Annotated in this window: 102 protein-coding genes, 4 tRNA genes and 1 riboswitch (1 of these 107 only partly in view); of the genes, 58 read left to right on the plus strand and 48 right to left on the minus strand. The window is 73.3% G+C overall.

The genetic code is table 11. The annotated features are described in order from the left end of the window. Positions 1–478: 478 nt before the first annotated feature. The 3 genes from ddaH (at position 479) to AC07VC_RS09405 (ending at position 5831) form a co-directional block, all read left to right on the plus strand. Positions 479–1615 (plus strand): dimethylargininase, encoded by a 1137-nt coding sequence (gene ddaH, locus AC07VC_RS09395; protein WP_494676526.1) that lies wholly within the window; start codon positions 479–481, stop codon positions 1613–1615. A 644-nt stretch (positions 1616–2259) separates the two neighbouring features. Further along, a complete protein-coding gene (locus tag AC07VC_RS09400) occupies positions 2260–4026 on the plus strand; it encodes an ABC transporter ATP-binding protein (protein ID WP_494676589.1) in 1767 nt (588 codons plus the stop codon). Further along, positions 4023–5831 carry an ABC transporter ATP-binding protein gene (locus AC07VC_RS09405; protein ID WP_494676525.1) on the plus strand — a complete coding sequence of 603 codons (1809 nt, stop codon included), beginning with the start codon at positions 4023–4025 and terminating at the stop codon, positions 5829–5831. The genes AC07VC_RS09400 and AC07VC_RS09405 overlap by 4 nt, the downstream gene beginning before the upstream one ends. 24 nt (positions 5832–5855) lie before the next feature. Here the strand turns inward: AC07VC_RS09405 and AC07VC_RS09410 are convergent, their stop codons facing one another. The 3 genes from AC07VC_RS09410 to AC07VC_RS09420 form a co-directional block, all read right to left on the minus strand. Then, positions 5856–6293 (minus strand): hypothetical protein, encoded by a 438-nt coding sequence (locus tag AC07VC_RS09410; RefSeq protein ID WP_494676524.1) that lies wholly within the window; start codon positions 6291–6293, stop codon positions 5856–5858. Between the two features lie 125 nt (positions 6294–6418). After that, the gene (locus tag AC07VC_RS09415; protein ID WP_494676523.1) at positions 6419–6739 is read right to left on the minus strand and encodes an MGMT family protein; all 321 of its coding nucleotides are present in this window, start codon (positions 6737–6739) and stop codon (positions 6419–6421) included. Positions 6740–6742: 3 nt separating this feature from the next. Further along, positions 6743–7195 carry a GNAT family N-acetyltransferase gene (locus AC07VC_RS09420; protein WP_317230332.1) on the minus strand — a complete coding sequence of 151 codons (453 nt, stop codon included), beginning with the start codon at positions 7193–7195 and terminating at the stop codon, positions 6743–6745. A 245-nt stretch (positions 7196–7440) separates the two neighbouring features. On the opposite strand from AC07VC_RS09420, the gene AC07VC_RS09425 reads away from it, so the two are divergent. The 5 genes from AC07VC_RS09425 to AC07VC_RS09445 all read left to right on the plus strand — a co-directional run bounded on the left by AC07VC_RS09425 (position 7441) and on the right by AC07VC_RS09445 (position 18531). Next, positions 7441–8655, plus strand: a complete 1215-nt coding sequence (locus AC07VC_RS09425; protein ID WP_494676522.1) for an NADP-dependent isocitrate dehydrogenase — start codon at positions 7441–7443, stop codon at positions 8653–8655. Positions 8656–8862: 207 nt separating this feature from the next. After that, positions 8863–12495 (plus strand): S8 family serine peptidase, encoded by a 3633-nt coding sequence (locus AC07VC_RS09430; protein ID WP_494676521.1) that lies wholly within the window; start codon positions 8863–8865, stop codon positions 12493–12495. A 316-nt stretch (positions 12496–12811) separates the two neighbouring features. Beyond that, on the plus strand, positions 12812–16429 hold the full coding sequence (locus AC07VC_RS09435) for a S8 family serine peptidase (RefSeq protein ID WP_494724459.1): 3618 nt from the start codon (positions 12812–12814) through the stop codon (positions 16427–16429). 108 nt (positions 16430–16537) lie between these two features. After that, positions 16538–17665, plus strand: coding sequence for an ATP-binding cassette domain-containing protein (locus tag AC07VC_RS09440; protein ID WP_494676519.1), 1128 nt, complete (start codon positions 16538–16540; stop codon positions 17663–17665). Continuing rightward, positions 17662–18531 carry an ABC transporter permease gene (locus AC07VC_RS09445; RefSeq protein WP_494676518.1) on the plus strand — a complete coding sequence of 290 codons (870 nt, stop codon included), beginning with the start codon at positions 17662–17664 and terminating at the stop codon, positions 18529–18531. Before AC07VC_RS09440 ends, AC07VC_RS09445 begins: the two co-directional genes overlap by 4 nt. 69 nt (positions 18532–18600) lie before the next feature. Here the strand turns inward: AC07VC_RS09445 and purU are convergent, their stop codons facing one another. Further along, the gene (purU, locus tag AC07VC_RS09450; RefSeq protein ID WP_094116548.1) at positions 18601–19473 is read right to left on the minus strand and encodes a formyltetrahydrofolate deformylase; all 873 of its coding nucleotides are present in this window, start codon (positions 19471–19473) and stop codon (positions 18601–18603) included. A 77-nt stretch (positions 19474–19550) separates the two neighbouring features. Here purU and AC07VC_RS09455 point away from each other — a divergent pair, with 77 nt between their 5' ends. From AC07VC_RS09455 to AC07VC_RS09465, 3 genes are all read left to right on the plus strand, one after another. Next, the gene (locus AC07VC_RS09455) at positions 19551–20861 is read left to right on the plus strand and encodes an MFS transporter (protein ID WP_494676517.1); all 1311 of its coding nucleotides are present in this window, start codon (positions 19551–19553) and stop codon (positions 20859–20861) included. 73 nt (positions 20862–20934) lie between these two features. After that, complete coding sequence (locus AC07VC_RS09460) at positions 20935–21855, plus strand: hypothetical protein (protein ID WP_317230128.1); 921 nt, start codon at positions 20935–20937, stop codon at positions 21853–21855. Positions 21856–21935: 80 nt separating this feature from the next. After that, positions 21936–23186: an Nramp family divalent metal transporter gene (locus AC07VC_RS09465; RefSeq protein ID WP_494676516.1), complete on the plus strand. Its 1251-nt coding sequence runs from the start codon at positions 21936–21938 to the stop codon at positions 23184–23186. 26 nt (positions 23187–23212) lie between these two features. Here the strand turns inward: AC07VC_RS09465 and AC07VC_RS09470 are convergent, their stop codons facing one another. Further along, entirely contained in the window at positions 23213–23890 is a 678-nt protein-coding gene (locus AC07VC_RS09470; RefSeq protein ID WP_494676515.1) for a metal-dependent transcriptional regulator, read from the minus strand. A 119-nt stretch (positions 23891–24009) separates the two neighbouring features. Here AC07VC_RS09470 and AC07VC_RS09475 point away from each other — a divergent pair, with 119 nt between their 5' ends. Beyond that, positions 24010–25041, plus strand: a complete 1032-nt coding sequence (locus AC07VC_RS09475) for an aldo/keto reductase (RefSeq protein WP_494676514.1) — start codon at positions 24010–24012, stop codon at positions 25039–25041. Here AC07VC_RS09475 and AC07VC_RS09480 read toward each other — a convergent pair. Then, on the minus strand, positions 24950–26419 hold the full coding sequence (locus tag AC07VC_RS09480) for an MFS transporter (protein ID WP_317230124.1): 1470 nt from the start codon (positions 26417–26419) through the stop codon (positions 24950–24952). The genes AC07VC_RS09475 and AC07VC_RS09480 overlap by 92 nt on opposite strands. 148 nt (positions 26420–26567) lie before the next feature. Between AC07VC_RS09480 and AC07VC_RS09485 the strand changes: the two genes are divergently transcribed. Next, entirely contained in the window at positions 26568–27425 is an 858-nt protein-coding gene (locus tag AC07VC_RS09485; RefSeq protein ID WP_494676513.1) for a LysR substrate-binding domain-containing protein, read from the plus strand. A 9-nt stretch (positions 27426–27434) separates the two neighbouring features. Here AC07VC_RS09485 and AC07VC_RS09490 read toward each other — a convergent pair whose 3' ends face one another. Both AC07VC_RS09490 and AC07VC_RS09495 read right to left on the minus strand, forming a co-directional pair. Continuing rightward, a complete protein-coding gene (locus AC07VC_RS09490) occupies positions 27435–27941 on the minus strand; it encodes a hypothetical protein (RefSeq protein ID WP_494676512.1) in 507 nt (168 codons plus the stop codon). A gap of 40 nt (positions 27942–27981) precedes the next feature. Further along, a complete protein-coding gene (locus tag AC07VC_RS09495) occupies positions 27982–29628 on the minus strand; it encodes an alpha-amylase family glycosyl hydrolase (RefSeq protein WP_494676511.1) in 1647 nt (548 codons plus the stop codon). 233 nt (positions 29629–29861) lie between these two features. Beyond that, a riboswitch (ZMP/ZTP riboswitch) is annotated at positions 29862–29945 on the plus strand. Between the two features lie 32 nt (positions 29946–29977). Between AC07VC_RS09495 and glyA the strand changes: the two genes are divergently transcribed. Together glyA and AC07VC_RS09505 are read left to right on the plus strand one after the other, a co-directional pair. Continuing rightward, the gene (gene glyA, locus AC07VC_RS09500; RefSeq protein WP_104343436.1) at positions 29978–31255 is read left to right on the plus strand and encodes a serine hydroxymethyltransferase; all 1278 of its coding nucleotides are present in this window, start codon (positions 29978–29980) and stop codon (positions 31253–31255) included. A gap of 11 nt (positions 31256–31266) precedes the next feature. Further along, a complete protein-coding gene (locus AC07VC_RS09505) occupies positions 31267–32169 on the plus strand; it encodes a bifunctional methylenetetrahydrofolate dehydrogenase/methenyltetrahydrofolate cyclohydrolase (protein WP_317230322.1) in 903 nt (300 codons plus the stop codon). Between the two features lie 63 nt (positions 32170–32232). Here the strand turns inward: AC07VC_RS09505 and AC07VC_RS09510 are convergent, their stop codons facing one another. The 4 genes from AC07VC_RS09510 to galT are packed head-to-tail and all read right to left on the minus strand — an operon-like array spanning position 32233 to position 36130. Further along, complete coding sequence (locus AC07VC_RS09510) at positions 32233–32874, minus strand: gamma carbonic anhydrase family protein (protein WP_494676510.1); 642 nt, start codon at positions 32872–32874, stop codon at positions 32233–32235. Beyond that, positions 32871–33797, minus strand: coding sequence for a GNAT family N-acetyltransferase (locus AC07VC_RS09515; RefSeq protein WP_494676509.1), 927 nt, complete (start codon positions 33795–33797; stop codon positions 32871–32873). Before AC07VC_RS09515 ends, AC07VC_RS09510 begins: the two co-directional genes overlap by 4 nt. 33 nt (positions 33798–33830) lie before the next feature. Beyond that, positions 33831–34991 carry a galactokinase gene (gene galK / locus AC07VC_RS09520; RefSeq protein ID WP_494676508.1) on the minus strand — a complete coding sequence of 387 codons (1161 nt, stop codon included), beginning with the start codon at positions 34989–34991 and terminating at the stop codon, positions 33831–33833. Beyond that, entirely contained in the window at positions 34988–36130 is a 1143-nt protein-coding gene (galT, locus tag AC07VC_RS09525; RefSeq protein ID WP_494676507.1) for a galactose-1-phosphate uridylyltransferase, read from the minus strand. Before galT ends, galK begins: the two co-directional genes overlap by 4 nt. Positions 36131–36228: 98 nt before the next feature. On the opposite strand from galT, the gene AC07VC_RS09530 reads away from it, so the two are divergent. Both AC07VC_RS09530 and AC07VC_RS09535 read left to right on the plus strand, forming a co-directional pair. Further along, the gene (locus AC07VC_RS09530; RefSeq protein ID WP_494676506.1) at positions 36229–37053 is read left to right on the plus strand and encodes a DeoR/GlpR family DNA-binding transcription regulator; all 825 of its coding nucleotides are present in this window, start codon (positions 36229–36231) and stop codon (positions 37051–37053) included. 10 nt (positions 37054–37063) lie between these two features. Next, the gene (locus AC07VC_RS09535) at positions 37064–37984 is read left to right on the plus strand and encodes an aldose 1-epimerase family protein (RefSeq protein ID WP_494676505.1); all 921 of its coding nucleotides are present in this window, start codon (positions 37064–37066) and stop codon (positions 37982–37984) included. Here the strand turns inward: AC07VC_RS09535 and AC07VC_RS09540 are convergent. Continuing rightward, the gene (locus AC07VC_RS09540; RefSeq protein WP_317230315.1) at positions 37981–38226 is read right to left on the minus strand and encodes a hypothetical protein; all 246 of its coding nucleotides are present in this window, start codon (positions 38224–38226) and stop codon (positions 37981–37983) included. The genes AC07VC_RS09535 and AC07VC_RS09540 overlap by 4 nt on opposite strands. A gap of 260 nt (positions 38227–38486) precedes the next feature. Here AC07VC_RS09540 and AC07VC_RS09545 point away from each other — a divergent pair, with 260 nt between their 5' ends. Further along, the gene (locus AC07VC_RS09545; protein WP_494676504.1) at positions 38487–39953 is read left to right on the plus strand and encodes a right-handed parallel beta-helix repeat-containing protein; all 1467 of its coding nucleotides are present in this window, start codon (positions 38487–38489) and stop codon (positions 39951–39953) included. Between the two features lie 54 nt (positions 39954–40007). Here the strand turns inward: AC07VC_RS09545 and AC07VC_RS09550 are convergent. Together AC07VC_RS09550 and AC07VC_RS09555 are read right to left on the minus strand one after the other, a co-directional pair. Beyond that, positions 40008–40080 (minus strand) — tRNA-Lys (locus AC07VC_RS09550). Between the two features lie 36 nt (positions 40081–40116). Further along, a complete protein-coding gene (locus AC07VC_RS09555; protein WP_172407218.1) occupies positions 40117–40287 on the minus strand; it encodes a hypothetical protein in 171 nt (56 codons plus the stop codon). Positions 40288–40359: 72 nt separating this feature from the next. On the opposite strand from AC07VC_RS09555, the gene AC07VC_RS09560 reads away from it, so the two are divergent. The 3 genes from AC07VC_RS09560 to AC07VC_RS09570 all read left to right on the plus strand — a co-directional run bounded on the left by AC07VC_RS09560 (position 40360) and on the right by AC07VC_RS09570 (position 42995). After that, entirely contained in the window at positions 40360–40992 is a 633-nt protein-coding gene (locus tag AC07VC_RS09560) for a DNA-directed RNA polymerase subunit beta (protein ID WP_094116531.1), read from the plus strand. 552 nt (positions 40993–41544) lie between these two features. Beyond that, positions 41545–42147 (plus strand): sigma-70 family RNA polymerase sigma factor, encoded by a 603-nt coding sequence (locus tag AC07VC_RS09565; RefSeq protein WP_317229698.1) that lies wholly within the window; start codon positions 41545–41547, stop codon positions 42145–42147. Then, positions 42144–42995 carry an anti-sigma factor gene (locus tag AC07VC_RS09570; RefSeq protein ID WP_494676503.1) on the plus strand — a complete coding sequence of 284 codons (852 nt, stop codon included), beginning with the start codon at positions 42144–42146 and terminating at the stop codon, positions 42993–42995. Before AC07VC_RS09565 ends, AC07VC_RS09570 begins: the two co-directional genes overlap by 4 nt. A gap of 73 nt (positions 42996–43068) precedes the next feature. Here the strand turns inward: AC07VC_RS09570 and pstB are convergent, their stop codons facing one another. The 8 genes from pstB to AC07VC_RS09610 form a co-directional block, all read right to left on the minus strand. Next, positions 43069–43848 carry a phosphate ABC transporter ATP-binding protein PstB gene (gene pstB / locus AC07VC_RS09575; protein ID WP_094116528.1) on the minus strand — a complete coding sequence of 260 codons (780 nt, stop codon included), beginning with the start codon at positions 43846–43848 and terminating at the stop codon, positions 43069–43071. 40 nt (positions 43849–43888) lie between these two features. Then, on the minus strand, positions 43889–44989 hold the full coding sequence (pstA, locus tag AC07VC_RS09580) for a phosphate ABC transporter permease PstA (RefSeq protein ID WP_317229696.1): 1101 nt from the start codon (positions 44987–44989) through the stop codon (positions 43889–43891). Then, positions 44989–45987: a phosphate ABC transporter permease subunit PstC gene (gene pstC / locus AC07VC_RS09585; protein ID WP_317229695.1), complete on the minus strand. Its 999-nt coding sequence runs from the start codon at positions 45985–45987 to the stop codon at positions 44989–44991. The genes pstA and pstC overlap by 1 nt, the downstream gene beginning before the upstream one ends. A gap of 104 nt (positions 45988–46091) precedes the next feature. After that, complete coding sequence (locus AC07VC_RS09590; RefSeq protein WP_317229694.1) at positions 46092–47189, minus strand: phosphate ABC transporter substrate-binding protein PstS; 1098 nt, start codon at positions 47187–47189, stop codon at positions 46092–46094. A 213-nt stretch (positions 47190–47402) separates the two neighbouring features. Beyond that, positions 47403–48353 carry an NUDIX hydrolase gene (locus tag AC07VC_RS09595; protein WP_494676502.1) on the minus strand — a complete coding sequence of 317 codons (951 nt, stop codon included), beginning with the start codon at positions 48351–48353 and terminating at the stop codon, positions 47403–47405. Positions 48354–48415: 62 nt separating this feature from the next. Continuing rightward, complete coding sequence (locus AC07VC_RS09600; RefSeq protein ID WP_317229692.1) at positions 48416–50596, minus strand: RNA degradosome polyphosphate kinase; 2181 nt, start codon at positions 50594–50596, stop codon at positions 48416–48418. A gap of 93 nt (positions 50597–50689) precedes the next feature. Continuing rightward, on the minus strand, positions 50690–51604 hold the full coding sequence (mshD, locus tag AC07VC_RS09605) for a mycothiol synthase (RefSeq protein ID WP_494676501.1): 915 nt from the start codon (positions 51602–51604) through the stop codon (positions 50690–50692). After that, positions 51573–52265, minus strand: a complete 693-nt coding sequence (locus AC07VC_RS09610; RefSeq protein ID WP_317229690.1) for a response regulator transcription factor — start codon at positions 52263–52265, stop codon at positions 51573–51575. The genes mshD and AC07VC_RS09610 overlap by 32 nt, the downstream gene beginning before the upstream one ends. 53 nt (positions 52266–52318) lie before the next feature. Here AC07VC_RS09610 and AC07VC_RS09615 point away from each other — a divergent pair, with 53 nt between their 5' ends. The 5 genes from AC07VC_RS09615 to AC07VC_RS09635 all read left to right on the plus strand — a co-directional run bounded on the left by AC07VC_RS09615 (position 52319) and on the right by AC07VC_RS09635 (position 56980). Then, positions 52319–52576, plus strand: coding sequence for a hypothetical protein (locus AC07VC_RS09615; RefSeq protein WP_317229689.1), 258 nt, complete (start codon positions 52319–52321; stop codon positions 52574–52576). 180 nt (positions 52577–52756) lie between these two features. Then, entirely contained in the window at positions 52757–53356 is a 600-nt protein-coding gene (locus tag AC07VC_RS09620; protein WP_317229688.1) for a heme-binding beta-barrel domain-containing protein, read from the plus strand. Then, positions 53346–54497 carry a CAF17-like 4Fe-4S cluster assembly/insertion protein YgfZ gene (gene ygfZ / locus AC07VC_RS09625; protein WP_494676500.1) on the plus strand — a complete coding sequence of 384 codons (1152 nt, stop codon included), beginning with the start codon at positions 53346–53348 and terminating at the stop codon, positions 54495–54497. The genes AC07VC_RS09620 and ygfZ overlap by 11 nt, the downstream gene beginning before the upstream one ends. After that, on the plus strand, positions 54481–55602 hold the full coding sequence (locus tag AC07VC_RS09630) for an FUSC family protein (RefSeq protein ID WP_494676499.1): 1122 nt from the start codon (positions 54481–54483) through the stop codon (positions 55600–55602). The genes ygfZ and AC07VC_RS09630 overlap by 17 nt, the downstream gene beginning before the upstream one ends. Positions 55603–55771: 169 nt before the next feature. Beyond that, positions 55772–56980: a hypothetical protein gene (locus tag AC07VC_RS09635; protein ID WP_494676498.1), complete on the plus strand. Its 1209-nt coding sequence runs from the start codon at positions 55772–55774 to the stop codon at positions 56978–56980. A gap of 32 nt (positions 56981–57012) precedes the next feature. Here AC07VC_RS09635 and AC07VC_RS09640 read toward each other — a convergent pair whose 3' ends face one another. Then, on the minus strand, positions 57013–57831 hold the full coding sequence (locus AC07VC_RS09640) for a class I SAM-dependent methyltransferase (RefSeq protein ID WP_494676497.1): 819 nt from the start codon (positions 57829–57831) through the stop codon (positions 57013–57015). A 35-nt stretch (positions 57832–57866) separates the two neighbouring features. Between AC07VC_RS09640 and AC07VC_RS09645 the strand changes: the two genes are divergently transcribed. Continuing rightward, complete coding sequence (locus tag AC07VC_RS09645) at positions 57867–58622, plus strand: phosphoglyceromutase (RefSeq protein ID WP_317230336.1); 756 nt, start codon at positions 57867–57869, stop codon at positions 58620–58622. A 96-nt stretch (positions 58623–58718) separates the two neighbouring features. Here the strand turns inward: AC07VC_RS09645 and phoU are convergent, their stop codons facing one another. Then, positions 58719–59372: a phosphate signaling complex protein PhoU gene (gene phoU, locus AC07VC_RS09650; RefSeq protein ID WP_012039182.1), complete on the minus strand. Its 654-nt coding sequence runs from the start codon at positions 59370–59372 to the stop codon at positions 58719–58721. Positions 59373–59579: 207 nt separating this feature from the next. Between phoU and AC07VC_RS09655 the strand changes: the two genes are divergently transcribed. Continuing rightward, a complete protein-coding gene (locus tag AC07VC_RS09655) occupies positions 59580–60743 on the plus strand; it encodes a sensor histidine kinase (protein ID WP_317230337.1) in 1164 nt (387 codons plus the stop codon). After that, positions 60740–61420 carry a winged helix-turn-helix domain-containing protein gene (locus tag AC07VC_RS09660; RefSeq protein WP_094116512.1) on the plus strand — a complete coding sequence of 227 codons (681 nt, stop codon included), beginning with the start codon at positions 60740–60742 and terminating at the stop codon, positions 61418–61420. Before AC07VC_RS09655 ends, AC07VC_RS09660 begins: the two co-directional genes overlap by 4 nt. Before the next feature lie 84 nt (positions 61421–61504). On the opposite strand, the gene AC07VC_RS09665 is transcribed toward AC07VC_RS09660, so the two are convergent. Further along, positions 61505–62071 carry a hypothetical protein gene (locus tag AC07VC_RS09665; protein WP_494676496.1) on the minus strand — a complete coding sequence of 189 codons (567 nt, stop codon included), beginning with the start codon at positions 62069–62071 and terminating at the stop codon, positions 61505–61507. 165 nt (positions 62072–62236) lie between these two features. Between AC07VC_RS09665 and AC07VC_RS09670 the strand changes: the two genes are divergently transcribed. The 4 genes from AC07VC_RS09670 to rlmB all read left to right on the plus strand — a co-directional run bounded on the left by AC07VC_RS09670 (position 62237) and on the right by rlmB (position 66581). Further along, a complete protein-coding gene (locus tag AC07VC_RS09670; protein ID WP_094116510.1) occupies positions 62237–62719 on the plus strand; it encodes a CarD family transcriptional regulator in 483 nt (160 codons plus the stop codon). Between the two features lie 43 nt (positions 62720–62762). Next, positions 62763–63995, plus strand: a complete 1233-nt coding sequence (gene ispD / locus AC07VC_RS09675) for a 2-C-methyl-D-erythritol 4-phosphate cytidylyltransferase (RefSeq protein ID WP_494676495.1) — start codon at positions 62763–62765, stop codon at positions 63993–63995. 83 nt (positions 63996–64078) lie between these two features. Beyond that, on the plus strand, positions 64079–65533 hold the full coding sequence (cysS, locus tag AC07VC_RS09680; protein WP_494676494.1) for a cysteine--tRNA ligase: 1455 nt from the start codon (positions 64079–64081) through the stop codon (positions 65531–65533). Beyond that, positions 65523–66581, plus strand: a complete 1059-nt coding sequence (gene rlmB, locus AC07VC_RS09685) for a 23S rRNA (guanosine(2251)-2'-O)-methyltransferase RlmB (RefSeq protein WP_494676493.1) — start codon at positions 65523–65525, stop codon at positions 66579–66581. Before cysS ends, rlmB begins: the two co-directional genes overlap by 11 nt. Before the next feature lie 69 nt (positions 66582–66650). Here rlmB and AC07VC_RS09690 read toward each other — a convergent pair whose 3' ends face one another. Continuing rightward, a complete protein-coding gene (locus tag AC07VC_RS09690) occupies positions 66651–67955 on the minus strand; it encodes a DUF4032 domain-containing protein (protein WP_094116508.1) in 1305 nt (434 codons plus the stop codon). Positions 67956–68052: 97 nt separating this feature from the next. Then, complete coding sequence (locus AC07VC_RS09695) at positions 68053–69153, minus strand: ABC transporter ATP-binding protein (RefSeq protein WP_317229747.1); 1101 nt, start codon at positions 69151–69153, stop codon at positions 68053–68055. Between the two features lie 316 nt (positions 69154–69469). Between AC07VC_RS09695 and AC07VC_RS09700 the strand changes: the two genes are divergently transcribed. Both AC07VC_RS09700 and AC07VC_RS09705 read left to right on the plus strand, forming a co-directional pair. Continuing rightward, a complete protein-coding gene (locus tag AC07VC_RS09700; protein WP_317229748.1) occupies positions 69470–70387 on the plus strand; it encodes a DsbA family protein in 918 nt (305 codons plus the stop codon). Positions 70388–70428: 41 nt separating this feature from the next. Continuing rightward, a tRNA-Thr gene (locus AC07VC_RS09705) sits at positions 70429–70501 on the plus strand. 39 nt (positions 70502–70540) lie between these two features. Here AC07VC_RS09705 and AC07VC_RS09710 read toward each other — a convergent pair. After that, complete coding sequence (locus AC07VC_RS09710) at positions 70541–71143, minus strand: nitroreductase family protein (RefSeq protein WP_494676588.1); 603 nt, start codon at positions 71141–71143, stop codon at positions 70541–70543. A gap of 5 nt (positions 71144–71148) precedes the next feature. Further along, positions 71149–71550 carry a peptide-methionine (R)-S-oxide reductase MsrB gene (msrB, locus tag AC07VC_RS09715; RefSeq protein WP_012039170.1) on the minus strand — a complete coding sequence of 134 codons (402 nt, stop codon included), beginning with the start codon at positions 71548–71550 and terminating at the stop codon, positions 71149–71151. A 234-nt stretch (positions 71551–71784) separates the two neighbouring features. Between msrB and AC07VC_RS09720 the strand changes: the two genes are divergently transcribed. The 4 genes from AC07VC_RS09720 to groL all read left to right on the plus strand — a co-directional run bounded on the left by AC07VC_RS09720 (position 71785) and on the right by groL (position 75006). After that, positions 71785–72114, plus strand: coding sequence for a DUF3263 domain-containing protein (locus AC07VC_RS09720; protein ID WP_494676492.1), 330 nt, complete (start codon positions 71785–71787; stop codon positions 72112–72114). A gap of 33 nt (positions 72115–72147) precedes the next feature. Continuing rightward, a complete protein-coding gene (locus tag AC07VC_RS09725) occupies positions 72148–72720 on the plus strand; it encodes a LytR C-terminal domain-containing protein (protein WP_317229750.1) in 573 nt (190 codons plus the stop codon). 253 nt (positions 72721–72973) lie between these two features. Next, positions 72974–73192 (plus strand): cold-shock protein, encoded by a 219-nt coding sequence (locus tag AC07VC_RS09730; protein WP_317229751.1) that lies wholly within the window; start codon positions 72974–72976, stop codon positions 73190–73192. Positions 73193–73386: 194 nt separating this feature from the next. Further along, a complete protein-coding gene (gene groL, locus AC07VC_RS09735; RefSeq protein WP_191147357.1) occupies positions 73387–75006 on the plus strand; it encodes a chaperonin GroEL in 1620 nt (539 codons plus the stop codon). Between the two features lie 170 nt (positions 75007–75176). Here the strand turns inward: groL and AC07VC_RS09740 are convergent, their stop codons facing one another. The 6 genes from AC07VC_RS09740 to AC07VC_RS09765 all read right to left on the minus strand — a co-directional run bounded on the left by AC07VC_RS09740 (position 75177) and on the right by AC07VC_RS09765 (position 82032). Beyond that, a complete protein-coding gene (locus tag AC07VC_RS09740; protein ID WP_094116504.1) occupies positions 75177–75467 on the minus strand; it encodes a WXG100 family type VII secretion target in 291 nt (96 codons plus the stop codon). Between the two features lie 46 nt (positions 75468–75513). Next, the gene (locus tag AC07VC_RS09745; RefSeq protein ID WP_317229752.1) at positions 75514–77274 is read right to left on the minus strand and encodes a sensor histidine kinase; all 1761 of its coding nucleotides are present in this window, start codon (positions 77272–77274) and stop codon (positions 75514–75516) included. Positions 77275–77398: 124 nt separating this feature from the next. Next, the gene (locus AC07VC_RS09750; protein ID WP_012039163.1) at positions 77399–78091 is read right to left on the minus strand and encodes a response regulator transcription factor; all 693 of its coding nucleotides are present in this window, start codon (positions 78089–78091) and stop codon (positions 77399–77401) included. Between the two features lie 86 nt (positions 78092–78177). After that, positions 78178–79839 (minus strand): DNA repair helicase XPB, encoded by a 1662-nt coding sequence (locus AC07VC_RS09755; RefSeq protein ID WP_317229753.1) that lies wholly within the window; start codon positions 79837–79839, stop codon positions 78178–78180. 20 nt (positions 79840–79859) lie between these two features. After that, positions 79860–81752: a helicase-associated domain-containing protein gene (locus tag AC07VC_RS09760; RefSeq protein ID WP_494676491.1), complete on the minus strand. Its 1893-nt coding sequence runs from the start codon at positions 81750–81752 to the stop codon at positions 79860–79862. Between the two features lie 10 nt (positions 81753–81762). After that, positions 81763–82032 carry a hypothetical protein gene (locus AC07VC_RS09765; protein WP_317230409.1) on the minus strand — a complete coding sequence of 90 codons (270 nt, stop codon included), beginning with the start codon at positions 82030–82032 and terminating at the stop codon, positions 81763–81765. A gap of 173 nt (positions 82033–82205) precedes the next feature. Between AC07VC_RS09765 and AC07VC_RS09770 the strand changes: the two genes are divergently transcribed. Both AC07VC_RS09770 and AC07VC_RS09775 read left to right on the plus strand, forming a co-directional pair. Continuing rightward, positions 82206–82589 (plus strand): cold-shock protein, encoded by a 384-nt coding sequence (locus AC07VC_RS09770; protein WP_317230410.1) that lies wholly within the window; start codon positions 82206–82208, stop codon positions 82587–82589. Next, complete coding sequence (locus AC07VC_RS09775) at positions 82582–83442, plus strand: DUF3027 domain-containing protein (protein ID WP_494724460.1); 861 nt, start codon at positions 82582–82584, stop codon at positions 83440–83442. Before AC07VC_RS09770 ends, AC07VC_RS09775 begins: the two co-directional genes overlap by 8 nt. A gap of 70 nt (positions 83443–83512) precedes the next feature. On the opposite strand, the gene serC is transcribed toward AC07VC_RS09775, so the two are convergent. Continuing rightward, on the minus strand, positions 83513–84631 hold the full coding sequence (serC, locus tag AC07VC_RS09780) for a phosphoserine transaminase (protein WP_494676489.1): 1119 nt from the start codon (positions 84629–84631) through the stop codon (positions 83513–83515). A 108-nt stretch (positions 84632–84739) separates the two neighbouring features. Between serC and AC07VC_RS09785 the strand changes: the two genes are divergently transcribed. From AC07VC_RS09785 to AC07VC_RS09800, 4 genes are all read left to right on the plus strand, one after another. Further along, a complete protein-coding gene (locus AC07VC_RS09785) occupies positions 84740–85438 on the plus strand; it encodes an iron-dependent transcriptional repressor DtxR (protein WP_094116498.1) in 699 nt (232 codons plus the stop codon). A gap of 413 nt (positions 85439–85851) precedes the next feature. Then, entirely contained in the window at positions 85852–86691 is an 840-nt protein-coding gene (locus AC07VC_RS09790; protein ID WP_494676488.1) for a C40 family peptidase, read from the plus strand. A 361-nt stretch (positions 86692–87052) separates the two neighbouring features. After that, the gene (locus AC07VC_RS09795) at positions 87053–87550 is read left to right on the plus strand and encodes an HNH endonuclease (protein ID WP_494676487.1); all 498 of its coding nucleotides are present in this window, start codon (positions 87053–87055) and stop codon (positions 87548–87550) included. A 71-nt stretch (positions 87551–87621) separates the two neighbouring features. Continuing rightward, a complete protein-coding gene (locus tag AC07VC_RS09800; RefSeq protein ID WP_494676486.1) occupies positions 87622–89694 on the plus strand; it encodes a prolyl oligopeptidase family serine peptidase in 2073 nt (690 codons plus the stop codon). A gap of 139 nt (positions 89695–89833) precedes the next feature. Here AC07VC_RS09800 and AC07VC_RS09805 read toward each other — a convergent pair whose 3' ends face one another. The 3 genes from AC07VC_RS09805 to AC07VC_RS09815 all read right to left on the minus strand — a co-directional run bounded on the left by AC07VC_RS09805 (position 89834) and on the right by AC07VC_RS09815 (position 92835). After that, positions 89834–90604, minus strand: coding sequence for an AfsR/SARP family transcriptional regulator (locus AC07VC_RS09805; protein WP_317229574.1), 771 nt, complete (start codon positions 90602–90604; stop codon positions 89834–89836). 244 nt (positions 90605–90848) lie between these two features. Then, positions 90849–92261, minus strand: a complete 1413-nt coding sequence (locus AC07VC_RS09810; RefSeq protein ID WP_494676485.1) for a PT domain-containing protein — start codon at positions 92259–92261, stop codon at positions 90849–90851. A gap of 220 nt (positions 92262–92481) precedes the next feature. Next, complete coding sequence (locus AC07VC_RS09815; RefSeq protein WP_317229576.1) at positions 92482–92835, minus strand: histone-like nucleoid-structuring protein Lsr2; 354 nt, start codon at positions 92833–92835, stop codon at positions 92482–92484. Positions 92836–93283: 448 nt separating this feature from the next. On the opposite strand from AC07VC_RS09815, the gene AC07VC_RS09820 reads away from it, so the two are divergent. After that, complete coding sequence (locus AC07VC_RS09820) at positions 93284–94828, plus strand: SNIPE associated domain-containing protein (RefSeq protein WP_494676484.1); 1545 nt, start codon at positions 93284–93286, stop codon at positions 94826–94828. A gap of 173 nt (positions 94829–95001) precedes the next feature. Here the strand turns inward: AC07VC_RS09820 and AC07VC_RS09825 are convergent, their stop codons facing one another. Then, positions 95002–96537: a DNA/RNA helicase domain-containing protein gene (locus AC07VC_RS09825; RefSeq protein WP_494676483.1), complete on the minus strand. Its 1536-nt coding sequence runs from the start codon at positions 96535–96537 to the stop codon at positions 95002–95004. A 226-nt stretch (positions 96538–96763) separates the two neighbouring features. Continuing rightward, a complete protein-coding gene (locus AC07VC_RS09830) occupies positions 96764–97084 on the minus strand; it encodes a nucleotide pyrophosphohydrolase (RefSeq protein WP_317229579.1) in 321 nt (106 codons plus the stop codon). A gap of 141 nt (positions 97085–97225) precedes the next feature. Between AC07VC_RS09830 and AC07VC_RS09835 the strand changes: the two genes are divergently transcribed. Beyond that, on the plus strand, positions 97226–98338 hold the full coding sequence (locus tag AC07VC_RS09835) for a type I restriction endonuclease (protein ID WP_494676482.1): 1113 nt from the start codon (positions 97226–97228) through the stop codon (positions 98336–98338). Positions 98339–98357: 19 nt separating this feature from the next. Here the strand turns inward: AC07VC_RS09835 and AC07VC_RS09840 are convergent. Continuing rightward, positions 98358–98429: transfer RNA gene (locus AC07VC_RS09840), tRNA-Arg, on the minus strand. 269 nt (positions 98430–98698) lie between these two features. Here AC07VC_RS09840 and AC07VC_RS09845 point away from each other — a divergent pair. Continuing rightward, entirely contained in the window at positions 98699–102424 is a 3726-nt protein-coding gene (locus AC07VC_RS09845) for a DUF4011 domain-containing protein (RefSeq protein WP_494676481.1), read from the plus strand. Next, positions 102424–102690: a hypothetical protein gene (locus AC07VC_RS09850; protein WP_494676480.1), complete on the plus strand. Its 267-nt coding sequence runs from the start codon at positions 102424–102426 to the stop codon at positions 102688–102690. Before AC07VC_RS09845 ends, AC07VC_RS09850 begins: the two co-directional genes overlap by 1 nt. 40 nt (positions 102691–102730) lie before the next feature. Here AC07VC_RS09850 and mscL read toward each other — a convergent pair whose 3' ends face one another. From mscL to AC07VC_RS09865, 3 genes are read right to left on the minus strand one after another with little or no spacing between them, the layout of a single operon-like run. Next, complete coding sequence (gene mscL, locus AC07VC_RS09855) at positions 102731–103213, minus strand: large conductance mechanosensitive channel protein MscL (protein ID WP_104235094.1); 483 nt, start codon at positions 103211–103213, stop codon at positions 102731–102733. A gap of 28 nt (positions 103214–103241) precedes the next feature. Then, positions 103242–103691 carry an FmdB family zinc ribbon protein gene (locus AC07VC_RS09860; RefSeq protein WP_104235093.1) on the minus strand — a complete coding sequence of 150 codons (450 nt, stop codon included), beginning with the start codon at positions 103689–103691 and terminating at the stop codon, positions 103242–103244. A gap of 6 nt (positions 103692–103697) precedes the next feature. Continuing rightward, on the minus strand, positions 103698–104273 hold the full coding sequence (locus AC07VC_RS09865; protein WP_104235092.1) for a 5-formyltetrahydrofolate cyclo-ligase: 576 nt from the start codon (positions 104271–104273) through the stop codon (positions 103698–103700). Between the two features lie 40 nt (positions 104274–104313). Between AC07VC_RS09865 and galU the strand changes: the two genes are divergently transcribed. The 4 genes from galU to AC07VC_RS09885 all read left to right on the plus strand — a co-directional run bounded on the left by galU (position 104314) and on the right by AC07VC_RS09885 (position 107263). Next, the gene (galU, locus tag AC07VC_RS09870) at positions 104314–105210 is read left to right on the plus strand and encodes a UTP--glucose-1-phosphate uridylyltransferase GalU (protein ID WP_317229583.1); all 897 of its coding nucleotides are present in this window, start codon (positions 104314–104316) and stop codon (positions 105208–105210) included. 123 nt (positions 105211–105333) lie between these two features. Beyond that, positions 105334–105975, plus strand: a complete 642-nt coding sequence (locus AC07VC_RS09875; RefSeq protein WP_317229585.1) for a GNAT family N-acetyltransferase — start codon at positions 105334–105336, stop codon at positions 105973–105975. Positions 105976–106152: 177 nt separating this feature from the next. After that, positions 106153–107115 carry a hypothetical protein gene (locus tag AC07VC_RS09880; RefSeq protein ID WP_494676478.1) on the plus strand — a complete coding sequence of 321 codons (963 nt, stop codon included), beginning with the start codon at positions 106153–106155 and terminating at the stop codon, positions 107113–107115. A gap of 75 nt (positions 107116–107190) precedes the next feature. Continuing rightward, positions 107191–107263: transfer RNA gene (locus AC07VC_RS09885), tRNA-Ala, on the plus strand. 62 nt (positions 107264–107325) lie between these two features. Here the strand turns inward: AC07VC_RS09885 and AC07VC_RS09890 are convergent. After that, positions 107326–107598: a toxin-antitoxin system YwqK family antitoxin gene (locus tag AC07VC_RS09890; protein ID WP_494676477.1), complete on the minus strand. Its 273-nt coding sequence runs from the start codon at positions 107596–107598 to the stop codon at positions 107326–107328. 66 nt (positions 107599–107664) lie between these two features. Between AC07VC_RS09890 and AC07VC_RS09895 the strand changes: the two genes are divergently transcribed. Both AC07VC_RS09895 and AC07VC_RS09900 read left to right on the plus strand, forming a co-directional pair. Then, positions 107665–109287 (plus strand): DUF7059 domain-containing protein, encoded by a 1623-nt coding sequence (locus AC07VC_RS09895; RefSeq protein ID WP_494676476.1) that lies wholly within the window; start codon positions 107665–107667, stop codon positions 109285–109287. A 9-nt stretch (positions 109288–109296) separates the two neighbouring features. Then, positions 109297–109689 (plus strand): DUF3054 domain-containing protein, encoded by a 393-nt coding sequence (locus tag AC07VC_RS09900; protein WP_494676475.1) that lies wholly within the window; start codon positions 109297–109299, stop codon positions 109687–109689. A gap of 20 nt (positions 109690–109709) precedes the next feature. Here the strand turns inward: AC07VC_RS09900 and AC07VC_RS09905 are convergent, their stop codons facing one another. Further along, complete coding sequence (locus AC07VC_RS09905; RefSeq protein ID WP_317230018.1) at positions 109710–110147, minus strand: pilus assembly protein CpaE; 438 nt, start codon at positions 110145–110147, stop codon at positions 109710–109712. A gap of 118 nt (positions 110148–110265) precedes the next feature. Here AC07VC_RS09905 and AC07VC_RS09910 point away from each other — a divergent pair, with 118 nt between their 5' ends. The 3 genes from AC07VC_RS09910 to AC07VC_RS09920 all read left to right on the plus strand — a co-directional run. Next, entirely contained in the window at positions 110266–111267 is a 1002-nt protein-coding gene (locus AC07VC_RS09910) for a LacI family DNA-binding transcriptional regulator (protein ID WP_317230019.1), read from the plus strand. Between the two features lie 106 nt (positions 111268–111373). After that, complete coding sequence (locus AC07VC_RS09915; protein WP_317230020.1) at positions 111374–112723, plus strand: extracellular solute-binding protein; 1350 nt, start codon at positions 111374–111376, stop codon at positions 112721–112723. A gap of 78 nt (positions 112724–112801) precedes the next feature. Beyond that, positions 112802–113403, plus strand: the 5' portion of a protein-coding gene (locus AC07VC_RS09920; protein ID WP_317230021.1) for a carbohydrate ABC transporter permease. The gene runs 343 nt beyond the window's last position; the window shows 602 of its 945 coding nt (coding positions 1–602); the start codon lies at positions 112802–112804; the stop codon falls past the right edge of the window.

Here is a 113403-nt window from a genome sequence, read left to right on the forward strand (position 1 = left end):
GACACCGCCGGACTTGATTTGATCGAACGGGAAGGCCCGTCGCACTTGGTGCGACGGGCCTTCCTGCGTTAACAGCCCTTTCTGCGTCAACAGCCACGGTGGCCGCCTGGACCAGGCGACCGCCAGCTGGCGCCGCAGGACGGGGGATCTGGTCGCCCCGGAAGATCCGTGGACGCCGGCAGCCTGCCCCGTCGCCCAGCTGGCCGACGCTGCCAGCGCCCTCACATCGCGCCCATAAGAGCGGCCGATATCCTCGTCGCTCGTGACCGATCCCCACGAGAACGCCCGAGACGCAACTCAGACCCCGCCGGCAGCCGGAGGCGATCCCCAGGGATCTCCTGTGCGGCCGGACGCCGACGCGGCGCGAGGGTCGAGGGCGTCGGGCCGAGGGGCCCCGTCGTCCTCCGCCACCGCGACGCCGCTCGGCCGTGCCCTGTCCGCGGCGCTCGTCGCAGCCGGGGTCTCCGCCATCCTGGGGTTGCTCTTCAGCGTGCTCGCGCTGTTCAGTGCCAATCAGCCCGGAGCCGCCATCCTGGTCACCCTCCTCGACTACTGGACGGTCCACACCCTCGTCGCGTTCGTCCTCCTCGCGGCCCTCGCCGGTACCGGCCTCTACCGCAGGCTGTGGACCACCATCGTCGGGTCCGTCGCCGCTGCGGTCGTCGGTGCTCTCGTGGGCAGCCTCGTCGGGGCGCTCGGCCAGGGGGCGACCATCACCGGCGACATCGTGGTGCCGCTGCTGGAGACCCTCCTGGGACTCAACCTGATGTTCGTCATCGGCGTCTCCCTGGCGTCGATCCTCCTGGGCCGTCGGCTGTGGATCCGGCTCGTCGGCAGCACGAGTGACCCGGTGCGCGAGCGGATCGCGCTGGTGCGCATCCCGTCGTCCCGCCTCGCCGAAGGAGAGCTGACCCACCTCGACCGTCGGCCCGTGGACGCGGAGCTGGCGGATCAGCAGTGGGAGGGCTACGTCCTGGCGCTCGAGGAGCACGGCTGGTCGACGCGCGAGGTGCCGCCCGCGGACGAGCACCCCGACTCGGTCTTCGTCGAGGATGCCGTGCTCGTCCTCGGCGGCACGGCCGTCCTGCTGACGTCCGGCTCGGACTCCCGTCGAGGCGAGCGGACCGGCGTCGAGCGCGCGGTCGAGGACATGGGCCTCACGGTGGCATCCATCGACCTCCCCGCGACGATCGACGGCGGGGACGTGCTCGAGGTCGGTCGCACCCTCTACGTGGGGGCCAGCAGCCGCACGAACTCCGCCGGGATCCGCCGCCTCCGCGAGATCGCGCGCCCACTCGGCTACGCCGTGGTGGCCGTGCCCGTCCGGCGGACCCTGCACCTCAAGTCGCAGGTCACGGCCCTGCCGGACGGCACGGTCATCGGGTACGAGGCTCTCGTCGACGAGCCGCGCCTCTTCCCGTCGTTCCTGGCCGTCCCCGAGGCCGAGGGGACCGCCGTCGTGGCCCTCGACGACGACACCCTGCTGCTCTCCGCCGCGGCGCCGCGGACGGCGGAGCTGCTGCGCGGCCTCGGCTACGAGGTGGTGACGGTGGACATCAGCGAGTTCGAGAAGCTCGAGGGCTGCGTCACCTGCCTGTCGGTGCGCATCGGCTGATACCGACGGACGTGAGCTCGAGGGCCCGGCCCGCATCCACGGATGCGAGCCGGGCCCTTGCTTCTTCGCGTCTCCCGTCCATATCCTGGAAGGCTGCCTCGCGCGGCCATTCACGTGGTCCATCGGTGCGGCCCACACGTGAATCGCATACGCAGCCAGGGAGGGTGTCATGACCACGACATCGATGACGCACGCACGCACGACCTCGAACAGGATCGGTGCCGTGACCGCGCACCCCACGATCCCGTCCGGCGTCCCGCGCCGCTAGCTCCCGCCGCTCCCACCACCCGGCGCCACGGGACACCGGGCCCCTCGGCCCGCACGTCCAGCACCGGGGATCCGGCACCGGCCGGGCGCTCCCGCGTCGGGGCACGTCGTCGTGCTCCGCTGTGCGGGACGCCGGCGGCTGACCGCCAGCCCGCACCCACCGTCCTCCCGCGAGAGATCCCGGGACCTCGTCATCCGTCCGGCCGCCGCGCCGGGGCCCCGCCACGGGTGCCCTCCGCCCGTGGCCGCAGAGCACCTCCGGCCGCGCATCGGCCGACTACGAAAAGGAATCCCTCGTGTCCACCTCACCGCCCGAATCGCCTGACGCGTCGTCGGCCGACCGCCACGGCCCCCGGCCCGGCACCATCCCGGTCCTGATGCGGCTGCTGCCGTTCGCGCGTCCCGCCATGCCGAGCATCATCGCCGGCATGGTGGTCGCGCTCGTCGGCTCGCTCCTGTCGCTCGTCATCCCGCAGATCCTCCGCGGCCTGGTCGACGGGCCGCTCGGCGACGGCGACTCGGCCGCCGTGGTGCCGGCCGTGCTCCTCATCCTCGGGCTCGGGATCCTCGAGGCCGCGATGATCGCGCTCCGTCGCTGGTTCGTGCTGAAGCCGGGCACCCTCATGGAGGCCGACATGCGGAACGCCTTCTACCGGAAGCTGCAGCAGCTGCCGGTCGCGTTCCACGACAGGTGGCAGAGCGGGCAGCTCCTGTCCCGCATGGTGAGCGACCTGAACCTCATCCGACGGTGGATGGCGTTCGGCCTGGTGCTGTTCGTCGTCAACATCCTCACGATCCTCGTGGGCATCGGCTTCCTCGTCTCCATCGACTGGCGCCTCGGCATCGGCTTCCTCCTCTGCTCCATCCCGCTGTGGGTGTACGGCTACCTGTTCGAGCAGAAGTACTCCTCGGTGGCCCGGCTCAGCCAGGACCAGTCCGGCGACCTCGCCACGAGCGTCGAGCAGTCGGTGCACGGCATCCGGGTGCTGAAGGCCTTCGGGCGCGGCAAGCACATGCACGACGCCTTCGCCGAGCAGGCGGAGGAGCTGCGGGGCACGGAGATCAAGAAGGCCCAGGCCATCGCCGGGATCTGGCTGTGGCTCCTCCTCATCCCCGACCTCACCTTCGCGCTGGCGCTGCTCGGCGGCGTTCTCCTCGCCTCCGGCGGGGAGATCTCCGTGGGCGAGCTCGTCGCCTTCTTCGCGACCGCCGCCGTGCTGCGCTGGCCGATCGAGTCGGTGGGCTTCCTGCTGTCCATGACGTTCGACGCGCGCACCGCCATCGACCGGTACTTCGAGGTGATGGACGAGGAGGACACCATCACCGACCCCGCGACGCCCGTGCGCATCGCCGAGCCCCGCGGGCACCTCGTGTTCCGGGGCGCGCACTTCCGCTACCAGGACGCCGCCGCGGGCCAGCCCGACCTCATCGACGGCATCGACCTCGACCTGCGTCCCGGCGAGACCATGGCGCTCGTCGGCGTCACCGGCTGCGGCAAGTCCACGCTCACCGCGCTGACCACGAGGCTGTACGACGTCACCGGCGGCAGCATCGAGCTGGACGGCGTGGACATCCGCGACCTCGGCCTCGAGGAGCTGCGCAGCCGCATCGCGATGGCCTTCGAGGACGCGACGCTGTTCTCCTCGAGCGTCCGCGACAACGTGCTCCTCGGGCGCCCGGACCTCGCGGCCGGCGGGCCGGAGGCCGAGCGCGTGCTGCAGGAGGCGCTCGACATCGCGCAGGCCGGGTTCGTCCGGGATCTGCCGGAGGGCGTCGACACGACCGTGGGCGAGGAGGGGCTCAGCCTCTCCGGCGGGCAGCGGCAGCGCCTCGCCCTGGCGCGCGCGGTCGCCGCGGCGCCCGACGTGCTCGTGCTCGACGACCCGCTGTCCGCGCTCGACGTGGACACGGAGGCGCTCGTCGAGGCGGCGCTGCGTCGCGTGCTCGCGTCGACCACCGCGCTGATCGTGGCGCACCGCCCCTCGACCGTGATGCTCGCGGACCGGGTGGCCCTCATGCAGGACGGCCGCATCACCGCGGTCGGCCGGCACTCCGACCTGCTCGCCACGAGCGAGCACTACCGGTTCGTCATCTCGAGCCTCGACGTGGAAGGGAACACCGTGCGCGAGGAGGCCTCAGCATGAGCGTCACCGGAGTCACCGGCGAGGAGAGGGACGACTTCTCCCGCAGCGAGAGCAAGCAGATCCGCAAGCGCTCGACGCGGCTGCTCGTCAGCACCATCCAGCCGGTCAAGCAGTCGCTGATCCTCACGGCCGTCACGATCCTCGTCGCCACGGCGGCCAACGTCGCGGGCCCCGCCCTCATCGGCATCGGCCTCGACCGGGCGTTGCCCGCGCTCCTCGACACGGGGGACTTCACGCAGCTCGCGCTCGTGATCGGCGCGTACGTCCTCGTCGCGGTGACGGGCGCCGTCCTGGTGGCCAAGTACCAGGTCATGTCGGCGCGGATCGCGCAGGAGATCCTCCTCGACCTCCGCAAGCGCATGTTCCTGCACACGCAGAAGCTGAGCCTGGAGTTCCACGAGACGTACACGTCCGGCCGCATCATCTCGCGCCAGACGAGCGACCTCGACTCGATCCGCGAGCTCCTCAACGGCGGGATCAACCAGCTCGTGCAGGGGGCGCTCTACATGGCCTTCACCGCCGTCGCGCTGTTCTCGTTCGACTGGGTCTCGGGCCTCGTGCTGCTCGCCGCCCTCGTGCCGCTGTTCCTCCTGAGCCTCTGGTTCGCCGTGAAGTCGCAGGCGCTGTTCCGCCAGACGCGCGTGAAGTCCGCGCGCCTGATCGTGCACTTCGTCGAGACGATGACGGGAATCCGGGCGGTGAAGGCCTTCCGCAAGGAGAACCGCAACGCCGCCGAGTTCTCGGAGCACGTCGAGGGGTACCGCGACACCAACATGCGCGTGATCCAGGTCTTCGGCGTGTTCGACCCCGGGCTCATCCTCATCGGCAACGTCACCGTGGCGGTCGTGCTGCTCGTCGGCGGCCTCCGCGTCGCCGACGGCCAGCTCGGCATCGGCGCGCTCCTGGCGGTCGTGCTCTACACGCGGCAGTTCTTCGGGCCGGCGCAGGACATGGCCATGTTCTACAACAGCTACCAGTCGGCGTCGGCCGCGCTCGAGAAGATCTCGGGCGTGCTCGAGGAGGAGCCGAGCGTGCCGGACCCGGTGCGGCCGGTGGACCTGTGGGAGTCCACGGGCCACGTCGCGTTCGAGGGCGTGGAGTTCGGCTACGGGAAGGGCAAGACGATCCTGCCCCGCTTCGACCTCGACATGCCGGCGGGGCAGACCATCGCCCTCGTCGGATCGACGGGCGCGGGCAAGACGACGCTCGCCAAGCTCATCTCGCGGTTCTACGACCCGTCCGACGGACGCGTCGCGCTCGACGGGATCGACCTGCGGGACCTCCACCCGAAGGACCTCCGCCGCGCCATCGTCATGGTGACGCAGGAGGCGTACCTCTTCTCGGGGTCGGTGGCCGACAACATCGCCATCGGCAAGCCCGAGGCGACGAGTCGGGAGATCCAGGAGGCGGCGGAGGCCGTGGGTGCCCACACCTTCATCGAGTCGCTCCCGGACGGGTACGACACCGACGTGAACAAGCGCGGCGGCCGCGTCTCGGCCGGGCAGCGGCAGCTGATCTCGTTCGCGCGCGCGTTCCTCGCGGATCCGGCGGTGCTGATCCTCGACGAGGCGACCAGCTCGCTCGACATCCCGAGCGAGCGCCTCGTGCAGCAGGGCCTCACGACCCTGCTCGCGGACCGGACGGCCATCATCATCGCGCACCGGCTCTCCACGGTCGCGATCGCCGACCGCGTGCTCGTGATGGAGCAGGGCCGCATCGTCGAGGACGGGACGCCGGACGCGCTCATCGAGGGCACCGGCCGGTTCTCGCAGCTGCACGCGGCCTGGCGGGAATCGCTGGTCTAGCGCCGGCGCCAGCGCCAGCCGGGATCAGAGGTCGAGCGCGGGGGATCCCGTCGGCAGCCAGGCGTGCACGACCTCGCCGTCGGGGGCGGCGTGCCAGCCGTCGCCGCACGTCATGGTCGCCGCGGGCGTCGGATCCGGCCACCAGGTGTCCTGCACGCCGGGCGCGGGTGCGTCCGGCGTCGCGGCCTCGCATCCGAGCCGGTCGGCGGGCGTCGCGGAGCGGAACTCGAGGATGGCGCCCTCGCCGCGCAGCGACGTCTTGATGCGGATGTCGGTGGCGTCCGCCGGGATCCAGGCGGGGAGCCGCCCCTCGGCGTCCTCCGCCGCCGCGTAGACGCGGGCGTCCGCCGGCGTGGTCATGCCGCCGACGGTGCGGGCGGCCCCGCAGCCGCCGAGGGCGAGCGCGAGGGTGGCGGCGAGGGCGGAGGCGGCGAGGGGGCGGACGGACCGGCGTCGGGGCATGGTCCCAGTCCAGCGGACCGACCGGCTCCACCGCGTCGGCCGGGAGGCCCCGGTCGTGGTCCCCGGGCATGACCCGGGGTCGGCCGCCCGGGGGAGGCCGCCGCGCGCCGCACGGGATCAGCCGGTCACGGGAACCAGCGGGCCGCCGCGAGGTCGACGCGGTAGCCCTCGTCCGTCGGGGCGACGAGGAGGGGCGTGCCCTCGGCCTCGTAGCGGGGGCGGGCCTCGTCGGCGAGGCCCGTCGGGGGATGCCCGCCGGCGCGGAGGACCCGCCACCAGGGGAGCCCGGCGCCGTGGTAGCGCAGCACCATGCCGACCGCCCGGGCGCCGCGGCGGCCGAAGACGGCGGCGACGTCGCCGTACGTCATGACCCGACCGGGCGGGATCTCCGCCACGACCTCGAGCACGCGGTCGGTGAACTCCCCGGGGGTGGCGAAGACGGCCACGCGCTAGAGCGCCAGGGCGCCGATGGACTCGCCGTACTGGGTCTCGCCGATGACCTCGAAGCCGACGTGCGTGAAGAACTCCTCCGGACCGTCCTCGCCCGGCTCCCACACCACCGTGAGGCGGTCGAAGCCGCGCGCGCGCGCCTCGTCGGCCAGGGCGAGCACGGCGAAGCGGCCGACGCCGTGCCCCTGCGCGTCCGCGTCGACGTTGATCCGCCAGATGCAGCTGCGGAAGATCTCCTCGTGCGCCTCGGGGTCGAAGTTGCCCATGATGAAGCCGACGACCTCGCCGTCCTCCATGACCACGCGCGGCCAGGCGGTGGTCGGGTTCACGTAGGCCTCGGCGATGGAGTGCGACACGGGGGCGACGTACGCCTCCTGCCCCGGCTTGAGCGTCAGCGTGTTCGCCGCCACGATCGTGCGGGCGCTCAGCTCTTCGAGTGTCATGTCGCTCATGGCCACAGGGTATCGGGCGGGCGTCCCGCGGACCAGGCGCCGGAGCGGCGGGATGCGCGCGGGTGACGGCGGATGCATCCGCGGCACCGGCGGCTCCGCGCGCGCATCCCGCGGGATGTCTCGATGTCGAGAGACAGGGCCCGCCGGGTAGGCTGGCCGACGGATCCACCGGCGACGAGCCGGACCCGGGGTGCGCCGACGGAGACGCGCCCACGGAGGGCACCGACGAGCATGAGGAGGACTTCGTGGAGAAGATCAAGGTAGAGGGGACCGTCGTCGAGCTCGACGGCGACGAGATGACGCGCATCATCTGGCAGTCCATCAAGGACACGCTCATCCACCCGTACCTCGACATCGACCTCGAGTACTACGACCTGGGCATCGAGAAGCGCGACGAGACCGACGACCAGATCACGATCGACGCGGCCAACGCCATCAAGAAGCACGGCGTCGGCGTCAAGTGCGCGACGATCACGCCCGACGAGGCGCGCGTCGAGGAGTTCGGCCTCAAGAGGATGTGGCGCTCGCCGAACGGCACGATCCGCAACATCCTCGGCGGCACGATCTTCCGCGAGCCCATCATCATCAGCAACATCCCGCGCCTCGTCCCCGGCTGGAACAAGCCGATCATCGTCGGCCGCCACGCCTTCGGCGACCAGTACCGCGCCACCGACTTCCGCTTCGAGGGCGAGGGCACCCTCACGATGACCTTCACGCCGAAGGACGGCTCCGAGCCGCAGCAGTTCGAGGTGTTCCAGAGCCCCGGATCCGGCGTCGCGATGGGCATGTACAACCTCGACGACTCGATCCGCGACTTCGCGCGCGCCTCGCTGTCCTACGGGCTCGCCCGGAACTACCCGGTGTACCTCTCCACCAAGAACACGATCCTCAAGGCCTACGACGGCCGCTTCAAGGACCTGTTCCAGGAGGTGTTCGAGGCGGAGTACCAGGACCAGTTCGCCGCGGCCGGCCTCACCTACGAGCACCGCCTGATCGACGACATGGTCGCCGCGTCCCTCAAGTGGGAGGGCGGCTACGTCTGGGCCTGCAAGAACTACGACGGCGACGTGCAGTCCGACACCGTCGCGCAGGGCTTCGGCTCGCTCGGCCTCATGACGAGCGTGCTGACCACGCCCGACGGCAAGGTCGTCGAGGCGGAGGCCGCGCACGGCACCGTCACGCGCCACTACCGCCAGCACCAGCAGGGCAAGCCCACGTCGACGAACCCCATCGCGTCGATCTACGCCTGGACGCGGGGCCTCGCGCACCGCGCGAAGCTCGACGGCAACGACGCGCTGAGGACCTTCGCGGACACCCTCGAGGACGTCGTCATCACGACGGTCGAGAGCGGCAAGATGACGAAGGACCTCGCGCTCCTCGTCGGGCCCGACCAGCCGTACCAGACGACCGAGGAGTTCCTCGCGTCGCTCGCGGACAACCTGCAGGCGCGCCTGGCCTGATCCGACGCCCGCCGGCCCGCCGGTGAGAGGCCCCGCATCCCTCGGATGCGGGGCCTCTCGTGCGTCCGGGACAGGCGAGCCGGCGGGCGCGCCCGACGCGGGCGGCGCGGTGCTGTGCACCAGGCCCACGGGAGATCCACAGGTCTCCTTAGCCTGACGGGAATCCACCCCCGTCCGGCCTCGAGCCGGTGACCGAAGGGAACCACCATGCTCCTTCCCCCGTCCTCGCCGGTCCGATCCGCGGCGCCGCCGGCCCGTGCGGGACGCCGTGCGTGGCCCGTCGCCGCGGGCACCGCGCTCACCGCCCTCGCGCTCGTCGCCGCGACGCTCCCCGGGGTCGCGCAGGCCGCGCCCCGTCCCGCCGACGGCGGCGGGAGCGCCGGCGGCGCCTCGTCCTACGTCGTCACGCTGCGTGCCGACCCCGCGGCGACGTACGCCGGCGGCACGCCGGGCCTGCAGTCGACCCGCGCGGATCCCGGCACGCAGCTCGACGCCGGCTCCGAGGCCGTGGAGGACTACGCGGGCCACCTGCGGGACGTCCAGCGCCAGACCGCGGCCGCCGTCGGCGCGGAGGTCGACCAGGCCTACGCGCTGACCCTCGACGGGTTCTCCGCCCGCCTCACCGCGCACCAGGCGGCGCGCCTGTCGGCGGACGACCGCGTCCTGAGCGTGCAGCCCGACACGCTGCTCCACCCGCAGTCGACCCCGGCGCTCGACGCGCTGGGGCTCCCCGGTCCCGACGGCGTCTGGGCCCGTACGGGCGGCCAGGAGCACGCGGGCGAGGGCGTCGTGCTGGGCGACATCGACACCGGGATCGCGCCGGACAACCCCGCGTTCGCCGGTGCTCCCCTCGGGACCGCGCCCGGTGCCGAGCCCTACCGGGACGGCGACGCCGACGGCACCGCGTACCGCAAGGCCGACGGCCACGTGTTCCACGGCGCCTGCCAGACCGGTCCCGGGTTCTCGGCCGCCGACTGCTCGACGAAGGTCATCGGCGCGCGCTACTTCGTCCAGGGGCGCCAGGCCGACGGCGACCCGCTCGGGCCGCAGGAGCGGCTCTCGCCCCGGGACACGAACGGGCACGGATCGCACACGGCCAGCACGGCCGCGGGCGACGGCGGGGTGACCGCCGTCGTGGCCGGCCAGGAGGTGGACGAGATCTCCGGCGTCGCCCCCGCCGCGCGGATCGCCGTCTACAAGGCCTGCTGGGACGGACCGGACGCGGCGGTGGAGACCGACGACGGCTGCTCCAGCAGCGACCTCGTCGCGGCCATCGAGCAGGCGACGGCGGACGGCGTCGACGTCGTCAACTACTCGATCGGCGGATCCGGGCAGACCGAGCTGAGCCCGACCGACCGGGCGTTCTTCGGAGCGGCCTCCGCGGGCGTCTTCGTCGCGGCGGCCGCGGGGAACAGCGGCCCGGACGCGGGCACGGGCGACAACAGCACCCCCTGGGTGACCACGGTCGGCGCGAGCTCCGCGCCGCACCCGTACTCCGGGACGATCGCGTTCGCGGACGGACGGAAGGTCGTCGGGGCGTCGCTGACGGTGATCGCCCCCGTCGCGGCGCCGCTCGTGCTCGCCTCCGCGGCGTCCGTCGCGGGGACGTCCTCCCCGGCCGTCTGCGCGGCGGACTCGCTCGATCCCGCCCGGACGGCCGGGCGGATCGTCGTCTGCGACCGGGGCGTGACCGGACGGGTGGAGAAGTCGGCGGAGGTGCGCCGCGCCGGCGGCGTGGGCATGGTCCTCGTCAACACGAAGACCGACTCCGCGGACGCGGACTCCCACTCCGTCCCCACCGTGCACGTCGACGTGCCCTCGCGGCAGACGGTCCTCGACGAGGCGCGCGCCGGCGCGACGGCGACCATGGTCCGCGGCAACACGACGGGCAGCGAGGCCCCGGCCCCGCAGATCGCCGGCTTCAGCTCCCGCGGACCGGCCAGCCTCGCGGGAGGCGACGTCCTCAAGCCGGACGTCGCCGCTCCCGGCGTGGCGGTCCTCGCCGCCACCGCGGACACCGAGGCGGGTCGGCCGACCTTCGGCGCCCTGTCCGGCACGTCGATGGCCGCCCCGCACGTGGCCGGCAGCGGGCTGCTCTACCTCGGCGAGCACCCCCAGGCCGCGCCCGCGGAGATCAAGTCGGCGCTCATGACCACGGCCCGCGACACCGTGGACGCGGACGGCCATCCCGTGACGGACCCGTTCGCGCAGGGCGCGGGCGAGATCCAGACGACCCGCTACCTCGATCCCGGGCTGCTCTACCTCGCCGGCCACGACGACTGGGCGCGGTACGTCGCGGGCATCGGCGGCGACCTCGGTGACGGCGCCCAGCCCCGGGACCCGTCCGAGCTCAACCTGCCCAGCATCGCCGTCGCATCCCTCACGGGGCCGCGGACGGTGACGCGCACGGTCACCGCGACCCGCCCTGGCCGGTACACGGCGTCGGTCCAGGGGCTGGCCGGGGTGCACGCCGACGTGGTCCCCGCGACCCTCGCCTTCACGAAGGCCGGGCAGACGCGGTCCTTCACCGTCCGGCTCTCGTCCACGTCCGACGCGGAGGTGGGCCGGTACGCCACCGGCTCGCTGACCTGGACGGGCGGCGACACGACCGTGCGCAGCCCGATCGCCGTCCGGCCGGTCCCGGTCGTGGCGCCGGGGTCCGTGTCGGGCTCCGGCACGACGGGGGCGGCCGACGTCACGGTGACGGCCGGATCGACCGGCACCCTCCGGCCCGTGGTCGACGGGCTGGTCCGCGGCGTGCCGCTGCCCGACCCGACCCGCCCGGGCTCCGGGGAGTCCGGACGCGGGGAGGAGGGCGAGGTCCTCGCGCACCGGATCCACGTCGACGCGGGGGAGCGCGCCCTGGTCGTGGACGTGCACCCGACCGCGGGGACGACGGACCTCGACCTGACGCTCGACCGGGTGGCGGCGGACGGCAGCGTGATCACCCGCCGGCAGTCCGGGACCGAGTCGGCGTCCGAGCGGATCACGGTCTTCGACCCGGAGCCCGGCGACTACGTGGCCCAGGTCCTCGTCTTCGGGGTGAGCACGGCGGGCGGGACGGGCGCCTACGTGATCGAGCCGTACCACCTGCGCCCGGGCGCGGGCGAGGGCGCCCCCTCGGTGCGACCGGAGTCGGTGCGCCCGGTGCAGGGCGAGCAGGCGACGTTCCAGGTCGCGTGGGACGGCCTCGCCGCGGGGCCGGAGTACCTCGGGCTGGTCTCGTACGGCACGGACGCGTCGCCGCGCACGCTGGTCGACGTCACCACGGCGCCGAGCGCGGCACGCCCGGTCGCGGCGACCTCGGCCGCCCGCATCGAGGGGACGCCCATCGTGGGATCGCGGCTGACGGCCGACGTCGGGACGTGGGCCGCGAGCGGCCTCGCCTTCCGGACGAGGTGGCTGTCCGACGGGAAGCCGATCCCCGGCGCCGACGACGCCGCGTACCAGGCCACCGCCCAGGACGTGGGCAGGGCGCTGACGGCGGAGGTCACGGCGACGGCTCCCGACGGGTCGCACGGGGTGTCCGTGACGCAGCCGATGGCCGTGCGGTTCGCCCCGCGGGCGAGCGTGACCGTCACCGGGGCGGATCCGCGGAGCGGCCGGACGTCCGCCGTCGCGGTCCGCGTCGCGAGCCGGGCGCCCGCCCCCGCCACCGGCACGGTCACCGTCTCGGTCGACGGGCAGGCGCACGACGTCGTCCTGGACGCGCAGGGGACCGCGCGCCTGGAGCTCGCCGACCTCGCGGCGGGCAGCCATCCCGTGCAGGCCGCCTACGCGGGCGACGCCGTCGTCGCACCGGGCACGAGCCCGCGGAGGCAGCTGCGCGTGATCGGCTGAGACGGGCCCGCGCGAGCGGCGGGCAGCACGACGGGAGGGGCGCGCGCCAGCAGGCGGGCGCCCCTCCCGCGTGCCGGGTCCGTCCGGACGGGATCCTGAACACCTGCTGCATGGGTGGCGTACGCGAGCCCCTAGGGACCGCCCCGGGAGCAGCCGGGAGCGCTCGGGATCGGCGGGATGACGGGCTTCGAGGGACCTGTCCGATCTGTTACACGGCGGTAACACCCGGCCTATCTCAGGGCGAATACCCGGGGTATGTTGAGGATTCGTGCGCGTCTTCGGGGCGCGTGCGGGCCACTCATCCCCACTGAAGGACGTGTTCGTGATCCCACGCTTCTCCAGGCTCCGCACGGAGCCGAACCGCGCAGCATCCCTGCGCAGGGCGACGGCCTCCGCCGCCATCACCGCCCTCGTCGCAGCCGGCCTCGTGACCGTCGGAGCCGGAGGCGCCATGGCCGCCCCCGCCCCGACCGTCGCGAAGCAGGCCGTCGACCTGAAGGACGGCCGCTACATCGTGACCCTCGCCGACGAGGCCGCCGCGACCTACCAGGGCGGGGTCTCCGGGCTCGCCGCCACGCAGGCCCGATCGGGCACGCAGCTCGACGCCGACGCCGCTCCGGTCGTCGAGTACACGGACTACCTCGAGGGACAGCAGGAGGAGGTCGCCGCCAGCGTCGGCGCCGACATCGACTACTCGTACTCCCTCACGGTCAACGGCTTCTCGGCCGACCTCACCGCCGAGCAGGCGGCACGGCTCTCGAGCGACCGCAAGGTCGCGAGCGTCGAGCCCGACCGCATCTACCACCCCACCTCGACCCCGGCCATCGACTTCCTGGGGCTCACGGGCCCCGACGGCGTCTGGGCGGAGACGGGCGGGCAGGACTCCGCGGGCGAGGGCGCGGTCATCGGCGTCATCGACACCGGCATCGCCCCCGAGAACCCCTCCTTCGCGGGCGAGGCGCTCGGCACGACGGCGGGCGACGAGCCCTACCTCGACGGGTCCACGATCCGCTTCGACAAGGGCGACGGGACGCAGTTCACGGGCCTGTGCCAGACCGGCGAGCAGTTCACCGCCGCCGACTGCAGCACGAAGGTGATCGGCGCGCGCTACTACGTCGACGGCTTCGGCAAGGCGAACATCGGCACCGCGAAGACGGGCGAGTACGTCTCGCCGCGCGACGGCGACGGGCACGGCTCGCACACCGCGTCGACCGCGGCGGGCGAGTCGGGCGTCGAGGCGACCATCGCGGGCGCCGAGCTCGGCGAGATCTCCGGCGTGGCACCCGCGTCCAAGATCTCCGCCTACAAGGTGTGCTGGTCGGGTCCCGACCCCGCCGTCACCACCGACGACGGCTGCGCGGGCGCCGACCTCGTCGCCGCCATCGAGCAGGCGACGGCGGACGGCGTCGACGTCATCAACTACTCCATCGGCGGCGGATCGGCCGAGACCACGGTCTCCGCGACCGACGTCGCGTTCCTCGGCGCCGCCGCGGCCGGCATCTTCGTGTCGGCCTCTGCGGGCAACTCCGGCCCCGACTCCTCCACCCTCGACAACGCCTCGCCGTGGATCACCACGGTCGGCGCCAGCACGGTGGCGGGCAACTTCCAGGCCACGGCCCAGCTCGGGGACGGCCAGGCCTTCGCGGGCGCGTCGATCACGGTCACCGAGCCCGTCTCGGGCGCCTTCGTCACGGCGGCCTCGGTCGCCGCGGCCGGCGCCACGACACCCGCGCTCTGCGGTCCCGGCGTCCTCGACCCGGCGAAGGCCGCGGGCACGATCGTCCTGTGCGAGCGCGGCACGTTCGACCGCGTCGCCAAGTCGGCCGAGGTCGCCCGCGCGGGCGGCATCGGCATGGTGCTCGTGAACCCGACGCCGAACTCGACGGACTCCGACACCCACGCGGTGCCGACCGTCCACCTCGACGCGGACGTCTACGCGGCCGTCACGGCCTACGCGTCCACGCCCGGCGCGACCGTCACGCTCGTCCCGGACAACACGACCGGCATCGAGGAGCCGACCCCCCAGGTCGCCGGCTTCAGCTCGCGCGGCCCGGTCCTCGCGGACGGCAGCGACATCCTCAAGCCCGACGTCACGGCGCCCGGCGTCGCGATCATCGCGGCGACCAACAACGTCGAGGGCGGCGAGCCGACCTACGGCCTCCTCTCCGGCACGTCGATGGCGGCCCCGCACGTGGCCGGCCTCGCGCTGCTGTACCTGGGCGAGCGCCCGAACGCGCCCGTCTCGGAGATCAAGTCGGCCCTCATGACCACCGCGTACGACACGGTGGACGGCGACGGCCAGCCCGTCACCGATCCCTTCGTGCAGGGCGCGGGTCACGTCGACCCGACCGAGTACCTGGACGCCGGGCTGCTCTACCTGAACGGCCTCGACGACTGGCTCGCCTACATCGCGGGCGTGGGGATCGAGACCGGCTCCGACCCGATCGACCCCTCGGAGCTCAACCTGGCGAGCATCGCGATCGGCACCCTGACGGGCGCCGAGACCGTGACCCGCGAGGTCACCTCGACGGGCGCCGGCACCTACACCGCCACCGTCCAGGGCCTCGAGGGCATCGAGGCGGACGTCACGCCGAGCACGCTCGAGTTCACCGCGGCCGGCCAGACGAAGTCGTTCGAGGTGGCCTTCACGCGCACCACGGCGACCGTCGACGAGTACGCCACCGGGTCCCTGACCTGGACGAGCGCCGACCACGTCGTGCGCAGCCCCGTCGCCGTCAACCCCGTCTCCATCGCGGCCCCGGCCGAGGTGCAGGGCACCGGCATCGACGGATCCGTCGACGTCACCGTCACGCCGGGTGCCACGGGCGAGATCGCGCTGACCGCCGAGGGCCTCGCCCCCGGCGTCGTCATCCCGAACCCGAAGGACAAGCGGTCGCCCTTCACCGGCTCCGGCAAGGCGAAGTCCTCCTTCACCTACCCGGTCACCGTGCCGGAGGGGCTGCTGGCCACGCGGATCGACGTCGACTCGGCGGACGACGCCGCGGACCTCGACCTCACGGTCACGCGACTCGAGGGCGGGAAGGCCGTGGAGCAGTTCGTCTCGGCGACCGCGTCGGCCGACGAGTCGGTCACCATCGAGGACCCGACCGCGGGCTCGTACGTGGTGCAGGTCGACGTGTTCTCGATCCCGAAGGGGACGCGCACGCAGGACTTCACGGTCACCACGTTCGACCTGTCCACGACGACGGACGAGGGCGCCTTCCAGGTGTCCCCGAACCCGCTCGACGCGGTGCAGAGCACCCCGCTCACGTACACGGCGTCCTGGACGGGCCTCGAGCCCGAGACCGCGTACCTCGGTCGCGTGGCCTACTCGGGCAGCGCCGCCACGACCTACGTCCGCGTGGAGTCGGGCCCGATCCCGGCACCGGTCGCCACCGCGCCGCCCGTCATCTCGGGCTCGCCCGTCGTCGGTCAGACGCTCACCGCGTCCACCGGCGAGTGGGAGGCCGAGGGCCTCGCGTTCTCGTACCAGTGGTACGCGGACGGGAAGCCGCTCGCCGGCCAGACGCGCGCGACCTACCGGGTCTCGCCCTCCGTGGCGGGCAAGTCGATCACCGTCGTCGTGACGGCGAAGCCGGCCGCGGGGCTCTCGGGCACCGCCACGAGCGAGGCCGTCGTGGTAAAGCTGGCCAGCACCGTCACGGTGGGCCTCAAGCCGTCCGTGGTGACGAGCACGCAGAAGGCCGTCGTCACCGTCAAGGTCGACAGCGCCGCCAAGGCGGCGCCGACCGGCACGGTCGTCGTGCAGGTGGGGTCGGACTCGTTCGACGTCACGCTCGACGCGTCCGGCACCGGCCGCGTGGAGCTGCCGGCGTACGCGAAGGGCCGCTACACGGTCACCGCTACGTACGCGGGCGACGACGCCAACGCCGCGAGGACCAGCTCGCCGAAGTACCTCTCCGTGAGCCGCTGACCCGGCTGACAGGAGGGAAGTCCCCGAGGGGCGGGTGCCGGTCGGCATCCGCCCCTCGCGGCGTCCGGGATCCATTGCGCGGGGAAATCACCGGCGCTAGCATGCGCCATGGCCGTCATCGAAGCCGAGGGGCTCGTCAAGACCTACCACCCGCGCGGTGCGCCGCCGGTGCACGCGCTCGCCGGCCTCGACCTGCAGGTCCCGGAGGGCACGGTCCTCGGCCTGCTCGGGCCGAACGGCGCCGGCAAGACCACCGCCGTCAAGGTCCTCACGACGCTCGTCCGACCGGACGCGGGCACCGCGCGGGTCGACGGGGTCGACGTGCTCACGCGCGGGGCGGACGTCCGGGCGATGATCGGGGTGTCCGGCCAGTACGCCGCCGTCGACGAGAACCTCACCGCGTTCGAGAACCTCGACATGGTCGGCCGGCTGTACCACATGGGCCGGCGCGCCTCGCGGGCGCGGGCCGACGAGCTCATCGCCACCTTCGGGCTCACGGAGGCGCGCGACCGCGCGGTGAAGGGCTTCTCGGGCGGCATGCGGCGGCGCATCGACCTCGCCGGCGCCCTCGTCGCCCGGCCCCGCGTGCTGTTCCTCGACGAGCCGACCACCGGCCTCGACCCGCGCAGCCGGCTGGGGCTCTGGGACGTCATCACGCAGCTGGTGACGGAGGGCACGACCGTGCTGCTGACGACGCAGTACCTCGAGGAGGCGGACCGGCTCGCGGACGACATCGCCGTGATCGACGGCGGGACCGTCATCGCGCGGGGCACCGCCGACGAGCTGAAGAGCTCCATCGGCGGCCACCGGGTGGAGGTCGCGCTCGTGCGCGACGCGGACGGTCCGGCGGTGCGGGGGATCCTCGAGCGGGTCGGCACGACGTCGCCCGCGGTCTCCTCGGACGGCCGGACCCTCTCCGTGCAGGTCGACGACGGGCCGCGCGCGCTCGCCGCGGTCGTCGGCGAGCTGACCGCCGCGGGCGTCGAGCTGCACGACGCGGGCATGCGCCGCCCGACCCTCGACGACGTGTTCCTCCGGCTGACCGGCCACGGGACGGACGACGGGGACGGGGAGCAGGGGGAGGGGCCGGCGGATCCCGCCGCGGCCCGGCCGTCCGCCGCGGAGCCGCCGGCGGGGCCGGCACCGGACGCCGCGCCGGATCCCGCGCGTGCCGCGACCGCGGATCCACCGCCGTCCGACCACCCGCGCCGCGACGCCCGACGGGCCGCGTCGTGACCGCCGTGGACGGCCGCCGGGAGACGTCCGGGGCGTCCGGGGCGCCCGCGCGCCCGGAGCAGCGCGCCACCCTCGCGACGTGGCTCACCGACGGCTGGATCGCCACGCGCCGCAACCTCATCAAGATCAAGCGGCTGCCGGACATCCTCGTCTTCACGCTGATCCAGCCGATCATGTTCGTGCTGCTGTTCAGCTTCGTCTACGCCGGCGCGATCGACATCCCGGGCAGCGACTACAAGGAGTTCATCATGGCGGGCATCTTCGCCCAGACCGTGGTGTTCGGCTCCACCTACTCGGGCTCCGCGATGGCGAACGACCTGAAGGACGGGATCATCGACCGGTTCCGCACCCTGCCGATGAGCCCCTCGGCGGTGCTCGTCGGGCGCACCAACGGCGACCTGCTCATCAACGTGTTCTCGATGGCCGTGATGCTCGCGACGGGCTTCGTCGTCGGCTGGCGGGTGCGGTCGAGCCTCCTGGAGGCGCTCGCGGGGGTCGCCCTCCTGCTGCTGTTCGCGTACGCGCTCTCCTGGGTCATGGCGTTCCTCGGCATGAGCGTGCGGAGCCCCGAGGTGATCAACAACGCGTCGTTCCTCGTGCTGTTCCCGCTCACCTTCATCAGCAACGCGTTCGTGCCGAGCGACACGCTGCCGACGCCGCTGCGGGTGTTCGCCGAGTACAACCCGGTGTCCTCCGTGGTGCTGGCCGCGCGGCAGCTCTTCGGGAACGTGCCGCCGGGCACGCCGGTCCCCGACGCGGTGACGCTGCAGCACCCCATCGTGACGACCCTGATCTGGGCGGTGGTGCTGCTCGTGGTGGCCGTGCCGCTGGCCGTGCGGAAGTACCGGACGATCAGCACGCGCTGAGCCGGGCGGAGCGGAGCCGCGCCGCGGCGGTCGCCCGCGTCGGCGTGGGCGTCGGCGTCGGCGTCGGCGTCAGCGGAAGATGATGGTGCGCGCGCCGTCGAGCAGCACCCGGTGCTCCGCGAACCAGCGGACGGCCTGCGTGAGGGTGCGGGACTCCTCGTCCTGCCCGATGGCCATGAGCTCCCGCGCGCTCCGCGAGTGGTCGACCCGCACCACGTTCTGCTCCACGATCGGGCCCTCGTCGAGGTCGCTCGTGACGAAGTGGGCGGTCGCGCCGATGAGCTTCACGCCGCGCGCGTGCGCCTGCTTGTAGGGGTTCGCCCCCTTGAAGCCGGGCAGGAAGGAGTGGTGGATGTTGATGATCCGGCCGCTGAGCGCCGCGCACAGCCCGGGGGAGAGGATCTGCATGTAGCGGGCCAGCACCACCAGCTCGATGTCGTGCTCCTCGACCGCGCGCATCACGCGGGCCTCGAACGCCGCCTTCGACCCCTCGTCCGTCACGGGGACGTGCTCGAACGGGACCCCGTAGAAGCCCGCGAGGTCGGCGAGGCGCCCGTGGTTGCTGAGCACCAGCGGGATCTCGACGGGCAGCTGCCCCGCGCGCTGCCGGAACAGCAGGTCGTTCACGCAGTGCTCGGCCGTGGAGCCCAGCACGAGCGTGCGCAGCGGCCGCCCCACCTCGTCGAGGTGCCACGTGGCGTCGTACCGCTCGACCACGGCGGAGAGGGCGTCGGCCAGCCGGTCGTCGTCGTCCGCGGCCTGCACCTGCAGGCGCATGAAGAACCGGCCCGTGTCGGCGCTCGAGAACTGCTGCGACTCGGTGATGTCGCCGCCCGCCGCGACGATGGCGCCCGCGATGGCGTGCACGATGCCCGGCCGGTCGTCGCAGGAGAAGCTGAGGACGCGGTGGGGCGCGCGGGCGCGGGTGGCCTGGTCGGTCATCCGTCTAGGCTATTGCCTGGCTGCGCGGATCCCGCCGGCCCCGGGAGCTCTCCCGCCGTCACGTCCCCTGGGTCCACATGACGAACACCTCCCCCATCTTCCTGCCCGATCCCGACCGGGCCGCCGGCCGCGCGCGGCGCTCGCTGGCGGCGCACGACGCGTCGGATCCGGCGTTCCGCTTCCCCTGGGTCGGCATCCTGACGCTCGCGGCGTGCGTGTTCCTCAGCGTCACGAGCGAGATGCTGCCGACGGGCCTCCTCAGCGAGATGAGCGGCGACCTCGGGGTCGAGGAGTCGCGCGTCGGCCTCCTCGTCTCGGTCTTCGCGATCGCGGTGGTCGTGTCCAGCGTGCCGCTCGCGGCCCTCACCCGCCGGGTCCCGCGGCACGCGCTCCTCCTCGCGGTGCTCGCGGTCTTCGCGACGAGCAACCTCCTCACGGCGCTCGCGCCCACGTTCGAGCTCGTCACCGCGACCCGCGTGCTCGGCGGGCTCGCCCACGGCCTGTTCTGGGCCATCGTCGGGGCGTACTCGGCGCACCTCGTGCCGCCCGCGCTCATCGGCCGCGCGGTCGCGCTCACCGTCGGCGGCGGGAGCCTCGCGTTCGTGCTGGGCGTGCCCCTCGGCACGGCGGCCGGGCAGGCGTTCGGCTGGCGGGCGGCGTTCGCGGGCATCGGCGTCCTGACGCTCCTCGGGATGGTGCTCGTGTGGCGCTTCCTGCCCGCGGTCGGCCGGCCCGCCCGCGACGCCCCGCCCGTCGTCGTCGCCGCCCGGCGGCTGGGGATCCGGGAGCGCATGTCCGGGCAGGGCGTCGGCGGGGTGCTGTTCGTGTGCCTCACCGCGATGGTGATCATGATCGGCCAGTACGGCTTCTACACGTACGTCGACCCGTTCGTCACGCGCGTCATGGGCATCCCCGAGCAGCAGCTGAGCGCCATGCTCTTCGGCTACGGCATCGCGGGGGCGGTGGGGCTGCTCCTCGCGGGCACCCTGTTCCCGACGCGGCCGCAGCTGGGGGTGCTGCTGGGGCTCGCGGCGGCGGGGATCGGCGTCGCCTCCCTCGCGCTGGTGCCGGGGATGTGGGCGCTCGCGATCCCCGGCTTCCTCCTGTGGGGCCTGGCCTTCGGCGCGATCCCGACGCTGCTGCAGACCCGGATGCTGCACGCCGCGCATCCCGCGTTCCGCGACACGGCCAGCTCCTTCTACACGACGGCGTTCAACGTGGGCATCGGCGGCGGCGCGCTCGTGGGCGGGGCGCTGCTCGACGGGCTGGGCATCGCGTCGCTGCCGGGGGCGTACCTCCTGGTTCTCGCGGTCTCGGTCGTGCTCGTCGTCGGATCCGCGGGTCGGGCCGTCCGCGTCCGCGCGGCCGCCTCCCGCCCGACGGCCTAGCGCCGCCCGACGGCCTAGCGCCGCCCGACGGCCTGGCGCCGCCCGCCCCGCCCGCCTGCGGGAGGATGGAGCCGTGACCACGACCCCCGCGCCCCTCGGCCTCCTCCTCGACGTCGACGGCCCCATCGCCAGCCCGATCACCCGGACGCTCGCCATCCCGAGCATCGCCGCCGACCTGGTGGAGCTCGCGGCCGCGGGCGTGCCGATCGTGTTCAACACCGGCCGGTCCGACGCCTTCATCCGCGCGCAGGTCGTCGGCCCGCTCGTCGACGCGGGGCTCCCCGCCGGCGCGCGCGTGCACGCCGTGTGCGAGAAGGGCGCGTCGTGGTTCTCGATCACGCCCGAGGGCGCCGGCGAGGTGCACGTCGACGGCTCGCTCGCGCTGCCGGAGGCGTTCATGCGCGACATGGAGCGCCTCGTCGCGGAGCGCTTCGCGGACTGGATGTTCTTCGACCGCACCAAGCTCGCGATGGTCTCCCTCGAGCAGCTGACGAGCGTCGCCTCCGCCGACTACCTCGCCGTGCAGCCCGACCTCGACGCGCGCGCGGTCGAGATGCTGACCGCGCACGGGCTCGGGTCCGTCCTCGAGGGCCGGGAGACGCCCGACGCGGACGGCCGGGTGCAGGTGCGCGTGGACCCGACCATCATCTCCACCGACGTCGAGTCGATCCGGCTCGGCAAGGACCTCGGCGCCGCCCGCGCCCTGGAGCTCCTGGCCGACAGCGGCCCGCTGCCGCTGCGCTGGCGCACGGTCGGCGACTCGCGCACCGACTACGCGATGGCGGACTGGCTGCACGAGAACGGGCACGAGGTCGCGCACGTCGACGTGCGGCCGGCGGACGGCATCCCCGCGACCCCCTACCCGGTCCTCACGGCCGGCGACCTGATCCACGACCACGCCGGCGCCGCGCTCCTCGCGCACTGGGTGCGCGTCGTCCGCGGCGAGGAGGCGGACGACTCCGCGTTCCTCGCGCCGGGCCGCGCGGCGAGCTGAGCGACGGGATCCGGATCCGCCCCTGTCCCCGGCCGCCGACGGATGTTAGCCTCGGCTAACACTTCATCGGAGAGGCCGTCATGACCCGCACCGCTCCCACCCGCCGGCGCGCGGGCCGGCCCGTCACCGGCCCGCGCCTGGTGCTCCTGCTGGGCCCTGCCTTCGTCGCGGCCATCGCCTACGTCGACCCCGGCAACGTCGCCGCCAACCTCACCGCGGGCGCCCGGTACGGCTACCTGCTGGTGTGGGTGCTCGTGGCGGCGAACCTCATCGCGGTGCTCGTCCAGTACCAGTCCGCGAAGCTGGGGCTCGTCACCGGCCGCAGCCTCCCCGAGCTCCTCGGGCAGCGCCTGCCGACCACGCGGCGCCGCGCGTTCTGGGTGCAGGCCGAGCTCATCGCCGCGGCGACCGACCTCGCCGAGGTCATCGGCGGCGCGATCGCCCTGCACCTGCTGTTCGGCATCCCGCTGCTGGCCGGCGGCGTGATCGTCGGCCTCGTGTCCATCGGCCTGCTCGCGGTGCAGTCGCGGCACGGGCAGCGGCCGTTCGAGCTCGTGATCGGCGCCCTGCTCCTCGTCATCACCGTCGGCTTCCTCACGGGCCTCGTCGTGAGCCCGCTCTCCGCGTCGGGCATCGCGGGCGGCCTCGTGCCCCGCTTCGACGGTCCGGACAGCGTGCTGCTCGCCGCGAGCATGCTCGGCGCGACCGTCATGCCGCACGCGGTCTACCTGCACTCCTCCCTCAGCCGCGACCGGCACGGCGTGCAGCGGGACCCGGGCGTGCTGCGACGGCTCCTGGCGGCGACGCGCTGGGACGTGATCGCCGCGCTCGCCGTGGCCGGCGCCGTCAACATCTCCATGCTCCTCATCGCGGCAGCGAGCCTCGGGGGCGTCCCCGGCACCGACTCCATCGAGGGCGCGCACGCGGCCATCACCGCGTCGCTCGGTCCCGTCGTGGGCGTCGTGTTCGCGGTCGGCCTGCTGGCGTCCGGGCTCGCGTCGACGTCGGTCGGCGCGTACGCCGGCGCCGCGATCATGGGCGGGCTGCTGCACGTGAAGGTGCCGCTGCTCGCGCGCCGCGTGGTGACGCTCATCCCCGCGCTCGCGATCCTCGCGGTGGGCGTCGACCCGACCACGGCGCTCGTCATCAGCCAGGTGGTGCTGAGCCTCGGGATCCCGTTCGCGCTCATCCCGCTCATCCGCCTCACAGGCGACCGCCGCGTGATGGGTGAGCACGTCGACCGGCCGCTGACGCGCATCGCCGCCTGGGTCGCGGTCTCGCTCGTGGTGGTGCTGAACGTGGCGCTGGTGGCCCTCACCTTCGGCGGGTGAGGGGCGGCGGCCGACCGCGCACGGGGTCAGCCGGCGTCGGAGACCCAGACCGCGGACGCCGCGGCGGGCGTGAGCGGGCGCCCGGCGGACCCGTCGACCGTCACGACCACGGCCCCCGGGTCGGCGTCGAGCGCGGCGGTGCGGACGAGCGTCGCGTCGAGCCCGATGCCGTGCTCCGCGAGCTCGCGCAGCAGCCGCGGGTCCTCGTCGGAGATGCGGCGCACGCGCAGCGGGCGGTCGGCGTGCGCCTCCGCGAGGCGCGTCGCGTCGGGCAGGTGCGGCTCGCCGTCGGCGGACGGGATGGGGTCGCCGTGCGGGTCGCGGGACGGGTGCCCCAGGTGCGCGTCGATGCGCGCCACGAAGTCGTCGGAGACCGCGTGCTCGAGCACCTCGGCCTCGTCGTGCACCTCGTCCCAGCCGTAGTCGAGCACCTCCACGAGGAACGTCTCGAGCAGCCGGTGGCGCCGCACCATCTGGATCGCGTGCCGCCGCCCGTCGTCGGTGAGCTCGATGCTCCCGTAGGGGCGGTGCTCCACGAGGCCGCGCGCGGCGAGGCGGCGGAGCCCGTCGGACGCGGTGGCCGGCCGGACGCCGAGCCGCTCCGCCAGCCGGGTGACGGTGACGGGCTCGTCGGACCACTCGGTCGCGGTCCAGATGAGCTTCAGGTAGTCCTGGGCGGCGCTGGTGAGCTCGTCGACGGACATGCCGCCATGGTACCGAGCGTCCGCGGACGGCCCTCGGCCGACCCGCGATGCCGGGGCGGTGCATGCTGGAGGGTGACCGCGGGCAGGGACGCCCGCGGCGCATCCGATGGAGGAACCACATGCAGTACCGCACTCTCGGCAACAGCGGCGCGATCGTGTCGACCTACGCGCTCGGCACCATGACCTTCGGCGCGGAGGCCGACGAGGAGACCTCGGGCCGCATCCTCGAGGCCTACGTCGCGGGCGGCGGCACGTTCATCGACACCGCGGACGTGTACAGCGCCGGCGTCTCCGAGGAGATCGTCGGCCGGTGGCTCGCGGCGCACCCGACGGAGGCGGACCAGATGGTCGTCGCCACCAAGGGCCGCTTCCCGATGGGGGAGGGGAACAACGACGTCGGCACCTCGCGCCGCCACCTCGTGCGCGCGCTCGACGACTCGCTCCGCCGTCTCGGCGTCGACACGATCGACCTGTACCAGATGCACGCGTGGGACGCGGTGACCCCGCTCGAGGAGACCCTGCGCTTCCTCGACGACGCCGTGCGCGCCGGCAAGATCTCGTACTACGGCTTCTCGAACTACCTCGGGTGGCAGCTCACGAAGGCCGTGGAGCTCGCGAAGGCGCTCGGGTTCACGCCGCCCGTCACCCTCCAGCCGCAGTACAGCCTGCTCGTCCGCGAGATCGAGTCGGAGATCGTGCCCGCGTCGCTCGACGCCGGCATCGGGCTCCTGCCGTGGTCGCCGCTCGCGGGCGGCTGGCTGACCGGCAAGTACCGCCGCGACGAGGCGCCGACGGGCGCGACGCGGCTCGGCGAGGACCCGGAGCGCGGCATGGAGGCGTTCACGCCGCGGAACGGCCAGGAGCGCACGTGGGCGATCCTCGACGAGGTGCGCCGCATCGCCGACGCCCACGGGTCGAGCTCCGCGCGCGTCTCGCTCGCGTGGCTCGAGGCGCAGCCGGCGGTGACCAGCGTGATCCTCGGCGCCCGCACCGTGGAGCAGCTGGAGGACAACATGGCGAGCGCCGACCTCGACCTGACCGCGGAGGACATCGCGTCGCTCAGCGCGGTGAGCGCGCCCGTGGTGTCCGACTACCCGTACGGCCCGGCCGGCGTGCAGCAGCGCCACCGCGCGATCGACGTGCGCGGCTGAGCCGGCCGCCGGCCGCCCCCTCGTCCGCTCCGGCGACGCGGGGGCGACCGGCACCCGCCGCGCGCGGGGTGATCCGCACCCGCGGGACGTGCCGGCGCACCACGACCTCCAGGGTCAGCTGGCCGCGGCGGGCGAGGATCCCGGCCACGACGGCGGCGGCCAGGGCGGGCACGCCGCCCGAGACGACCATGCCGACGTGCACGCCGAACGCCTCGACGATCCCGCCCATGAGCGGTCCGCCCACGGCCTGGCCGCCGAGGAGCACGAGCACGTAGACGCTCATGACCCGCCCGCGGATGGCGATGTTGCTCGAGAGCTGCACGAGCGAGTTCGCCGCGGTCTGGAACAGCAGCGCCGACATGCCGACCGTGACGAGCACGACGGCGAACGGCGCGATGCCGGGCATGAGGCCCGCCGCCGCCTGCAGGAGGCCGGTGATCCCCACGCCGACCACGATCGTGCGCAGCCGGACGCTCGCCCGCCGGGTCGAGAGCAGCGCGCCCGTGAGCGCGCCGACGGCGACCATGGAGTTGAAGAAGCCGTAGCCGCCCGCGCCCACGTCGTAGACGTCGCTCGCGAACGCCGCCAGCAGCACGGGCATCGTCAGCCCGAAGACGCTGAAGACCGCCACGAGGACGACGGGCCACAGGATGGTCGGCTTCGACCGGGCGTACCGGAGGCCCTCCGCGAGCTGGCCGCGGCGCCGCGGCGCGGGCGGGATGCGGATGAGCTGCCGCGCGTCGAGGCTCCACAGGGTGAGCACCACGACGACGCACGCGAGCGCGTTGATCGCGAACGACCAGCCGGCGCCGACGGCGAGCAGCAGGATCCCGCTCAGCGCCGGGCCCACCATGCCGCCGAGCTGGAACACGGAGGAGTTGACGCTGATCGCGTTGCGGAGGTGCTGCTGCCCGACGATCTCGGTGACGAACACCTGGCGCGCGGGGTTGTCGATCACCGTCACGAGGCCCGTCGCGAAGGCGATGGCGAAGATGTGCCACGCCTCGACCCGGCCCGTGAGCGTGAGGACGGCGAGGAGCGCGCTCAGCACGGCGTAGGTGCCCTGCGTGATCATCATCAGCATGCGCTTCGAGCAGCGGTCGACGATGACGCCGCCGAGCAGCCCGAAGAACAGCATCGGCGCGAACTGCATGGCGACCGTGATGCCGACCGCGGTGACGCTGCCGGTGAGCTCGAGGACGAGCCAGTCCTGGGCGATGCGCTGCATCCACCCCGAGGTCATGGCGATGACGTTCGAGGCCGTGAAGCGGCGGAAGTTCGGCACGCTCAGGGCGATGAGGGTGTGGCGCCACGGCGGGCGCTGGGTCTGGATCGGGAGCGGGGCGGTCGGGGGGAAGGCGTTCGGCGGCGGGGTCACTTCATCCTGCGGTGTGCGTTGCGTATGGGCGGATCGGTTCCGTATGGGTCGGCCCTCGTGGGGCCGACGTCGACGCTACCCGCGGCCTTCCCATTCGGATCCCGTCTCGACATGATGAGTGTCATCACCAGATCGAATGGGAGCCCGAGTGCTGGATCCGACCCTGCTCGCCACGTTCCTCGCCGTGGCCGACACCCGCAGCTTCACGCAGGCGGCCGGCCGGCTCGGCGTCAGCCAGCCGACCGTGAGCCAGCAGGTGCGGCGGCTCGAGCGCGCCGTCGACCGCACCCTCATCGCCCGGGACACCCGACGGATGAGCCTCACCGACGCGGGAGACGCCATGGCCGGGTTCGCGCGCACCATCCTCGCGGCCCACCAGGCGGCCGAGAGCTACTTCGGCGGATCCGAGGTGAGCGGCCGCCTGCGCTTCGGCACCGCGGACGACCTGGCCATCACGCAGCTGCCGCGCATCCTCCGGCACTTCCGGCAGCTGCACCCGCAGATCGAGCTGGAGCTCACGGTCACGCAGAGCGGGCCGCTGCACCGGCGGCTCCTGGCGGGGCAGCTCGACCTGATCCTCACGAAGACCACGGTCGACGAGCACCCGTCCGCGCGGCTCGTCGGCCGCGACCGCATGGTGTGGGTCGGCCTCGACCGCACCCTGGTGGAGCCGGGCGCCACGGTCCCGCTCATCGCGTACCGGGCGCCGAGCATCAGCCGGCAGATGGCGATGGACGCCCTCGAGCGGGCCGGCCGCACCTGGCGGATCACCTGCAGCACGCGCGACGTGAACGGCGTCCTCGCGGCCGTGCGCGCGGGCATGGGGGTGGCGGTGCTGCCGCAGGCGCTCATCCCGACGGACCTCGTGAAGGTCACCTCGCGGCTCGGCCTCCCGGAGCTCGACGAGGTCGACTACGTGCTGATGGACCACCCGGCGGGGCCACGCGCGTCGATCGAGGCGCTGACCTCGGCGATCATGTCGCGCGGGGTGACGCGCGCCAGCTGAGCTCGCGGGCTACCAGCGGGCGACGGGCGGCAGGCCGTCGTCGGCGAGGCCGGCGTCGCGCGCCCGGCCCCGGCGGCCGCGGGCGCGCCCGCCCGGCTGGTGCGGGGGCTCGGGGAGGTCGGGATCGGCGCCCGGCGTGCCGGGCTGCTCCAGCTGCATGGCGAGGGCGCGGAGCCGCGCGTCCATCTCGGCGTGCGCGGCGGCGGCCTCGGCGATGCGCGCCCGCTCCTCGTCGACGTCCGCGGGCACGCGCGTGGCCTCCTCGAGCGGCAGCGCGTCGGCCTCCGCCTCGGCGAGCCGACGGGCCCGGCGGCGCGAGGCGAGGATGCCGAAGGCGCCCACCCCGATCTGGAACGCGCCGAGCCAGCCCGACGCGTCGTTCACGGGCGCGAGCATGTGCCACGCGCCGAGCGCGATCCAGCCGATGTTGACCCACATGGGCCATGCGAACCCGGACGCGCCGCGCGCACCCGAGCCCTCTCGCGGCTGATCCCCGCCGCGTCCCTCGTCGCTCATGCCGTTCCTCCGTGCCGACCCGCCTGTGGATGCGAGTGTGTCACGGCAGGTGGGGAGTGGCCTGGAGCCAGACGAACGTCCGCGGACTCAGCACGATGCCCTTCGTCAGGCGGAGCCGCTCGTCGCGCACCAGGTCGACGGCCTCCTCGGCGAAGCCGCCGAGCGTCTCGGCGGAGACCGTCGCGGCCTCGTCGCCCAGGTTGGCGAGCACGAGGACGGTGCCGTCCTCGTGCGGACGCTGGTAGCCGAGGACGTGCGGGTCGTTCGCGTCGAAGCCGACGACCCGCGTGCCGCCGAGCGCGGGGGTCGCCCGCCGGACGGCGACCAGGCGCCGGATCCCGGCGTGGATGACGCCCGTGCTGGTGGTGCGGTCGTCGCGCTGGTCGTAGCGCTCGAACGGGTAGAGCGGGCGGTTGACCCACCTGCTGTCGTCGGCGTGCGCGGGCACGTCGTCGTAGCCGTAGTCGTTCAGCTGCCCGACCTCGTCGCCGAGCACGAGGAGCGGCAGCCCGCCGGTGCTGAGGGCGATGGAGTGGGCGAGGAGGATGCGCTCCACGGCGCCCGGGTCGTCCTGCTCCAGGCCCGCGAGGGACGCCGTGGTGCCGGCGACCGCGCCGCCGGGGTGCTCGACGCCGCGTGCGTGGCTGCCGGGGAAGCGGCCCACGTGGTACTCGGCGAGGAAGCGGCGGTGCTCCTCGGGGCCGATGCCGAGGGCGCGCGCGTCCTCGTCGTCGAAGGACCAGCGGAGGGCGTCGTGGCTGCGGACGCGCGTGATCCACGCGGATCCGGCGGGGGCGTCGGCCCGGCGCCCAAGGGCGCGGGAGAGCAGGGACGCGGAGCGGGTGGCGAGCGCCTCCCAGACGAGCGCGGTCAGGGCCGGGTCGTCGGCGAGGCGCACGGCGTCCCCGTCGAGGAGCGGGGCGCCCGCGCGCGGGTCGGCGTCCGCGGCGGCGGCCAGCGCGAGGGCGGGGGCCGTGCGGCGGGCGAGGCGGGCGACCAGGTGCAGCAGGGCGGCGCGGTCGGCGTCGGGGCGGTCGCCGAGAACGTCGGCGGGGTCGACCCGGACGACGTCGGCTCCCACGGCGGCGAGGGCGGCGGCCTCGCGCACGGCGCCGCGGATCCGCTCGGGGAGGTCCGCGCCCGCGTCGGCGGGGGAGAGGTCGACGGCCAGGGTGAGGCCGGCGTCGTGCAGGGCCTCGGCGAGGTCGGACAGGTCGGCGGCGGAACCGAGGCCGGCGCGCACGCGGATCCCGGGGGCCAGCCGCGCGGCGTCGTCGTCCGCGAGGTCCTCGGCGCGCTCGGCGACGGGCGTCACCTGGAGGTGGGTGAGGCCGAGGTCGCGGAGGGCGGGGATGCGGGCGGCGAGGCCCGGCAGGTCGTCGGCGTACCGGTCGACGTAGCAGACGCCGCCGGTGCGGCGGTCGAGGTCGAGAGCCGGATCGCGGGGCGCGGGGGGACGGACGGCGCGCACGCCGCCGAGGTCGTCGGCCAGCGCGTCGGCGAGGGCGTCGGCGGCGTCGCCCACGAGCGGGCGGAGGTCGGCGGCGAGGGCGTCGCGGTCGACGGGGGGCGCGGCCTCCGGCGCGACGGGGGCGCGGTCCTCGGCCGGGAGGGCGGCGTCCGGGCGCGCCGGGTCGTGGTCGTGTCCGCCTGCCGCGGGATCGGTCGTGAGCGCTGCGCTCCCCATGCTCGGTCCTTCCTCCGCATACGGCGGGCACCGTCGCCCGACCCCCTGATCCTACGGGCGGGCGGTCCCCGTGACCGGCTGGATCGTTCGTGCCCATCGGGATTCCTCGCTGACCGGCCAGACGACCGTCGCGCCGGCGGCGGAGGGGCACGGCCACGGCGACCGCGGGGGAGCGTCGAGGCCCGTGCGTCGACCGTCCCCGCCTCGCGTCCGCGCCCCCACCCGGGTAGGCTCGACGACGTCGCGACTGGCGTTCGGATGGGTCACCATCGGGGAGCGACTCACACGGTTGGTGGCCGTACGCCTGGGCCACGACGCATCCGCTCGTCCACCGTGCACAAGGAGTCCCATGCCCGTCGACCAGTCCTTCAACGCCCCCCTCTCCGAGGTCGACCCGGAGATCGCGGCCGTCCTCGAGCAGGAGCTCGGCCGCCAGCGCGGCACCCTCGAGATGATCGCCAGCGAGAACTTCGTGCCGCGCGCGGTGCTGCAGTCGCAGGGGTCCGTCCTGACGAACAAGTACGCGGAGGGCTACCCGGGCCGCCGCTACTACGGCGGCTGCGAGTTCGTGGACGTCGCCGAGCAGCTCGCCATCGACCGCGCCAAGAGCCTCTTCGGCGCCGAGTTCGCGAACGTCCAGCCGCACTCCGGCGCGACCGCCAACGCCGCCGTCCTCGCCGCCATCGCGCAGCCGGGCGACACGATCCTCGGCCTCGAGCTCGCGCACGGCGGCCACCTCACGCACGGCATGAAGCTCAACTTCTCCGGCAAGCTCTACGACGCCGCGGCCTACGGCGTGGATCCCGACACCTTCCTCATCGACATGGACGTCGTGCGCGAGAAGGCGCTCGAGCACCGCCCGCAGGTCATCATCGCCGGGTGGTCGGCCTACCCCCGCCACCTCGACTTCGCCGCGTTCCGCGCGATCGCCGACGAGGTCGGCGCGAAGCTCTGGGTCGACATGGCGCACTTCGCCGGGCTCGTCGCCGCAGGCGTGCACCCCTCTCCCGTCCCCTACGCGGACGTCGTCTCCTCCACCGTGCACAAGACGCTCGCCGGCCCCCGGTCCGGCGTGATCCTCAGCCGCGACACCGCGCTCGCCAAGAAGCTCAACTCGGCCGTGTTCCCGGGCCAGCAGGGCGGGCCGCTCATGCACGTCATCGCGGCCAAGGCCACCGCGTTCAAGATCGCCGCCACCGAGGAGTTCGCCGACCGCCAGCGCCGCACCATCCAGGGCGCGCAGATCCTCGCCGAGCGCCTCGTCGCCGCCGACTCCACCGAGGCCGGCGTCTCCGTGCTCACGGGCGGCACCGACGTGCACCTCGTCCTCGCCGACCTGCGGGACTCGCCCATCGACGGCAAGCAGGCCGAGGACGCGCTGCACGAGGTGGGCATCACGGTCAACCGCAACTCGGTGCCGTTCGACCCGCGCCCGCCCATGGTCACCTCGGGCGTCCGCATCGGGACGTCCGCGCTCGCGACCCGCGGCTTCGGCGAGACCGAGTTCACCGAGGTGGCGGACATCATCGCCGAGACCCTGAAGCCCGGGAGCGACCTCGCCGCCCTCCGCGCGCGCGTGCTGACGCTCACCGACGGATTCCCGCTCTACGAGGGCCTCGAGCAGTAGGGCGCCGGACGATGACCGCAGTGAAGCTCGACGGCGTCGCCACCGCGTCGGCCGTCAAGTCCGAGCTCGCCGTGCGCATCCGCGCGCTCCGCGAGCAGGGCCTCGTCCCCGGGCTCGGCACGCTCCTCGTGGGCGACGACCCGGGATCCCGCTCCTACGTCGCCGGCAAGCACCGCGACTGCGCCGAGGTGGGCATCGAGTCCATCCGCGTCGACCTCCCGGCCGACGCCACCGAGGCCGACGTGCGCCAGGCCATCGAGCGCCTCAACTCCGACCCGGCCGTCACGGGCTACATCGTGCAGCTGCCGCTCCCCGCCGGGATCGACGAGAACGCGATGCTCGAGCTCATCGACCCGTCGAAGGACGCCGACGGGCTGCACCCGACGAACCTCGGGCGGCTCGTGCTCGGCGTGCAGGGCGAGCTCACCTCGCCGCTGCCGTGCACGCCGGCCGGCATCGTCGAGATGCTCGAGCGCTACGACGTGCCGATCGCCGGCCAGCACGTGGTCGTCGTCGGCCGCGGCCTCACGGTCGGGCGTCCGCTCGGCCTGCTGCTCACGCGGAAGGGGCTCGACGCCACCGTCACGCTCACGCACTCGCGCACCCGTGACCTCGAGCAGGAGGTCCGCCGGGCGGACATCGTGGTCGCGGCCGTGGGGGTCGCGGGCCTCATCCAGCCGGACTGGGTCAAGCCCGGCGCCGCGGTGCTCGACGTCGGCATCACGCGCGTCGTGGATCCCGAGACGGGCAAGGCGCGCCTCACGGGCGACGTCGATCCCGCCGTCGAGGAGGTGGCCGGCCACCTGTCGCCGAACCCGCGCGGGGTGGGCCCGATGACCCGGGCGATGCTGCTCGTCAACGTGGTGCTGGCCGCCGAGCGCGACGCGCGCCTGGCCGCCGAGCTGCGCGGCTGACGGCGCTCGCCGCGACAGCGCTGGACTCGACCGCGCGGCGGCGGTGCGGGAGGGGACGGCCGGTCAGGCCGTCCCCTCCTCGCGTCCGGGGTACGGGGCGGAGGCGGATCCGAATCCGGATCCGGATGCGGATGGGGATGTCGACCCGGCGCCGAGGAGCGCCGCCGGCGTCGGGACCGTCCCTGCGTGCAGCCGCGCGTTCTCCGCGTAGTGCGCCGCATTCGCGCGGAGCCCCGCGACCTCGTCGTCCGTGAGCTCGCGCCGCACCCGGCCGGGCACGCCCGCGACGAGCGAGCGGGGCGGGACGACCTGCCCCTCGAGCACGACCGTGCCGCCCGCGAGCAGCGACTCCCGGCCGACCACGGCGCCGTTCATGACGGTCGCGGACATGCCCACGATGCAGTCGTCCTCGATCGTGCAGCCGTGCAGCACCGCGCCGTGGCCCACGCTCACGCCGGTCCCGACCGTGAGCGGGAAGCCCGCGTCGACGTGGCAGCTCACGTTGTCCTGCAGGTTGGAGCCCGCGCCGATCGCGATGTCGGCGGCCTCCGCGCGGAGCACGGCGTTGAACCACACGCTGGATCCGGAGGCGAGCGACACCCGCCCCACGATGCGGGCGCCCGCGGCCACGAGGGCGGCGGCGGCGACGTCGGGCGCGGGCGAGCCGGGGAGCGCGCGGACGGTGGCCTGGGGATCGACGGTCATGCGGCCAGGGTAGGCGCCGGGCGCATGCGCGTGCCGCGGTCCATGGGCGCGAATCCCGCGGCGACGTACGCGTCCCAGGGCGCCCGGTAGTAGGGGAGCGGGGAGCTGTTGATGAGGACGTCCCGGCCGCCGAGCTCGCCGACGCGGCGGCAGACGTCGAGCGCGAGGATCTGCGCGAGCCCCCGGCGGCGGTGCGCGGGCACGATGCCGAGCGGCTCGAGCTCCGCCCATCCGCTCGCCGGGTCGAGCCAGGCCGTGCACGTGCCGGCCAGCGAGCCGTCGGGCGCCTCGACCACGAGGTCGAGGTCGGGGCGGTAGGGGGCCGAGGCCCGGACAGCCGCGTACGCCCGGTCGTCGAAGCGGCTCTCGGCGGCCGGGTCGATCCCGTCGCCGGACCCGTCCGTGAAGGGCAGGTCGACGGGTCGCCAGGCGCGGCGGTGCGCGTCGACGCGCCGCCGCTCCTCCCCGGGGGCGACCGGGCGGATCGCGTAGCCCGCGGGCGGCCGCGCGCCGGTGTCCCGGGCGGGGTGGCGGAGCCCGGCGAGCGGGACCTCCTCGTCGACGAAACCGCGGTCGGCAAGGATCCCGCGCAGGCGGTCCTGGCCGCGGTGCACGGCGACGCTGACGGGTCCGCCGCCTGCCGCGTCGAGGACCCAGGCGGCGAGCTCGGCGGTGGTGGCGTCGTCACCGGGGGCGCACTCGACGCGCGCGTCGTCGGGGGAGCAGCCGGCCCAGCCGACCATCCCTCCCGCGGCGTCGCGCACCACGGCGATCCGCGCGGGCAGCTGCCCGGTGGCGGCCTCCCACGCGAATCCGCCCGGGTGCGTGGACGCCGGGAACCACGCCGGGAGCGCGTGCCCGATGTCGCGGACGGCGTCGTCCCGGGCGTCGACGACCTCGGTGAGGCCCGCGGGTGGTCGCATGCCGCCGAGCCTAGGGCGGTCCGACGCGGGGGCCTACCGCTCCGCCTTCGTCCCCTCGGAGGGCGTCACCGTGAACACGGTGGGGCCCGTGTAGCCGTGCTCCGCGAAGGCACCGTCGATGGCGACCTGCAGGCGGGAGAGCGAGTCGACGTCGATCAGCGCGATGGCCGAGCCGCCGAAGCCGCCGCCCGTCATGCGCGCGCCGACCGCGCCCTCGTTCTGCGCCACCTCGACCGCGAGGTCGAGCTCCGGGACGCTGATCTCGAAGTCGTCCCGCATGGAGCGGTGGCTCGCGTCGAGCAGCTCGCCGATGGCGCGCGGGCCCTCCTCGCGGAGCGCGCGCACGGTGTCGAGCACCCGCTGGTTCTCCGTGACGATGTGCCGCACGCGGCGGAACGTCTCGTCGTCGAGCACCTCGCGGGCCCGGGCCAGGTCGTCCACGGACAGGTCGCGGAGCGAGTCGACGCCCATGAGCCGGGCACCGGTCTCGCACGACTCGCGCCGGGCGCGGTACCCGCCGTCGGCGTGCGCGTGGGCGACGTGGGTGTCGATCACGGCGATGGTAAGGCCGGCGGCCTCCAGCCCGAGCGGGATGACCTCGGAGACGAGCGTGCGGCAGTCGAGGAAGACGCCCGCGTCGGGCTCGCCGAGGAGGCTCGCGGACTGGTCCATGATCCCCGTGGGGGCTCCCACGATCTCGTTCTCGGCGAGCTGGCCGACGGCGGCGAGCGTCTGCCGGTCGAGGCCGAGGCGCCAGATGTCGTCGAGCGCGAGGGCGACGGCCCCCTCGAGGGCGGCCGAGGAGGACAGGCCCGCGCCGACCGGCACGTCGCTGTCGATGAACACGTCGAAGCCGGGCACGGCCGCGAGGTCGGCGCCGCGCTGCCCGAGGGCCCAGGCCACGCCCAGCGGGTAGGCCTGCCAGCCCTCGATGCGGTCGCCCGTGAGGTCGGCGAGGCGCGCCTCGACGACCTCCTCGGAGAAGGAGCTGGCCAGGCGGATGCGGTCGTCGTCCCGCGGAGCCAGCGCGATGACCGTGCGGCGGTCGATCGCGAACGGGAACACGAAGCCCTCGTTGTAGTCGGTGTGCTCGCCGATCAGGTTCACGCGCCCGGGCGAGGACCACACGCCGTGCGGCTCGCGGTCGAAGCGCTGGCGGAATCCCTCGCGCACGTCGTCTCGGATGTCGGTCATGCGTCCTCCACTGCCTTCCGGATCATCTCGGCCGCCTTCTCCGGCGGCACGTCGCCGATCCAGGCGCCCATGGCCGCCTCGGATCCGGCCAGGAACTTGAGCTTGTCGGCCGCGCGACGCGGCGAGGTGATCTGCAGCATCAGGCGGATCTCGTCCCGGTGCGCGTCCACCGGCGCCTGGTGCCAGGCGGAGATGTACGGAGTCGGGGTGTCGTAGAGCCGGTCGATGCCCTGCAGGAGCCGCAGGTACATCGTCGCGAGCTCGTCGCGCTCGGCCTCGGTGGTCTCCGCGAGGTCGGGCACGTGGCGGTGGGGGAGCATGTGCACCTCCACGGGCCAGCGGGCGGCGAACGGCACGAACGCCGTGAAGTGCTCGCCGCGGAGGACGACCCGGTCGGACGCCTGCTCGGTCTCGAGGATCCGCGCGAAGAGTCCCGGGCCGAAGCGCTCGATCGACTCCACGAGGCGGCGCGTGCGCGGCGTCACGTAGGGGTACGAGTAGATCTGGCCGTGCGGGTGGTGCAGCGTGACGCCGATGGCCTCGCCGCGGTTCTCGAACGGGAACACCTGGCGGACGCCGGGCATGGCGGAGAGGGCGCGCGTGCGCTCCGCCCAGGCCTCGACGACCGTGCGGGCGCGCGAGGGCGCGAGGCCGCTGAACGAGCCGGTGTGCTCGGGGCTGAAGCAGACGACCTCGCAGCGGCCGACCGAGGTGCGGGTGCGCTCCAGGCCGATGGCGGTGAGGTCGGCGTCGTCGACGGGGGCGTCCACGCCCTCCGCGTCGGCGAGCGAGGGCCCGAAGGACGGCGACTTGTTCTCGAAGACCGCCACGTCGTACATGCTCGGGATCTCGGACGGGTTCGACGGGCTCGCGGGGGCGAGCGGGTCCAGCTCCGCCGGGGGCAGGTGCGCGCGGTTCTGCCGGGCGGCCGCGATGGAGACCCACTCGCCCGTGAGGACGTCCTGCCGCATCGTCGCGGTCGGGGGGCGGGGAGCGGCAGGGCGGGCGTCGGCGGCGCGCTCCGGCGGCAGCGCGGTGTCGGCGTCGTCGAAGTAGACGAGCTCGCGGCCGTCGGAGAGCAGCGTGCGGCGCTGCGTGATCCCGGACGGCGATGTCGTGACGGTCTGGTCGGCATGCATGATCCCCCGATCCTACGGGCTCCGGATCGTCCGATCTGCGTCCGCGAAAGCGGCATTTGCGCTTTGACAAGCGCGAGCGGGTGGATCAGGCTCGCCGCATGGCCGACGACACCGCCTCCGTCCCCGCGGCGCTCCGCCGCTCCCGCCTGCTCGAGCGGCTCGCCGACCGCGGGTTCGCGACGGTCGCGGAGCTCGCCGCCGACGCCGGCGTCTCCGCCGTCACGATCCGCGCCGACCTCGACGCGCTCGCCGACTCCGCCGCCGTGCAGCGCGTGCACGGGGGCGCGGTGCTGCGGTCGGGCCTCGCCGCGCGCGAGCAGAGCCTGGAGGTGTCGCTCGAGTCCGCCGCGGACGCCAAGCGGGCCATCGGCCGGGCCGCCGCCGACCTCGTCGAGAGCGGGCAGAGCGTGCTGCTCGACGTGGGCAGCACGACGCTCCAGGTGGCGCGGGCGCTCGTCGCCCGCGAGGACCTCGTCGACGTCACCGTCATCACGAACGGGCTCACCCTCGCGCTGGAGCTCGAGCGGGCGATGCCGCGCTTCACCGTCATCGTGACGGGCGGCACGCTCCGGTCGCTGCAGCACAGCCTGGTGGACCCGCTCGCCACCGTCGTGCTCGACCGGCTGCACCCGGAGATCGCGTTCATCGGCTGCAACGGGGTCGACGTCGACCGCGGCGTGACGAACGTGAACCTGCCGGAGGCGGAGGTGAAGCGGCGGATGGTCGCCGCGAGCGGCCGCACGGTCGTCGTGGCGGACGGGGCCAAGCTCGGGCGCACCCACCTCGGATCCGTCGCGCCGCTCGACCTCGTCGACACGCTGCTCACCGACGGGGGCGCCGATCGGGGCGAGGTCCGCCGGCTGCGCGACGCGGGCCTGCGCGTGGTCGAGGCCGGCGCGGCGCCCGGGGCCGGACGGTCGTAACGTGGATCCCATGAGACCCGTCACCGGAGAGCAGCACCACCTCGTCCACGCCGGCCCGTCCGGCGAGCTCCGCGCCAGCGTCGTGCAGCTGGCGGCGGCCCTCCGCGGCCTGACCCTCGACGGCGTCGACCTCGTCGAGCCGTACGGGGAGGACGTCGTCGCGCCCATGGGCGCCGGCATGGTGCTCGTGCCGTGGCCGAACCGCATCCGCGGGGCCCGCTACGACCTCGACGGGAAGGCGCAGGCCCTCGACGTGTCCGAGCCGTCGCTCGGCAACGCGTCCCACGGCCTCCTCCGGAACACCGGGTACACGGCGTCCGACCGGCAGGACGACCGCGTCACCCTCTCCGCGACCGTGTTCCCGCAGCACGGGTACCCGTTCCTCCTCGACACGTCCGTCACGTACCGCCTCGCCGACGACGGCCTCGTGGTCACCCACCGCATCCGCAACGACTCGGCGGCACCCGCGCCCGTCGCGGTCGGCGCGCACCCGTACCTCGCGCTCGGCGGGATCCCGTCCGCGGAGCTGACGCTGACCGTGCGGGCCGACACGTGGTCGGAGGTCGACGACGCGCTCATCCCCGTCGCCGACCACCCCGTCGAGGGGGCCGACGAGGACCTCCGCGAGGGCCGCGTCGTGGGCGGCCTCGACCTCAACACCGGCTACGGCGACGTGCACCTGGTCGACGGCACGAGCCGCCACGGCCTCACCGCGCCCGACGGACGGGGCGTCGAGCTCTGGGCGGACGCGTCCTTCCGGTTCCTCCAGGTCTACACGCCGCGCGAGTTCCCGACCCACGGGCGCCAGGCGGTCGCCATCGAGCCGATGACGGCCCCCGCCGACGCCTTCAACTCCGGCGTCGGCGTCCGCCGCCTGGAGCCCGGGGAGGAGTGGACGCTGAGCTGGGGGATCCGCGCGACCGGCTCCTAGCCCTCGTCCTCCTGCGCCCACTGCAGGGCGACCCGTCGCGTGTACTGCTCCAGCGCGACGCGGTTCTCCTCGGGCTCCCGCAGCCCGTCGATGTAGGCGAGCAGCCGCCCGACGACGCCCGACAGGTACTGCACGCCCCGGTCGTCGTGCTCCTCGAGGGCGGACTTCAACAGGTCGTACCGCTCGGAGGTCTCCTCGGCGGTCAGCATCGCGATCACGAGTTCGTCGGCGTGCATGCTCATCCGTCCAGCATCGCACCGCGCATCCTCCGGGGTCCGGATGCACCGCGCTCGTGCGAGGCGCCGGCGCGCTGCGGGCCGCCCCCGCCGGCGCCCCGGCGCGCCCTGGCGGGATCCGTGCCCAGCCCGCCCCCGATCTGGGCATTGCGCGAAGGCGCGCTGGACGCCACCCTTGCCCTGACAGCGTGGTAGGGCCGGAGCCAGGGGAGCGGACCGGCACGATCCTCCTGCACCCGACAGCGCGCTCACCCGGAAGGCCCCCCTTGTCCTACCCCCGTGTCCGTACCACCCCGCCCACCACCCCGACGGAGCCCGGCCCCGACGCCGCGCACGCCGCCGACGCCGGTGCCATCGACGCCTCGGTGCCGCGGTCCTCGGCCTTCCTCCACCGCCGCGCCGTGATCCTCGCCGCCGTCGGCGCCACCGCGGGCGCCGCGGTCGCCGCCGCGCCGCTCGTCGCGACCCCGGCCTCGGCAGCCGTCGTCGGCGACCAGTCGCGCGTCTACTACCCCGAGCAGTTCGGCTTCGTGCCGTCCGCCGCGGACCACACGAAGGCCATGAACGCCTTCTTCGCCGCGCTGCAGAAGACCGGCGGCCGGGGGATCCTCCCGCCCGGCGAGATCCGCGTCTCGTCCACCGGCATCGACTACTCCAGCGCGATCTGGCCGAAGCAGCCCCTGTCGGGCGCGCCGTACGGCTACCCCGCCATCTCCATCGAGGGCTACGGGCGCCGGGTCACGACCATCCGCCAGATCGCGGGGTCCACGGGCGACGTGCTCAAGGTCCAGGGCAAGATCGGCGCGGACTCCGGACCCGCGGCGAACAACAAGGCCACGGTCACGCTGAGCGGCTTCAGCATCTCGGGCACGCGCACGGGACGCCACGGGCTGTACCTGCGCTCGCTGCTGCACTGCCGCATCACCGACATCGAGCTGAACGCGACCGGCGGCGCGGGCGTCTACTTCGCGCGCACCAACTTCACCGCGGCGAACGACGAGTACTCGTACGCGAACGTCATCGAGGGGCTGCGGGTCATCACGGCGGGCACTTGGGGCATCGACTGCGACGGGGTGAACGCCATCGACATCGTGATGCGCGACACGGAGATCGTGAACTGCGTGGCGGGCGGCATCCGCATCGCCCCGACGAACGCGCGCTTCGAGAACACGCGCATCATCGGCTGCGGCGCCGGCAACAAGGCCGCGCGCGGCTTCCTCGCGATCCCCACGAGCAACACCTCGTCGATGGTGTCCGAGCTGGGCGTCAACGGGATCCGCCTCGAGGGCAACTCGGGCCCCGGCGGCTACCAGATGGAGATCGGCGCGGGAGTCGGGGCCACGGTCGTGGGCTACAACATCGTCACGGGCGGCGACCTCGGCGCCCACGGCATCGGCGTCGGGCTGGTCGACCAGGGCACCCGCCGGGCCGTCGACACCCTGGTCGGCCGCGGCACGATGTTCATGACCCCCTCGAAGTACCCGACGCAGAAGGTCGTGGTGGTGGGCGCGTTCGCGCGCGACACCCGGGTGGAGCGCCCCTCGCTGCCGAACAACCCCGACACGCCCTTCGAGAAGGTCGTGTCCGACGCCGGCGTCCGCACCATCGACGCCTTCGGCCGCCTGCTGACCCCGCCGGTGGTGCCGACGCCCACTCCGACGCCGACCCCGACGCCCACTCCGACGCCGACGCCGACGCCGGCGCAGGCCGCGGAGGTCGTCCCGGTCGCCTGACCGGTCCGGACGACGGGTTCGCCCGGTCGAGGCGGCCCGGGTCGGAGGTGGGGGTGGGCCCCGTCGGGCTCGAACCGACGACCCAGGGATTAAAAGTCCCTTGCTCTACCAACTGAGCTAGAGGCCCGTGGTCTCCGATGCTACGGGATGGGCGGGGGCGTCCTCAGAGCCGGTCGACGTCGCGGGACGACCCGCGGCGGACCACCGCGCCCGCGACGATCGTGACCACCACCAGGAACACCCCGACCCCGACGAGCCACGCCAGCGCCTTGACGACGAAGCCGAGGATCACGAGGACGAGCCACAGGGCCACGAGGCCGTACACGAATCTCATGCCCCGAGCCTACGGCCGCCGCCCGGGCGGGAGCCGGGGCGGGGTCGCCCGGGGCGGCGTACGCTTGCCGGGATGTCCGGCGAATACCACAAGCCCACCAAGTTCTCCGGGTCCAAGTTCGAGAGCATGCTCGGCGGCGAGGACCCCGCCACGATCAGCCGCGTGGCGCACGAGACCGCGTCGGCGCTGCTGGCGCGCGTCCGGGCGGATCCGGACCCAGCGGTGGTCGAGCGCCTCATCGCCTACACCGACGAGCACGGCATCGACGCGGTCGCGGAGCTGTGGTCGCGCGCGAGCCCCCGGAGCCTGCCGGGCGCGCTGTGGCGGCTCTACCTGATGCGCGCCCTCATCCGCCAGGATCCCGACGGCATCAGCCTGCTCTACCAGCGCGGGACCGAGGTCGCCACCACGATCGACCCCGTGGTCGCGGGCGCCACCGCGCCGACCGGTCCCGCGGAGATCGTGGAGCTCGCCGACAGCATCCTCCGCGGGCTCTTCACCGGCGACTTCGCCGTGGCCCTCGACCGCGCGGGCGCGTTCAGCCGCCTCGCCGCCCTCGGCGCCACGAGCGTCGCGGACGACCTCGACGCCACGGCCTCGCCGGAGCGCGCCGGCGAGCTCACGACGCGCGCCCTGCGCCTCTCGCAGATGGCCGCCGACCTCGTCCAGTGCGCGCGCCTCTGGAGGAGCGAGCGGCTCGACTGAGGCCCGCCGCCCGCGACGGCATCCGGCCGTTCGCTGTGAGCGGGATCCCCGGGCTGACACTCCGCGCGGACTCGGTTACAGTGGACGAGGTCGGGCCGCAGTAACCCCGGGCTCCAATATTCGCCGCTCCGAGCGGCCTCGCGCCGAGAGGCGTTCTGCGGCCCGGCTCCTGACTCCCTTCCCCTCCTCCTGGAGGGACGGCCCCCACGCGAGCGGCCGAGCATCCGATGGCAGGTCTGATCCCCGCGGCCTGTGACCAAACCGTGACGCACTCCGCGCCGAAGAGTCATCGTGAGGCGTTCACCCGCCTCGCACACGTCACCCGCGAGGGTGCGACCCGCATCGGCCGGGTCCTGCCCGCGCGGCAGGCCACCCGGCCATCCCAGATGTCTCGCGCCGCGGGATCCGGCCGATGCGGTGTCACGCACCGCCCGCGCACCCGACTCCGCACCACTCGAACCCCGACCGGAAGAAGCACATGTCCTCCCCGCAGATCCACCTCAGCTCGCCGGGCCCCGCCCTGCCTGCATGCGGAACGCACGCGGGTCTGGGATGCTGGGGCTCGTGCCTTCATCGATCGAGCGTCCCGACCTGCCAGGGTCGGCGGACCCCGAGTCGAAGGAGTCCCTCCTCGGCCGTGTCGCCCTCGGCGACCGGCGCGCCTTCTCGGAGCTCTACGACCAGCTCGCCCCCCGCGTCCTCGGACTCGTCCGACGCCTGCTCGTCGACCACGCGCAGTCGGAGGAGGTCACGCAGGAGATCTTCCTCGAGATCTGGCAGTCCGCTTCCCGCTTCGACCCGTCCAAGGGCGCAGCGACCACGTGGGTCCTCACCATGGCCCACCGCCGCGCGGTCGACCGCGTGCGCGCCTCCCAGTCCAGCCGCGATCGTGATGTCCGCATCGGCATCCGCGACCACGAGAACGGCTACGACCAGGTCTCCGAGACCGTCGAGATCAGCATCGAGCACGAGAGGGTGAAGAAGGCGATGACGAAGCTCACAGAGATCCAGCGCCAGGCCGTCTCCCTCGCGTACTACGGCGGCTACAGCCACAGCGAGGTCGCGTCCATGCTCGACGTCCCCATCGGCACCGTGAAGACCCGGCTGCGCGACGGCATGATCCGCCTGCGCGATGAGATGGGGGTGGCGTCATGACCGACGACGACCTCCGCGACCTGACGGCCGCCTACGCGCTCGGCGCGGTGGACGCCGACGAGGCGGCCGGCTTCGAGGCGCTCCTCGAGCGCGATCCCGCGTTGCGCGCCGAGGTCGACGAGCTGCGGGAGACCGCGGCCGACCTCGCCTGGACCACCGAGCCGGTGGAGCCCTCCCCGCGTCTCAAGTCCGACCTCATGGCCATGCTCGACGCGACGCCGCAGCTGCCGCCCCTCGGGGCGCCGGCGGTCGGGCCGAGCGAGGAGCGGGCTCCCGCGCCCGTCACCGAGCTCCGACCGGCAGCGATCCCGACGGCGCCGTCCGCGTCGACGTCGTCCGCTCCGCGCGAGCGGCTCGGCTCCGCGTCGTCCCGCGCCTCCCAGCGCTGGTTCCGCAAGCCCGGCGCCCTCGTCGGCGTCGCCGCCGCGGCCGTGGTCCTCGTGATCGGCGGCGTGGTCGTGGGCACGGGCCTCGGCGGTCCCGGTTCGTCGCAGGCGCCCGTCGCGTCCGCGTTCGACCGGGTGACCACGGCATCCGACGTCGTGGTCGACACGCGCGACGTCATGGGCGGCGGCACCGCCACGGTCTACTTCTCGGCTGCCGAGGGTCGGACCGCGATCGAGCTCGACGACGCCGCCCCGCTGCCCGAGGGCCGCGTCCACCAGCTCTGGTACGTCGGCGCGTCGGGTCCCGTCTCGGCGGGAGTGCTGCCCGAGGAGGGCGGCGCCGGTCAGGCGGTCCTCGAGGGTCGGTACACCCCGGGCGACACGGTGGCCGTCACGGTCGAGCCCGAGGGCGGATCCGAGCTGCCCACGACCGAGCCCATCGTGGCGGTCACGAGCACCTGACGCGCGGCCCGCGCATGACGACAGCCCCGCATCCTCCTGGAGGATGCGGGGCCGTCGTCATGCGGTCGGCGGATCAGCCGAAGCGGCCGGAGACGTAGTCCTCGGTGGCCTGCACGCTGGGCTTGGAGAAGATCGTGTTGGTGTCGTCGTACTCGATGAGCTTGCCCGGCTTGCCGGTGCCCGCGATGTTGAAGAACGCGGTGCGGTCCGAGACGCGGCTGGCCTGCTGCATGTTGTGGGTCACGATGACGATCGTGTACTGCGCCTTGAGCTCCTCGATGAGGTCCTCGATGGCGAGCGTCGAGATGGGGTCGAGCGCCGAGCAGGGCTCGTCCATCAGCACCACATCCGGCTGGACGGCGATGGCGCGCGCGATGCAGAGGCGCTGCTGCTGCCCGCCGGAGAGGCCGGAGCCGGGGAGCGCCAGGCGGTCCTTGACCTCGTTCCAGAGGTTCGCGCCCATGAGCGACTGCTCCACGAGGGCGTCGGCGTCCGACTTCGAGATCTTGCGGTTGTTGAGCTTCACGCCCGCGAGCACGTTGTCGCGGATCGACATGGTGGGGAACGGGTTCGGCCGCTGGAACACCATGCCGACCTGGCGGCGCACGAGCACCGGGTCGACTCCGGGGCCGTAGAGGTCGTTGCCGTCGACCAGCACCTCGCCCTCCACGTACGCCCCGGGGATCACCTCGTGCATGCGGTTCAGCGTGCGGAGGAAGGTGGACTTGCCGCAGCCGGACGGGCCGATGAAGGCGGTGACGGTGCGCGGCTCGATGCGCAGGTTGACGTCCTCGACGGCCTTGAACTTCCCGTAGTAGACGTTCAGGTCGTTGACTTCGATGCTCTTGGACAAGGGGTTCCTCTGTTCGGGTTCGTGGCCGGGGGAGCGGGCGCTAGCGGCCGAGCTTGGGGGCGAAGACGCGGGCGATCATGCGGGCGACGATGTTCAGCGCCATCACGATGAGGATGAGCACCAGCGCGCCCGTCCATGCCCGCTCGACGTAGGCGGCCGCGTCGGCGCCCTGGTCGGCGTACTGCCGGAAGACGAAGACCGGCAGGGTCATCATCTGGTCCTTGAAGGGGTTGTAGTTCATGCCCTGGGTGAAGCCGGCGACGATGAGCAGCGGCGCGGTCTCTCCGATGACGCGGGCGATGGCGAGCATGACGCCCGTCACGATGCCGGCGAGGGACGTGGGCAGCACGATCTTGACGACCGTCAGCCACTTCGGCACGCCGAGCGCGTAGGACGCCTCGCGGAGCTCGTTGGGCACCAGCTTCAGCATCTCCTCGGCGCTGCGCACGACCACGGGGATCATCAGCACCGACAGCGCCAGCGCGCCGCCGAAGCCCATCCGCACGCCCGGCCCGAGGAAGAGCACGAGCAGCGCGTAGGCGAAGAGGCCCGCCACGATGGACGGGATGCCCGTCATGACGTCCACGAAGAAGGTGATGGCCCGCGCGAGGCGCCCGCGGCCGTACTCGACCAGGTAGATGGCCGTCATGAGCCCCACGGGGATGGAGATGACCGCGGCGATGGCCGTGATGATCAGGGTGCCCATGATCGCGTGGAGACCGCCGCCGCCCGCGCCCACGACGTTGCGGAGGCTGGAGTTGAAGAACATCGGGTCGAAGCGGCCGGAGCCGTTCGTGACGGCGGTGACGACGAGCGAGACCAGCGGGATGAGCGCGAGCACGAAGGCGACGGTCACGAGGATCGTGATGACCCGGTCCTTGGCCTTCCGCTCGCCCTCCACCGCCAGCGAGATGCAGAAGAGCGCGACGCCGAACAGGAGGGTGCCGAACACGGCGGTGCCCACGAGGTTGAACTGCTCGGCGGCGCCCGAGAGGACGAGCACCAGGAACACGGCGGCCACCACGAGCCAGGACACGAGGAAGATCGCGGGGGCCGTGAAGCGGTGCAGCTTGCCCGCGGTGAGCGAGTTGGGGAGCGCGCTCGCGACGGGACGCGTACGGGAGGGGGCTGTCGTCGCCATTAGTTCGCTCCGGAGAAGGCCTTGCGGCGGCTGATGATGTAGCGGGCCAGCATGTTCACGGCCAGCGTGATGATGAAGAGCATGAGGCCGGAGGCGATCAGCTCGTTGATCTTGAGGCCGTACGCCTCGGGGAAGCTCAGCGCGATGTTCGCGGCGACGGTGTTGGAGTTCGTCGACTGGAACCACGCGAAGTTCACGACGGCGGCCGGGGAGAGCACGATGGCGACGGCCATCGTCTCGCCGAGCGCGCGGCCGAGGCCGAGCATGGAGGCCGAGATGATGCCGGGGCGGCCGAACGGGAGCACGGCGGTCTGGATCATCTCCCAGCGCGTCGCGCCCAGGGCGAGCGCGGCCTCCTCGTGCAGCTTCGGGGTCTGCAGGAAGACCTCGCGGCAGAGCGCGGTGACGATCGGCAGGATCATGACGGCGAGCACGACGGCGACCGTGAAGATGGTCCGGCCGGTGCCGGAGACCGGCCCCGCGAACAGCGGGAACCAGCCGAAGGCGTCCGTCAGGAACGCGTAGAACGGCTGCAGGAACTTGGCGAGGACCGTGATGCCCCAGAGCCCGAACACGACGGAGGGCACCGCGGCCAGCAGGTCGATGATGTAGCCGAGGCCCTGCGCGAGCCGGCGGGGCGCGTAGTGCGAGATGAAGAGCGCGATGCCCACGGCGACGGGCACGGCCATGATCATCGCGAGCGCGGCGGCGTAGACGGTGCCGAAGAGCAGCGGGCCGACGTAGCCCCAGAAGCCGGCGCCGCCGGAGACCTCGGCCGGCGGCGCGGTGAGGGCCGGGAGGCTCTGGACGATGAGGAACAGCGCGACGGCCGCGAGGATCACCAGGATGAGCGTGCCGGACCCGGAGGCGAGCCCCGAGAACACGCGGTCGGCGAGGCGGGCCTTGGCCTTCACGCCCTGGCTGCTGCGGGGGACGGCGGCGTCGCGCGGCCGATCGGACTCGGGAGCCTGGGGAGGCTGCGGGGCGGCGGTCGTCATGGGTCGGGTTCCCTACGGTCGAGATGGCGGGGCAGGGGGCGGCGGGCCGCCCGTGGGAGCGCCCCCTGACCCGGGTGAGCGGGTCAGGGGGCGGACGGAGGGTCCTACTTGATGGACTCGACGGCGGTCTTGACCTGCGCGGCGACGGTCTCGGACAGCGGTGCGGCGCCGGCCTTCTCCGCGGCGACCGACTGGCCGTCGGTGCCGGTCACGTAGCCGAGGTACGCCTTGACGAGCTCGCCGACGGCCGGGTCCTTGTACTCCTGGCAGGCGATGAGGTAGCTCACGAGGACGATCGGGTAGACGCCCGCCTCGGTGGTGCTGTAGTCGAGGTCGAAGACGACGTCGTTCTCCTCGCGGCCCTCGGCCTCGGGGGATGCCTCGACGACGGCCGCGGCGGCCTCCGGGGAGAAGCCGACGAACTCGTCGCCGACCTTGATCTTCGCGGTGCCGAGCGCGCCGGCGCGCGAGGCGTCCGCGTAGCCGATGATGTTGGTGCCGCCGGTGACGGCGTCGACGACGCCGGACGTGCCCTGGGCCGCCTCGCCGCCCTCGTAGGGCCAGACGCCCGCGGGCTCGGCGTCCCAGACGCTCTCGGCGGTGGTGTTGAGGTACTTCGCGAAGTTCTCGGTGGTGCCCGAGTCGTCCGAGCGGTGCACGGCCGTGATGGCCGCGTCGGGCATCGTGGCGTCGGGGTTGAGCGCGACGATGGCCGGGTCGTTCCACTTCGTGATGGTGCCCTTGAAGATGCCCGCGGCGGTGGCCGGGTCGAGGTTCAGCTCGTCGACGCCGTCGATCTGGAAGATCATCGCGATGGGCGAGATGTAGGCGGGGAGGTCGATCGGCTTGGTGCCGTCGGCGCACTGGCCGAAGGTGCCCTCGAGCTCCTCCGTCTTCAGCGCGCGGTCGGAGCCGGCGAAGTTGGCGTTCTGGCCGCCGGCCATGAAGGCCTCGCGTCCGGCGCCGGAGCCGTCGGGGGAGTAGTTGATGTTGACGCCCGTGTTGTCGGTCTGGAAGCCGGCGATCCACGCCTCCTGCGCGGAGCCCTGCGACGAGGCGCCGATGCCGTTGATCGTCCCCTCGAGGGTGGACGCCGACGGGTCGCCTCCCTCGGCGGGCGCCTCGTTGGCGGCGCAGGAGGAGAGGGCGAGGGCGGTGACGGCGGCGAGCGCTGCTGCGCTGCCGAGACGCGAGATCTTCACGTGATGGAGCCTTCCGGGTATTTCGTGCTGTGAGGGGGCCGGTGCGTGCCCCTCGAAGAAGCTATGTCGGGCTCTTGACCGGATCGGCCGATATCGGTGAACGGGAGGTGAACAGAGCGCGCCGATCGCCACGATCCCCGGCACGCGGGTGCACGGTGGTGGGTCGGGGCCGCGCCGACGGACCGCGGGCCGCGCGCATCGGGGCGACGGGCCTCAGACCGGCGGGCCGTACGTCTCCACGGCGAGGATGCCCGCCTCCGGGTCCGACGCCGACAGGTGCACGACCGAGAACTCGGCGGGCGACAGCATCCCCGCCCGCGGCATGCGGCTGGCGCTGGGTGTCTCGGTGGCGAGCGCGATCTCGTGCAGGATCTCCGGCAGCACCGGGCTGTGGCTGCAGAGCACGGCGCTCCGGGCCTTGCGCACGCGCTTCGCGACCGTCTCGCGCACGGATCCGCCGTCCGTCTCGTAGGCGTCCTGGCTGATGCCGACGTCCTCCTTCACGCGGCGGCCGAGGGCCTCCGCGAGCGGCTCCACCGTCTGCAGGCAGCGCTCCGCCGTGCTGCTCGTGATGACGCGCGGGCCGAACGCGAGGAGCGTCGGCACGATGGACTCGGCCTGGTCGCGGCCGCGCGCGCTGAGCGGCCGGCCGGAGTCCGCCCCGTCCCACTCGTACGGCTGGACCGCGTGGCCGTGCCGCAGCGCGATGAGCGCGAACGAGCGATGCGATCCGGTCTCCACCAGACCCGCGAACAGGTCGAGGATGTCGATCTCGCCGGGGTAGTCGAGGCGCTTGCGGGCGTTCGGGATCGAGACCCACTCGACGCTCTCGACCTCGTGGTCCGGCTGGAAGCTGCCCGCCTCCACCATGGCGTCGGTCGCCTCGGCGGCCCAGTAGCTCACCGACTTCCGGCGCCCGCCGGAGATGCCGTACTCGATGGCGCCGAGCGGGACGCCGAGCGCGACCCGCAGACCCGTCTCCTCGTGCACCTCGCGGACGGCGGTCTGCGGGAGCGTCTCGCCGGGATCCACCTTGCCCTTGGGGAGGGAGGTGTCCCGGCGGCGCGTCCGGTGGATGATCAGCACCCGGATCCGGCCGTCGACGACGCGCCAGACGACGGCGCCGGCGGCGAAGACGGAAGGGGCGGGAGGCACGTCCCCCACGCTAGCCGGGTCGGTGCCCAGCGGAGCGCCGCTCAACGGAGCGGTGCTCAGCGGAGCGTCGCTCAGCGGAGCACGCGCCGCTTGCGCTTGGCCACGATGCCCATGACCGCCGTCTGCAGGTCCTCGAGCGTCGTGCCGTCGGCGCCCTTGTTGCGCCGGGTCCACTCGCCGTCGGCGTCCAGCACCCACGCCGAGGTCGTGTCGGCCATGGCGCGGTCGAAGAGGTCCTCGATCTCCTGCAGGTGCGCGGGATCCACCAGGCGGACGAGCGCCTCGACGCGGCGGTCGAGGTTGCGGTGCATCATGTCGGCGCTGCCGATGTAGGTGGCCTGGTCGCCGCCGTTGACGAACGAGAAGACGCGGCTGTGCTCCAGGTAGCGGCCGAGGATGGACCGCACCTCGATGTTCTCGCTGAGCCCGGGCTGCCCCGGCGTCAGCGAGCAGATGCCGCGCACCCAGACCTGCACGGGCACGCCCGCGTTGCTGGCCCGGTACAGGGCGTCGATGATCTTCTCGTCGACGATCGAGTTCACCTTGATGCGGATGCCGCTCGGCTTGCCGTCCAGCGCGTTCTGCGTCTCCACGGCGATGCGCTTCAGCAGGCCCTTCCGGAGGTGCAGCGGCGCCACGAGGAGGCGCTTGAACTTCTTCTCGATGCCGTACCCGGAGAGCTCGTTGAACAGGCGGGTGAGGTCCTTGCCTACCACGTCGTCCGCGGTGAGGAGCCCGAGGTCCTCGTAGATGCGGCTCGTCTTGGGGTTGTAGTTGCCCGTGCCGATGTGGCTGTAGTGGCGCAGCACCCCGCCCTTCTCCTGGCGGATGACCAGCGCGAGCTTGCAGTGCGTCTTCAGCCCCGCGACGCCGTAGACGACGTGCACGCCGGCCTTCTCGAGCTTGCGCGCCCACGTGATGTTCGCCTGCTCGTCGAAGCGCGCCTTGATCTCCACCAGCGCGAGGACCTGCTTGCCCGCCTCGGCCGCGTCGATGAGCGCCTCGACGATGGGGCTGTCGCCGCTCGTGCGGTACAGGGTCTGCTTGATGGCGAGCACGTGCGGATCCGCCGCGGCCTGCTCGAGGAACGCCTGCACGCTCGTCGTGAACGACTCGTACGGGTGGTGCAGCAGGATGTCCTGCTGCGCGATGGAGCGGAAGATGTCGGCGCGCGAGTTGTCCTCGGCCGGCTTCAGCGCAACCGCGGTCGTGGGCACGTTGTTCGGGTAGTGCAGCGCCGGCCGGTCGAGCTTGGCGAGGTCGAACAGGCCGCCGAGGTCGAGCGGGGACGGCAGCGTGAACACCTCCTGCTCGGTGATGTCGAGCTCGCGCATGAGGAGGTCGAGCGTGACCGCGTCCATGTCGTCCGAGATCTCGAGGCGGATGGGCGGGCCGAAGCGGCGGCGCAGGAGCTCCTTCTCGAGGGCCTGGATGAGGTTCTCGGTCTCGTCCTCCTCGATCTGCACGTCCTCGTTGCGGGTGACGCGGAAGACGTGGTGCTCGACGATCTCCATCCCGGGGAACAGTGTCTCGAGCTGGTTCGCGATGAGGTCCTCGAGCGCGATGAAGTCGATCGGGCCCGAGCGGGTGTCCGGCGTGAGCGGCATGAAGCGCGGCAGCATCTGCGGCACCTTGATGCGCGCGAACTCCTGGCGGTTCGTCTTGGGGTTCCGGATCCGCACGGACAGGTTGAGCGAGAGCCCGGAGATGTAGGGGAACGGGTGCGCGGGATCCACCGCGAGCGGCATGAGCACCGGGAAGACCTGCTCGGAGAACAGCTCGTGCAGGCGGTCCTGGTGGGCCTCGTCGAGCGAGTCCCACCGGACGATGCGGATGCCCTCCGCCTCGAGCGCCGGCCGGACGCTGTCGTTGAACGCGGCCGCATGGCGGACCTGCAGGCGGTACGCGGTCTCGTTGATGGCGGAGAGCACCTCGGACGGTGTGCGGCCGATGTTCGTCGGCACGGCGAGCCCGGTGGCGATGCGGCGCTTGAGGCCGGCGACGCGCACCATGAAGAACTCGTCGAGGTTGCTCGCGAAGATGGCGAGGAAGTTGGCGCGCTCGAGGACCGGCAGCTCCGGGTCCTCGGCGAGCTCCAGCACGCGGCGGTTGAAGGCCAGCCAGCTCAGCTCCCGGTCGAGGAAGCGCCCCTCGGGGAGGGTCCCGTCGTCCTCGAGGATCTCGTCCTCGTCGAAGTCGTCCAGGGATTCGGCGACCGCCTTCGCATCGCCGATGTACGTCTCGCTGTCCATCCGCCCATCATGGCATCGCGGTGTGCGCTTGGCCCTCCGGCAGGTGAACGCACGGTGAACCGCCACGGGCCCGCCGTGGCGGGCTCACGGGGATCAGGCGCGGCGGTACTGGACGTCGACCGCGGCATCGCGGAAGGCGGCCCGGCGGTAGAGCGCGAGGGCCGGCGCGTTGTCCGCCTCCACGTACAGGTCGACCTCGTCGTGGCCGCGCGCGGCCACCAGGTCGAGGCCGGCGGCGAGGAGCGCGGAGCCGAGGCCCCGGGCCGCGCGGTCGGGATCCACGCCGAGCACGTAGACCTCCGCCTGGCCGTCCTCCGCCTTGAGCCAGTGGAACCCGGCGAGGCGGCCGTCCGCGTCCCGCGCGAGCAGCAGCAGCGCCGGGTCGAACCAGGGCTCGGCGACGCGGTCGTCCAGGTCGCCGCGGGTCATGCGGCCCTGCTCGGGGTGGCTGGCGAAGGCGCGCGCGTTGAGGGCGACCCAGTCGTCGGCGTCGTCCGGGGTGAAGGAGGAGAGCGCGAGGCCCGCGGGCAGGGGGCGCTCGCCGAGCCCCGTGCGCGCCGCGTCCACCGCCGCGCGCAGCTGCAGGAGCTCGCGCGCCCGGTCGAGCCCGGCGCGCTCCGCGAGCGCGCGGGCACCCGGGTGGTCGCCGTGCGCCCAGACGGAGAGGGGGGCGGCACCCGCCTCGGCGAGCACCGCGTCGAGGAGGGCCCGGCCGAGCCCCCGGCGGCGGTGGGCGGGATCCACGACGAGCTCCGCCTCGGCGCCGGCGTCCCCGTGGGCGACCACGGCGGCGGCGACCGTCGCCCCGTCCGACCCGCGATGGACGAGGAGCGCGGGCCCCCCGTCGGCGCCGAGGGTCAGGCGCGTCTGCTCGTTGAACGGCCCCGGACCGTCGGACGCGCGGGCGCGGTCGGCGAGCGCGAGGGCGTCGCGGACGGCGTCGGGGGAGGGGTCGACGCGCGCGACGACCGCGGCGTCAGGCTCCGACGGGGGCGGGAACGCGCTCACTGTCCTCCTCGTACACGTTGAAGCGGTAGCCGACGTTGCGCACGGTGCCGATGAGCGACTCGAGGTCGCCGAGCTTGGCCCGCAGCCGCCGGACGTGCACGTCGACCGTGCGCGTGCCGCCGAAGTAGTCGTAGCCCCACACCTCGCTGAGCAGCTGCTCGCGGGTGAAGACGCGCGAGGGGTGGCTCGCGAAGAAGCGGAGCAGCTCGAACTCCTTGAAGGTGAGGTCCAGGGGCTTGCCGTGCACCTTCGCGGAGTAGCTGGCCTCGTCGATGACGACGCCGGAGGCCTGGATCTTGCTGCCCGTGTGCTCCTGCGCGGCGCGGCCGATGACGAGCCGCACGCGTGCGTCGACCTCCGCGGGGCCCGCGGAGTCGAGGATCACGTCGTTCGCGCCCCAGTCGGCGCTCACCGCGGTGAGCCCGCCCTCCGTCAGCACGAGGATGAGCGGCGTGCCGCCGCCCGTGGTGGTGAGGATCTTGCACAGCGACTTGGCACTCGCGAGGTCGCGGCGCGCATCGACCAGCACGAGGTCGGCGGCGGGGGCGTTCACGAGGCTCGCGGCGTCGGCCTGGATGTGCCGGGTCCGGTGGCTGAGGAGCCCGAGCGCCGGGAGCACGTCGGTGTCCGCGGACGAGGTCAGGATCAACAGCTGGGCCACAGGGATCCTCCATGGATGAATTGACCCCATGATACGTGGGGCAGGATTGCAGGGTGACCTCCCCCCTGCGCAGCCTCGTCCCCGTCTGGCTGGCCGCCGCCGTCGGCGCGGTCGTGGTGGCGGTCGCGGTCGGTCCGGACGCGGCTCCCCGGTGGCTCCCGCTCGTGCTCGCCACGTGCGTGGTCGCGACCTTCGTGATCCAGCTGGCCCTGCCCCGCAAGACGGGCTTCGTCGACCGCGCCGTCGGCAGCGTGGTCGGTGCCGTGCTCGTGCTGGCGGCGGCCACGGTCGTCCTGCTGGCGCTGCCCTAGCCGCCTCGCCCGCGCCGGCCCGTGGCGGCCGGCCGTGGGGTAGATTGAGGCCATGTCGTCGCTGCTTGCTCTGGAACTCTTCTTCACCGGACTGCTGGTCCTGGCGAGCCTCTCCATCGGCTGGGTGTCGCTCGTCGTGGTGTACAACCTCTTCCGCGGCCAGCGCTGACCGCGCGCCGCATGATCGAGATCCCCACCGGGCTGCCCGCCGAGCTCGTCCCCCTCTCCTGGCTGCTCGGCGTCTGGGAGGGCACGGGCGTCGTCGAGTACGCCGTCGGTGACGAGGTCGTCCGCCGTGCGTTCGGCCAGCGCATCAGCTTCAGCCACGACGGCCTGCCGCACCTCAACTACTCCTCCTACGCGTGGGTCGAGGGCGACGACGGCCCCGTCCCCTTCGTCACGGAGACCGGGTACTGGCGCCTCCGCCGCCGCCTCACCGACGGCGACCCGGGCCCGGCGATGCTCCCGCCCGTCGGCGAGCGGCCGTTCACGACGGCCGACGAGGTCGAGACGCTCCGCAACGCGGACGGCGGCTTCGACGTCGAGGTCGCGCTGGTGCACCCCGGCGGGGTGAGCGAGCTCTACGTCGGCCAGGTGGGCAGCGCCCGGATCGACCTCGCCACCGACGCGGTCCTGCGCACCGAGGGCGCCAAGGCCTACACGGGCGCCACGCGGCTCTACGGCCTCGTCGAGCGCGACCTGCTGTGGGCGTGGGACATCGCCGCGCTCGGCCAGCCGCTGCGCACGCACGCCTCGGGGCGGGTCGCGCGTGTCGACTGACCCGGATGCCGTGACCCGCTCCCCGTTCCTCGACCTGCCCGGCGCCGTCGCGGCCGAGGGGCCGGATGCCGGCGTGCCCGCGCACCTCGGATCCCTCGTGTCCGAGCAGCGCGCGCTCGCCGCCGGCACCGCGATCGTCGACCTCTCGCAGCGGGCCGTCCTGTCGGTGACGGGGGAGGACCGCCTCACCTGGCTCGACTCCATCACGAGCCAGTCCCTCCGCGGCCTCGCTCCCGGGGACTCCGCCGAGACCCTCTTCCTCGACCAGAACGGCCGCCTCGAGCATGCCGTCGGCGTCCTCGACGACGGCGTCGCGACGTGGCTGCTCCTCGGCGCGGGCGACGCGGCGGCGCTCCTCGCGTACCTGCAGCGCATGCGCTTCATGCTCCGGGTGGAACCGGCCGACCGCACCGCCGAGCTCGCCGTCGTCGGCACCCTGGGCGAGCCCGACCTCCCGGTCGCGGCGCCCGCCGGCGTCCCGCTCGTCTGGCGCGACCCGTGGACGCGCGTCGTGCCCGGCGGGCACCAGTACGCGGCCGCCTCGCCGCATCCGGCCGAGGGCTGGACCTGGAGCGAGCGCCTCGTGCCCCGCGCCGAGCTGCCGGCCCTGGTCGCGCGCGCCGCCGCCGGCGAACTGCCCGTCGCGGGTGCGCTCGCCGCGGAGGCCCTGCGCATCGCCGCGTGGCGCCCGCGCTTCGCCACCGAGGTGGACGACCGCACCATCCCGCACGAGCTCGACTGGCTGCGCAGCGCCGTGCACCTGTCCAAGGGCTGCTACCGCGGGCAGGAGACGGTGGCCAAGGTGCACAACCTCGGTCGGCCTCCGCGGCGCCTCGTGCTGCTGCAGCTCGACGGGTCCGACGCGGTCCTGCCGGGTCCCGGGGCCGATGTGCGGCTCCCCGCCGCCGCGGACGGGACGCCCGGCGAGACGGTCGGCGCGGTCACCTCCAGCGCGCTGCACCACGAGCTCGGACCCATCGCCCTCGCGGTCGTCCGGCGCGCCGTCGATCCCGACGCGCAGCTCGAGGTGGTCGCGGACGACGTCCGGGTGCAGGCCGCGCAGGACGTCATCGTGCCCACCGACGCGGGCCGCTCGGCCGACGTCCCCCGCCTGCCCCGGCTCGGTGCGGTCCGCCGCTGAGCGCGCGCGGGAGCGGTCGGCCCGTGCCGCCCGCACCCTGAGGCATCGGGCCGATCCCGCCGCCGCCCTCGCGCGCCTCTGGGGGTCCGCGCCCGCCGCCCTGCAGATCGCCATCGCGGCGACGGGCGGCTGGGCCTTCGCGCACCACGTCCTCGGCCACGACACGCCGCTGCTCGCGACGACCGTCACGATCACCAGCCTCGGCTTCGTCCGCGACGCGCGGCCGGTCCGGGTCCTGGAGACGGCGATCGGCATGACCGTCGGGATCACGTTGAGCGAGGTCCTGCTGCTCGGCATCGGCCGCGGCGCCTGGCAGCTGTTCGTCATCATCCTGGCGACGCTGCTGGTCGCGCGCCTGCTCTCGTCGAACGCCGCGTTCGCGGTCGCGGCGGGGGTGCAGGCCGTGCTCGTGGCGCTGCTGCCCGCACCGCCCGGCGGCGTCTTCGTGCGGAGCGTGGACGGGCTCGTGGGCGGGGCGGTGGCGCTCCTGGCGACGGCGCTCATCCCGCGGGATCCGCGACGGCAGGCGGTCCGCGAGGCGCGCCGGGTCTTCTCCGAGTGCTCCTACGCCCTCACCTCGCTCGTCTCCGCGCTGCGGCTCGGCGACGCCACGGCCGCCGACCGCGCCCTGGAGCGGCTGCGTCGCACGCAGCCCCTCGTCGACGCCTGGAGCGCGGCGGCCGACTCGGCGCTGTCCATCGCCCGCATCTCGCCGTTCCTCCGCCGTCACGTGCCGGAGCTCCGCGCGCAGCGGCGGGTGCTCGACGGCATGGACCTCGCGGTGCGGAACCTCCGCGTCATCTCCCGGCGCGTCGACTTCCTGGTGGTCGACCGGGTGCGGCGGCCAGTGCTGGCCGAGCTCCTCGCCACCGTGTCGAGCGGGGTGAACCTCCTCGGGCAGAGCCTGACCGACCCGTCCGCCGCGCCGCTGGCCCAGCAGAACCTCGTGCTGGTGGCGGTCCGGCTGGATCCCCGCGAGCTCATCCCGGGCGCCCCCGTCGGCGAGGTGATGCTCGTCATGCTGCTGCGGCCCCTGCTCGTGGACCTCCAGGTGGCCGCCGGCCTGGACCCGGACACCGCGCGCTCCGCGCTCCCGGAGGTGTAGGGCCCGGACCTCCCGGCCCTGCTGGCCCGGCGACCCGGCCGACGGGCGTGCTCCGCCCCATCCGGCTGGGGAGCGACTGCGCATGACGTGCGCACTCCCTGACAGCATCCTCCCGTCCGCGGCGCCGTGCCCGGCGCCGACCCGCCCCGCGGGAGCCAGGAGCAGCATGATGACCCGAGTCCCATTCCTCACCGGGGCGCTCGCCGTCCTGCTGATCGCCGGCGCGGCGGTCCCGGCCGCCGGTGCCGTCGAGCGCCCGGCCGTCCTGAGCGCCGTCCCGGTCGCCGCGAGCGCGGCTGCCGGCACCCCGACCGTCCACGACGTCACGATCATCATGCTCACGCCGGAGGGCACCCCGCCGGACTACACCCGGGACGAGGCCCTGCACAGCCTCGCGGTCGTCGACGCCTTCTACGCGAACGAGACGGACGGCGCCGTCCGGCTGCGGGTGGTGGGCGCGACCGACTGGCAGACCATGCCGACGAGCGTCGACTGCGCGGACTTCTACCCCCTCGTCGAGTACGGGCGGGAGCGGGCGGGGTTCGTGGAGGGCCCGGATCGGCACCTCCTCGTCATGACCCCGCGCGGCTCCGACTGCCAGTACGCCACGGGCCAGCAGGCGCTGACGCTCGACGAGGGAGGCCTGGCGACCGTGGCCACGACGGATCCCACCAGCATCGCCCACGAGCTCGGGCACACCATGTCGCTCCGGCACAGCTCGTCCGTGAGCTGCGCGTCGCGCTGGGACCTCGGCAGCGCGAGCGGGCTCCCGGCGTCGTGCACGCGGGACGAGTACGGGAACGAGAGCGACATCATGGGCGGCGGCTCCACGTTCTACCCCTTCACCGCCGTGTCGCTCGCGCACCTGGGCGCGCTGCGCCACCCGGTCGTCCTCGCCTGCGGTGCTCCGCGGCGCCTCACGGTCAGCACCATGAGCGCACCGTCCTCGGCCCAGCGGGTCGTCACCTGGAGGAACCCCGCGCACCCGTCCGTCGGCTACCACCTGCAGTTCCGCGACGCCGTCGACAACCTGCTCTACGCCCAGCTGTACCCCTCGCCCCGCGCCCGACAGGACGACGCCCCGACCGGGGTCGAGGTGACGCGCACGGATCCGCTGGAGCGCGAGGGCGGCAGCGTGCTCACCCGACCGGGCGACACCTCGAACGGGAGCCGGCGGATCCGGGCGGGTGAGCGGGTGCCCCTGGACGACGGGATGTCGGTCCAGGTGGTGTCCTTCGACGGCACCGTGCACACGGCGACCGTGGACGTCGCCGTCCCGTGCGCGCGGCCGGCGAGCGGGACCCCCGGCGCGGCCCCCGCGGCCGCGCGCACCGCGGCGCCTGCGCCCGTCGTCGTGCGGGACCGCGTCCGCGCCTGACCGGGCGACCCGGCCGCTGCCGGGCCCGGGCGTCACGCCCCGCCCGGCCGCACCTCCGACCACGGCACCGTCAGCTCGCCCAGCCGCCACCGGGCGGGCCCCGCCTCGACGGGCACGCCGGCGTCGCGCAGGCGCCGGACGGCGCCCAGCCACTGCTGCCGGGGGCCGTACACGCCGAGCGGCGCGCTGAGGATCCAGCTCCGGTCGAGGAGCGCCAGCAGCCCGTGGACGCGCTCGCCGGGCACGTTGCGGTGGATGAGGGCCTTCGGCAGCCGCTCCGCCACGATCGACGGCAGCGCGAGCCCCGCCAGCCGCAGCGAGATCGTGAGGCTCCGCGGTCCGTCCTCGCGCACGTCCACCCAGCTGGCGACGCGGCCGATCTCGTCGCACGTGCCCTCGACCACCGATCCCCCGGGGGCGAGCCGCGCGGCCATCCGCTCCCACGCGGCCGGCACCTCGGACTCGTCGTACTGCCGGAGGACGTTGAACGCGCGGATCACCGTGGCGCGCTCGCCGCCCGGCAGGGGCACCTCGAACCCGCCGCGCACGAACGACACCCGATCCCGCGCCGCGGCGTCGGGCCACTCGGCGAGCTGCGTGCGGGCGCGGGCCACGCGTCCCGGCTCGATCTCGATGCCCACCACGCGCACGTCGGGACGCGCGTCCCGCAGCCGCCGGTGCATCTCGAGCGCTGTGATGCCGCTCGCGCCGTACCCGAGGTCGACCACCAGCGGGGCGGCGGCGGTGCGCAGCGAGTCGAGGGTCGCGATCCACCGGTCCACGCGCCGGAGGCGGTTCGTGTTGGTCGTCCCGCGCGTCACGGAGCCGACGGGGGAGGCGGCGCCCGGCATGGGTCCAGTCTCCCATCGCTCGGTAGGCTGGCCGCATGGCTGACTCCCGCACCCTCGTCCTGCTGCGTCACGGCAACAGCGACTGGAACCAGAAGAACCTGTTCACCGGATGGGTGGACGTCGAGCTGAGCGAGCAGGGCGTCGCGGAGGGGCAGCGCGCCGGCGAGCTCCTCGCCGAGTCCGGCATCCTCCCCGACGTGCTGCACACCTCCGTCCTCATCCGCGCCATCGACACCGCCAACATCGCGCTCAAGCGCGCCGGCCGCTCCTGGATCCCCGTCCAGCGCACCTGGCGCCTCAACGAGCGCCACTACGGCGCGCTCCAGGGCAAGGACAAGGCGCAGACCCTCGCCGAGTACGGCCCCGAGCAGTTCGCCACCTGGCGCCGCTCGTTCGACGTGCCGCCGCCCCCCATCGCCGACGACGACGAGTTCTCGCAGTCGGGCGACCCCCGCTACGCGGACCTCGGCGACGCCCTGCCCCGCACCGAGTGCCTGAAGGACGTCATCGAGCGGATGCTGCCCTACTGGGAGTCCGACATCCAGCCCGACCTCGCGTCCGGCCGCACCGTGCTGGTCACCGCGCACGGCAACTCGCTGCGGGCCCTCGTGAAGCACCTCGACGGCATCTCCGACGCGGACATCGCCGAGCTCAACATCCCGACCGGCATCCCGCTCGTCTACCGCCTCGACGAGGACTTCCGCCCGATCGTCCCCGGCGGCGAGTACCTCGACCCGGAGGCCGCCGCCGCCGGCGCCGCGGCCGTGGCCGCGCAGGGCAGCAAGGAGTAGGCACGCCGGCCGCAGCGCGCGGCCCGCACGACGAGAGCCCGACCGGATCATCCGGTCGGGCTCTCGTCGTGCGCGCCGTCACGCGGCGCGCAGGGGTCAGGCGTCGGCCTGCACCCAGTCGCCCGTGGCGAGGTACTGCACGGTCTTCGCGATCGACACGGCGTGGTCGGCGAAGCGCTCGTGGTACCGGCTCGCGAGGGTCGAGTCGACCGTGTCGACGGCCGCGCCCTTCCAGGTCTCGCCGAGCACCTTGTCGAAGACGCTGAGGTGCAGCTCGTCGATGCGGTCGTCGTCGTTGCGGATCTCCTCGGCGAGCTTGGGGTCCTCGGTGGTGAGGAGGTCCGTGAGCTTGCGGGCGATGGCGACGTCGAGCTGGCCGAGCTCCAGGAACGTGGGGCGGAGCGACTTCGGCACCACCTTGTCCGGGAAGCGGTAGCGGGAGAGCTGCGCGATGTGCTCGGCGAGGTCGCCCATGCGCTCGAGCGAGGCGCTGATGCGCAGCGCGCTCACGACGATGCGGAGGTCGCGGGCGACGGGCTGCTGGCGGGCGAGGATGTTGATCGCGAGCTCGTCGAGGCTCGTGGCGAGCTCGTCGATGCGACGGTCCTGCTCGATGACGGTCTCGGCGAGGCTGACGTTCGACTCGTTGAACGCCCGGGTGGCGTTCTCGATGGAGATGGCGACGAGCGCGGAGATCTCGATGAGACGCTCCTGGACCTCGTGGAGCTCCTGCTGGAACACTTCGCGCATGGGGGGACGTCCTCTCAGTCCGCCCCGCTGCAGGAGGGACGGGGTGGTTCTCGGGCAGAGCGGACCCCGGGTGCCGGGTCCACGTCATCCGACTCTGGTCAAGCGAGGTTAACGCACGGTGCCGTCGAGCTGAATTCGCGCCCTCGCTCCGCGGATGACGGGACCCCGGGACCCGGACGGCCCCGTGCCGTCTCCTAGTCTGGGCGCATGGACACCGGTGCGTTGGTGCTCGTCTGCCTCGTCATCGGACTGGCGGTGGGCGCGGGATTCGTGTGGCTGCTGCACCACGCGGCGGACCGCGGCGACCGCGCCGTCGAGATCACCAACCCGGTCGTCCCCGACGGCGTCGACCAGGTCCTGGAGGCCCTCGAGTCCGCCGGCATCGTGCTCGACCCGTCGAACAACGTGATGAAGGCCTCGCCCGGCGCCATCTCCTCGGGCCTCGTCTTCCACCAGGCGCTCGTGCACCCCGAGCTCGTCGCCATGGTGGACCGCGTGCGCCGCTCGGGCGAGCCGATGGCCGAGGAGGTCTCGCTCGCCCGCGGCCCGTTCGGCGCGGCCGAGTTCCAGATGCACGTCCGCGTGGCCCGCCTCGGTGCGCGCTACGTGCTGCTGCTCGCGCAGGACCGCACGGAGTCGCACCGGCTCGACCAGGTGCGCCGCGACTTCGTCGCGAACATCAGCCACGAGCTGAAGACGCCCATCGGCGCGGTCGGGCTCCTCGCCGAGGCGCTCGACTCGTGCGCCGACGACGCGGTGCAGGTGCGCCGGTTCGCGGCCCGGCTGACCACGGAGTCGTCCCGGCTCGCGCGCATCACCCAGGAGATCATCGAGCTGTCGCGCCTGGAGGCGGCGAACGCGCTGGAGAAGGCGGAGCCCGTCGACGTCGACCACGTGATCAGCGTGGCGCTCGACCAGGTGCGGCTCGGCGCGGAGCTCCGCGGCATCGAGCTCGCCCGCGGCAAGCGCTCGCGCTCCACCGTCTACGGCGACGAGGCCCTCCTCGTGGTCGCCGTGCACAACCTGCTGAGCAACGCGGTGAACTACTCGCCCGACGGCTCGCGCGTGGGCATCGGGGTCATGGTCGACGACGGCGCCGTGGAGGTCGTCGTCACCGACCAGGGCATCGGCATCCCCGAGGACGAGCAGGGCCGCATCTTCGAGCGGTTCTTCCGCGTCGACCAGGCCCGCGCCCGCGACACCGGCGGCACCGGGCTCGGCCTCAGCATCGTCAAGCACGTGGTGCAGAACCACGGCGGCGACGTCCGCGTCTGGTCCCGCCCGGGACGCGGCTCGACCTTCACCATCCGCCTCCCCGAGGCATCGCAGACGCCGGCTCTCGCCGGTACGGACATCGGAGAACCCACGTGACACGCATCATGCTCGTCGAGGACGAGGCGTCGCTCAGCGAGCCGCTCGCCTTCCTGCTCCAGCGCGAGGGGTACGAGATCGACGTCGTCGAGGACGGCCCGTCCGCCGTCGCGGCGTTCGACCGGGACGGCGCGGACCTCATCCTGCTCGACCTCATGCTGCCGGGGCTGCCCGGCACCGAGGTGTGCCGGGAGATCCGCACGCGCTCGGCCGTGCCGATCATCATGCTCACCGCCAAGGACTCCGAGGTGGACATCGTGGTCGGGCTCGAGCTCGGCGCCGACGACTACGTGACGAAGCCGTACTCCACGCGCGAGCTCCTCGCGCGGATCCGGGCGGTGCTCCGCCGCCGGGTCGAGGTCGACGACGAGCCGCTGAACGTGCTCGAGGTCGGCGCCGTGCGCATGGACGTCGAGCGCCACACCGTGGAGGTGGACGGCCGCGAGATCGCCATGCCGCTGAAGGAGTTCGAGCTCCTCGAGCTGCTGCTCCGCAACGCCGGGCGCGTGCTCACGCGCGGCCAGCTCATCGACCGCGTGTGGGGATCCGACTACTTCGGCGACACGAAGACGCTCGACGTCCACATCAAGCGCATCCGCTCCAAGATCGAGCGCGAGCCGTCCGACCCCGTCCTCCTCGTCACCGTCCGCGGGCTCGGCTACCGCTTCGAGGCGTAGGGGCCCGGGTCCACGCACGACGGAGGCCCCGTCCCCCGAGGGGGACGGGGCCTCCGTCATGCGGTGCGCCCGGAGGACGGGCGACTAGTTCGTGTCGTCCTCGAGGCCCTCGTCGCCCTCGTCGGTGCCGGGGGTCGTGGACACGGTGGTCTCGGGCGTGGAGCCCGAGCCGCCGGGGACCAGGCTCGTGTAGGTCTCCTGGTCGCCGTTCAGGACGGGCACGTCCATCTCGACGCCCTCGGCGTCGCCGTACTGGATGTAGATCTTGGTGAGCGACCCCGGGGTCGGCTCGACGGAGTCGAACACGATGCGCTGCGAGTCCTCGGCGCCGTAGGCCGTGAGGCCGGGTGCCGCGGTGACGGTGCGGGTCTCGCGCTCCGCGCTGCCCTCGGTGAGCTCGTGCTGGAACGCGACCCGCTGGCTGTCGCCGGAGTTGTTGACGAGCGTGACCACGAGGCTCGCGCCCGACGGGGAGTCGCCCTCGGTCAGCAGGATGGCGTTGCGCACCTCGATGTCGCCGACCGTGGCGTCGAAGCCGTCGCTCGGGAAGTAGGAGATCTGCGTGGCCTGGGGTGTGATGAAGGTGCAGGACGACGTGCCGACCGCGATCAGGGCCGCGAGGACGATGGACGATGCGGTACGCGCTCTCACGGGACCCTCCGGTTGTCGCACGGAGCCGGCGCCGGGGCGTCCGGGGGCGTCCGCGCGTGTATCAGCTGACCCGCCCAGCCTACGGGATCAGGTGCGGGACGGCCGCCCGCGGGCGCGCGCGACCCGACTGGTACCCTGATGGGCAGTCCAAGGAACGGGGAACCCATGCTCTTCGAGGTCGGCGAGACCGTCGTGTACCCGCATCACGGGGCGGCGACCATCATCGAGGTGAAGAAGCGCGTCATCCGCGGCGAGGAGAAGCTGTACCTCAAGCTCGACGTCAACCAGGGCGGCCTGCAGATCGAGGTGCCCGCGGAGAACGTCGACATGGTCGGCGTCCGCGACGTCATCGGCCGCGAGGGCGTGGAGCGGGTCTTCGAGGTGCTGCGCGCCGAGTTCACGGAGGAGCCCACCAACTGGTCCCGGCGCTACAAGGCGAACCTCGAGAAGCTCGCGTCCGGCGACGTGCTGAAGGTCGCCGAGGTCGTCCGCGACCTGTGGCGGCGCAACCAGGACCGCGGCCTGTCCGCGGGGGAGAAGAGCATGCTGCAGAAGGCGCGCGGCGTGCTCGTGGGCGAGCTCGCCCTCGCCGAGAAGACGGACGAGGAGCACGCCTCCACGATGCTCGACGAGGTCCTCGCCTCCTGATCCGCCCGCGTCGCCCGTCTCGGGCCGCCGGTAGCCTGACCGCATGAGCCACGACCCCGTCGTCCCGTCCGTCCGCGCGTCCGCCGACGGGGAGACGGCGGGACCCCGCCTCGGCGTCGTCGTCGTGGCGGCGGGCAGCGGCACGCGCCTCGGCGCCGGGATCCCGAAGGCGCTCGTCGAGGTCGGCGGGGCGACGCTGCTGGCCCGGTCGCTCGCGCGCGTCCTCGACCTCGCGGAGGAGTCCCACGTCGTCGTCGTCGCGCCGGGCACGCACCTCGCGGAGGCCTCGGCCGTGGCGGACGCCGTCGCGGGCGCGGCCCGCGGATCCGTCCAGGTGGTCGCCGGCGGGGCGACCCGGCAGGGATCCGTCCGCGCGGGGCTGGCGGCGCTCGCCGGATCCGTCGACACCGTCCTCGTGCACGACGCGGCCCGCGCCCTCACGCCGACCGCGCTCTTCGCCCGGGTCGCGGTGGAGGTCCGCACCCGGGGTGCCGGCGTCGTCCCGGGGCTCCCGGTCACCGACACGGTCAAGCGGGTGGATCCCGCGGGGGAGTGCCTCGGCACCGTGGACCGCAGCGACCTCGTCGGCGTGCAGACGCCGCAGGGCTTCCCGCGCGTCGCGCTCGACGGCGCCTACGCGGCCGCGACCGCGGAGCACACCGACGACGGCGCCCTCTTCCAGGCTGCGGGCGGCACCGTCCACGTCGTCCCCGGCGACGCGCTCGCCTTCAAGGTGACCACGGCGTGGGACCTGCGGCGGGCGGAGGAGCTCGTCGCGCGCTCGGAGGGCGTCGGGTCGGCCGCATCGCGCCTCCGCTCGGGGATCGGCACCGACGTGCACGCGGTCGACGGCAGCCAGCCGCTCTGGCTCGCGGGCCTGCACTGGCCGGGCGAGGCGGGCCTCGCGGGGCACAGCGACGGGGACGCGGTGAGCCACGCCATGTGCGACGCCCTCCTCTCCGCCGCCGGCCTCGGCGACATCGGCGGGATCTTCGGCACCGACGACCCGGAGCTCGACGGCGCGCACGGCGACGTCTTCCTCCGCCGCACCGCCGAGCTCGTCCGCGAGGCGGGATACGGGATCGTCAACGTCGCCGTGCAGGTCATGGCCGTCCGCCCGAAGCTGTCGCCGCGTCGGGCCGAGGCCGAGCGGGTCCTCTCCGCCGCCGTGGGCGCGCCCGTCTCCCTCGCGGGCACCACCACCGACGGGCTCGGCTTCACGGGGCGCGGCGACGGGGTCGCCGCGGTCGCCACGGCGCTCGTCGAGCGGCTCTGACGGCGGCGCCCCCGGCCGGCGGCGGCCGCCTCCTCACCCGTCTCCCGGCGGGGGTCCGCACGCGCGCTGACTAGGATCTGTCTGTGACCCTGCGCCTCCATGACTCCCGGACGCAGTCCCTGCGGGACTTCGTGCCGCTCGTCGACGGCCGGGTCGGGATCTACGTCTGCGGTCCCACCGTGCAGTCGGCGCCCCACATCGGCCACCTCCGCTCCGCGCTCGCGTACGACCAGCTCCGGCGCTGGCTCACGCACCGGGGCCTCGACGTCACGCTCGTGCGCAACGTCACCGACATCGACGACAAGGTCATCGACAACGCCCGGCGCGGCCAGGAGGCGGGCGGCACGGAGCAGTGGTGGGCGCTCGCCTACCGCGTGGAGCTCGAGTTCTCGCGCGCGTACGCCGCCCTCGGGATCCTCCCGCCCAGCTACGAGCCCCGGGCCACCGCGAGCATCGGCGAGATGCAGGCCATCATCGCCCGCCTCGTGGAGCGCGGCCACGCCTACGCCGCCGACGACGGATCCGGCGACGTCTACTTCGACACCGCCTCCTGGCCCGGGTACGGCGAGCTCACGCGCCAGCGCGCGGCCGACATGGAGGCCGCCGCCGACGCCGACCCGCGGGCCAAGCGCGACGTGCGGGACTTCGCCCTCTGGAAGGGCGCCAAGCCCGGCGAGCCCGCGAGCGCGTCCTGGCCCTCCCCATGGGGTGCCGGACGGCCCGGATGGCACATCGAGTGCTCCGCGATGGCGACGCGCTACCTCGGCGCCGAGTTCGACATCCACGGCGGCGGCCTCGACCTCCGCTTCCCGCACCACGAGAACGAGCTCGCGCAGTCGCAGGCCGCGGGCGACCCCTTCGCGCGCTACTGGCTGCACAACGGCCTCGTCGCGGTCGCCGGGCAGAAGATGAGCAAGTCGCTCGGGAACTCGCTCTTCGCCGCCGACCTCCTCGCCGCGGCCCGCCCCGTGGTCGTCCGCTACTTCCTCGGATCCGCGCACTACCGCTCCACCCTGGAGTTCCACGACGGAGCGCTCGCCGAGGCCGAGGCCGCGTTCGACCGCATCGAGACGTTCCTCGACCGCAGCGCGCGCCGGCTGGCCGGGACCCGGTTCCAGGCGGCACCCGCATCGGAGGGCGCGGCACCCGCCGCGGTCCCCGCGGAGTTCGCCGAGGCGATGGACGACGACCTGAGCGTCCCGCAGGCGCTCGCCGTGCTGCACGACGCCGTCCGCGCGGGCAACGCCGCCCTCGACGCGGGCGACCTCCTGGAGGCGGCGTCGCTGCGGGCCGACGTCTCCGCGATGGTGGCGGTCCTCGGGATCGACCCGCTCTCCGACGAGTGGCGCACCGCCTCCGACCAGCCCGCGCGCCGTGCGCTGCAGGCGCTCGTCGAGCAGCGGATCGCCGAACGGCAGACCGCGCGGGAGGCCAGGGACTTCGCCCTCGCCGACCGCATCAGACAGGAGCTGGCCGAGGCCGGCATCACGATAGAGGACTCGCCTGGCGGGTCGCATTGGAGCATCGATGGCGAATAAGCCCAGCCGCTCAGGCGCGGTACGGAAGACCAAGAAGGGCCCGCTGAAGGGGTCGGGCGGGCAGGGCCGGCAGGCGCTGGAGGGCAAGAAGCCCACGCCCAAGGCCGAGGACCGGCCGTACCACCCCGCCGGCAAGCGCAAGCTCGCCAAGGACCGGTACGAGGCCGCGTCCGCGGGCGCCAACCGCGGGCGCGACGAGCGGGCCGAGCGCTCGGCCCCGCCGCGCGCCCGGGCCACCGACCGGCCCGCGGGCGCGGACGCCCCGCGCGCCCGCCGCGCCAAGCAGCAGGACGAGTCCGAGGTCGTCACCGGTCGCAACTCCGTCGTCGAGGCGCTCCGCGCGAAGATCCCCGCGACCGCGCTCTACATCGCCTCGCGCATCGAGTACGACGACCGCGTCAAGGAGGTGCTGTCGCTCGCCACCGGGCGCGGGATCCCCGTCCTCGAGGTCATGCGCCCGGAGCTCGACCGCATCGCCGGCCACGACGCCGTCCACCAGGGCCTCGCGCTCAAGGTGCCGCCGTACGAGTACGCGGACGCGCTCGAGCTGCTGGAGAAGACGATCTCCCGCGGCCAGGTGCCGCTCATGGTGGCCCTCGACGGCATCACCGACCCGCGGAACCTGGGTGCGATCATCCGCTCGGTCGCCGCGTTCGGCGGGCACGGCGTCATCGTGCCGCAGCGCCGCTCGGTCGGCCTCACCGCCTCCGCGTGGAAGACCTCCGCGGGCGCCGCGGCGCGTACGCCCGTCGCCATGGCCTCGAACCTCACGCAGACCCTCAAGGCCCTCAAGCAGCGCGGCGTCTTCGTCGTCGGCCTCGACGGCGGCGGCGACATGTCGCTCCACGAGTTCACGCTCGCCGACCGCCCGATCGTGGTGGTCGTCGGATCCGAGGGCAAGGGCCTGTCGCGCCTCGTCACCGAGACGTGCGACACGATCGTCTCGATCCCGATCGGCGCCTCCACGGAGTCCCTGAACGCGGGCATCGCGGCGAGCGTCACGCTGTACGAGATCGGCAAGCTGCGCGCGGCCTCCCGCCGGAAGTAGTCCCACCACGACGACGAGCCGGGGCCCGAGGGTCCCGGCTCGTCGTCAAGGTGCGGCTCCCGCCGGACGTCAGACCTTCGTGCGCCAGTCCTCCGCGGCCTCGGCCTCGGTGATGGGCACGTCGGACTCGTCCTCGATGACGCCGATCGACTCGGTCGGCGGGTCGATGACGGTCGCCTCGTCGCGGCGGTGGCGCAGGATGTCCTGCACGTACGCGGTCACGGCCTCGGCGAGCGGGATGTCCCGGTTGAGCTTCTGCGACATGTACCAGCGGTGCTCGAGCAGCTGGTGGAACACCTCGGCGGGCTCGAGCTTGCCGCGCAGGTCGCGGGGGATCGCCCGGACGACCGGCTCGAACACGCGCGCGAGCCACTCGTGCGCGACCATCTCCTCGTCGAGGTCCTGCTTGTCGAAGGTCGCCGTGTAGGAGTCGAGGTCGTTGAGCAGGCGCCGCGCCTGGTTCTCCTGGGCGTCGACGCCCGTGAGCCGGAGCAGCCGGCGCTGGTGGTGCCCGGCGTCCACGACCTTCGGCTGGATGCGCACCTGCGAGCCCTCGGCGGTGGTGCGGATCGCGAGCTCCTCGATGTCGAAGCCGAGGTCGTTCAGGCGGTCGACGCGCTCGTTGATGCGCCAGCGCTCGGAGGTGGGGAACTCCTCGCGGCCCGTGAGCTCCTTCCAGAGCGTGCGGTACTGGGCGACGATCCGCGTGCTCGTCTCGACGGGGTCGAGCCCCTCCTCGATGCGTCCGCCCGCCTCGAGGTCCATGAGCTCGCCGGCGATGTTCACGCGGGCGATCTCGAGGTCGTTCTCGCGCTGGCCGTTGGAGAGGCCGCCGTTGAAGAGCTTGCCGGTCTCCGCGTCCACGAGGTAGGCGGCGAAGGCGCCCGCGTCGCGGCGGAAGAGCGTGTTCGAGAGCGACACGTCGCCCCAGAAGAACCCGATCATGTGCAGCCGCACCAGGAGCACGGCGAGGGCGTCGACGAGGCGCGTGGCGGTGTCGGGTCGCAGCTGCTGGGAGAAGAGCGCCCGGTAGGGGAGCGAGAACTTCAGGTGCCGGGTGACGAGGACCGACTTGAGGGCGTCGCCGTCCTCGTCGGTCCGGTTCATGATGACGGCGACCGGCTCCACGCACGGGATCTCGAGGCGCTGGAGCGTCCGCAGCATGTCGTACTCGCCGCGCGCCATCTCGTCCGTCGTCTCCTTGATGGCGATGACGTAGCCCGAGAGGTTGGCGAAGCGCACGAGGTGCCGGGAGATGCCCTTGGGCAGGGTGGCGATCGCGGAGGAGGGCCACTCGTCGAGCGGCAGCTGCCAGGGGAGGTCGAGGAGCGCCGGATCGACCGTCGCCGAGGTGATGTTCAGTGATCCGGACATGGTGCGACCCTACCCGACCGGGGAAACGCAGCTGCCGCGGCCCCCGTGCTCCCGCGGGAGCGTGGGGACCGCGGCAGCGGTCGTCAGGTGTTGGGGATCAGCTCGCGGCGACCGGCGCGTTGAGGCGGAGGCCGCTCTCGGCGTCGAAGGCGTGGAGGTGGCCCGGCTGCGGGGTGATGAAGACGGTGTCGCCGGCGTTGGGGTGCAGGCGGCCGTCGACGCGCGCGACGAGGTCGGTGCGCTTGCCCTCGATGTCGGTGTGGCCGTAGAGGTAGCCGTCCGCGCCGAGCTCCTCGACGAGGTCGACCGTGACCGACAGGCCCTGGCCCTGCGACGTGGAGACGACGACGTCCTCGGGACGGACGCCGATGGTGACCGAGCCGCCGGTCGCGTTCGTGAGCACGTCGCGCTCGACGGGCACCACGGCGGAGCCGAACTGCACGCCGCCGTCGACGACGTTCGCGGTGAAGAGGTTCATCGCGGGCGAGCCGATGAAGCCGGCCACGAAGACGTTCTGCGGCTTCTCGTACAGGTCGCGGGGCGTGCCGACCTGCTGGAGGACGCCGTCCTTGAGGACCGCGATGCGGTCGCCCATGGTGAGCGCCTCGGTCTGGTCGTGGGTCACGTAGACCGTGGTGACGCCGAGGCGGCGCTGGAGCGACGCGATCTGCGTGCGGGTCTGGACGCGGAGCTTGGCGTCGAGGTTCGACAGCGGCTCGTCCATGAGGAACACCTGGGGCTGGCGCACGATGGCGCGGCCCATGGCGACGCGCTGGCGCTGGCCGCCGGAGAGGGCCTTGGGCTTTCGGCTGAGGTAGGGCTCGAGGTCGAGGAGCTTGGCCGCCTCGAGGACCCGGGTGGCGCGCTCGTCCTTGCCGACGCCCGCGATCTTGAGTGCGAAGCCCATGTTCTCGGCGACGGTCATGTGGGGGTACAGCGCGTAGTTCTGGAACACCATCGCGATGTCGCGGTCCTTCGGCGGCACGTCCGTGACGTTGCGGTCGCCGATGAAGATGTTGCCGTCGTTGACCTCCTCGAGGCCCGCGAGCATGCGGAGGGTGGTCGACTTGCCGCAGCCGGACGGGCCGACGAGGACGAGGAACTCGCCGTCGGCGACCTCGAGGTCGATGCCGTCCACCGCCGGGCGCGTGGAGCCCGGGTAGAGGCGCGTGGCCTTGTCGAAAGTTACAGATGCCATTTCGGTGTTCTCCTTCACGGGCAGGTACGTGCCCGACGATCCGTGGTGATGGATGTGATGCTCATGGCTCATCGCTGTGGGCGACGGCGGCCACCCGATGAGTATTGCACGGGGGAGGGGAGTCGGGAAGCGCGCGCTGATGCGGATCGACGGCTATTCCTCGCCTGGGGACCACCTGGCCGCGACCTGTATCGTCGGCTGCGGCGCCGTACCCGCGCCCGCCGCGTTGGCGCTTTCCCAGAATGGCCGCCTAGAGTCCTGAGGTCGTCCGGGAGCCCGCCTGCAGCCGACTCCCCCATCCCCGGAGCGAGGACCCATGACCAGCACGCCGCCCGCGCACGAACCGCACGGCGGTCATCGACGACGCCGCGAGGCGGCGCGCGAGAAGGCGCGCCTCAACCGCATGAAGCAGCGTCGCCGCGACGTGGCGGCCCGCGGGCTCGTCCGCGGCGGCATCGCCGTGGCCCTCGTCGCCGTGGTCGTCGTCGTCGGCCTCATCGTCGTGCAGGGCGCTCGGCCCGCGGGTCCGGGGCCGCAGAACATGGCCAGCGACGGGATCGTCATCGGGAAGGACCTGGCCGCGGCGTCGACGCAGGCGCTCGACCCCGAGCAGGACCCCGTGCCCACCGAGTCCGAGGCCGCCGGCGCCGCGCACATCCGCGTCTACGTCGACTACCTCTGCACCGCGTGCAAGGAGTTCCAGGACACGAACGGCGCGCAGATGGAGGGTTGGCTTCAGTCGGGGGCCGCGACCGTGGAGATCCACCCGGTCGCCATCCTCACCAGCAAGTCGCAGGCGTACTCCATGCGCGCGGCGAACGCCGCGGCATGCGTCGCCGACTCCGCGCCGGACGACTTCTGGGCCTTCAACTCGGCGCTCTTCGCGGAGCAGCCGGCCGAGCAGAGCACGGGGCTCAGCGACGAGCGCATCGTGCAGCTCGCCGCGGACGCCGGCGCCGACTCCTCGGACGTAGCCGACTGCATCTCCGACCAGCGCTTCCAGTCGTGGGTCAACGCCGCGACGGACCGCGTCCTCGACGGCGACATCCCGGACTCCAACGTCGACGAGGTCGTCGGCGCGCCGGTCATCGTCGTCGGCGAGCGCCAGTACACGGGTCAGCCGGATGACGCGAAGGCGTTCGCCGCCTTCGTCCTCCAGGCCGCGGGCCAGGACGCCACCCCCACCCCGACGACCACGCCGCAGCCCACCGCGACGCCCACCACCGCGCCGTAGCCCGGCTCGTATGATGGAGTGACGGCCCGCGAGGGCGGTCGGCCGGCCTGGCGCAATTGGTAGCGCACCGCACTTGTAATGCGGCGGTTACGGGTTCGAGTCCCGTGGCCGGCTCGGAGGGACGCGAGCACCCGGGGGCGGGGTGCCCGGAGCTCAGTCGAGGATCGTGATCATCCGCTCGCCGTCGACGGTCGAGCGCGGGCCCTTGGCGTCGGGCTCCACGTCGCCGACGTAGAGCCAGCCGAGGAGCTCCTCCCCGTCGGCGAGTCCGTGCATGCGGCGGACGGCGGCGCTGCGCGTCAGGGAGCCCGTCCGCCAGAAGACGCCCCAGCCCTGCTCCTCGAGCAGCAGCGTGAGGGCGTGGGCGACGCCGGCGGCGACCGCCTCCTGCTCCCAGTCCGGCACCTTGCGGCTCGGTGTGCGGCAGGCGACGACCGCGATGAGGAGGCTCGCGCGGTGGGTCTTCTTGCGGTGCTTGCCCGATCCGGGGTCGCCGGCCGCCTCGTCCATGGCCGCACCGAGGCGCTCCCGCGCGCCGCCGCGGATCTCGATGATCCGCCACGGGCGCATGCCGCCGTGGTCCGCGAGACGGGATGCCGCCTCGACGAGCGGTACCAGCGCCACGTGCGTCGGGGCGGCGTCGCCGACGGAGGACCGGGACCGCCGCCCGCGGAGCGCCGCGAGGACGGGGCCGCCGGACGACGCGGTGCCGGGACCGGGCACGGCGGCGTCGCCGCCCGCCCGATGCCGCGGCACCTCGCTCACTCCGCCGTGCGGAACGACATGGAGACCGAGTTCATGCAGAACCGGTCGCCGGTGGGGGTCTGCGGGGCGTCGTCGAACACGTGCCCGAGGTGGGACCCGCAGCGTGCGCAGACGACCTCGACGCGCTTCATGCCGAGGCTCGTGTCGGTGTACAGCTTGACCGCGTCGCTCTCCTTGGGGGCGTAGAAGCTGGGCCATCCGCAGTGCGAGTCGAACTTCGTGTCGCTCGTGAAGAGCTCCGCTCCGCAGGCCTTGCACCCGTAGACGCCGGTGCGCTCCTCGTCCAGCAGCTCGCCGGTCCAGGGCCGCTCGGTGGCCTGCTGGCGCAGCACCGCGTACTCCTCGGGGGAGAGCTCCTGACGCCACTCGTCGTCGGTCTTCTCGATCTCGTAGGCCATGTGCGGGTCCTTTCTCGCGGGTCGATCCTATGGGCGGCGTCCCAGCGCGCCTCCGGGGTCAACCGTCCGCGGACCCCGTGGATTCCTTCATGCGGGGAACGCACGGCCGGGTCCACGGCGGGCAGAGGCGGGTGGCGGATGCTGCCTGGCGGCCCGCGGACACCCCGTGGAGCTGCGCGGGACGCCCAGGGGCGCGGACCTAGTATGTGGGGGATGTCGGGGAAGGAGCACGCCGTGGACCAGCGTGAGGACCGCCCCGCGAGCGCCCCCGCGGCCGACCGTCGCACCGCCCCGGAGCTCGACGAGCGGGGTCGTGCGGTGCTCGACTTCGAGCGCGACTGGACGCGTCATGCCGGTGCGAAGGAGGAGGCGATCCGCCAGGCCTTCGGCCTCTCGGCCACGCGCTACTACCAGCTGCTCGGGTCCCTGCTGGAGACCCGCCAGGCGCTCGCCTACGACCCCCTGCTCGTCGGGCGCCTCCTGCGCCTCCGAGAGTCCCGCGCCGCCGCGCGCGCGGCACGCGCCCTGCCCACCGGTCTCCCGAACCGCCCGTCCGCGCGCTGACCCCGCGCCCCACCGAGGAGACACGAGACCGCCATGCCCTCCCACGCTCCCGACCGCTTCGACGAGGTCCCCGGCGACCTGAGCCGCGTCGGCGCGCACCGCGCACCGCGCCCCCGCCGCCATCGCCTGCGGGCCTTCGGCTGGGCCGCCCTGGCGACGGGCCTGCTCGTGGGCGCCGGCGTCGTGGGCCTCTTCGTCATCGACGACCGCGTGTCCTTCACCGACATCATCCCGAGCGGGGGCTCCTCCGAGGAGGCGACGCCCACCGAGGCGCCCACCGCCGCGGCCACCGCCGTCCCCGGCATGGTCGTGACCGTGCTCAACGGGACGCGGACATCGGGCCTCTCCGCCCGCGCCGCGACGGCGCTCGAGGCGGCCGGCTGGGCCATCGGATCGCGGGTCAACGCGAGCACCAGCGACATCACGACGACGACGGTCTACTACTACGACGCCGCCGACGAGGGCGCCGCCCGGGGGCTCGTCGCCGAGCTGGGCGTGGGCGACGTCCAGCAGTCCGACCAGTTCCGGCCGCCGGAGGGCACCGCCGCCGCGCAGGCCGCCCGGCTCACCGCCGTGCTCGGCTCGGACTACGCGGCCCTCGGCTGACCCGGGCCCGGCCCCGCCCACCTCGCGCCGCAGGACGCGCTTCTCGGCGGACTCCTCCGCACCCGTGGAGGAACCCGACGGGCGTCGTCGGTCCGTGGCTATCGTGCTGCCTGGTCGCACGCCCGTCGCGTACCAGGTGCTGCGCGCCGTCCGTCCCGAGGGCGTGGCGCGGGGTCGATGCAGGGCCCCGCGGCCGACCCGGGGGTGGCGGCACCGCGCCCCCGACACCGCGCAGTCGCACATGGAGAAGCACATGGCCAACGGCACCGTGAAGTGGTTCAACGGGGAGAAGGGGTTCGGGTTCATCACCGTGGACGCCGTCGAGGGCGGCCCTGCCGCGCAGGACGTCTTCGTCCACTACTCGGCGATCGAGATGTCGGGCTACAAGGTCCTGGAGGAGGGGCAGCGCGTCGCCTTCGAGATCGGGCAGGGGTCCAAGGGCCTGCAGGCCGAGAACGTCACGACCGCCTAGCGGCATCCCCGCCACGACGACGCCGCCGCCCGACCGGGCGGCGGCGTCGCGCCGTTCCCGGGGACCGCCTCCGCCTGTGGGCGGCTCGCTTGCACTCCCGTAGGGCGAGTGCCAGAATCGTCCCTGGCACTCCCTCACGGGGAGTGCTAGACGACTGCCTTTTTCCTGACGTCCGGGAGGGACGAGAGATACACATGGCTAAGATCATCGCTTTTGACGAAGAAGCCCGCCGCGGCCTCGAGCGCGGCCTGAACATCCTGGCCGACGCGGTCCGCGTGACCCTCGGCCCGCGTGGCCGCAACGTCGTCCTGGAGAAGAAGTGGGGCGCCCCCACCATCACGAACGACGGCGTCTCCATCGCCAAGGAGATCGAGCTCGACGACCCGTTCGAGAAGATTGGCGCGGAGCTCGTCAAGGAGGTCGCCAAGAAGACCGACGACGTCGCCGGCGACGGCACGACCACCGCGACCGTCCTCGCGCAGGCCCTGGTCCGCGAGGGCCTCCGCAACGTCGCCGCGGGCGCCGACCCCATCAGCCTCAAGCGCGGCATCGAGAAGGCCGTCGCGGCCGTCACGGAGGAGCTCAAGGCCGCCGCGAAGGAGATCGAGACCAAGGAGGAGATCGCCGCCACCGCGTCCATCTCCGCCGGCGACTCCACGATCGGCGCGATCATCGCCGAGGCGATCGACAAGGTCGGCAAGGAGGGCGTCGTCACCGTCGAGGAGTCCAACACCTTCGGCACCGAGCTCGAGCTCACCGAGGGCATGCGCTTCGACAAGGGCTACCTGTCGCAGTACTTCGTGACCGACCCCGAGCGCCAGGAGGCCGTGTTCGAGGACGCGTACATCCTGATCGTCAACTCGAAGATCTCGAACATCAAGGACCTGCTGCCGATCGTCGACAAGGTCATCCAGTCGGGCAAGCAGCTCCTCATCATCGCCGAGGACGTCGACGGCGAGGCCCTGGCCACGCTCGTCGTGAACAAGATCCGCGGCATCTTCAAGTCGGTCGCCGTCAAGGCCCCCGGCTTCGGCGACCGCCGCAAGGCGCAGCTGCAGGACATCGCCATCCTCTCGGGTGGCCAGGTCATCGCCGAGGAGGTCGGCCTCAAGCTCGAGAACGTCACCCTCGACCTGCTCGGCACGGCCCGCAAGGTCGTCATCACCAAGGACGAGACCACGATCGTCGACGGCGGCGGCGACGCCACCGAGATCGCGGCCCGCGTGCAGCAGATCCGCAACGAGATCTCGAACACCGACAGCGACTACGACCGCGAGAAGCTCCAGGAGCGCCTCGCGAAGCTCGCGGGCGGCGTGGCGGTCATCAAGGCCGGCGCGGCGACCGAGGTCGAGCTCAAGGAGCGCAAGCACCGCATCGAGGACGCCGTCCGCAACGCGAAGGCCGCCGTCGAGGAGGGCATCGTCGCCGGTGGTGGCGTCGCGCTCATCCAGGCCGGCAAGCTCGCGTTCGAGAAGCTCCAGCTCGAGGGCGACGAGGCGACGGGCGCGAACATCGTCCGCGTCGCGGTCGACGCTCCGCTCAAGCAGATCGCCCTCAACGCGGGCCTCGAGCCCGGCGTCGTGGCCGAGCGCGTCCGCAACCTCCCCTCGGGTCACGGCCTCAACGCCGCCACGGGCGAGTACGTCGACATGCTCGCCGCGGGCATCAACGACCCGGTGAAGGTCACGCGCTCGGCTCTGCTGAACGCCGCGTCCATCGCGGGCCTGTTCCTCACGACCGAGGCCGTCGTCGCCGACAAGCCCGAGAAGAACCCGGCCCCGGCCGGCGACCCCACGGGTGGCATGGACTTCTAGTCCGTCCGGGCGGGGCGCCAGCGCCCCGCCCACCTGCACGACCGGAATCACCAGCACGATCAGCATCATCAGCACGACGAAGCGGGCGGTCCCTCACCGGGGCCGCCCGCTTCGTCGTGCGCTGCGTCCGCGTCCCGTCACCGGCGCTGCCGGCAGGAGCGCGGGAGCGGCTAGTGCGCGAACATCCGCGCGTTGCCCTCCTCCACCTCCGCGTACTGGCGGGCGGCGGCGCTGAGCGCCTGGTTGATGCTGGCCAGCGCCTCCTCGACGCGCTGCTGCGTACCCTTCCACTCGGCCACCACGCCCTGGAACGCGGTCGCGGCGCTGCCGGACCACGAGCCCTGCAGATCGGCGAGCTGCCCGTGCAGCGTCGCCACCTCCGCCTGGATGCGTCCGATGCTCCCCTGTACGGCCGCGGTGGCCGACAGGACGGCCTCGCTGTCCACCTGGTACCTCGTCATGGGTCTCCTCCTCCTCGTCGACGGACGGGCGGAGGCTATGCCCCGATCAGGACGCAGGCGGCGTCGGGGCCTGCGGCGTGGAGGCGGCGGGCGCCTCGGGGCTGGGGAGGAGCGGCAGGATCACGCGGAAGGTCGCACCGCCGCCCTCCGTCTCGACGACGTCCACCCGGCCGCGGTGCGCGGCGACGATGGCGGACACGATGGCGAGGCCCAGGCCGCTGCCGCCGGTCTCGCGGGTGCGCGAGGTGTCGGCGCGCCAGAAGCGCTGGAAGATCTTCTCGCGGATCTGCGGGGGCACGCCGTCGCCGTGGTCGCGCACCTCGATGCGGGCCTCGCGGGCGGCCTCGTCCACGACGGTGGCGAGCTCGATCGGACTGCCGGCGGGCGTGAAGCGCACCGCGTTGCCGATGAGGTTGGTCACGACCTGGCGGATCTTGTTCTCCTCCGCGGAGACCATCGCGAAGCCCTCGGTCGGCGCGGGGCCGTCGCCGTCGCCCGCGCGGATCGGGGCCAGGGCGTCCGTCGCCGTCTCGCCGGGACGGCGGAGGCGGCGCGCCCGCAGCCGGGAGAGCGTGGCGCCGGCGAAGGCGATCGGGCCGGTGACGTCGCTTCCCGTTGCGGGGCCGGTGCCGCGGAGCGACTCCGGGGGCATCTCCTGCGTGAGCTCCAGGCCGTCGGCGTCGAGGATCGGGCCCACGGGGTTCACGAGGACGGGCGGCAGCGCCGTGACCGTGCGCGTCTGCGAGGAGGCCATCGCATCGAGGGCCGCGTCGCGGGCGATGGGATAGAGGTCCACGGGGGCCAGCTGCAGCGGCTTGGTCTCGTCGAGCCGGGCGAGCTCGAGGAGGTCCTCCACCAGGCCGCCCATGCGGATGGCCTCCTTCTCGATGCGCTCCATGGCCTGCGTGACGTCCTCGGGCGTCTGCAGCGCCCCCATCCGGTAGAGCTCGGCGTAGCCGCGGACGGAGACGAGCGGCGTGCGGAGCTCGTGGCTGGCGTCGCCGACGAAGCGCCGCATCTGGTCGATGGTCTTGGCGCGGTCGGCGAACGCGCGGTCGATGCGGCTGAGCATCATGTTGAGGGAGCGGTTCAGACGGCCCACCTCGGTGTTCGGGGTCGCGCCGCCGAGGCGCTGGCTGAAGTCGCCGCCCGCGATGGCGGCGGCGGTGCGCTCCACCTCGCGGAGCGGGCCGAACGTGCTGGTCACCAGCATGCGCGTGACGGCCGCGCCGAGGACGACCACCGCGAGGCCGAAGCTCGCGAAGATCACGATGTAGGTCGCGACGAGGTCGTCGACCTCCTCGAGCGGGCGCGCGATGACGAGCGTGGAGTACTCGGTGGCGTCGGGGGACGCGTTCTGGGAGACGCGGACGATGCCGTGCCACGACTTCTGCCCGGAGTTGTCGGAGAAGACGACGATCTCGTTGTTGACCTGCGAGGCGCGGGCGAGGTCGAGCCCGAAGACGCGGGGGTGCTCGGCGGAGTCGCCGTTCCAGTTGTCGGCGATGACGTCGCCCTGCGCGTCGAGGAGGACCACGAACAGCGTCGGGTCGGCCGTCTTCACGTCGTCCTGGGTGAAGGTGTCGGGCGAGGTGGGCTCGGTGCCGAGCACCTTGGGCAGCTGCGTGATGGAGACCCGGAGGGACGCGTCCATCTGGTTGACCATCTGCTGCCGGAGCAGGTACATGGTGCCGGCGCCGGAGACGAGGAGACCCAGCAGCAGGAGGAGGACCGTGACGCTCGTGATCTTCGTGCGGAGGGAGACGTTGTTCCACTTCTCCGAGACGTAGTCGTGCACTGGCCGCACCTCGTGTTCCCGTCATCGTGACCGTGTCGTCACGAGGATATGCGACGCCGGATGTGCGATCGGCCGGGTGCCCGTGGGGCATCCGGCCGATCAGCGGTGCGGGTCCGCTCGCGCGGCCCCGGGGTCAGGACTTGGCGGCCTTCAGCATGTAGCCGAACCCGCGCTTGGTCTGGATGACCGGCTCCGAGGAGTGCTGGTCGAGCTTCCGGCGCAGGTAGGAGATGTAGGACTCCACGATGCCCGCGTCGCCGTTGAAGTCGTACTCCCACACGTGGTCGAGGATCTGGGCCTTCGAGAGCACGCGGTTCGGGTTGAGCATGAGGTACCGCAGGAGCTTGAACTCGGTGGGGCTCAGCTCGATGGGCTCCTCGCCGACGAGGACCTCGTGCGTGTCCTGGTCCATGGTGAGCTCGCCGGCGCGGATGATCGCGTCCTCGTCAGCGTGCATCGTGCGGCGGAGGATGGCCTTGATGCGGGCGACGATCTCGTCGAGGCTGAACGGCTTGGTGACGTAGTCGTCGCCGCCGACCGTGAGGCCCGTGATCTTGTCCTCGGTGTCGTCCTTCGCCGTGAGGAAGAGGATGGGCGCCGTGTAGCCCGCCGCCCGGAGGCGCTTGGTGACGCCGAAGCCGTTCATGTCGGGCAGCATCACGTCGAGGATGATGAGGTCGGGCTCCTCCTCGAGGACGGCCGAGATGGCCTGGGCGCCGTTGCCGACGGCGCGGACCGCGAAGCCGGCGAACCGGAGGCTCGTGGTCAGCAGGTCGCGGATGTTGGGCTCGTCATCGACGATAAGGATCTTCGGGCCATCGCTCATGGGAAGAAGTATCTGCGCGCTCGCTGGGAGCGGGCTGGATGGTGGTCGCGTGAGGTCCGTGATCCCATGCCGCCGCGCACCGGCGGTCAGCCGGCCGCGGCCCCCGAGACGCCCGCGATGCCGGCCGCGTCGAGGATCGTGTAGGCGTACCCCTGCTCCGCCAGGAACCGCTGCCGGTTCTGCGCGAAGTCCTGGTCGACCGTGTCGCGGGAGACGAGCGTGTAGAAGCTCGCGGACCGCCCCGAGGCCTCGGGGCGCAGGAGCCGTCCGAGGCGCTGCGCCTCCTCCTGTCGGGAGCCGAACGACCCCGACACCTGGATCGCGACGGTCGCGTCCGGCAGGTCGACGGAGAAGTTCGCGACCTTGCTGACGACGAGGACCCGGTCCGTGCCGTCGCGGAACGCCTGGTAGAGCCGCTCCCGCTCGGCGACGGGCGTCGCTCCCGTGAGCTTGGGGGCGCCGAGCGCCTCCGCCAGCTCGTCGATCTGCTCGAGGTACTGGCCGATCACGAGGATGCTCTCCCCCCGGTGCCGCTCGACGAGCGCGCGCGTCACGTCGAGCTTCGCGGGGGCGGTCGCGGCCAGGCGGTAGCGCTCGTCGTCGGCCGCGGCCGCGTACACGAGCCGCTGGTCGTCGGGCAGGTCGATGCGCACCTCGAAGCACTCGGCGGGGGAGATGAAGCCCTGGGCCTCGATCTCCTTCCAGGGGGCGTCGAACCGCTTCGGTCCGATGAGGCTGAACACGTCGCCCTCGCGGCCGTCCTCCCGCACGAGCGTCGCGGTGAGGCCGAGGCGGCGCCTGGCCTGGAGGTCGGCGGTGAGCTTGAACACGGGGGCGGGCAGCAGGTGCACCTCGTCGTAGACCACGAGGCCCCAGTCGAGCGCGTCGAGCAGCGCGAGGTGGGCGTACTCGCCCTTCCGCTTCGCGGTGAGGATCTGGTAGGTCGCGATCGTGACGGGCTTCACCTCGCGGGACTGCCCCGAGTACTCTCCGATCTCGTCCTCGGTGAGCGTGGTGCGCTTCAGCAGCTCCGAGCGCCACTGCCGGGCCGACACCGTGTTGGTGACGAGGATCAGCGTCGTGGTCTTCGCCTTCGCCATGGCCGCGGCGCCGACGAGCGTCTTGCCGGCGCCGCACGGGAGCACGACGACGCCGGATCCGCCGTCGAGGAAGTGGTCGACCGCGTCCGTCTGGTAGCCGCGCAGCGTCCAGCCGTCCTCGACGAGCGACATGTCGTGGGGCGTGCCCGGTGTGTAGCCGGCCAGGTCCTCGGCTGGCCAGCCGATCTTCACGAGCTCCTGCTTGAGCTGCCCGCGGGCCCAGGCCTGCACGCGGTACGTGGACGCGTCGATGCGCTCGGTGAGCAGGGGGGCGATGCGGCGGGCGCTCGCGATCTCCGACAGCACCGCCGACTCGGTGCTGGAGATCTGGAGCTCCCCCTCGGCGTCGCGGCCGATGACGAGCCGGCCGTAGCGGCCCACCGTGTCGGTGACGTCCACCGAGACCGACTGGGGGACGGGGAAGCGGGAGTAGCGCTCGAGGGTGGCGAGCATGTCCTCGGCCGTGTGCCCGGCGGCGCGCGCGTTCCAGAGGCCGAGCCGGGTGATCCGGTACGTGTGGATGTGCTCCGGCGCCCGCTCCAGCTCGGCGAACACGGCCAGGTCGTGACGCGCGTCCTCGGCGTCCGCATGGGCGACCTCCAGGAGGACGGTGCGGTCGCTCTGGACGATCAGGGGGCCGTCGGACACGCCCGCCAGCTTAGGCGCGCTCACGGGGCCGTCGGCCCGGGCGCGAGCGAGACGATGCTCGAGAGGGGGAGGGTGCGCTCGACGTCGGCGACGCGGTCGCGGGCGCGGAGGCGACCGCCGGCCACGCTGGCGGGCTCGAGCACGTGGTCCACCTCGCGGCCGTCTGGCATGCGGACCCGGACCCGGAGGACGGCCTTGGCGCGGATCGCGACCTCGAGCTGGCGGGCCGTCCACGCGGCGCCGTCCCCGGGCCCGGCCGCGGCGCGGACGCGCGCCACCAGGGCGTCGGCGGCGTCGGGCTCGGGCTCGGCCGCGGCGACGGCGGTCGCCGGTGAGGTGCGCGCCTCGGGCGCGATGCGGCGGCCGTCCGCGTCCTCCCGGACGGGAGCGAGGCGGGCTCCCGCGAGCGCGCGCTCGACGGCGTCCGGCGCCGCCGCCGACGTGAGCACGTCGTCCCCCGCGCGCACGAGCCGCAGCGGCGCCAGGTCCCGGTCGACGAGGAGGGTGGCGAGGAGCGCGGCGTCATCCGAGAGGACGGCGGTGCGGGTCCCCGCCGGCGCGGTGTCGGAGGGCGCGGCGGGCCGTACCCGCAGGCGCCCGAAGCGCGCGGCGGTCTCGTCGAGGAGGTAGTCGAGCGGCTGGGGGATGCCGGTCAGCGAGATGCCCGTGAGGAACGCCCGGATGCCGTCGACGGTGCCGCCCGCGGCGAGGGCGCGCGTGACGGACGCGGCCGAGACGCGGTAGCTCGCCGCGAGCCCCCGGCCCTCCGCGTCGGCGACGGCGAGGAGGCGCGACTCGACGGCGGGATCCAGCGGTCCCGGTGAGACCACCGTGAGGTCGTGCTGCAGGTACACCCGGTCGACCTCGGCGGGCAGGTGCGGGGCGAGGGCGGCGGCTGCCGCCCGCGCTCCCGAGGTGAGCAGCGCCCGGCCGGCCGAACTCGGGACGTCGCCCGTGGTGATGCCGAGGAGGCCGGCGTCGCGCGTGAAGGCCGTGATGCGCTCGCCGATCCAGGCGGATCCGCCGGGGAACCGCCACAGGACGCCGTCGACGAGACCCGCGCCCCACGAGGTGTCCGCGCGCTCGGACAGGATGCCGCGCGTCGCCGGCGTCAGGGCGTCGAGCCACGACGCGGCCAGCGCCTCCCAGCGCTCGGCGGTCGGTCGGGGGGACCAGGACGCGGACTCCGCCGTCGCGTTCCAGGTGCGGCCCGTGCGGGCCACCAGTCCCGCGCGGTCGGCGATGGAGAGGACGACGGGCACGTCGTCGAGGTCGGCGCCGACGGCGGCGGCGAGACGGCGCGCGTCGGGCAGGGACATGCCGCCGCGGCTGAGCTCGCGGGCGGGCTCCCGCATGAGCTCGTCCACGAGGGCCGCGACGGCGACCACGGAGCCGAACGCGCTCTCGCCCGCGTGGCGGTCGACCTCGTCGGCGTCGACGCGCGGGACGGCCGCGAGGGGAGCGGGCGGGGCGAGGCGGGCGAGCTCGTCGACCCCCGGGAGGCCGGCGGCGGGCCAGGAGGCGAGCGCGGCGGCGACCTCCGGATGCGTCGCGATGCCGTCGTCGTCGAGGTCCGCGAGGAGCGTGGCGGCGGCCCGTGCCGCCGCATCCGCGAGCGCCCGTGCGTCGACCGGGTCCTCCCCGGAGCGCCGGGCGAGCGACGCGCGGAGGGCGGGGAGGGGGACCGGGTGGGTGGCCGCGCCGTCCGCGGAGGCGACGGCGAGGACGGCGAGCGCGGTGCGGTCGAGCTGCTCGAGCGCGGACGCGACGGCGTCGGGTCCGAGCAGCGCGTCGGCGAGGTCGAAGACGTCCGCGATGCGCGTCGCCTCGATGCCGCGGTCGCGGACGAGGTCGGCGAGGGCCGCGTCGTCGAGGGCGCGCAGCCGCGACGCGAGCACCAGGGCGTCGGACATGGTCGTCCCGCTAGCGGGACGTGCCGTCCATGCGGCGGCGGCGACGGACGCTGATGACGAGGATCGCGATGAAGAGGAGCGCGGCGAGGGGGATGCCCACTGCCGGGAGCAGGAGGATGACCTGCCACACCGGCGTGCTGTACTGCGACGCGTCGACGGCGATGAGCGGGGCCAGCAGGATCGCGACGATGCTGAGCACGGCGATGAGCAGGATGCCGGCCAGCATGTAGGCGAGGATGCGCTCGGCCCGTCCCTCGCTCGGTGCGGTGTCGGATGCCATCCGCCCAGACTACGCCGTGGCTCGCGCCCGGGCGCGTCGCGCGCGCAGGCCCGGCGGGCGGCCGTGCGCGCGGGACCGGGCCCCGCGCCACCCGGGTCCGGGGGCCGCGGACGAATAGACTGGTGCGTTCACCCGCACATGGAGCCCCGCCCGGGGCGGAGGAAGAGGATCGCATGCCCACCGGCAAGGTCAAGTTCTACGACGAGGACAAGGGGTTCGGGTTCATCAGCTCGGACGACGGCCAGGAGGTCTTCCTGCACGCGTCCGCCCTGCCGTCGGGAGTCGCCGGGGTCAAGGCCGGTACGCGGCTCGAGTTCGGCATCGCGGACGGCAAGCGCGGCGCGCAGGCCCTGTCCGCCCGGATCCTCGACGCCCCGCCCTCGCTCGTCCGCATGTCCCGCAAGCCCGCCGACGACATGGCCGTCATCGTCGAGGACCTCGTGAAGGTCCTCGACGGCATCGGCACGAACCTCAAGCGCGGCCGGTACCCGGATGACGCGCACGGCCGGAAGATCGCGGCGATGCTGCGCCGGGTCGCGGAGGAGCTCGATGCCTGAGCGCCGGGACGACGAGGCGACGATCGATGACGCGACTGCCCACGACGTGGTGGCCGCCGACGCGGTGACCGACGACGTGACTGCCGACGACGCGGCGACCGACGACGTGACTGCCGCCGACGGAGCGACCGACGACGCGACGGCCGACCACGCGACCGCCGCGGATGTGCCGCCCGCTGATGAGGCCGTCCCCTCGCCGGCGACGCCCGTCCCGGCTGACGAGCCGGAGGGCGCGGCCGGCGAGCCGCCCGTGGCCGACGCGGAGCTGCTCGCGGCCGTCGACCTCGCTCGGGCGGCGCTCCGGGAGATCACGCCCGATGACGCGGTCGGCGAGCCCGCCGGGTCGATCGTCGAGGGGGACCGCGTGCTCTCGCTCCTCTTCGCGAACACCATGCCCGGGTATCCCGGGTGGTACTGGACGGTCACGCTCGCGCGCGTCGAGGACGCCGCTCCCACCGTGCTCGAGGTCGAGCTCATGCCCGGCGAGGGCGCGCTGCTGTCACCCGAGTGGCTTCCGTGGTCCGCTCGCCTCGCCGGTGTCGAGGCCGAGCAGGAGGCCGAGCGCGTCGCGGCCGAGTCCGCGGACGACGAGGACGACGACGATGACGACGAGGACGACGACGACGCCGCGGAGGATGCCGAGGACGCGGACGACGTGCTGGACGGCGTCGACTTCGAGGCTGCCCCGGCGGAGGGCGAAGACGACGACGACGCCGACGACGACGACGACGCCGACGATGACGACGACGACGACGACGCCGACGACGACGACGACGCCGACGATGACGACGACGACGACGACGACGACGACGACGACGACGACGACACGAGCTTCGACGGCGCCGATCGCTGATCCGCACCCCGCATGACGACGGCGGCGGCCCCCGAGGGGACCGCCGCCGTCGTCGTCTCCGGGGTCGGGATCAGCCCGCGCCGTGCTCCACGACGAACTCGATGCAGCGCACGAGGGCGCGCACGTCGTCCGGCTCGATGGCCGTGAAGGTCGCGACCCGCAGCTGGTTGCGTCCGAGCTTCCGGTAGGGCTCGGTGTCGACGACGCCGTTGGCGCGGAGGGTCCTGGCCACGCCCGCCGCGTCGATCGCGTCGTCGAGGTCGATCGTGACGACGACCTGCGAGCGGTGCGCGGGATCCGCGACGAACGGGCGGGCGTAGTCCACCCGCTCGGCCCACTCGTAGAGCACGGACGAGGACTCCCGCGTGCGGGCGTCGGCCCACGCCAGCCCGCCGGCCCCGTCGATCCAGTCGAGCTGGTCCTCGAGCATGAGGAGCGTCGCGAGAGCGGGGGTGTTCAGCGTCTGGTTCAGCCGCGAGTTGTCGACGGCGTTCTTGAGGCTCAGGAACTCCGGGATCCAGCGCCCGGACGCCGCGATGCGCTCCACCCGCTCGAGGGCGGCGGGGGAGAGGAGGGCGAGCCACACGCCGCCGTCGCTCGCGAGGTTCTTCTGCGGGGCGAAGTAGTAGACGTCGGCCTGGGCCGCGTCGAAGTCGATGCCGCCGGCCGCGCTCGTCGCGTCGACGACCGTCAGCGCGCCCGCGTCGCCGTGCACGCGGGTGACCGGGGCCATGACGCCCGTGGAGGTCTCGTTGTGCGGCCACGCGTACACGTCCACGCCCTCCACGGGGACCGCCTCGGCGCGGCTGCCGGGCTCGGCGCGGATCACGTCGGGGGACTCGAGGAACGGCGCCGACGCGGCGGTGGCGAACTTGCCGCCGAACTCGCCGAAGACGAGGTTCTGGCTGCGGCGCTCGATGAGGGAGAAGGCCGCCGCGTCCCAGAAGGCGGTGGACCCGCCGTTGCCGAGCACGACCTCGTAGCCGTCGGGCAGGCGGAAGAGGCGGGAGAGACCGTCGCGCACCCGTCCGACCATGTCCTTGACGGGCGCCTGCCGGTGGGAGGTGCCGAGGATCTGCGCGCCCGCGAGCGCGAGGTGGTCGAGCTGCGCCTGCCGGACCTTGGACGGGCCGCAGCCGAATCGTCCGTCGAGGGGCAGCAGTTCGGTGGGGATCTTCGTGGTCGGCATGCGGCAATGCTAGGGGACCGTCCCGCCGCGCCCGCGGGCATCCGGGGCCGGGGGCCGGTCATCGCGCACCCGGGGAAGTAGGCTGGTCCCTGGCGCAAGGGAGGCCCGATGACTGATCTCGTGGACACGACGGAGATGTACCTCCGCACCATCCTCGACCTCGAGGAGGAGGCCATCGTGCCGCTGCGGGCGCGCATCTCCGAGCGCCTCGGGCACTCCGGCCCCACCGTCTCGCAGACCGTCGCCCGCATGGAGCGCGACGGGCTCGTCGTCGTGAGCGGCGACCGGCACCTGGAGCTCACGCCCGAGGGGCGCAGCAAGGCCGTCCACGTCATGCGCAAGCACCGGCTGGCGGAGCGCCTGCTGAGCGACGTGATCGGCCTCGAGTGGGAGTTCGTGCACGACGAGGCCTGCCGCTGGGAGCACGTGATGAGCGAGCAGGTGGAGCGGAAGATCCTCGACCTGCTCGGCCACCCCACCGAGTCCCCGTACGGCAACCCCATCCCCGGGCTCGACGAGCTGGGCGACTCGCCCGCGGTGGCCTTCATGGCCGGCGTCGTGAGCATCGTGGAGGCATCCCTCGGCACGACGGAGGACGCTCCGGCCCGCGGCGTGATCCGCCGCCTGGGCGAGCCGGTGCAGTTCGACCCGGAGCTCCTCTCCCAGCTGAAGCAGGCCGGCGTGCTGCCGGGGGCGACCGGGTCGTTCTCCCGCGAGGGCGCCTACGTGCTCGTGCGCGTGGACGGCGCGGGCCCCGGGCTCGAGCTGCCGCTCGAGGTCGCCGGGCACATCTTCATGGAGCGCTGACGAGGTCCGCTGGGGCCGCCGCCGGCGGCCCGCGAGGGGGAGGATCGACCGGACCACCCCCGGACTGGGCACACGCGGCCGCCACGCCGGTGCCACCGGGGGTTATGTAGCGCATCCACCCCGAGGATGACGCCCGCCGTTACGGATTCGTTAGCAATATGGTCCCTCAGGATGACAAACGAGGGCCCGTCGCTTACTCTCGAACAGGCCCGACCGACCACCACAGAGGTTCCGGGCCCGGTGCAGGGCGTCTCGACACCCGTCCCCTGCACGTGTACCCCTCGACGACCTTGGAGGGACGGGGCGCCAGCATGCCCGGCGTCGAGACGCAGGAGGTTGACAACTTGGCCCATGGTGACATCAGCGGTTCCGTCGGGAACCCGTCCGACCCGACTCGACCGCCCGCACCCGGGATGGATCGTCTGCCCACTCGCCGCGAGCTCCGCGCCGCCGAGAACGCGAAGGCCGTCCGGCCCCGTCGCGACTCCGCGACCCGCACCCTCCAGACCCCCGCTCCCCGCCTGAGCCCGGCTCCTGTCGGCCGCTCGCGCCGCACCAAGGCCGCCAACGCGGTCGTCATGACCTTCGTCACCGGCCTGGTCGGCGTCATGGCCATCCCCGCCTACGCCGCGGGATCGTCGCTCGAGACCACCACCAGCGCCGAGGGCACCTCGCTGCAGGACTACACGGCGGCGAACGCCCAGGTCGTCACCGCCGACAGCGCCTCGTCGGCGCCGGTCGAGGAGGAGGGCTTCACCGCCACCTCCGTCGCCGAGCTCAACGAGCAGAAGGCGGCCGCCGCGCGCGCCGCCCTCGCCGAGCAGCGTCGCACGCAACTCGCGTCCACGGCCACGAGCTACACGGGGGCATCCGCCACCCAGCTCGCGTCCAACCCGATCTACCAGGGCACGTCGGCCTCCGGCGTCTCCGCCGTGGCCCGCCAGTACCTCGGCGTCCCCTACGTCTTCGGCGGCGAGACCCCCGCGGGCTTCGACTGCTCCGGCCTCGTGAAGTACGTGTTCGCGCAGTTCGGCCTGAACCTGCCGCACTCGGTGCGCGCCCAGCACAACGCCGGCCGCGTCGTGTCCCGCGCGGAGGCGCTGCCCGGCGACATCGTGGTCTGGAACGACTTCAGCCACGACGGCATCTACACCGGCAACGGCATCTTCATCGACGCGCCGAAGCCCGGCGACCACGTCAAGGAGCGCCCGATCTGGAGCCAGAACGTGCACTTCGTCCGCCTCCTCGGCTGACGACCCGCACCAGCTCGACCCGTGACGGGCCGGCGGCACGCATCCTCCGCGATGCGCCGCCGGCCTTCGTCGTCCCCCGGGACAAACGGGGGGCCCTGGGCTACCCTGTGCGGTGAGACGTCCCTCGACCCGCCCGGGAGCCCCGATGACCACCGCACGCCACATCCGAACCATGGATGCGCACGTGCGCCACGGACACCGGCACCATCCCCGGGTGGGCATCCACCTGGTCCACCCGAGCGGTCACCCGCTCTCCTAGGAGGCATCGCCGAGCACTCGGCGGTGCCTTCGCGTGTCCCCGGGGGCGGGGCGCCTCATTCGGATTCCTGGAAGCCGTCCAGGCCGGTCTGAGAGGGATGTCGTGCGCACCTTGGTACTCAACGCGGGCTTCGAGCCGCTCGCCGTCGTGTCGTTCAAGCGGGCCCTCGTGCTCGTGCTGAGCGGCAAGGCCACCATGCTCGCCCAGGACGAGGAGCACCCCATCCTCGGCAACGGCGGGGTCTGGGGCCGCCCGTCGGTCATCCTCCTCACGCGGTACGTGCGGATCCCGCATGCGCGCCGCGTGCCCGTCTCGCGCCGGGGCGTCCTCCGGCGGGACGGCGGCCGCTGCGCCTACTGCGCGCGGAACGCCACCACGATCGACCACGTGATACCGCGCTCCCGCGGCGGCATGGACACCTGGGAGAACCTCGTCGCCTGCTGCCTCTCCTGCAACAACCGCAAGAGCGACCGCACGCCCGAGGAGATGGGCTGGACGCTGCGCACCCCGCCGCGCGCCCCGCAGGGCAGCGGCTGGGTCGTGAGCGGGATGGAGCGACCCGCCCCCGGCTGGGACGAGTTCCTGGCGCCGGCGGCCTGAGCCGAGGGGCGTCCCGCGGGCTCCGGGACGCGAGCAGGGGATCCTCCGGACGCCGTCCGTAGGCTGAGGGGATGACCGCCGACGCTCGCGACACCGTGACCCCCGACGACCCCTTCCTCTGGCTGGAGGAGATCCACGGCGACCGGGCGCTGGCCTGGGTCCGCGCGGAGAACGAGCGGACGCTCGCCCGGTCGCCCGAGGAGTCGCGGGCCGGGCTCACGTCGGAGCTGCTCGAGGTGCTGGAGTCCGACGAGCGCATCCCCTACGTGACGCGGCACGGCGAGCACCTCTACAACCTCTGGCGCGACGCCGACCACGTCCAGGGCCTCTGGCGGCGCACGACCCTCGACGAGTACGAGGCCCCCGCGCCCGAGTGGGAGGTGCTGCTCGACCTCGACGCGCTCGGCGAGGCGGAGGGCGTCCCGTGGCAGTTCGCGCGCGCGCAGCTGCTGACGCCCGCCCGCGACCGCGCGCTCGTGTCCCTCTCACCCGACGGCGGCGACGCCGTGGCGGTCCGCGAGCTCGACCTCGGCTCCGGCCGGTTCGTCGAGGACGGCTTCTCCGTGCCGGTCGCGAAGACGATGGTGTCGTGGATCGACCGGGACACCGTGTTCGTCGGCACCGACTTCGGCCCCGGGAGCCTCACGGAGAGCTCCTACGCGCGCACCGCGCGGCGCTGGAGCCGCGGACAGGCGCTGGCCGACGCGCCGGAGGTCCACGCGGTCGCCGCGACGGACATGCTCGTGCACGTCACGCACGACCCCACGCCGGGCTTCGAGCGCGACGTGGTGCGCGAGGTGCCCGACTTCTTCACGTCCCGCACCCTCCTGCTGACGGACGCGGGCACGGTGCGCGTCGACGTGGCGGAGGACGTCGACGTCGACCTGCATCGCGAGTGGCTCGTGCTGCGGCCGCGGACCGACACCGAGATCGGCGGCGTCGTGCACGCGGCCGGGTCGCTCCTGGCGGCGCGCCTCGACGACTTCCTCGCGGGATCGCGCGAGGTGGCGGTGCTGTTCGCGCCCACGTCGTCGCGGAGCCTCGAGGACTGGGCCTGGACGGCGGGGCACCTCGTGCTCACGCTGCTCGAGGACGTCGCGAGCCGGATCCGCGTCCTCACGCCGCCGGCGGCCACGGGCTCCGGCGGATGGCGGGTGGAGGACGTCCGCGTGGGGACGCCGCTGGCGTCCGTCTCCGTCGTCGCGACCGACCGGGAGACCGACGAGTACTGGCTGGCCGTCACCGGCTTCCTCACGCCGCCCACGCTCCTGCACGGCGTCGTAGGCGAAGGGGGGCCGCGGCCCGTCAAGGAGCAGCCGGCGTCGTTCGACGCCCGGGGCCTCGAGGTCGCGCAGCACTTCGCCGTCTCGGACGACGGCACCCGCGTGCCCTACTTCCAGGTGGGGCCTCGGGACCTGCCGCTCGACGGATCCGCCACGACGCTCCTGTCGGGCTACGGCGGCTTCGAGAACAGCCGACTGCCCTCCTACAGCGGCGTCGTCGGCCGCGGCTGGCTCGCACGGGGCGGCGTGTACGTGCTCGCCAACATCCGCGGCGGCGGTGAGTACGGACCGGCCTGGCACCGGGCGGCGCTCCGCCAGGACCGCCACCGCGCCTACGAGGACTTCGCGGCCGTCGCCCGTGACCTCGTGGCCCGCGGCGTCACCGTCGCCGCGCGCCTCGGCTGCGAGGGCCGGAGCAACGGCGGGCTGCTGGTCGGCAACATGCTCACGACCTACCCGGAGCTGTTCGGCGCCGTGGTCTGCGGGGTCCCGCTGCTCGACATGCGCCGCTACACGCGGCTGTCGGCGGGGGCGTCCTGGATCGCCGAGTACGGGGACCCGGATGTGCCGTCCGACTGGGAGTTCATCCGCACCTTCTCGCCGTACCACAATGTCCGGGCCGGGGTCGCGTACCCGCCCACCCTCGTCTACGCCGCGACGAGCGACGACCGCGTCGGGCCCGTGCAGGCGCGGAAGATGGTCGCGCTGCTGGAGGAGACGGGCGTCGAGGACGTGCGGTACTTCGAGAACACGGCCGGCGGGCACGGCGGATCGGCCGACAACCCGGCGACCGCGCGGCTGCAGTCGCTCATCCACGCGTTCCTCTGGGAGCGGCTCGCCGGCGTGACGGCGGGCGCGTGACGACGGGCGCCTGACCCGGGAGCCGGGTCCCCGGGTCCGCGCGGCGGTGTCGGCCGGGCCGGTGCACGTCCGCGGGCCGGTGCCCGTCCGCGGGCCGGTGCCCGTCCCCGGGCCGGCGGTCGTCAGCCGGCCTGGCGCGTCAGCCGATGCGGCGGACGGCCACGGGACCGGTGCGCTGGCGCAGGCCGGCCACGAGGTCCGTCAGCATGGCGGTCGGCTGCAGGCCCACCTCCCGGTCGAGGCGCGCGCGGTAGTCGGCGAAGGCGCGGAGGGCGTCGGACTGGTTCCCCGCGGCCACGTGCACGGCGATGAGGCAGCGCTGGGCCGTCTCCCGGAGGGGGTCCACGTCGATCGCCCGGCGGGCTGCCCGCGCCGCCTCGTGCAGGCGGGCGCGTAGGCGCAGCGCGTCGGACTGGGCCTCGAGGGCGTTGACCCGCAGGTGGCGCCACTCCTCGGCCGCCGGCTCGAGCCAGCCGTCGAACCAGTCGGGCAGGAGAGCCGCACCGAAGAGGTCCACCGCCGCGGGGGAGAGGTCGGCGTCGTCCGGCACGTCGTGCTGCGGTTCGAGCAGGCGGGCCGCGGTCGCACGGGCCGCGCGGAGGTCGACCGCGACGGCCTCGTGCAGCTCCAGGCCGCCGGAGGAGGAGTCCACGATCTCGCGTCCGCCGGAGCCGAGCCGGGCGATGGCGGATCGCAGGCTGGACGCGGCCCGGCCGTCGCGCGCCTCGGGCCAGAGCTGCGCGGCGAGGGTGCCGCGGTCGGCGGGGCGCGTGCGGATGGCGAGCGCGGCGATCAGCCGCCGGGTGCCGTCGGAGAGGGCGACGCCGGTCGGGTCGAGGACGGCGGACCCGGCGTCGTCGGCGCCGAGGCCGGCCACGCGGAAGCCGCCGAGCACCTCGATGCGGATCATCGGATCGTCCCCGGCAGGGCGACCGGCGGGAGCCCGGGCGAGGCGCCGGCGGGAGCGGAGGCGGTGCAGCGGCTCGCCGAGCGGACCCTGCCGCGCCGCGCCCCCTGATGCATCACGCACCTCCGTGGGGGTCACATTATCCGTTCGCCCCCTAATCCCCACCAGTGGAGTGCTTTTCGGGCTACCCGCGACGGAGCGCCCATCGGCCGGCGATGGGCGCTGCGTCGTGCGATCCGCGGTGCGGCTAGCGCTGGGCGGAACGGCGGCGTGCGTTCAGCCCGAGCCCGAGCGCACCCAGGACGAGGGCCGCCAGGCCCCAGCCGATGGTGGGCGTCGGGTCGTAGCCGGTCACCGGCAGGGATCCATCGGGCGTCGTGCCGCCGGGCACGACCGGAGCGACCGGCGTGCGGGTGGCGGACGGTGTGGCCGACGGCAGGGGCGTGCCGGTCGTCGGGGTAGGCGTCGGGGCGGAGGCCGTCGGCGTCGGGGCGGACGCCGTCGGAGTCGGGACCCCGGGGGTCGGGACGGGGACGGTCGCGGTGGGCGTCGGCGCGGTCGCCGTGGGGGTGGGTGCGGTGGCGGTCGGGGTCGGCGCCGTGGGCGTCGGCACCGGGGCGGTGGCCGTGGGCACCGGGACGGTCGGCGTGGGAGCCGGGACGGTCGCGGTGGGGGTCGGTGCCGTCGGCGTGGGGACCGGGACGGTCGCGGTCGGGATCGGCGCCGTGGGCGTCGGGACCGGCGCGGTGGCCGTCGGGGTGGGAGCGGGCGGCGTGGGCTCGACGGTGGGCTCGACGGTCGGGGCCACGGTGGGCTCGTCGGTCGGGGCGATCGTGGGCTCGACGGTCGGCTCGTCGGTCGGGGCGACCGTCGGCTCGTCGGTGGGTGCGACGGTGGGCTCGTCGGTCGGCACGACCGTGGGCTCCTCGGTCGGCTCGACGGCGGGCGTCACGAAGTTGCGGATGACGGTGGTGCAGCGGACGATGCTGCCGGCGGCCGCGGATCCGTTGCACTGGTCCACGGGGACCCGGAGCGCCGAGGACGTCGTGGAGGACGTGGTGACGGTGCACTCCACCGTGCTCCCGCCTCCGTTGCCCGAGCCGTTGCACTGGGTGACGTCCGCATTCGTGGTGGACGACTCCGGGTTGCAGGCGGATGTGCCCCCGCCCTCACCGGAGCCGACGCACTGGTTGACCGTGGCGGCGGTGGTGGTGCTCTCGCCGACGATGTTGTTCGTGATGTCGACCGTGCAGATCACGTTGCTGCCGCCCGCGGCGACCGCATTGCACTGCTCCACCGCGTTGACGATGATGCCATCGCGCTGCGACACCGACGTGGTGCAGAGGGGCGCTCCCGCCGCTCCCTGGCAGACGGTGGTGGTGACGGTGGACGAGCCCACCTGCGTGGCGATGTCGATGTCGTTGACGACGGTCACGTCGCACCGGACCTCGACGCCGGCGCCGGTCGGCGTCGAGTTGCACTGCGACGCGGTCTCGAGGGAGACGGCGGCGGATGCGGTCTGCACCTGGCCGGTCATGCCGACGACGGCGACGAGCGCGATGAGCGCGGCGCCCGCGGAGGCGAGGACGCGTGCGCGGATGCGCCGGCGGGGGCGGGTGGTGGTGGTGGCGTTCCCGGGTGATGCGAGGTGTCTCGGCACGGTGCTCCTTCTTCCCCGCCAGGGTGCCCGCGGGTCCGCGACCGCCCTGCGACGCGGGCGTGACGCGGGCGTGACGCGCGGCGCGGCGCGGACGCCGATCCGCGGGGCGACGGGGATGCGCGATTCATTACGGCGCACCCGCGGGAACGACGACGAGGGCCGGTCCTCAGCGGATCGGCCCTCGTCATCGTGCTGCGCGCGTCGTGCGCGCGTGTCTCGCCTACTTGTTGGCGCGGTACTCCTCGAGCAGGTCGGCGGAGATGCGCCCGCGCTCGGAGACCTTGTGGCCGTGCTCGCGGAGCCACTCGCGCGCGGCGCCCAGGTCCTCCTTGGGAGCGCTGGAGGAGGAGCGGCGCGCGCCGCCGGCAGCTCGGCCCGACGAGGCGCGACCGACGCGCCGAGCGCGGTCGACGTACGTGTCGAGCGACTCCCGGAGCTTGGCGGCGTTGGCGTCGCTCAGATCGATCTCGTAGTTCACGCCGTCGAGCGAGAAGGGGACGGTCTCGCCCTTTCCCTCTTCGATGACGACGCCGTCGATGTCGTCGACGAGCGTGGTGACAACCTTGCGAGCCACGTCTCTCCCTCTCATTTGCAGATGATGCACCGGATGATGCGACGTCCGTCACGATACCGCCTTTCCCGGTGAATTCCGTGCGACCACGCGAATGGGATGTGGAAATGCGGGGGGATACCGGGATCCATGCGCTGCGCATGCATTCCCGTGGCGGCGACATCATGTCGTCGGACGATTCGCGGTGCGGCGCGGGGAGACGGAATGCATTCCGCATCGGCGGCCACGGAATCTCCCCATATGCGGAATAGTGCGCACGACGCGGAATGCGCGTCTCGGCATGCGGGAGGCCCCGCTGAGCGATGTTCCGCAGGCACTCCCGGTGCGATCGTCGGCAGGCGCGGGGGCGTGGGCGGGCTCGGTGCACGCGGGCGGCCACGGGGGGGGGGGCGGGTGGCGCGGCCTCGAACGGGGGCTCCTGGGCGGTCGGGAGCCTGCCTAGCCTGAGGGGATGAGCGCTGCCGCCGGCTGGTACGAGGACCAGGACCCCCGCTTCGTCCGGTGGTGGGACGGCGTGCAGTGGACCGATCACGTCCATCCGCGACAGGACGGCGCGCCTGCCGCCGCGGAGGAGCGTGTCGCCGACGCCGCACCCGCCGTCGAGCGCCTCTCGAGGCGGGACGCCCGGCGGCGCGCGGCCGATGCGGAGGCGCGCGTCGCCGAGCTCGAGGACCTGGTCCGGCGCCACGGGATGCGCGCGTTCGACGAGGTGGACGACTACCGGGCGCACGCGCGGGCAGAGGCGGAGGCCGTTCGACGCACCGGGGAGCAGGCCGCCGAGTCGCTCGTCGCCTCGGCGCGGTCCGAGCGCGACGGGATGCTGGCGGACGCGGAGGCGGCCAGGCTCCGCGCCGAGGAGGAGCTCCGGGCGGTGGACGACGCCATCCACGAGCGCATCCAGGCGCGCCTGGCGCTGGACGACGAGATCGCGGCCGCGCGCAGCCGGCTGGTCGAGGTCACCGCCACGGCGGAGCTGCAGGAGGTCGGCCTCTTCGACTACGAGCACCCGGCGGAGTCGTCCGCCGAGCTCGCCTCGCGCCTGGAGGCGCTGCGCTACGCGATCAAGAACCGGGTGCGCGACAAGCTGGCGGTGACCGCCACATCGGGATTCACGTTCAACGGCTCCGAGGCCCAGGGGCGGAAGTTCGTCGGCGACATGTCGAAGGTGCTCCTGCGCGCCTACAACGCCGAGGCGGAGAACGCGGTCAAGGCGACGAGGGCCGGCAACCTGCACGTCGCGCAGACGCGCCTCTCCCGAGCGGCGGAGCAGATCGCGCGGAGCGGCACGATGATCGACCTGCGCATCCAGGACGGATACCACGAGCTCCGGCTGGAGGAGCTCCAGCTCGCGAGCGCGCACCTGCGGGTGCTCCAGGCGGAGAGGGAGATGGAGCGGGAGCGCCGGGCGGAGCTGCGCGAGCAGGCGAAGGCCTCGGCGGAGCTGCAGGCGGAGCACGACCGCTTGGACAAGGAGCGCGCGCACTACGCGGCGACCCTCGCGGCGCTCGAGAGCAAGGGCGACCTCGAGGGCGCGGCGCGCATGCAGGCGCGCATCGACGACGTGGACCGCGCGCTCGTCCAGGTCGACTACCGGGCGGCGAACGTCCGTGCGGGATACGTCTACGTCATCTCGAACGTCGGGGCCTTCGGCGAGCGCATGGTGAAGATCGGCATGACGCGCAGGCTCGAGCCGATGGACCGCGTCGTCGAGCTCGGAGACGCCTCCGTGCCGTTCCGCTTCGACGTCCACGCGCTCTTCTTCGCGGACGACGCGGTGGGAGTGGAGGCCATGCTGCACCGCACGTTCGCGGAGCACCGCGTGAACCGCGTCAACCTCCGGCGGGAGTTCTTCTACGTGACCCCGGACGAGGTGCTGGACGCCCTCCAGGCGCACGCGGTGGAGATCGTCGAGTTCGCCCTGCACCCGGCGGCGGAGGAGTACCGCGCCAGCCGGGCGCTCGAGGCGCAGGGGCCCGTTCCGGTCGCCGCCGTCTGACCGTCCGCTGTCCGCATGCCCTGGGGGGCCGCCCCGGACGCCGGCGGCCGTCGGCGTCGCCGCGCGCCGGAGGCGTCTCGAGACCCGTCGGCTGCCCCGTGTCGGACGAGCGCAGGAGGAGGCTGGAGGGCCGGGGCGACCGGGGCTCCGCTCTCGTGCCCGGCGGGCCCGGCCTACGTCGTCGGGATGTAGCGGCGGAGGTGCTCGCGCAGCGCGGGATCGACGACGTGCACGAAGGTCCCTCTGATCCCCCTCGTCATGAGCACCGCGTAGATGTTGCTGATGAGCAGCCGCAGGTCGTCGTCGGAGAAGGCGATGCCGAGCGTCGGGTTGTTCTCCTGGCCCTTCTTGTCGAAGTAGGAGCCCCGATCCATGACCATGAGGCCCCTCTCCACGTCGTAGCGGAGATCCGACCCGATGATGACGCCGGCGTAGTTGAGGTCGTACCCCTGCACGGTGTGGATAGAGCCGACCTCGTCCAGCGCATTCGACGATGCGATCCAGTCGCGCTGGGTGCTGTTCCAGCGCGCGCGGTAGTCGCCGATCACGATGTCGAACGCACCGGGGTCCCTCCTCGACACCCACTCCCATGCGTAGCCCGCCACCATGCGCGCGAGCCCGTGCTCCCGGTCGCGGTCGCGGATGGCCGCGTGCATGTCTCCCACGTCGTCGAACATGCGGAACTCGTAGTCGCCGAGAGCATCCGGCGTCAGCGGCGACTCCGCACGCGGGCTCGGCGTCGCGCCGAGGATGCGCCGGACGTGCCCGACGTAGTCCGTCCCCGCCCTCACGCGCATCTGCGACATGAGCGGCTGCCATCGGCGATCTCGTCGGGCCTCGGCGATGACGCCGTCGATGGTGTCCGCACCGAGGTCGGCGGGTCGTATGCTCTGCGCGGGGTCGAGCATGAGGATCCGATGCGTGCTCTTCGCGCGGATCCAGTCCAGCTGCGTCCTCTGCTTGTCGTCGTCCCCGAAGAGAGCGACGGTGATGTCCTCGAACTTGCGGTTCAGCGGCCCGGAGGCCTGGTTCGCCCGGCGGTTCAGGCGATGCGCCTCATCGACGACGAGGAGGTCGAAGCGGGTCGCGCTCTCGCCGACCTGGAAGGGCGTCAGCACCTCCACCCCCTGGAGGCCCGGCGTCCGCCGGAACACCTTCCTGGCGCTCTCGCGCAGGGACTGCTGCGGGATGACGAACCCCGTGCGCATCCCCTGGAGCGCTTCGCGATTCTCCCCGAGGAAGAAGTCGGCGAAGACGGAGTCGGCGTCGAGCGCGTCGTCGACCGGGAGCCGCCCGATGTCGGCGATCAGCTTGAGGAGGTAGACCCCCATCACGGTCTTGCCGGTGCCGGGCTCGCCCTGGATCACCGTCGTGCTCTCCATCCCCGTCTGCCGGTCCGACACCAGCCCCTCGAGCACCTGTTCCAGCGCGAGCTCCTGGTCCGGCGACAGCGCCTTGAAAGGAGACAGCTTGAACAGGTCGTCGTTCTCGATCTCCGCGATGGAGCGATGGAAGAGCCCCTCGCTCCGGAGCTCCTCGAAGACGCGCTCGAACTCCGCGGTGTAGGTGACGCGGTCGTAGTAGTCCGCGTTCGTGATCCCGATGTTGCGGTTGAGGACGGTGTAGACGCCGTCACCGGAGAAGAGGTCGATGAGCCGCGACTCGAAGTCCAGGCACGCGGACTTGTTGGCGTTCTCGCCGACGATCACCCGGGCTGTCGCCAGGTGTCCGCGTGCGTCGGACCTGAGGTGCTGGGTGAGGCGTGCGGCGGCCCGCAGCGACTCCCCTACGTAGACGTCGTGGGGTGCACGACCTCCTGCCCGCTTCCCCGCGGGTGGACCTTCCAGGACGTAGACCACGGGCCAGTTCGCGTTGCGTGGATGCTCCGCTCCCCATCGAGCGACCGTGTCGCTCGAGAGCTCGACCCGACGCACGTCAAAGCGCGTCATACCGGGTGCTGCGTCCGCGGGCCTTGCCGACGGGGTACTTGGCTCGAGTGACGGCCAGCTTCTCCCGCACGATCTCGTCGGGGTCGAGGCCCAACCGCTCCGCGAGCAGCAGGCAGTAGGTGAGCACGTCGGCCAGCTCCCCCTCCACCTGCGCGGGATCCCCGTCGGCGTCCCACTGGTAGCACTCGAGCAGCTCGCCGGCCTCGATCGCGATGCTCTTGGCCAGGTTCTCCGGCGTGTGGAACTGCGCCCATTCGCGTTCGGCGACGAAGGCCGCGAGCTCGTCGCGCACGTCCCGGCTGGCCATGCGGTCACGGTATCAGGGCGGGGGGCGCAGGCCAGGGCGCCGGACTCCCCGCCCACGGCCCCCAACACTGGGGGCGATCAGATCTCCCTGACAGCGCATGGACCTCCGCATCGTCGGGAGCACCGAGACGAGGGAGTCCCCATGGAATTCGCCGAACGCCTGGCCGCACTGGCACTGAAGGTGCGCAACCAGCGCGACGCCATCCAGACGGAGGAGGCGACGAAGAACGCGTTCATCATGCCGTTCATCTCCACGATCCTCGGATACGACGTGTTCAACCCGCTCGAGGTGGTCCCCGAGTTCACCGCGGACCTCGGCCTCAAGAAGGGCGAGAAGATCGACTACGCGATCATGCGCGACGGCGAGGTCCAGATCCTCATCGAGTGCAAGAAGTCCACGGAGCCGCTCAAGATCGAGCACGCCTCGCAGCTCTTCCGCTACTTCGCCGTCACGAACGCCCGCATCGCGGTGCTCACCAACGGCGAGGTCTACCACTTCTACACGGACCTCGACGCGCCGAACCGCATGGACGAGAAGCCGTTCCTCGTGCTCGACCTCGCCGACATCGACGAGACGCTGCTCCCCGAGCTCATGAAGCTCACCAAGGACGTGTTCGACCTCGACTCGATCATCAGCGCCGCGGGTGAGCTCAAGTACGTGGGCGCGCTGAAGCGGGCGATCACCGCGGAGTTCCGCGAGCCGACCGCGGAATGGGTGAAGCTCCTCACCCGCCGCGTGTACGAGGGGTCGTTCACCGAGAAGGTCCGCGAGCAGTTCACGACGCTCGTCGGGAAGGCCTCGAAGCAGTACCTCAACGAGCAGGTGAACGACCGCCTGAAGACGGCGCTCGGGGCACCCGCGTTCCCGTCGGCGCCGACCGCGCCGTCGACCGACGTGATCACCAGCGAGGAGGCCGTCGTGGCGGACCTCGACCGCGACACGGAGATCGAGACGACGCTCGAGGAGCTCGAGGGCTACCAGATCGTCAAGGCCATCGCCTGCAGCGAGGTGAAGCCGCAGCGCGTCGTGCACCGGGACGCGAAGTCCTACCTGGCGATCCTGCTCGACGACAACAACCGGAAGCCGATCGCCCGCCTGCACTTCAACGGCAAGAAGCAGAAGTACCTCGGCCTCTTCGACGCGCACAAGGTCGAGACGCGGCACCCCCTCGGGTCGCTCGACGAGATCTACGCGCACGCGGACGCCATCCGCGAGGCGATCCGGGCGCATGCGGGCGAGGCGATCGGCGCGTAGGTCCGCGTCGGACCGGAGGTGCCCCTGGAGGGACTCGAACCCCCAACCCTTTCCTTAGGACGGAACTGCTCTTCCATTGAGCTACAGAGGCTGACCGGCCCATGGTAGCGGAGCGGGGACCGGGTGTCGGGGCCCGCGGTCCCGGCGCGACGGCCGCCGGGAGCACGCCGTCACGACCGACCCCGCCGCGCGGTGCCGGTGGTCGACGCGGCTCCCGGATCCGCTCCCGCGCCGCCTTGCCTGCCGGTTTCCCCACCCGACGCGTCGTACTGTTGCCGGGTGTGGCGTGCCAATGAACGATCCGACGACGACGACGACCTGCTCTCCGGGTTCGCCGCCGAGCCTCTTGAGGACCCCCACGTGAATGCTTCCCACAACGGCACCAGCCCCCACGACCTCCGCGTCGGCGACGTGCACCTGGGGAGCGGCAACGTGGCCGAGCCCCGCTGGCGCGAGTGGCGCGAGCAGCTGGCCGGCATCGGCGGCCCCTCGCCGCTCCTCCACTTCGTGGACGCGCCGGGCTCCCGCATCGAGCTGAGCACCACGCACCCGGGCGGCCTCGCGCAGTTCATCACGGGCAAGACGACGCTGCTGTCGTCCCTCATCCGCGACGAGCTCGCCCTCCGCAGCGCCCGCAAGGCGGCGAACCGCATCACCCAGAAGGGGATCGAGCTGGTCTCCGCGCGGGGCATCGAGTCGATCCACCTGGCCATCGGCCTCGCCGAGTGGCGCTTCGCCGACGAGCAGTTCCGTGCGCCGGTGCTCCTGCGCCCGCTCGCGATCCGCCGCCACGGCAGCGACTACGAGGTGCGCCTCAAGGGCCAGCCGTTCCTCAACCCGGCGCTGGCACGGGCGCTCGAGGAGCAGTTCCAGATCACGCTCGACGCCGACTCGTTCGTCGCGCTCGCCGTGCAGAACGGCGCCTTCAAGCCGCAGCCCGTCATCGACCGCCTGCGCGGCCTCACCTCGCACCTGCCGGCCTTCGCCGTGCAGCCGCGCCTCGTCGTCTCGTCCTTCGCGGAGGTCGGCCGGGCGCTCGCCGAGGACGCCGCCGACCTCGAGCACCTCATCATCGACGCCATCGCCGGCAACCCCACCGCCAAGTGGGGGGTGGGCGAGTCGTACGCGCCGGTGGACCCGATCCCGCAGGACCAGCGCCCGCCCGTCACCGACACGCTGCTGCTCGACGCGGATCCCGAGCAGGAGTACGTCATCGCGCAGATCAACGCGGGCAACTCGCTCGTGGTGACCACGCTGCCCGGCACCGGCGGCACGCAGACCATCGTCAACTCCATCGGCTGCCTCGTCGCGCAGAACAAGCGCGTGCTCGTCGTGAGCCCGCGCGCCTCCTCCCTGAAGGGCATCGGCCAGCGCCTCGCCGACGTCGGGCTCCCGGGACTGGCGGTCGCGCCCAGGTCCCTCAAGCGCGACGTCGTGCAGTCCATCGTGCGCAACGAGAAGGCGGCCCCCGCGCAGACCGCCGAGGTCGACGACGCGCTCGTCCGCCTCCGCCACGTGCTGCTCGACTACCGGTTCGCGCTCGGCCGTCCCGACCGGGACCTCGGCGTCTCCGTGCTCGACGCCCTCGGCGAGCTCTCCCGCCTCGCGCTCCTGCCGAGCCCGCCGGCGACGACGGCGCGCCTCACCCGCGACGCCGTGACGGCCATCGCGCACGACCGCGCGAGCGCCGCCGCCTCCCTCGTGAAGGCCGCGAGCCTCGGCGAGTTCCGCTACGGTCCGGGCGACTCGCCCTGGTACGGCGCCACGTTCTCCACGAGCGCCGCCGCCACGCACGCGCACGACCTCGCCAAGCAGCTGTCCGCCGACGGCCTGCCGCGCCTCGTGGAGCGCGCCGACGAGCTCATCGGGCAGACGCGGATGCGCGCGTACAGGTCCATCGACGAGCTCGGCGTGTACCTCCGCCTCCTGCTCGACGTCCGCGAGACGCTCGACAAGTTCCAGCCGGTCGTGTTCGACCGGTCGCTGAGCGAGATCATCGCGGCCACCGGATCCCGCCGCGACGCCCCCGAGATGACGAGCATCACCCGCCGTCGCCTCCGCAAGCTCGCCCGGGAGTACGTGCGCCCCGGCGTCCACATCTCCGACATGCACGAGAGCCTGAAGGCGATCCAGAAGCAGCGGATCCTCTGGCAGCGCTACGTCGCGGTCGGCTCGACCCCCGAGGTCCCGCGCGGGATCTCGGACGTGCACGCGCGCTACCAGGAGGTCGCCGCCGACCTGAGGGTGCTCGACGAGCCGCTGAGCATGGTCACCCGTCCGACGCCGCTCGCGGAGCTGCCCGTCGACGAGCTGCGGGAGAAGGTCGCCCAGCTCGCCGAGGACAGCGAGGTGCTGCAGAACCTGCAGGAGCGCACGTCGCTCCTCGCCGACCTCCGCCGCCTCGACCTCGACCCGCTGCTGCACGACCTCTCCGACCGGCACGTGCCGCAGGAGGCCGTCGCCGCCGAGCTGGAGCTCGCGTGGTGGCAGTCCGTGCTCGAGCAGATGCTCGCGGGCGACAAGGCCCTCCTCAACGCGAACACGAGCGTGCTCGACCGCCTCGAGTCGGACTTCCGGCTCGTGGACGAGGCGCACGCCACGGCCAGCGCCGGCCTCCTCGCCTGGCAGCTCGCGGAGACGTGGAAGATCGGCGTCGTCGACTGGCCCGAGGAGGCGCACCACCTGCGCCAGCTGCTCGGCGGATCCGCCCCCGTCGACGCCGCGGCCCTGCACCACTCCGCGCCGCACCTCTCCCGCACCATCGCGCCGGTCTGGCTCGCGTCGCCCTACGAGGTGCCGGCCATCACGGACGAGATGCCGTTCGACGCCGTGTTCCTCGTGGACGCCGGCGCCATGACGCTCGCGGAGGCGCTCGGCGGCATCCGTCGCGGCAAGCAGACCGTGGTGTTCGGCGATCCCGTCACCCAGACGCCGTCGCCCTTCACCATCGCGGTGGTCCCGAAGCCCGAGCGCTCGACGCCGCAGCTCGCGGACGACGACTCGACGCTCGAGGAGCGCCACGCCGACTCCGCGCTCGCGCGCCTCGGCGAGCTCCTGCCCACGCTCTCCCTCACGCGCAGCTACCGCGCGGGCGGCGAGGACCTCGCCGAGCTCGTGAACCGCCGCTTCTACGGCGGCCGCATCCAGTCCCTCCCGTGGGCGGGCACCTTCCTCGGGCACGGCAGCCTGTCGCTCGACTTCGTCGCCGACGGCCACGGCATGCCCGACGAGGACACCGGGGCGGTCGAGAGCGTCGACGCCGAGGTGATCCGCGTGGTGGAGCTCGTCCTCGACCACGCGAGCCACCGCCCCCGCGAGTCGCTCATGGTCATCACCGCCAGCGCCCGGCACGCGGTGCGCGTGCAGCAGGCCGTCCTCCACGCCGCCGCCAAGCGCAGCGACGTCACCGAGTTCTTCATCGGCGACCGCGCGGAGCCGTTCATGGTCGCGACGCTCGAGCAGTGCGTCGCCCAGAGCCGGGACCGCGTGATCTTCTCGGTCGGCTACGGCCGCACCCCGCACGGCCGCGTGCTGTCGAACTTCGGCTCCCTCGCGGCGCCCGGCGGGGAGCGCCTGCTCGCCGTCGCGATGACCCGCGCGCGCCGCTCGATGGTGGTCGTGTCCTGCTTCCAGCCCGGCGACATCGACCAGGACCGGATGAAGCACGGCATCGTCGCGCTCGCCCAGATCCTCTCGGAGGCGGAGGCCCGCTTCCGGGAGGACCCGATCCCGGACGACGGCGACGCCATGCTCGTCGACCTCGCGCGTCGGCTGGAGGGTCTGGGGCTCGCCCCCGCCCTCGGGCACCGGGACAAGCTCGGCCTCGTCGCGTCGTACGGCGGCCGGGCCATCGCCATCGAGACGGATCCGGTGGTCAACCAGACGAGCCTCCGCGAGTCGCTGCGCCTGCGTCCCGAGATGCTGAAGCGCCTCGGCTGGCACTACCTCCGCGTGCACTCCTTCGAGCTGTTCGCGGATCCGGACGCCGTCGCCCGTCGCATCGCCACGGCCCTCGGCGCGATCTCCGACGCGCACCCGATCACGGCTCCCGTCGAGGTCCAGCCGGGCGCGCACCGGGCGGAGTGATGCCGGAGCGCGACGCGTCGGACGGACCGGAGGCCGCGGCCCCCGAGCCGACGGGCGCAGGTGAGGGGGAGCGCCGACCGGTCCGCCGATCGCGTCGGGCCTCGACCGCGCCGGTCCCCGGATCCGACCCCACCCCGCAGGCCGACGCCCACGAGGCCGCGGTGCGCGCCGCCGAGGACGCGCCGCAGGGCTGGGGCGACGCGCCGGCCGCGTCGGACGCGAACGACGACCGCCTCCGGCTCGACCGCCCGCCCCACTGGGGCTGACGGTCGACGCCGGAGGCGGTCGGACCGTGCGGATCGCGCGCTAGGCGGGCTTCCCGGGCTCGGCCACGTGCTGGCCGGTGGACGACGGGATCGTGTGCGCGCCCTCGGGCGACGGCTTCCCGGCGAGCAGGTCCCGGATCTCGATGAGCAGCTCGGCCTCGGTCGGCGGCACGTCCTTCGGCGTCGCCTCCTCGGCGGCCTTCTGCTTCGCGAACGCGACCTTCTTGAGGTGGTTCACGGGCAGCACGAGCGCGAAGTAGACGACGGCCGCGACGATGAGGAAGTTGATCAGCGCCGCGAGCACCGCGCCGAACAGCAGGGTCGCCGGCTCGCCCGATGCGGTCGGGATGTCGACCTTGAACGCGTCGGCGAGCGTCGACGCGTTGAACAGCGCCCCGATCAGCGGGTTGAAGACGGACGTGACGATCGCGGTGACGATGGCGGTGAACGCCGCGCCGATGACGACGGCGACCGCGAGGTCGATGACGTTCCCACGGAGGATGAACTCCTTGAAGCCCTTCACGGGTGCTCCTGTCAGGCAGGCCGTCCGATCAGGTGGACGGCGACGACGATCCCGACCCGGATGAGCTGGGACCCGAGGGGTTCCTCGGGGTCACCGTACCGGAGCCCTGGCCCGTGGACCCGGAGCCGGAGGAACCGGATCCCGAGCCGGACGAGTCCGACGAGCCGCCGCCGGAGGAGGACGGCTCCTTCTTCGCCGCGGAGCCGGAGTCGCCCGACCCCGAGGACGCCGCGGCGTCACCCGACGAGGACGAGGACGAGGAGGACCCGGACGACGACCGCGACCGCTTGGCCGCGTCCTCGGTGCGCGAGTCGTTGCGGTAGAAGCCGCTGCCGGTGAAGCTCACGCCGACGGCGGCGAACAGCTTCCGGAGCTTGCCGCCGCACACGGGGCACTCGGTGAGGGAGTCGTCGGTGAACGCCTGCACGATGTCGAAGGCGTTGCCGCACACCGTGCAGCGGTAGGAGTACGTGGGCATGGGTCCCTAGAAGGAGTGGATGAGGGTGGGGGTCACGATGCCGTCGACCGGCATGTCGTGCTTCTCCCGCGGGAGCTCGTCGACGAACTCGGCGTCGAACACCACAGCGTAGACCGGGGGGCAGGCCTCCATCGAGCCGAGGGTCTTGTCGAAGTAGCCGCGGCCCCAGCCCATGCGCATGCCGCCCTGGTCGACCGCGGCGGCCGGCACGACGATGAGGTCGACGTCGTTGATGGCGATCGGGCCGAGCAGCTCGCCCACCGGCTCGGGCAGCCCGAAGAGCCCCTCGGTCTCGGTGCCGTCGCTCACGACCCAGTCGAGCAGGCCGTCGTTGCGCGACACCGGCAGGAGCACCTGGCGCCCGTCGGCGTGCAGCCACTGGAGGAAGGGGCGCGTCGTCGGCTCGTCGACCGTGGACAGGTAGCAGGCCACCCGGCGGGCGTCGTGATCGGCCACGAGCTCCGTCAACCTGCTGGTCAGGCCGTGGGCGGCCTCGTCGCGCTCGGTGGAGGTCATCTGCCGACGACGCTCCCGCAGCTGGGCGCGGAGGGCCCTCTTCTCGTTCCCGACATCGCTCGGCATGGGTCGAGTCTAGGTATGTTCGCCCGCTACGCTCGATCGCATGGTCACCCACATCACGAAGGCCGTCATCCCCGCCGCGGGACTCGGAACGCGATTCCTGCCCGCGACGAAGGCGATGCCGAAGGAGATGCTGCCGGTCGTCGACCGGCCCGCCATCCAGTACGTGGTGGAGGAGGCGGTGGGAGCGGGGCTCCACGACGTCCTCATGATCACGGGCCGCAACAAGACGGCCCTCGAGAACCACTTCGACCGCAACGCCGAGCTCGAGGCGACCCTCCAGCTCAAGGGCGACGACGCGAAGCTCCGCAAGGTGAACGAGTCCACCGACCTGGCCGACATGCACTACGTGCGCCAGGGCGACCCGAAGGGCCTCGGCCACGCGGTGCTGCGCGCCGAGATGCACGTCGGCCGCGAGCCGTTCGCCGTGCTCCTCGGCGACGACATCATCGACAAGCGCGACGTGCTCCTCTCCCGCATGATCGAGGTCCAGCTCGAGCGCGGTTGCTCCGTCGTCGCGCTCCTCGAGGTCGACCCCTCGCAGACGCACCTCTACGGCGTCGCCACGGTCGAGGAGACGGACGACGACGACGTCGTGCGCATCACCGGCATGGTCGAGAAGCCCGCCGCCGGCACCGCGCCGTCCAACCTCGCCATCATCGGCCGCTACGTGCTGCGCCCCGAGGTCTTCGACGTGCTCCACAAGACCGAGCCCGGCAAGGGCGGCGAGATCCAGCTGACCGACGCCCTCGAGAAGATGGCCGCCGCGCCCGAGTGGACCGGCGGGGTGTACGGCGTCGTGTTCCGCGGCCGTCGCTACGACACCGGCGACCGGCTCGACTACCTGAAGGCCATCGTCCAGCTGGGCGTCGACCACGAGGACCTCGGCGAGGGCCTCCGCGAGTGGCTGCCCGAGTTCGTCAAGACGCTCGAGCGCTGATCCGCGCTCCGGGCGCCCGGGCGCGGCACGACGACCAGCCGGGGAGCGCGATCCCGGGAGCCGGCCGACCCGGCGCCCGCGGCGAGGCCTAGGGTGGGGGACGTGCCGCAGACCGTACCCACCATGCGGGACGGGCGCATCTCCGTCCGGCCCATCCGGCTCCGCGACTCGCGGAGCCTCGAGCGCTCGCTGCTCGACAACCGGTCATGGCTCCGCAAGTGGGAGGCGACCAGCCCCTACGCGCCGATGGCGTTCGACACGCGTGCCAGCATCCGGTCGTTGCAGGCCAACGCCCGCGCGGGGCTCGGGGTGCCGCTGGTCATCGACTACGACGACGAGTTCGCGGGCCAGCTGAACGTGTCGTCCATCGCCTACGGGTCGCTCTCCAGCGCGACCATCGGCTACTGGGTCGGGCAGGAGTTCGCGGGCAGGAACGTCACGCCCACGGCGGTCGCCCTCGCCACCGACTACTGCTTCACCACGCTCGGCCTGCACCGGATGGAGATCTGCATCCGCCCGGAGAACGCGCCCAGCCTCCGGGTCGTCCAGAAGCTCGGCTTCCGGTACGAGGGGCTCCGCCGCCGCTACATCCACATCAACGGCGACTGGCGCGACCACTTCTGCTTCGGCCTGGTCGTCGAGGAGCTCTCCACCAGCGTGCTCGCGCGCTGGAAGGAGGGCGGCGTCGACCCCGAGTGGTCCCGCGTGCCCGAGGCCGACGTCGAGGCGGCCGCGTCGCCGCTCGCGGTGCAGCGCCGCATCTGACCGGGACGCGTCCCGTCGCGGCGCATCCGACCGCACCGCGTCCTCCCGCACCGCGTCCGACCGCGCAGCAGCCGGCCCCACCGCAGCCAGCCCCGTACCTGCGGATGCGCCGGTCCGGCCGTGGACACGCGGCGCGCTTCCCGCGTCGCGCGCACCGGACCTCCTAGCCTCGTGATCATGCAATCCGGCGGCATCATCATCGCGCTCTCCGCGGTGCTCTGGCTCGCCTACCTCCTGCCCACGTGGCTGCACCGGCGCCAGTACATGGCGACCGAGCGCAACGCCGTGCGCCTCCAGCAGACCCTGCGGATCCTGGCCGAGACGGCCGAGGTCCCCGACGCGGTGCGTGCCGAGACCCGTGCCCGCAGCGTCGTCGAGCATCAGCGCGCCCTCCGTCGGGCCGCCGAAGAAGCCGAAGCCGCCGCGCGTGCGCGAGACGCCGCCGCCCAGCGCGCCCTACCGAAAGTGGCCCCCGTGACCGCATCGTCGCCCTCCGCCGCCACGCGCCTCCGCCGCAGCCGCCTCGCCGCGACCGTGGTGCTCGCCCTCGCCCTCGTCGGCGTGGTCGTCGGCCTCACGCAGGTCGCCGCGGCCGGCGCGTGGACGCTCCTCGTGATCTCCTCGCTCGCCACCTTCGGCTCGCTCGCCTTCCTGCAGCGCATGTCGCAGGTCGCCGCGGCGCGACGGCTCCAGGCGCCCGAGGCGCGGTCCCTCCCGCGCACGGGCTTCATGGACTTCCACGAGGCGGCCCCGCCCGCGGCCGAGCCGGTGGCGGAGCGCGAGGAGGGGGAGTCCTGGACCCCCGTGCCCGTGCCGAAGCCGCTCTACCTGTCGCGGTCGCAGGCGCCGGGCCCGCGTCCCGGCGCGGGTCGGGCGCCCGCCACCCCGATCTCCCCCGCCGAGGAGATGCGCCGCGCCGCCGCCGCCTCCGAGGAGACGCTGCGCCGCGCGCACCTGGAGCCCGAGGTCGCCCGCCTGGCCGCCGAGGAGGAGGCCGTCGCGGCGGCCCCCGCCGCCCCCGCGGCCCGCACGCCGTCGGCCCCCGACAGCCGCTTCTCCCGCATGGGCATCGTCGACGACGCCCAGCCCGGCATGGGCGACCTCGACGAGGTCCTGCGCCGCCGCCGCGCGGTCGGCTGAGGAAGCGCGCCGTCCCCACGGCCGCGCTCGCGGTCGGAGGGCCCCGCGCGACGTGGTAGTCTCGTGGAGTTGTCAGGGCCTATGGCGCAGTTGGTAGCGCGCCTCGTTCGCATCGAGGAGGTCAGGAGTTCGAATCTCCTTAGGTCCACAAGAACCCCGCTCCGGCGGGGTTTTTGCTTCCCCCCCCGCTCGTGCCAGCCTTCGCGCGCCTCAGCCGGCGGCCGGGAAGCGCGTGACCTTGTACGGCGCCCCGGACCGGTCGTAGGTGGTCCACTCGCCCACCTGGCGGCCATGGTCGAAGGATCCCGAGCGCAGCATCGTGCCGTCGAGCCGGTACCACGTCCACTCGCCGTGCTCCCGGTCGCCGAGCATGCCGCCGCGGCCGCGCACCGAGCCGTCGCGGTGGAGGACGGTCCGCTCGTGCCGGCGTCCGGCAGCGTCGGCGTCGTCGTCGGCGTCGGCGGCGGTCGTGTCCGGGTCCATGGCCCCACGCTAGGGGCACCGCCCGCGGCGGGCCAGCGGTCGGCGCGCCCCGGTTAAGATCGACCGGTGCCCCGACCCGCGATCCCGTCCGTGACCATCGCGACCCCGGAGGTCCGGGCGCTCCGCGCCGATCTCGAGGCGGCTCCCTTCACGCTCGCGTCCGCTCTCGGCGTGTGGGGCGACGCCGCCGGCCAGGCGCTGCACCGCGGGAACCGGATCCCGGCCCGCCGCGCGGTCGCCGCTGCGCGCGTCGGCGGGCGCCTCCCGGCACCGGCCGCCCTGGCGGCCCTGTTCGTGCTCGGCGACGCCGTCGACGCGGACGACCTGCGGGCTGCCCTCCCGACGCTCGGCATCGAGGGCGCCGCGCGCCTCGGCCTCGTCGAGGTGGACGGGGACCGGGTGCGACCGGCCGTCGACCTCCGCCCGTACGGCTTCATCGACGCCCACGGCGTGGGCGAGTGGTGGATCGCGTCCGACCTGGGCGAGCTCGCCACCGGCGGGGCGCTCGACGAGGACCACGTGCTCGGGGTCGGCGGGGCCTCCGCGACGCTCAGCGGCCTCATGGTCTCCGCCCCCGTGGCCTCGGCCCTCGACCTCGGGACCGGATGCGGGATCCAGGCCCTGCACGCCTCCCGGCACGCGGAGCGGGTGGTCGCCACCGACATCTCCGCGCGGGCGCTGGCGTTCGCGGCGCTGAACGCGGCCCTCAACGGCGTGACCACCATCGAGCTCCGGCTCGGCAGCCTCTTCGAGCCCGTGGCGGGGGAGCGGTTCGACCACATCGTCTCGAACCCGCCGTTCGTCATCACCCCGAGGACGGAGGGCGTGCCCGCCTACGAGTACCGCGACGCCGGCCTCGTCGGCGACGCGCTCGTGGAGGGCGTCGTCGCGCAGCTCGCCGAGCACCTGACGCCGGGCGGGATCGCGCAGCTCCTCGGCAACTGGGAGCACCGTGCCGGCGGCCCCGGCCTCGAGCGGGTCGCCGGGTGGCTCGACGCGGCCGCCCACCGCACGGGCACCGGGCTCGACGCGTGGATCGTCGAGCGGGAGGTGCAGGACGCGGCGCTCTACGCCGAGACGTGGATCCGCGACGGCGGCACCCGCGCGGGCACCCCGGAGTCCGAGGCGCTCCTCGACGCGTGGCTCGACGACTTCGCGGCGCGCGGGGTGGAGGCGGTCGGCTTCGGGTACCTCACCCTCCGCCGGCCCGCGACGGGCGCGCCGACGCTGCGCCGCCTCGAGCGGCTCCCCGGAGGCCTCGGCCACAACCCGACCGGCCTCGGCGACCACCTGCACGCATCGCTCGCCGCGCACGACGCCCTCGCCCGCATCGACGACCGGGTGCTCGGCGGACTCGCGCTGGTCGTGGCCGGCGACGTCACCGAGGAGCGGCACTACTGGCCGGGCGCCGAGGACCCGACGGTCATGACGCTCCGGCAGGGTGCCGGCTTCGGCCGGGAGGTGCCGCTCGACACCGGGCTCGCCGCGCTCGTGGGCGCGTGCGACGGGGAGCTCGCGGTCGGCGCGATCGTCGACGCCGTCGCGCAACTCACCGCCGTGGACGCGGAGGCCCTCCGCGCCGAGCTGCTCCCGCGGATCCGCGCGCTCGTCGCCGACGGGTTCCTGCTGCTCCCGGGGGCCGTCGCCGCGGAGGACGGACCCGCCGACCGTCCAGGACGCGACGCCTAGGATCGCCGGGTGACCCGCCGAACCCGTCCCGCCGCCCGTCCCGAGATCCTCCGCGCCGTCGTCCTGGACGCCGCGCTCATCGTCGCCTTCGTCCTCATCGGCCGGGCCAGCCACGGCGAGGACCTCGCGCCCTCGGCCGTGCTCGGCACCTCGTGGCCGTTCCTCGCGGGCGGCCTGGTCGGCTGGATCGTCGCCCGCGCCTGGCGCAGCCCCTCGCGCCTCGTGCCCACCGGGCTCCTGGTGTGGGGCGTGACGCTCGTGGTCGGCGTGGTGCTGCGGGCGCTCAGCGGCGAGGGCGTGGTCGTGCCGTTCGTCGTCACGACGGCGATCATCCTGGCCGTCCTGCTGCTCGGCTGGCGCGCGGTCTCCGCGCTCGTCGTGCGCCGCCGCGCCCGGGCCTGAGGCCTGACGCCCCGCCCGCCTCAGGCGGCGGGAGGGGTGGGCGCTGCGGCCTCCATCACGGCGATGAGCGCCTTCGCGTACGCCTCCTCGGCCTCGAGGTCCCGGTGCTCGACCTCGTGCCCGTCGAGGACGACGAGCACCACGTGGGCGCCGTCCTCCGCTCCGCCGATCTCGCGCCGCAGGGAGCGGAACGCCCCGCCGAGGAGCTGTCGGAGCTGGTCCTCGCGCGGCAGCCAGAGGCTGTCCTCCAGCGCGACCGAGTCGAGCGCCCACTCGGTGGTGCCGTTGAAGCCGAGGACCGTGCCCGTCGCGTGCTCGTGCGCCTCGATGGTGAGCTCGCTGATGGTGAAGACGTCGGACTCGAAGCCCTGGCCGCGGATCCGGAACCGGTCGCCGGGCTCGGGGCTCCATTCGAGGCCGAGCTCCAGCAGGGTCGTGGCATGCGCGGTGGAGATCATCCCCGCAGTATGCCCGGCGCTCCCGGGCATCGCCTCCGCGGCCGGGGCTGAGCGCGTGCATTAGATTCGGGGGCACCGCCTGCGGCAGACGCCCGCCGCCGGTCGTCCGGGGAGGACCATGCGCGCGACAGTGAAGGACGTCGCCGCGCGCGCCGGGGTCTCGCCGAAGACCGTCTCGAACGTCATCACGGGCCGCGTCCAGGTGAGCCCCGCCACGCGGGAGCGCGTCGAGCTGGCCGTCGCGGAGCTCGACTACGTGCCGAACCTCTCCGCCCGGGGCCTGCGCAACGGGCGCACGGGCGTCATCGCCGTCGCCCTGCCGGACCTCGGCACCGCGTACTCCGCCGAGCTCGCCCACCACCTGGTGGAGGTGGCGCACGAGGCCGGCTACAGCATCCAGATGGAGGAGACGGGCTCCCGGCCCGACCGCGAGCGCGACCTCATGTCCCGGGCCCGCGAGCACCTGGTGGACGGCCTGATCCTGAACCCCGTCCTGCTCTCCCAGAGCGCGATCGGGCGGGCCGAGTCGCTGCCGCCCGTGGTCGTCATCGGCGAGGTCGAGCAGGAGGTCGCCGACCGCGTCGGGGTCGACAGCGTCGGCGCCGCGTACGACATGACCCGGTACCTCCTCGCGACGGGAGCGCGCCGCATCGCCGCGGTGGGCACGGCGACGCGCGAGGAGTCGGCCGCGGGGGACCTGCGGCGCATCGGCTACCGGCGCGCGATGGAGGAGGCCGGCGAGGCGCCCGTGGAGATCGACCGCACCGGCTGGAACAGCGCCTCCGGCGCGGAGGCCGTGGACTCCTGGCTGGCTGGCGGCAACCCGGCGCCCGAAGCCCTGTTCTGCTTCACCGACGGCCTCGCCTTCGGCGCCCTGCGCGCCCTCGCCGACCACGGGCTGCGCGTGCCGGAGGACGTCCAGGTGGCCGGCTTCGACGACGTCGACCAGTCGCGGTTCTCGATCCCCACCCTCACCACCGTGCACTTCGACATCCGCGCGTACGCCGAGGCGGCGGTCGGGCAGCTGGTCCGGCGCATCGAGGAGCGCGAGGGCCCGCCCGTGCAGGTCGTCATCCCGCACCGCATCGTCGTCCGCGGCAGCACGCGCCCGTCCCTCTGACCCGGATCCGCCATCCGCTGGCGGTCGTCCGGCAGATCGTCACGCCGAAACGTTGCGTTCCCCATTACAACGATGTAATGATGTGGCCATCACGAAGGAGTGGTCAATGGATCCTGTTACGGGAAAGACCGGGGGACGTCCCTCGGCATGGTCGAGGCGTCAGATCCTCATGGGCGGCGCGGCGGCCCTGGGCGGCGCGTTCCTCGTCGGCGGACTGTCCGGCTGCGCGCCCCAGGTGGCGGCGGCCGGCGGCATCGTCGACCTGAAGTACTGGCACCTGCTGTCCGGCGGCGACGGCATCCGCATGACGGAGATGGTCACCGAGGCGAACGACTCGGGCGAGGGCTTCGACGTCACCGCCACGGTCCTCGCCTGGGGCCAGCCGTACTACACGAAGCTCGCCATGGCGTCCGTGGGCGGTCGCGCTCCCGACGTCGCGGTCATGCACGCGGCGCGCGTCCCCGGGTTCGCGCCCGGCGGCCTGCTCGACCCGTGGGACACCGACAAGCTCGCGGAGCTCGGCGTCACGCAGGCCGACTTCGAGCCGCGCGTGTGGGACAAGGGCGTGGTCGACGGCGAGCTGTACTCCATCGCCCTCGACAGCCACCCGTTCATCCTCATGTACAACACGGACGTCGCCGGCGAGGCGGGCGTGCTGGGGGACGACGGCCAGCTGGCCGAGATCACGTCGCCCGACCAGTTCGTCGACGTGATGCGGAAGATGCAGGCCGTCACGGGCGTGCACGGCCTCAGCTACGGCTACCTCGGCGACGGCGCCCAGATGTGGCGCTTCTTCTACACGTTCTACAAGCAGATGGGCGGCGAGATGGAGCTGCCCACCGGCGGCGAGGTCGTCTACGACCGCGACAAGGCCGTCGCCTCGCTCGAGTTCATCCAGAGCCTGCTCGACGGCACCATCGCCACCCCGAGCGGCGACGGCGGCACCGCCATCGCCGAGTTCGCGGGCGGCAAGAGCGGCGCCGTCGTCACCGGCGTGTGGGAGCTGCCGACGTTCCAGGCCGCGGAGCTCCCGTTCGACGCCATGCCCATCCCGAACCTGTTCGGCACGCCGGCGACCTACGCCGACTCGCACGCGTTCGTGCTCCCGCACCAGAGCTCGCCGGACCCGGTAAAGCGCGACAAGACGTACGCGTTCGTCGCGGACCTCCTGAAGAACTCGCTGCAGTGGGCGGGCGCCGGACACATCCCGGCGTACAAGCCCGTGATCGACAGCCCCGAGTACGCCGAGCTCCTCCCGCAGGCGCACTACGCGAACGCGGCCGAGCAGATCAACTACGACCCGGTGGCCTACTTCACCGGGTCCGGATCCGACTTCCAGTCCTTCTTCGCCGAGAACGTGCAGAACGTGTTCCTCGGCCGCCAGGACGCGGGCGCCGGCCTCGACGCCTTCATCCGGCAGATCAACGCGCTCCTCGCCAAGCCCAACCCCCTGTAGCGCCCGACCCCGGGGCCCCGCGACCTCCGCCGGCGGCCCCGCACCCCTCTTCCTGCGATACGACGAAGGAGTCCACTCGTGACGACAGCAGCACCACCCACCCCGGTCGCCCCCGCGACCGGGTCCCGCCCCCCGCGGTCCACCGCGGGGCAGCCCAAGGTCCGGGCCAAGGAGCAGACGCAGGGGATGCTCTTCATCGCCCCGTTCGTGATCACCTTCGTGCTGTTCCTGGTGTGGCCGGTCCTCTACGGCTTCTACCAGAGCCTCACCGGGCAGAGCCTCACGGGAGCGAACAGCGAGCTCATCGGCTTCGCGAACTACTTCGAGGCCTTCGGCGACAGCCAGATGTGGCGCTCGCTCGGCAACACCGTGGTGTTCACGATCGCGAGCACCATCCCGCTCTTGGTCGTCGGCCTCGTGCTCGCGCTCCTCGTGAACCTCGGCCTCCCCGGCCAGTGGCTCTGGCGGCTCGCGTTCTTCCTGCCGTTCCTCCTCGCGTCCACCGTCGTGTCGCTGTTCTGGCTCTGGATGTACAACCCGCAGCTCGGCGTCGTGAACGCCATCGCGGGGGCCCTCGGCCTCCCGCAGCCCGCCTGGCTGCAGGACTCCAACCTCGCCATGACGAGCGTCGTGATCACCACCGTCTGGTGGACGGTCGGCTTCAACTTCCTCATCTACCT

This window comes from Clavibacter sp. GW821-FHT01D01 (genome assembly GCF_059422605.1).

Bases quoted from the DNA above. Each gene is read 5' to 3' on its own strand.
- AC07VC_RS09400 (WP_494676589.1), top strand. From the start codon at position 2,260: ATGCGGCTGCTGCCGTTCGCGCGTCCCGCCATGCCGAGCATCATCGCC.
- AC07VC_RS09405 (WP_494676525.1), top strand. From the start codon at position 4,023: ATGAGCGTCACCGGAGTCACCGGCGAGGAGAGGGACGACTTCTCCCGC.
- AC07VC_RS09410 (WP_494676524.1), bottom strand. From the start codon at position 6,293: ATGCCCCGACGCCGGTCCGTCCGCCCCCTCGCCGCCTCCGCCCTCGCC.
- AC07VC_RS09420 (WP_317230332.1), bottom strand. From the start codon at position 7,195: ATGAGCGACATGACACTCGAAGAGCTGAGCGCCCGCACGATCGTGGCG.
- AC07VC_RS09430 (WP_494676521.1), top strand. From the start codon at position 8,863: ATGCTCCTTCCCCCGTCCTCGCCGGTCCGATCCGCGGCGCCGCCGGCC.
- AC07VC_RS09440 (WP_494676519.1), top strand. From the start codon at position 16,538: ATGGCCGTCATCGAAGCCGAGGGGCTCGTCAAGACCTACCACCCGCGC.
- purU (WP_094116548.1), bottom strand. From the start codon at position 19,473: ATGACCGACCAGGCCACCCGCGCCCGCGCGCCCCACCGCGTCCTCAGC.
- AC07VC_RS09455 (WP_494676517.1), top strand. From the start codon at position 19,551: ATGACGAACACCTCCCCCATCTTCCTGCCCGATCCCGACCGGGCCGCC.
- AC07VC_RS09465 (WP_494676516.1), top strand. From the start codon at position 21,936: ATGACCCGCACCGCTCCCACCCGCCGGCGCGCGGGCCGGCCCGTCACC.
- AC07VC_RS09470 (WP_494676515.1), bottom strand. From the start codon at position 23,890: ATGTCCGTCGACGAGCTCACCAGCGCCGCCCAGGACTACCTGAAGCTC.
- AC07VC_RS09475 (WP_494676514.1), top strand. From the start codon at position 24,010: ATGCAGTACCGCACTCTCGGCAACAGCGGCGCGATCGTGTCGACCTAC.
- AC07VC_RS09490 (WP_494676512.1), bottom strand. From the start codon at position 27,941: ATGAGCGACGAGGGACGCGGCGGGGATCAGCCGCGAGAGGGCTCGGGT.
- AC07VC_RS09495 (WP_494676511.1), bottom strand. From the start codon at position 29,628: ATGGGGAGCGCAGCGCTCACGACCGATCCCGCGGCAGGCGGACACGAC.
- glyA (WP_104343436.1), top strand. From the start codon at position 29,978: ATGCCCGTCGACCAGTCCTTCAACGCCCCCCTCTCCGAGGTCGACCCG.
- AC07VC_RS09505 (WP_317230322.1), top strand. From the start codon at position 31,267: ATGACCGCAGTGAAGCTCGACGGCGTCGCCACCGCGTCGGCCGTCAAG.
- AC07VC_RS09510 (WP_494676510.1), bottom strand. From the start codon at position 32,874: ATGACCGTCGATCCCCAGGCCACCGTCCGCGCGCTCCCCGGCTCGCCC.
- AC07VC_RS09515 (WP_494676509.1), bottom strand. From the start codon at position 33,797: ATGCGACCACCCGCGGGCCTCACCGAGGTCGTCGACGCCCGGGACGAC.
- galK (WP_494676508.1), bottom strand. From the start codon at position 34,991: ATGACCGACATCCGAGACGACGTGCGCGAGGGATTCCGCCAGCGCTTC.
- galT (WP_494676507.1), bottom strand. From the start codon at position 36,130: ATGCATGCCGACCAGACCGTCACGACATCGCCGTCCGGGATCACGCAG.
- AC07VC_RS09530 (WP_494676506.1), top strand. From the start codon at position 36,229: ATGGCCGACGACACCGCCTCCGTCCCCGCGGCGCTCCGCCGCTCCCGC.
- AC07VC_RS09535 (WP_494676505.1), top strand. From the start codon at position 37,064: ATGAGACCCGTCACCGGAGAGCAGCACCACCTCGTCCACGCCGGCCCG.
- AC07VC_RS09540 (WP_317230315.1), bottom strand. From the start codon at position 38,226: ATGAGCATGCACGCCGACGAACTCGTGATCGCGATGCTGACCGCCGAG.
- AC07VC_RS09555 (WP_172407218.1), bottom strand. From the start codon at position 40,287: ATGAGATTCGTGTACGGCCTCGTGGCCCTGTGGCTCGTCCTCGTGATC.
- AC07VC_RS09560 (WP_094116531.1), top strand. From the start codon at position 40,360: ATGTCCGGCGAATACCACAAGCCCACCAAGTTCTCCGGGTCCAAGTTC.
- AC07VC_RS09565 (WP_317229698.1), top strand. From the start codon at position 41,545: ATGCTGGGGCTCGTGCCTTCATCGATCGAGCGTCCCGACCTGCCAGGG.
- AC07VC_RS09570 (WP_494676503.1), top strand. From the start codon at position 42,144: ATGACCGACGACGACCTCCGCGACCTGACGGCCGCCTACGCGCTCGGC.
- pstA (WP_317229696.1), bottom strand. From the start codon at position 44,989: ATGGCGACGACAGCCCCCTCCCGTACGCGTCCCGTCGCGAGCGCGCTC.
- pstC (WP_317229695.1), bottom strand. From the start codon at position 45,987: ATGACGACCGCCGCCCCGCAGCCTCCCCAGGCTCCCGAGTCCGATCGG.
- AC07VC_RS09600 (WP_317229692.1), bottom strand. From the start codon at position 50,596: ATGGACAGCGAGACGTACATCGGCGATGCGAAGGCGGTCGCCGAATCC.
- AC07VC_RS09620 (WP_317229688.1), top strand. From the start codon at position 52,757: ATGATCGAGATCCCCACCGGGCTGCCCGCCGAGCTCGTCCCCCTCTCC.
- AC07VC_RS09635 (WP_494676498.1), top strand. From the start codon at position 55,772: ATGACCCGAGTCCCATTCCTCACCGGGGCGCTCGCCGTCCTGCTGATC.
- AC07VC_RS09640 (WP_494676497.1), bottom strand. From the start codon at position 57,831: ATGCCGGGCGCCGCCTCCCCCGTCGGCTCCGTGACGCGCGGGACGACC.
- AC07VC_RS09645 (WP_317230336.1), top strand. From the start codon at position 57,867: ATGGCTGACTCCCGCACCCTCGTCCTGCTGCGTCACGGCAACAGCGAC.
- phoU (WP_012039182.1), bottom strand. From the start codon at position 59,372: ATGCGCGAAGTGTTCCAGCAGGAGCTCCACGAGGTCCAGGAGCGTCTC.
- AC07VC_RS09655 (WP_317230337.1), top strand. From the start codon at position 59,580: ATGGACACCGGTGCGTTGGTGCTCGTCTGCCTCGTCATCGGACTGGCG.
- AC07VC_RS09670 (WP_094116510.1), top strand. From the start codon at position 62,237: ATGCTCTTCGAGGTCGGCGAGACCGTCGTGTACCCGCATCACGGGGCG.
- ispD (WP_494676495.1), top strand. From the start codon at position 62,763: ATGAGCCACGACCCCGTCGTCCCGTCCGTCCGCGCGTCCGCCGACGGG.
- rlmB (WP_494676493.1), top strand. From the start codon at position 65,523: ATGGCGAATAAGCCCAGCCGCTCAGGCGCGGTACGGAAGACCAAGAAG.
- AC07VC_RS09690 (WP_094116508.1), bottom strand. From the start codon at position 67,955: ATGTCCGGATCACTGAACATCACCTCGGCGACGGTCGATCCGGCGCTC.
- AC07VC_RS09695 (WP_317229747.1), bottom strand. From the start codon at position 69,153: ATGGCATCTGTAACTTTCGACAAGGCCACGCGCCTCTACCCGGGCTCC.
- AC07VC_RS09700 (WP_317229748.1), top strand. From the start codon at position 69,470: ATGACCAGCACGCCGCCCGCGCACGAACCGCACGGCGGTCATCGACGA.
- msrB (WP_012039170.1), bottom strand. From the start codon at position 71,550: ATGGCCTACGAGATCGAGAAGACCGACGACGAGTGGCGTCAGGAGCTC.
- AC07VC_RS09725 (WP_317229750.1), top strand. From the start codon at position 72,148: ATGCCCTCCCACGCTCCCGACCGCTTCGACGAGGTCCCCGGCGACCTG.
- AC07VC_RS09730 (WP_317229751.1), top strand. From the start codon at position 72,974: ATGGCCAACGGCACCGTGAAGTGGTTCAACGGGGAGAAGGGGTTCGGG.
- groL (WP_191147357.1), top strand. From the start codon at position 73,387: ATGGCTAAGATCATCGCTTTTGACGAAGAAGCCCGCCGCGGCCTCGAG.
- AC07VC_RS09740 (WP_094116504.1), bottom strand. From the start codon at position 75,467: ATGACGAGGTACCAGGTGGACAGCGAGGCCGTCCTGTCGGCCACCGCG.
- AC07VC_RS09750 (WP_012039163.1), bottom strand. From the start codon at position 78,091: ATGAGCGATGGCCCGAAGATCCTTATCGTCGATGACGAGCCCAACATC.
- AC07VC_RS09760 (WP_494676491.1), bottom strand. From the start codon at position 81,752: ATGTCCGACGCCCTGGTGCTCGCGTCGCGGCTGCGCGCCCTCGACGAC.
- AC07VC_RS09765 (WP_317230409.1), bottom strand. From the start codon at position 82,032: ATGGCATCCGACACCGCACCGAGCGAGGGACGGGCCGAGCGCATCCTC.
- AC07VC_RS09770 (WP_317230410.1), top strand. From the start codon at position 82,206: ATGCCCACCGGCAAGGTCAAGTTCTACGACGAGGACAAGGGGTTCGGG.
- AC07VC_RS09775 (WP_494724460.1), top strand. From the start codon at position 82,582: ATGCCTGAGCGCCGGGACGACGAGGCGACGATCGATGACGCGACTGCC.
- serC (WP_494676489.1), bottom strand. From the start codon at position 84,631: ATGCCGACCACGAAGATCCCCACCGAACTGCTGCCCCTCGACGGACGA.
- AC07VC_RS09785 (WP_094116498.1), top strand. From the start codon at position 84,740: ATGACTGATCTCGTGGACACGACGGAGATGTACCTCCGCACCATCCTC.
- AC07VC_RS09790 (WP_494676488.1), top strand. From the start codon at position 85,852: ATGGATCGTCTGCCCACTCGCCGCGAGCTCCGCGCCGCCGAGAACGCG.
- AC07VC_RS09800 (WP_494676486.1), top strand. From the start codon at position 87,622: ATGACCGCCGACGCTCGCGACACCGTGACCCCCGACGACCCCTTCCTC.
- AC07VC_RS09805 (WP_317229574.1), bottom strand. From the start codon at position 90,604: ATGATCCGCATCGAGGTGCTCGGCGGCTTCCGCGTGGCCGGCCTCGGC.
- AC07VC_RS09820 (WP_494676484.1), top strand. From the start codon at position 93,284: ATGAGCGCTGCCGCCGGCTGGTACGAGGACCAGGACCCCCGCTTCGTC.
- AC07VC_RS09830 (WP_317229579.1), bottom strand. From the start codon at position 97,084: ATGGCCAGCCGGGACGTGCGCGACGAGCTCGCGGCCTTCGTCGCCGAA.
- AC07VC_RS09835 (WP_494676482.1), top strand. From the start codon at position 97,226: ATGGAATTCGCCGAACGCCTGGCCGCACTGGCACTGAAGGTGCGCAAC.
- AC07VC_RS09850 (WP_494676480.1), top strand. From the start codon at position 102,424: ATGCCGGAGCGCGACGCGTCGGACGGACCGGAGGCCGCGGCCCCCGAG.
- AC07VC_RS09860 (WP_104235093.1), bottom strand. From the start codon at position 103,691: ATGCCCACGTACTCCTACCGCTGCACGGTGTGCGGCAACGCCTTCGAC.
- AC07VC_RS09865 (WP_104235092.1), bottom strand. From the start codon at position 104,273: ATGCCGAGCGATGTCGGGAACGAGAAGAGGGCCCTCCGCGCCCAGCTG.
- galU (WP_317229583.1), top strand. From the start codon at position 104,314: ATGGTCACCCACATCACGAAGGCCGTCATCCCCGCCGCGGGACTCGGA.
- AC07VC_RS09875 (WP_317229585.1), top strand. From the start codon at position 105,334: ATGCGGGACGGGCGCATCTCCGTCCGGCCCATCCGGCTCCGCGACTCG.
- AC07VC_RS09880 (WP_494676478.1), top strand. From the start codon at position 106,153: ATGCAATCCGGCGGCATCATCATCGCGCTCTCCGCGGTGCTCTGGCTC.
- AC07VC_RS09890 (WP_494676477.1), bottom strand. From the start codon at position 107,598: ATGGACCCGGACACGACCGCCGCCGACGCCGACGACGACGCCGACGCT.
- AC07VC_RS09905 (WP_317230018.1), bottom strand. From the start codon at position 110,147: ATGATCTCCACCGCGCATGCCACGACCCTGCTGGAGCTCGGCCTCGAA.
- AC07VC_RS09910 (WP_317230019.1), top strand. From the start codon at position 110,266: ATGCGCGCGACAGTGAAGGACGTCGCCGCGCGCGCCGGGGTCTCGCCG.
- AC07VC_RS09915 (WP_317230020.1), top strand. From the start codon at position 111,374: ATGGATCCTGTTACGGGAAAGACCGGGGGACGTCCCTCGGCATGGTCG.